Raw genomic sequence first — 107,209 nt, 5'->3', positions numbered from 1 at the left:
GCCGTTATGATGGACAGTTTCCCGGCCCACCGGCTCATTTTTGTCCTTCATAGCCGTTATGATAGACAGTTTCCCAGCCCAGAGGCGCATTTTTGTCTTTCACAGCCGTTATGATAGACAGTTTCCTAGCCCACCAGCTCATTTTTGTCCTTCATAGCCGTTTTGATGGACAGTTTCCCAGCCCACCGGCTCGTTTTTGTCCTTCATAGCCGTTATGATAGACAGTTTCCCAGCCCACCGGCTCGTTTTTGTCCTTCATAGCCGTTATGATGGACAGTTTCCCGGCCCACCGGCTCATTTTTGTCCTTCATAGCCCTTATGATGGACAGTTTCCCAGCCCACAGGCTCGTTTTTGTCCTTCATAGCCGTTATGATAGACAGTTTCCCAGCCCACCGGCGCGTTTTTGTCCTTCATAGCCTTTATGATAGACAGTTTCCCGGCCCACAGGCTCATTTTTGTCTTTCATAGCCGTTATGATGGACAGTTTCCTGGCCCACCAGCTCGTTTTTGTCTTTCATAGCCGTTATGATAGACAGTTTCCTAGCCCACCGGCTCGTTTTTGTCCTTCATAGCCGTTATGATGGACAGTTTCCCGAGACCCTGGCTCGGTTCTGTCTTTCATGGCATTTACGAGCGACATAAATCCAACTCACTGACTCGTTTTTGTCCTTCATATTCTTTAGGAAGGACTTTTCCTGCCAACCAACTGAATTTTGTCCTTTAGCCTAAGTGATTCTATATAAGACATCGTTATTTATTGATTCAATCCAGCCTCTCAATGATCGTGGCGTTGGCCATTCCATGGCCTTCGCACATCGTTTGCAGGCCATATCTTCCTCCAGTACGTTCTAGCTCATGCATCATCGTCACCATCAGCCGCGCCCCGCTCGCTCCAAGCGGGTGGCCCAGTGCAATGGCTCCCCCGTTCGGATTCAGCTTTGCCGGGTCTGCCCCGGTATCCTTCAGCCAGGCAAGGGGCACAGGCGCAAATGCCTCGTTCACTTCAAACACATCGATATCATCAATGGATAAACCCGCTTTCTTCAATGCTTTTTCAGTGGCAGGAATCGGACCGGTCAGCATCATCGTTGGATCTGAACCAACTACGACACGGGTAAGCACACGGAAGCGGGGCTTCAGTCCAAGCTCTTCGGCCTTTTCGCGCGACATCAACAGGAGAGCCCCCGCCCCGTCGCTGATCTGGCTGGAATTACCTGCATGGATGACCCCATCCTGTTTAAAAACAGTTTTCAAGCCGCCCAGCACTTCAAAATTAGTCCCTTTTCTTGGGCCGGAGTCATCCTTCATGATGACCGTTTCTCCGTTTTCATCCGTTACCTCAAGCGGCATGATTTCCCTGTCAAAGTATCCTTCCGCCTGGGCATTAAGGGCACGCCGGTGGCTTTCAACAGAAAATTCGTCCAGCTCCTGCCGGGTAAAGCCGTATTTTTCAGCAATCCGCTCAGCAGACATTCCTTGGTGCAGCACCTCATACCTGTCGATCAGTTTCGAGCTGTATGGGATTGCCCCTTGATAGTTGGATCCCATCGGCACACGTGACATGCTTTCAACGCCACCAGCGATGACAATATCCACGTCTCCTGACAAAATCGCCTGGGACGCAAAATGGACAGCCTGCTGGCTTGAGCCACACTGGCGATCGATCGTTGTTCCCGGCACTTCGATCGGGAAGCCAGCGATCAGCGCAGCAACCCTTGCAATATCGCCAGCCTGTTCACCTGATTGGGTGACACATCCGAGAATCACATCCTCAACCAATCCCGCATCAATGCCAGCCCGTTTGACAAGCTCCTTCAGCACTTCACCCGCAAGGTCGTCAGGACGGATGTCCTTCAATAAACCGTTTCTTCTTCCCACCGGAGTTCGTACACCTTCAACAATTACTACTTCACGCATCTTCATCTTCCTTTCTTTATCGCTGTGATTCTTTTTGTCCCTGAGTGCCCTCTCTTACAATCCAAGATTTTTAGCAATAATCGTCTTCATGATTTCGTTCGTCCCGGCGTAAATGCTGGCAACCGGTATGTCCCTGTATCTTCTCGCAATCTCGTATTCTTCCATATAGCCATAGCCGCCATGCAGCTGCATGCATTCAGCCGCTATGTTTTTCGCCATTTCGGTCAGCTTCCATTTGGCCATTGACACCTTCGTCACGATATCCTGCCCCGCTATATGACAGTCAATCAAACTATCGAGAAATGCCCGGCCCATCTCAATGTCGGTCGCCATTTCTGCAATTTTGAACTGGGTGTTCTGGAATTTGCTTACGGGCTTCCCGAATGCTTCGCGGCTCTTCACATAATCCATTGTCAGCTTCAGCATCACCTCTGCAGCAACCTGTGCGGCAATCGCCACGACCAGACGCTCCTGTTGCAGTTTTTCCATTAAATAGAGGAACCCTTTGCCTTCCTCGCCAAGTAGGTTTTCTCTTGGCACACGGCAATCTTCAAAAATTAATTCAGCCGTATCCTGGCAATGCAGCCCAACTTTGTCCAGTTTTCTGCCCCTCGTAAAACCAGGGGTGTCCCGTTCAACCACAAGCAGGCTCACCCCTTTATGTTTGGGGTTGGCTTTCGGGTCGGTTTTACAGGCGACAACAATAAGGTCAGACTGGACTCCGTTTGTAATAAATGTTTTCTGGCCGTTCACTATATAGTGGTCACCATCAGGGATGGCAGTAGTCTGGATATTCGCGAGGTCTGACCCCGTCCCTGGCTCGGTCATGGCGATTGCCGTGATCAGTTCGCCTGTTGCGCATTTCGGCAGCCAGCGCTGTTTCTGTTCTTTTGTCCCATATGAATTGATATATGGCACGACGATATCGTTATGGAGGCCGATGCCGACAAGCCCGGAACCGACCCTTTCCAATTCTTCATTAATCACGACTGAAAATCCCCAGTCGACCCCGCTGCCGCCATATTCCTCATCTAGGTCAGGGCAAAGATAGCCCTGCTCGCCCATTTTCGTCCAAAAGGAACGGGGGATCATCCTGTCCTCTTCCCACTGTCCGTAAAATGGATATGCCTCTTTTTCTAAAAACTTTCTCAGAGATTTCCGAAAGATTTGGTGTTCCTCTTTTAAATACATTTTTGTCTCCCCTCAAATAATACGTCCGTTTGCAAGCGCTTACTATAATGCCCTTACGCCTTGACCCCCTTGAGTTTCTGGCGGAGCTGATATTTTAATATTTTCCCTGATGCATTCCTTGGCAGCTGTTCCTCAATAAATATTTTTCTCGGAACCTTGTAGCCGGCAAGCTTTTTCCGGCAAAAACTCCGTATTTCCTGCTCATCTATCTCCGCTCCCTGCTTCGGGACAATGACTGCGCAGACCGCTTCACCCCAAACCTCATCGGGCAGTCCTATAATCGCAGCTTCGAGCACGCCAGGATGCTCATACAGAACCTCTTCCACTTCAATCGAGTACACGTTTTCCCCGCCGGATATGATCATATCCTTTTTCCTGTCGACAAGCGTGATGTAGCCTTCCTCATCAATCGTTGCCAGGTCGCCTGTGTAGAGCCAGCCGTCCTTCAACGTTTTGCTTGTTTCCTCAGGCTTCTTGTAATACTCCTTCATGATGGATTCGCCGCGGAGGATAAATTCGCCGACTGCCCCTGGCTTAATATCGGCTCCCTCTTCGTTTACCACCCTTGCTTCGGTCAGGAATGCAGCCTTCCCGCCTTTGCCGAGATGGTTCTTATGTCCTTCCGGGTCAAGCAGGATCCCGCCCGGTCCCCCTTCGGTCAGGCCGCAAAGATTGTAAAATTGGTCAGTTTTAAATAGCTGTATGCTTTTTTTGACCAGTTCCGGGGGCATAGGCGCCGCTCCGTATCCGCACCTTTTTATGGAAGAAAGGTCGTAATCGGTCGAATTCGGAACCTGGAGCATAAAGTTGTACATTGCAGGCACTCCAAAGAAATGGGTAATCTTGTGTTCCTGGATCGCTTCCAGTGTTTTTACCGGATGGAAATCACGATGGATAATATGGGTAGCCCCCAGGACAACCCCTGATATTAAAAACAGGTTCAGCTGGGCGGAATGGAAAAGCGGTGCAATGTGAAGGAACCGTTCCCGCTGGGTGATTCCCATGCTGATCATCATCGTTAAGCCCACGTTAAACACCCGTTTATGGTCGAACAGCGCCCCCTTCGGCTTGCCTGTCGTCCCGGACGTGTACAGGATTTCGAGGTCATCCAGATCAGTAACCTCGACAGAAGGATGATCAACATTGTCCCGTAACAGCTCGCGGTAGGAATGATGGCCAAGCACCTGGGGACTTCCGATCACAACGACATTGCGGACTCTTGTTCCTTCCCTGGCAGCGGCAATCGTTTTTTCGAATTCTGCGTCACAAACAGTGAGGGTTGTATCCGACTGCATTAGAATGTAATGGACCTCTGAAGCGGTCAAGCGAAAATTCACGGGAACAACCACAGCACCGATCCTGGCGGCGGCAAAAAAAGAAATGACAAAGCGGTCGGAATTTTTCATCATCAGGGCGATCTTGTTGCCTTTTCGAATCCCCATTCCAATAAGGCCGTGGGCAAGTCTGTTTACTTCTTCATCCAGTTCTTTGTAGGTATACTTTCTCCCCTCACATTCAATGGCCAGCTTCCCGGGCGTTTTCCGGGCATTCTGCGCTAAATATGCAGTGACTTCCATTTCCGCTCCCCCTCATAATATTTCTTTGCTCCCTTTTATTAATGCAATAATTATGCCAATATTCAAACAACTGTTTTGCGATTTTTTCCCGACGCTGTGTATTTAGAAGGAACACACCTATAAAAAAGATGTCCAGTAAATGGACACCTTTTTATAAGTTGTATTGTTATTAATCCCTCATCCACTTCTATAAGGAATTTTGCATATGTTTGAATATTGCTAGGATTCAAGGTTCAGGTAAAGAAAATGGTGATGATGGCAATTTAACACTATCATTTTAACCCTGACAAAATAAATTAAAATACCATCACACTACACAAAAAAATGGGCAATAGATGAAAATTGGATGACCAGTGTTTTGAGAATTAAATTGGCTGTACATTAGGGTTAGACCACAAAAATACTAAAACTACTTACATAAGTGTGTACAGAAGTTGTTGGCCGTTGTGTGGAAACCTTAATAAATCTCTAATCCTGTAATCAGTAACTTGCCATTGATGTATTCAAATGTAATATATCGAGTAAATCGAGACTCCTCATTTTTAACATATTGTCTGACCTCGTATTTTTGTTGATTGATTTTAGTGACATCATGAGGTAACTCTTCGTCATAGATACCAACATCAGGCTGAGAAACAATGTAAAGCCCATCCTGCGTTTCCCTTAAGAAAGGTTGGCTATACTGTTCAATAGCTTGCATTGTTGTTAAATCGGTAAAATGTTGATAAAATTCCTGCTTTGTTTTCATATCTTTGTATTTACAATTTGAATCATAAAGGTCGGGCTCAAATAGCGATTTAAACTTCTTATTGAATTCAATCATGATCCCTGTGAAATTAGGGAGTGCAGTCATTCCAGGTGAAGTCGTAATACCATCGTTGGGATTCTCAACAATGGTCTCTTTAGTTTCCTTAATGCAGCCTTCGGGTTCTTCATCTCCCTTTTTTTCATATACGGAGTCATCAGCATCATGTGAAGATGTCGTTTGACCGTCAGTTGCTGGGGGTTCGTTGGTGGTTGGAGTGCCGTTGGAGCCTGTCTCCGGGACAATGACATTTTATACAATCCGCCAAAAAACAAGATAATCAATGCGGCGCTGATCAGAGTTGGCGGTATTATCCTGCTAAAATGGGTCGTCCTCTTTCTTTTTTCAATCGTCCTCAATACATTTTGCTGCAATTCAACGGTAAATTCCCAGTCAGCCAATTCTCCCTTTAGCACCCGGGTCTGCCCTCAGTTGGTCTTCCATTTTCAGCACTCCTTTCCACTATAGATTCCTTTAAAAGCTTCTTCGCTCATGAGATTCGGGACTTTACTGTATTCATATTAACTCCGCACACAATGCTAATTTCGCTCATTGTCAGCTCATGGAAATATGCGAGCACAATGACTTCTTTGTACTTGACTGGAAGTCTTAAAATGTCATCAAACAGTTCGTTTCTTTCAACCTTTTGAAAAAAATTGTTCTCCGCACCATTTTGCTGGCCCTTTTTCATTGTAGAAATATAGTCACTTACATACACTTTGCGGTAATGCCAACTCTTCACGTAATCTTTGCAGTGGTTGACGGCAACCCTGTACAGCCAGGTCTGGATTGCAGAATCCCCCTTAAACGTACCTAGCTTTTCATAGCATTTAATGAAAATCTCCTGGGACAAATCCTCCGCTGTCTGCCGATTCCGGACAAACGAATAAGCAAGATGGAGAATGGAGGTCCCATAACGCTCCATCAACTCCGATATTGTATCGTGATCCAATACACAATCCCCCTGGTCATAAACTATTTCAAACTTAGACGAATCCCGAAAACAAACGGTTGATTTGCCGAAAAAAAATCCACAAAGGTAACTACTTAGTTTGCATTTGATCAGTAATGACTTTCACCTGATTGACCGATGATAAGTTGACACGTTTATTTCCATTATATTGCATTGTTATGTGTTTTTGTTAAGACAGACGAAAGACACGCTAGAGCAAACTTTAAAGAAAAACCTTTGACCGCTGTTCGCGGTCTTTTTTTCATCCTTTTTAGCGTAAAGTGTTAGCCTTCGAACCATTGAAACAATTTATTTTAATAACCCAGGAGAACAGATAAAAGACGAATAGTGAAAGTAGCGCCTATCGTACCTGTCTTAAGAAAATTAAAATGATATTCAAAAAACCTAGCAAGAAAACAGTAAAACGAAGGCTATAACTAATATAAAAAACGGTAATAATATGTGCTAACTTCCCCTTTGCCATTCGACTACTCCCAACATATTTTTAAAATTCTTCCTTGAAACCGTTAAATCATGGTTGCTAATTCTAATTAGTAAAACACACGTTGAACTCGTGTTCCATTCATTTAATTCCAAATTCATTACAACAATACAGAACCATACATTCCTAAAAGAAGGTGGTTTTGAATGAACTGTCTTCTGTTTTAAAAAAGTTTCATCGTCGATAAACATAAAAACGAGTACTAAATTACTCACAATGCAAAAAAATTACTTTTCGTGTTGAATGTAATTTACCAGAATTATATTATATAGTTACCACTTGTACGGAAGGGTGGAGTATGAAAAAATATTTTGGTATTTTCGCGATAGTGTCTCAGATTCTTACGTTTTATGGCTTATTTCATGACTACAGAATTATGCTTCTTGGCTTTGTGACATCTATATTTTTTATTTGGAAATCTCCAAAGAGCAGAGCGAAATCCGTAGCATTGGAATCCTGCTACTGGCATTTCTTGGCTTACTGTGTCTTTTATATCTAGCAATCATTTACGCAGTATCATGGGATGATTCAAACATAGTGAACTAGGCCCTACATTACTGATGTGTTGGTCGATTCGTTCTGTTGTAAAATGGAATTTTTTCCTTCGCAAAAGGATATTTGCAACCCGTCGGGAAGATTGCTATCAATTAGTTCAGGATAGGCATTTTCTATTGCCTTCCTATTCGTTTCTGTATCCGTTCTTGCATAAGCTCCTTTCGTTCGGTCCTTCTCAATCGAGAGATTGATACTATGACTTCTGCTGACTTCTCTTAATACAGCTGCTTATCGCTAAGCAGGTTCCTGTCTTAGGGGATTAAGAGATCTCCCAGGGTAAGTTCATCCACTTTCCCCTCACATACCCGCCACATTTATTACGCCTCCATCTGGGGATATTTTGGACTTCGTCTTGTTTTGCAAACTCGTCCTCAAGGCGTAACCTCAAATGTGATTCGTGTACCGCGGGCCAAGGGTTTGCCTAGGGCTTCCTTCAGATTCCGCGTAACCACGGACACCCTTGCCTTCGACTAATGGTTCGCATATCCCAACGTCCATAGCGGACTTTCACCGCCAAGTTGATGAACATGCCTGGCACACAAAAATACCATACTTCCCATATGGGAGTATGGTATCTTCTTGGTTAATTTACTTAATGACTAACAAGTTCCATTATTTTGTCAGTAAATGCGTCAGCGATAGCAATTCCTTCTTCCTCGGAATAATCAGGAGCAGCCATTCCCACTGTGTGTAAAGCTGTTCTCATTGAATAGAGGTCTGGCCGAACCGATATCATTATATCCCTGGCCGCCTGCCTCATCGCATCTTCACTACTACCGAATTTTGCATTAAAAATTCTGTTCGGAGTCCAAATTGGCACTATTTATAACCTTGAATTGTTCTGTTATCAAGGGTTCATGCTGAAGGTTCCCATGCATATGCCGTTGAGTTCTATTCTCCAAATGGCTGGAAATTAGGTTATGTTAATCCATACCCTCCTGAGTCATTCTTAAGACCAGCATATCATTCAAATTACGCACATTCTTGGCCTGCTAGTAGAGGATATAAGTTCAAAGTTCTGCACAGACAATCAAGAATCTTTTCTGACAAGAACGTAATTGCTGCTGTTCAACCAGGTAGATATATCTTAACCGATGGAACTTCAACAGGTGGAACCGAATTTCCGTTTCGTGTAAAAATTTTGGGATACTATCGTCCTGATAGTCCTAACATTTATCGCTCAGCAGGAAGTATGGGTTGGTGCGATACAGACCTTGAGATCGGTAAAACAATGTACAATACTGTAACCATTGACGGTCTTTGGGTTTAAGGACATAAGGCACCCTACGGGGTGTCTTTATTACATATTTTTTTGGAAATTCTAATTTATTACCAGGCGGATAGGTCTAGAAAGGCTCATATGGACCCTCGCCCTTATCCATTTCCATTCGAATAGTATTCAAAGTCTCTCCAAACTTGTTGGCAAGTTCTTGATAGTTTTCGGGTTTTGCGTACATGAGTACGCCTATGTTTTCCAATTCATCAAACAGGTCTTCCAATCCTGCTAATTCAATTTCATTTTTGAAATGAATAGCATACCTTAAAGTTGTGGTTACCATATGCAACTCAGCTTCTTGTTCGTCAGCCCACACTGAACGCAATTCACTGTCTTTCGACCAATTAGAATGAATGGAGCTTACGTATCCTTCGAACGAACCGAATTCGGAATATGCAGCAGCAATTTCTTTAGATTCTTCGGATTCTTCATATTCTTCAAGTTTGGTAGCTTTACTCTGAGGAATTTCCCGTTCGATAATTTCATAAGGTTCCTGCCGCTTCTCAGGTTCTGAAACCTTTTCTTCTGTCTTGGTCAGCAATACAGCCGCTGCAAAACCCAATGCAACCAAGCTTGCTAAGGCGATTTTCTTATGCATAGCGGGACCTCCAATTTTATTATTCAATCTAAGGTTAACAAACTAAAACCACATATCAAGGGAAAGAACGGAAAAACGGGAGTAAATACCCATAAAGATTCCTAGGTAGATTTTCCCGCTATAGGTACTGTTAATCCCGGTAAGGACAACGAAAGCCATCCTGACAGGACGGCTCAAACTTTTTGTTTGATTGCTTAATTTTGTGTCTCTAAACAAAGGACAAAGGACACAAACAAATCAAAAGCTAAACCCAGAGCGACTATAGTTTTATTTACATTTAAACTTTTACGCAATATTAATAAAGGAAATGTGGATTAAATTGTTATGTGGTACTTCTTAATTTTTTCATAAAGCCCCGACCTGCTGATGCCGAGCATCCGGGCGGCTTTGGCTTTATTTCCATGGGTTTGGGCGAGGGCTTTCTTTATCGCTGTCAGTTCAGCGTTTTCAAAGACGCTCACTTTTTGTTCCTGCCCCGTATCCTCAAAGGAAATCTGGCTTAGCAAGTAATCAGGCAGGTCTTCCACCTGAATTTTGCCATGCTCCGCAAATGTCATCGCCCTCTCCAGCACGTTTCGGAGTTCGCGGATATTCCCGGGCCATTCATATATTAGCAAGGCATCCCTGGCCCGGCTTTCGATCCCGGTAATGCTTGTACCGAGCACAGTGTTTAACTCTTTCATTAATTGATCGATTAAATAATCGGTATCGCTGATTCGATCCCTCAACGGCGGGATATTCAGGGAAATCACATTGAGCCGGTAATATAAATCCTCCCGGAATTCTCCTTCCCTGACCATTTCCTCAAGGTCCCGGTTCGTCGCGGCAATGATCCTTACGTCCACTTGCACCCGGACAGTTCCTCCTACCCGGTAAAATTCCCGCTCCTGCAGAACCCGCAGTAGCTTCGCCTGCAGGGATACTGACATATCCCCTATTTCATCAAGAAAAAGGGTGCCGCCGTTGGCGAGGTCAAATTTGCCGATTTTTCCGCGCTGTTTAGCACCGGTAAAGGCCCCTTCCTCGTACCCAAAAAACTCAGACTCAAGCAGGTCTTCAGGGATAGCGGCGCAATTCACGACCACAAACTTCCCATTGCTTCTTGCGCTGCTGTTGTGGATGGCATGGGCAAACAGCTCCTTCCCAGTACCGCTTTCACCGCGGATCAGAACCGTCGATCTGCCCTTAGCGGCCCTGGCCGCACTTTTTTTCAATTTTTCCATATAAGGGTCAGAAGTGAGAATGTGATCCCAGTTATAGCGTGCCGATTCTGACTTCTGCAGCTGCCTGTGGTAAAAGCTTGCTTTATTTTCTGCCTGCTGAAGCTTTTTAAATAAATCATTAACCTGATTAAGCTGGCGGAACATCACCTTTCCGATGGCGCCAATCACTTTTCCGTCTTCAATGATTGGGATCCGGTGGACAATATATTTGATCCCGTTTATCTCTTTAAAATCGCTGATGTCTGCTGTTTCAGTCCGGTACACGCTGTCAAGCTTCAGCTGCGGCAGAACCTTATCCACCTGCTGGTCGAGGACATCCTCTTTTTCAAGTCCGAATAATTGCAATAAAGGCGGACTCACCATTTTGACCCTCCGGTATTCATCAGACATGAGTATGCCGTCATAGGCGTGGTCAAGCGCCGTTTCGAGGGTTTTTTTCAATTTTTTTACTGTCTGAAGCTCCTGGGCCATTTTTTCTATCTCGGAAATGTCCTGAAACAGCGCAATATGGCCTGTGTTATAGGTCGTCAGGTGAAGGATGGCTTTATGGTTCGCAAAGTTGATTGGAGTTATCGAATTATTGTTTTTCACCATCTGGCCAAGCTGTGGAAAAGCTGTATCCAGTTTCTGTTTGATAAGATCATTTATGTTTTGCCCGGATATTTCAGCAAGACGATTGTTAGCATAAATGATTCTCAAATTTTCATCAGTCATGAGTACGCCAAGGTTCGATTGTTCAAGAATCGTTTCGAGCTGTTCTTTCAGGCTGTTGGACGACTGAAGCAGAGCCATGACCATGTCGGTTTTCGTGAGGAGCCCAATCACTTGGCCGGAATTATCCAAAACGACACCGGTACCTACCTTGCTTGTCCTGACAAGCTCTTCTATTGTTTCATACGGGGTATCGACTGTTATCGCTTTCACTTCAGTCTTTATATATGCCTTGATCGGCGTGGTTAACGTTTTTTCATCCATTACCATCCGGTACAGCCCGCTCCTGGTGAAAATCCCCTTGAGCATTCCTGCCTCATCCGTGACCGGAAGGAGATTCCACTTCTTCAGCTTCATGAGCCCGGCCGCCTCACGAAGAGTCGCCTCAGCAGTCACCTTGCAGTTGACCGGTGTGACAATGTCCCTGAACTCGATCACTCCACCATCCCCCCTTTTGGTTCGTATGTTTTAATACCATTTTAACTGAAATGGCGGGATATTTTTAGTGATTTGCGAATTTTTGGATATATCCCAAGAAAAAAGGGAGACTCACGCCAGAGCCCCCCATTTATTGCTTCATTTTTGGATCAAGGACATCCCGGAGTCCATCTCCCATCAGGTTGAAACCCAACACGGTGAGCATGATTGCAAGGCCGGGAAAGAACAGGGTCCATGGTGCCTGGACAAGGTAGTTCTTGGAGTCTGCCAGCATCTTCCCCCATTCAGGTGTCGGGGCCTGGGCTCCCAGCCCCAGGAAACCCAAAGCTGCCGCCTCAATGATTGCCGTTGCAATTGCAAGTGTCGCCTGGACGATGATGGGTGTGATGCTGTTCGGCATAATATGGCGGAATAGTATGCGTGAGTCTTTCATTCCGACAGCGCGGGCCGCCATGATATATTCCTCTTGCTTTACACTGAGAACCTTCGAACGGACAAGCCTCCCGAAGTTCGGGATATTGATGACCGCGATTGCAATCAATGCATTTTGCAAAGACGGACCGAGAATTGCGACTACTGCGATTGCCAGTAAAATGCTTGGAAAGGCTAGCATTATATCAAAAAAGCGGGAGATGATTGTATCGAGCCACCGTCCATAGTATCCGGCAACGATTCCCAGGAAGGTTCCGACAATAGCCGATCCTAACACCGAAAAAAATCCGACCCACAACGAGATCCTGGCTCCATAAACGATTCGGGAGAAAATATCACGGCCAAAGTCGTCCGTTCCAAACCAGTGATCATTTGACGGGGCGAGCAGCCTTTTTGTAAGGTCCTGCTCCCTGAAGGTGTACGGGGCAATAACAGGAGCAACAATTGCCACAATGATAAAAAAGATCACGATTGCCAACCCGATGAGGGCCAGCCGGTTCCTGCAAAATGCCTGCCAGGCCTCTTTCCAGGGGGATACCGGCTCTTCTGGTGCTGCCGCAGTCATATCTGCTGTATTTTTAGCTAGTTCAGCCATGGTTGATTTCCCTCCTATTTACTGTATTTAATCCTTGGGTCGACCAGGGCATACAGCAGGTCAACAATTAGGTTGATCAATACAAAGATTGCAGCAATTATTAAAATTCCCGACTGGATGACCGGGTAGTCACGGAAGCTGATTGCATCATATACGTATCTTCCCAGTCCAGGCCATCCAAAAATGGTTTCTGTGAGAATCGCACCGCCCAGCAAAAGTCCGGTTTGCAGCCCAATAATTGTAAGGACAGGAATGATTGCATTTTTTAATGAATGCTTGTACACCACCCAGAACATCCGGAGCCCTTTAGCACGTGCAGTACGGATATAATCCGATTTCATGACCTCCAGCATCGTCGATCTTGTCATTCTGGCGATAATCGCCATCGGGATGGTCGCCAGGGCAACACTTGGCATGATCAGGTGTTTGATGACTGTAATGAATTGATCAGGCCTTCCCTGCAGCAAAGTGTCAATCAAATAAATATTCGTTATTGCCGTCACAGGATCCCGGACGTCCTCCCGCCCGGTGGTAGGCAGCCAGCCGAGTTCAATTGAAAAAGCCCATTGCTCCATCAGGCCGAGCCAGAAGATCGGCATTGAAACTCCGATAAGTGCCAGGACCATTGCCACATAATCAAACCAGGAATTTGAAAACCAGGCGCTGATAATCCCGGCATTCACCCCGACAATGACAGCGATCAGCATCGCTACCGCTGTCAATTCAGCAGTCGCGGCAAGATATTGCCAGATTTCATCATTGATTTCTGCGTTCGTTCGTAAAGATGTCCCTAAATCTCCCTGGAACAATGCTTTTAGATAATCAACATACTGTATGTACCATGGCCTGTCCAATCCAAGCTCACGGGTGAACGTTTCAATCGCTTCCTTCGTTGCCCGCTGCCCAAGTATGACCTGCGCAGGGTCGCCGGGGATGGCGTGGATTATGGCGAACACGACCAGTGTCATCCCAAACAGGACGGGCACGAGCGACAGGATGCGGCGGACGGTATATGTAAACAAGATTTCCCACCCTCTTTTCAGCAAAATAACATCAAGAAAAATCCTTTTCACCAACAAAAGGGGAGTCGAAGCTCCCCTTCCGGCAGTGATTATTTAAATTCCACTTTTGTAAGCGCTTCTGAGCCAGTTGGATGCGGCTTATAGTTTGCCACGTCCTTTGATGCCGCAAGCAACGGTGTCGAATGGACAAGAGGAACCCACGGAGCATCGTCATGAATGATCACCTGGGCTTGCTTGTAAAGCTCGTTCCGCTTAGCCTGGTCGGTTTCTGTTTGTGCCTGTATCAAGATGTCATGCAGCTGATCGTTGCTATAGTAGGAGTAGTTGTTGCTTCCAATGCTGTCTTTGTCCAGCAGTGTGTACAAGAAGTTGTCAGGGTCTCCATTGTCACCTGTCCAGCCCAGCATGTATGCATCGAATTCTCCTTTTTTCGCTTTTTCCAAATATGTGGTCCAGTCAACCGATTGGATGTTCGCTTTCACACCGATCTTGTTGAAGCTTTCCTGTATGACCTCGGCAACCTTCATTCCTTCAGGCATATAAGGGCGCGGTACAGGCATGGCCCACAAATCGAATTCGAAACCTTTCTCAAAGCCTGCTTCTTTCAACAGTTCCTTAGCTTTATCAAGGTCATACGGGTACGGATCAATTTCGTCATTGTAGCCTTCAATGGAAGATGGCATCGGGTTCACCGCTGCCTCTGCCTGGCCGCCATAGAACGAGTCAATAATTGCCTTTTTATCGATCGCGTGGCTTAACGCCTGGCGGACTAGCTTGTTATCAAATGGCGGCCGGTTCACTGTAAAGCCTAAATAGCCTACGTTGTTGGGAGGACGTTTCAGCACCTGTAGCTTGTCGTTCCCTTTGACGGTCGCCTCATCGGAGTTGTTCAGTCCGTCCATGACATCAATTTCGCCATTTGCCAGGGCGTTCAGGCGGGATGTATTTTCCGGAATGACACGGAAAATAAGTTTATTCAGCTTCGGATACCCTTTTTGCCAGTATTCCGGATTCTTTTCAAGGACAATCCGGTCATTTGCCTTCCACTCCACAAATTTGAACGGGCCTGTACCTACCGGATTCTCCCTGAACTTATCCCCGAATTTCTCCACAGCTGCCGGGCTGGCAATGGCAAACGCCGACATAGCGATGTTCTTGAGGAACGGAGCCTGCGGACGTGTCAGGGCGAATTGGACAGTATGGTCATCGACTGCTTTAATTTCTTTGATGACATGCCCTTCATCCCCCTTATAGCCGCCAAACATGCTGTAATAAGGAAACTGCTTGTCATCTCCATTCATCCAGCGCTCAAAGTTGAATACAACGGCAGCCGCATTGAAATCGGTACCGTCATGGAACTTCACACCCTTGCGAAGATTGAATGTGTATGTCAGTCCATCCGTACTGGCTTCCCATTTTTCAGCGAGTCCAGGATGTAAAGTGGTGTCCTGTTCACCATATTGAAGAAGTGTTTCCATGATGTTTTCGGTAATCTTGAACGTTTCCCCTTCTGTCGTTGTGATTGGGTCTAGTGATGCGGAATCACCGCCCCGCCCATAGACGAGCGTATCTTTTTTCGGTCCGTTGTCTTTTGGTGCTTCGCCTTCGCCTGACGACTGGTCTGAGCTGCCGCTGCAGCCGACAAGGAACAGGCTTATTGCCAGGATCGAAACGAACAGCAATTTAAACGTTTTGTTCATATCGTTTTTTACCCCCTATTTTTTCTGGTTCAAATTTTTATCATAAACGCCTGCTGCTCACTCGTCATACAAGTGGCATGCGACGTAATGACCATCAACGGCACGGTTCTGTGGCCGCGTTGTTTTGCAAATGTCCATGCAAAAAGCACATCTTGTATGGAAGGCACATCCTGACGGCGGATCTGCAGGGCTTGGAAGCTCTCCCTGGATTAAAATCGTCTCCCTCTTAATATCAGGATCTGGTATCGGCACAGCGGAAAGAAGTGCCTTTGTGTATGGATGTTTTGGATCCTCGTAAAGCCGCTCACTGTCCGCCAGCTCTATGAGCCGGCCTAAATACATGACACCAACGCGGTCGCTTATATGCCTGACAACCCCTAAATCATGCGCGATAAATATGTAAGTCAGCCCGAATTCTTTCTGGATGTCTTTCATCAGGTTCAACACCTGGGCCTGGATGGACACATCGAGTGCCGACACCGGCTCATCCGCAATGATGAGCTTCGGTTTTGTCATCAAAGCCTTTGCGATTCCAATCCTCTGGCGCTGCCCGCCGCTGAACTGGTGGGGATATCTCCTGGCATGGTAGCTCGATAGGCCCACAACCTCGAGCATCTCATTCACCCGCTTCTTGCGCTCCGCTTTCGTGCCGATTCCGTGTACAATCAGAGGCTCTTCGAGAATTTCTTCGACTGAATGCCTGGGGTTTAATGACGCATAAGGGTCCTGGAACACCATTTGGATATCCCTGCGGGTTTTTCTTAATTCAGACTTAGACATGCTGGTAATCTCTTTATCTCCAAAAACGATCTTGCCGTCGCTCGCTTCAATGAGCCGCATCAGGAGCCGTCCGGTTGTCGATTTGCCGCAGCCGCTTTCCCCGACGATTCCCAAAGTCTCACCCTTTTTCACGTAGAAGGAAACATCATCGACCGCTTTGACCTCTCCTTTTTTGCTGCCAAAAAGGCCTCCAGTGATCGGGAAGTATTTTTTCAGCCCGGAAACCTCAAGAAGTAACTCTGACATGGCCGTCACTCCTCTCTTCCACTGTATGTAAGAAACACCGCACTTCATGTCCCTCTTTTTCTGTTTTATATAATTCAGGTGCTGCCTCTAGGCAGCGCCCAAAGACTTCAGAACATCGGGGAGCGAACCGGCAGCCGTTCTGGATGGTTCCAGGTGCAGGGACAGTCCCAGGAATGCTGTACAGCCTTTCCTTCTTTCCCCTCAGATCCGGTATTGATTTCAGCAATCCTTTTGTATATGGATGCTTTGGTTCTTTTAAAATGGTACGCACGTCGCCCTGTTCGACTATTTGGCCGGAGTACATGACGATTACCCGCTCGCAGATTTCCGCCACGACACCTAAATCATGGGTGATCAGGATGATGGAAGTCCCTGTTTTTTTATTTAAGTCCTTCATTAAAGCAAGGATTTGGGCCTGGATCGTGACATCGAGCGCTGTGGTCGGCTCGTCCGCAATCAGCACTTTCGGATTGCATGCCATGGCCATCGCGATCATGACCCTCTGCCTCATGCCGCCTGAGAGCTGGTGGGGAAATTCCTTAAGGATTCCTTCCGACCGGGGGATCCCGACCAGTTTGAGCAATTCGATACTCCGGATCCTCACCTCTGCCTTTGACAGATCCGTATGCAGCCGGATTGCTTCAGCAAGCTGGTTTCCAATCGTAAAGAGCGGATTCAATGATGTCATGGGCTCCTGGAAAATCATCGAGATTTGGTTCCCGCGAATCTTCCGCCACTGCTTCTCCGACAGACTTGTCAAATCTTTTCCGTCAAAAAGAATCTCACCGTGTTCAACTTTCCCGGGGGGTGAGGGAATCAACCCCATCGCAGTTAAGGAGGTCACGCTTTTGCCACTTCCTGATTCCCCCACGATCCCTAATATTTCGCCTTCCTTTAACCCAAAACTAATACCGTCGACGGCGGGTATGTATTTTTTTCCCGAAATAAAAGAAACTTTTAAATCGTTTATTTGTAAAATGTGTTCTTTACCCATTTGACCACCTGCCTGATAAGTCTATTGAAATCATTATATTATGAATTATTAAAATACAACAAATATTATGATTATTATTGCATAATAGATTTTTCTTTAATGTCGAAATCTGTCTGGTACATGAAATTTTTTTGGCTCAAATGCAAACAGGAGACCGTTTTGGCCTCCTGCATGTGATTTACTATTTTGGCAACAAGCGCATTAAGTGCCTGTTTCCTTCCAAAAGAAGTTACACCATAATTGATCTATCATCACCGCGGCTGCATCCTGATTGCCCCATCAAGACGGATGATCTCACCATTCAGCATAGGGTTTTCAATGATGCTTTGCACCAGTTTGGCGTACTCCTCCGGATATCCAAGTCGGGACGGGAACGGTACCATTTTGCCAAGAGACACTTTTGCTTCTTCAGGCAGGGTATCAAACATAGGGGTATGGAATAAGCCCGGGGCAATCGTCATAACCCGGATCCCGTAAGCGGCTAGTTCCCTTGCAATCGGAAGCGTCATACCTACCACTCCTCCTTTTGAGGCGCTGTACGCTGCCTGCCCGATTTGCCCTTCGAAGGCGGCAACCGATGCCGTGTTAATGATGACACCCCTCTCGCCCTGCTCATTCTCATCGTTTTGCATCATTTGTTCTGCCGCCAACCGGATCACATTAAACGTGCCAATGAGGTTCACTGAAATGACTTTCGAGAACAGTCCCAGGTCGTGTACACCTTTTTTCCCTAAAAGCTTCCCGGCCACTCCGATCCCGGCGCAGTTCACAACAGTGTTAATGCTGCCGAATTCCTCTACAGCCTGGTTGATTGCTGCTGTTACCTTTTCCTCATCGGTTACATCTGTGGATGCAAAAATCACGCTCTCTCCTAATTCCTTTCTTAATGCCAGACCCCTCTCGCCTGAAAGGTCCAGCACCGCAACTTTGCCGCCTTTTGCAACGATACTGCGGGCCGTCGCTTCCCCAAGCCCTGAAGCACCGCCAGTCACTACTGCCCTGCATTCTTGTAAATCCATCATATAGCCCTCCTAAAAAAAGTCTCTTCTTGGTAAGAGCAAGATTCATGCCAAATGGACAGATTAGGATATTGATGATGTTTCGGCATAACCGTGTCCTTCAAGTGGACAGGTTATGAAAAAAATGACCGGATAATGAACAGTCGTATTTCTGAAAGCAGTTTTTTCGGTCCCTTTTTAGGCAGCCTTTGTCGAGGGCCTTTTTTTGAGCATCAGTTCTTCAAGTGCTCCTGATCCGAAAATAACCCCGGTTATAATGAACAGAAGGCCAAATAGATGAAAGGCTGTAATTTTTTCTCCTAAAAAAACAGCTGCTCCGATCAGTGAGAAAAAAGTGTTCAGATTTAGGAAAATCGAGGTTTCCGCGGGTCCAGCTTTTCCAATTGCATAGTTATAGATCATCTGCCCAAAGGCGGTCGCCAGGATTGATGACGCAAAAAAAGCAACCCATAAAAGTACAGAATCATTTGCCAGACTCTTGATTCCATAAGGCTCTGTCAAAAGAGAAGCTGCAAATAGGGCGGCAGACCCAATCAAAAGCATGTAGCCGGTCAAAAGGCGCGGTTCCAGGGTTTTTGCTGCTTTGGAAATAATGATGAAGCTTGCAGCCTGCGAGAGGATCGAAATAAAAACAAACAGATCCCCTGTATTTATCCCGGTCACTCTGCTTCCCCCTGCGAGAACCGTCAGCGACACACCAATTCCGCCGAAAATAAATCCGAGGGCTCGAATGATGGTCAGTCTTTTGCCAAGAAATAAGATCGCCATTGATGCAGTAAGCAGCGGGCCCAATCCCAAGATAAGACCTCCGTTCACGGCGGATGTTTTCAATAGGCCGATTGCCAAAAAATAATGATGGCCGGCTATATTCAATAAACCCCCGGACAAAATATAAAAAGTTTCCTTCAAGTTAGGTTTTCGGACACTTTTCAATCCTGCCAATATGATAAAAACAACAATTCCCGCCACAAAAATCCGAAGAGATGTAATCATTACCGGGCTAAAATGCTCGACGAGAAGCTTAATGACAGCAACATTCAGCCCCCAGAACATCATCGCAACCGTAAGAATCAAGTATATGCGCAGGTTATTCAAGCAGTTCCCTTCCTTCCCGTACGAAAGCCAGTGGCCTTTATGATAATCGTAGTGTAATTCCAATTTAAATAGTAGTAAAATCGGCAGCTGAAATTTTTTGGAATAATCAGGAATGGAATTGTTGTTAGTTTTTTTAGCATCATGGGTAGATTATCAAAAACAGCATGTAAAAGGAGGCACAACCATGATCATCGTCTATCTAAGCCTTGCATTGATTGCGGCTTCCATCGGTTATTTAGGCTATTATGCGTTTAAGACATTGAAAGCAGCCAAACCAGCGATGGACAGCCTGTCGGAAACGGCCGCACGCGTCCAGGCAAAAACGGCCACCCTCAAGGTGGAAACAGACAAGCTCACCGAAAACCAGCAGCAGCTTATGTCCGACATCGAACAGAAAAAACAAGCGTTTACCCAGACAATCGATAAGGTGAAGCAAACACCGAAAGTGATTAAACAGGCCATCAAGGCTACGCCGGTATCGCTCCTGGAGCGAAAGTACAGGTTTAGGCAATGGAAATTGCTCAATAAAAAAAGACAGCTCAGTTAGTGAAAAAAGGAGAAAAGCGTGGGCTTTTCTCCTTTTTTCTCCTATAATGCGGACTTGACTCCATGGCGGGCCAATCCCCTGATGAAATGGAAAAAGTATCCATCATGCGGTAATGAAGGACAAAATACACCCGGGTTACTGTGAGAACTGTCCTTCATGGCGGTGATGAAGGAGAAAATCCTCCGTGGATACGGGGAAATTGTCCTTCATATTATTAAACATGGAGGCCCTTGAATGGCGTTTCACACCCATTACATGTATAGCGCCGCCAGGAAAATCCCGAGTGCTTCTTGGTAAATTTTATCAAATTGGGATATTGGGAGCGGATTGATCCCGCGCCCCAGTTCAATTGTAAAACCGGGTCTGCGCCATTCCTGGATAAACCAATCCTTGCATCCGGCATAGCTTTCGATTGTTTTGACCGGCTCATACCCGCTGACCCTGCCAAACTCCGTCACGATCGTTTGTGATTCCGGCGGCTCCAGGTTATCGAAGCCCCAATAAATCACCTCTCCCTGGGTATGGAAAGCAAGCACCATGGCAAAATCGCGCATGCTTATCAGCTGGGCTACAGCGATCGCTTCTGGCTCGGTCAGCGGCTTTTCGCCGGTATAATCCCGTGGTCCCGGTTGTTTCGGGTTCCTTTCCCGCTCTTTCTCCCATTTTGCAGGGAACTGGTCATTCAAATCCACACCTTTGATATTCGCTTTCCAGCGAGTGAAGTCCTTGCTGCCCCCGTTCAATTCAACAACTCTCGTGTGCCAGGGCTCTTCTTCAGGCGGGCCGTTCAAGACAAGATTGACTCCGTCCGGATTGACCATCGGGACAATTGACAATGTTGTTTGTTTGTAATAGGGGTACATTGGCAGACCCCGTATCCATGTGTTGTTCGTAAGCGCCAGCAGGTAATCATTTAAATAGGTCATGATCACGACCGTTGTGATCCACTCGTTTCCATGAAACGAACCGTTGAAATGCACCCTTTTCCGGCCATTTCCTATTATGACCTCCGGTAATTCCCTTTCCTGAACTGAGCGGCCTATGGGAAGTACAGTGAGGAATGGATATACCTTCTTGAGCCACCTCAGGTCGCTCATCATTTTGTCATAATCATATAATTGCCTCGCTTGAACGATGCTCCAAGTAACACGCACTGGCACCGTCATTATCTGGCCAACCCTCAGCTCATGTGAACTCAAGCCAGGATTAACAAGAAACAAGCCGTCGAGTTCTACATTATTGCTGCGGGCAATATGCCATATAGAATCACCCGGCCTTATTTTATAATCAACAGCAACAAAGCCTGGAATCTTCACCTTCTGGCCGATTTGGAGCTGGGTGGCTTGAACCTCCCGGTTTGAATCTATAATGAGCTGAAGTGTTATTTTAAACAACCGGCTGTAATCCCAGAAAGAATCACCTTGTCTTACAACCACGTCCATGGCCGCCACCTCCTATTTCCGCAAAATCGGCACCATTAAAATGTATGTGGATGCAGTTTGGAATATTAGTCGGTTCCGGCAAATATTGGAGAATTTTTTAGCCTCCAGTAAAAAAACAGCACCCCTTTATTTGAGGGTTGCACGAAGTCATTACAATTTCTCTTTCTGTCTACATAGTCGTCATGCCTGCTTTTATGAACATAAGTGTTATTGTCCGTTGAAAATATTACCCCGGCTGATGTTAGCGCGCCTATCAGTAAAAACCCAACCGCAAAGCCAAACTTATAATAATCCAATACAATACTGATGATCACGGTCAACAATAGAAACAACAAGCCATAAAAATGAAATTTCTCAACAGGCTGACTCCCATTTTCATCTTTGTATGTATAACAAATCTGAAGTTTCAAGTATTTGGTTTACACTTTAATAGCCCAAAAAAATGCCCCCTTGAAAAGGAAGACATTCTTATTCATCAAACCAATTGTTGCAGCTTGTCCAGGTTTCCTGATTCTACCCTGTCTAAGACAGCATCGATTATACGATTGATTTCAGGGTTTTCCTGGTTAAGGATGGATGCTAACCGGGCGATTCTTATTTGCTTAACTCTTTCACCCTGCAGCTTTTGTAGCTTTTCTCTATACGGTTCCACATCCTCTTTCCCTTCTTCAATCATTTTGTTTAAAAGGATCATTTGGATGTCTATTTTTGAGACCGGGTTTATATTTCTGGTAAAATTCTTTTCATCTACCAGCAACCCCTCATCAATTCCAAAATATTGGCTTAAAATTGACAGGCGTTCCTTCGGAATAGGCCTGCGCTTCTTATGCCTATCATTTTTTGAACCATCGAGCCGGATTAAAATATTTCCTGTACTTTTTGACAGCTTCTTTTCCAAGGATAAATCCGCCGACCCAAAAGGATACTTCCCCCATTACCGCTAGCACTCCGGATAGTACCAGCTTCGTTTTTGCAGCAAACGGCAAAAGGGCTGCCGCTGGAATCAACAAATAGAAAATGAAAGAAGCAACAATCAGTCCGATCGCAAGGTAGCGCATCTTTTTACTTACTGTTTTTCCTGAACCCTGATCCATGTTTACCCCCCCGGTTATGCATGACGGGTTAATAACCGCGCCTTGCTTTATTCTCACTATTGATTTTATATCTTCTTCTGTTACTTGTAAAAATCACTTCTAAACGCTATGTTTTTCTCGGGAATAATATTTATACAAAAATTCAGAATTATAAAATATAATAATAATATACCAAAGAAAGGTGGGATAATAATTGAAAGCTTTAAAATCCATTATCATCTGGGGCCTTGTTTCTGCACTCGGTGCTCTCGGGTTCGCAGTGATGGCCCTCAACAGCGGGGAAAGCATCAACGCAATCTGGCTGTTGACTGCTGCCGTCTGTGTTTACGCGGTCTCCTACAGATTTTATAGCAGGTTTATGGCAAAAAAAGTTTTTGAACTTGATGACACACGCAAAACCCCTTCGGAAATCAACAATGACGGCAAGGACTATGTGCCAACAAACAAATGGGTATTGTTCGGGCACCACTTCGCCGCAATCGCTGGCGCCGGCCCTCTTGTCGGCCCGATTCTCGCTGCCCAGATGGGGTATTTGCCGGGAACGCTCTGGATTGTAGTCGGCGTGGTATTGGCCGGGGCTGTCCAGGATTTCATCATTTTATTCGGTTCAATGCGCCGCAACGGAAAATCGCTTGGGGAAATGATTAAGGAAGAAATGGGCCGTGTTACTGGCCTGATTGCCATGATTGGCATTTTAGGAATCATGATTATTTTATTGGCAGTTTTAGCGTTGGTTGTTGTAAAAGCGCTTACAGGAAGCCCATGGGGAATGTTCACAATTGCTGCGACAATCCCGATTGCTATTTTCATGGGAATTTACATGCGTTACATACGTCCCGGCCGGGTGGGCGAAGCGTCCGCAATCGGTGTTGTGCTGCTGCTTTTATCAATTTATTTGGGCCAGTATGTTGCGGAGAACCCTTCTCTAGCAGAAATGTTCACTTTTAAAGGTGAAGCGATTGCGATCATGATGATCATTTATGGATTCGTTGCTTCTGTATTGCCTGTATGGCTGCTGCTTGCACCACGGGACTACTTGAGCACGTTCCTTAAAGTCGGGACCATTGTTGGACTCGCACTCGGAATTATTATTGTGGCACCTGATTTGAATATGCCAGGCGTAACCCAGTTCGTTGACGGTACAGGCCCGGTATTTTCAGGAAATATGTTCCCGTTCTTATTCATCACGATTGCCTGTGGCGCCGTCTCAGGTTTCCATTCGTTGATTTCTTCTGGTACAACACCGAAAATGATCGAGCGGGAATCACATGCAAGGCCGATCGGCTATGGTGCCATGCTGACAGAATCTTTCGTTGCTGTGATGGCGATGATTGCAGCGTGCGTGCTTACGCCTGGAATTTATTTTGCGATCAACAGCCCGCCAGCTGTCATCGGCACCGATGCCGTACAGGCTGCCCAGACTGTTTCCAGTTGGGGCTTTACTATTACACCTGATGATATTACAGGGCTTGCCGATGATGTCGGTGAAGAAACCGTCCTCTCCCGTACAGGCGGCGCGCCGACGCTCGCAATTGGCATGGCGGTCATTTTCTCGGAAGTGATCGGGGGAAAAGCTTTGATGGCGTTCTGGTACCACTTCGCCATCCTGTTTGAGGCACTGTTCATTTTAACGACAATAGATGCCGGAACACGGGTCGGCCGCTTTATGATCCAGGATATTCTCGGAACCGTGTACAAGCCTTTCGCCCGTACTGACAAGCTCGTTCCGAATATTATCGCGACTACGTTATGTGTTCTTTTCTGGGGGTACTTCCTGTACCAGGGTGTAATCGACCCGCTTGGCGGAATTAACACATTATGGCCGCTGTTCGGGATTGCAAACCAGATGCTTGCCGGTATTGCGCTCCTGCTTGGAACGACGATCCTGTTTAAAATGGGCAAAAAAGCTTATGTATGGGTCACGCTTGTCCCTACGACATGGATATTGATCGTAACAATGACTGCCGGCTGGCAAAAGCTTTTCCATGAAAGCCCTAAAGTCAGTTTCCTGTCACATGCCAAGGTATTTAAAGAAGCGCTTGACGAAGGCAAAGTACTCGCACCCGCTGCCAATGAAGCGCAGATGAGACAAGTGTTAATAAACGATTATGTAGATGCTGCATTGTGTGCTGCTTTCATGCTCGTCGTGATAACCGTTTTTATCTCTGCTCTCCGCATCTGGGCCAAGGTTCTCACCAACCAGAAGCTGGATCTGCATGAATCGCCATATGTACCGCGTGACGAGGGAGACATCAAACATTATGCTTAAGAGATTACAGGAAATCCTGAAATACCGGAAGCAGTTCATCAGCCTGCTCGTCGGTGTGCCAAGCTATGAAAAGTACGTCGAGCATATGCAGGCCCATCATCCCGGAACCGCAATCAAATCAAGAAAAGAATTTTTCTGTGAAGCTCAGGAAGCCCGCTATAATGCGAAAGGCGGAAAAGTTTCGAGGTGCTGTTAAGAAAAGCGCAAGCGCCCTGTTCAGTGGCGTATGGCCTGGCCGACTAAGTACGCCACTTCCTCCTAAAAGCTCGCTTTCAGTCGTGCGATGTATCGCTGCCGAAGGTTTCTTTATCCTGTGGCAACGTCGGCACTAGGACATCCTGTCCGTCGGAGCGCTCCAACTAAGATTAAGGAAACACGAAGAGCCGGGGGCGATTCGATGCTGACTTATCGTAGGGCGGAGAGCGAAGGCGTCTCGCCGCTAAGGCGCTGGAGCTGGACAATTCTCAAAGTCCTTGAAATTATCCTGATTTATAAGGAAAAGCCCGCGGCCATTTGGCTCCGGGCTTTTCTGCTGATTTACAGCCGGATTGATAGTAGAATTGATGTTAATAAAATCATTTGGGGGATTGGAATGGAATGTAAAAAGACAGCAACTGAATCATTCATTGAGCTCGATGGCGGTTATAAATTATTTACAAAAACGATTGGCCAGAGTAATGGCAACCCGACAGTAGTTATGGAAGCTGGGTATGGTGATTTTTCAAATGCCTGGGATAAGATCATTCCCGAGATTGCTAAATTGACAAAGGTTTTCGTATATGACCGGGCTGGTTTGGGTACCAGTGAAAAAAGCCCGAATCCGCGGACAAGCAAAGAAATGGTAAAAGAACTGAATGAGCTCCTCACAAAAGCTTGCTTAAAGCCTCCGTATATTTTGGTTGGCCATTCTTTTGGCGGTCTTAATGTCCGTCTGTACACTTCAGAGTTTCCCATTGAAGTTGCCGGGGTTATTTTGGTTGACTCAACGCCCGAGGATTACAAAGAGCGGTTCCTGCCAACCATGTCTGCGGAATTCCAGGAAGCATATAACAAACAGTTTGTCCATGAAGGTACATATGAAGAATTTATGGAAAGCTTAAATCAAATAAAACAAAGTCAAAGGCATCTTGGCAGCGTGCCTGTCATCGTTTTGTCTGCCGGGAAGAAAGCTCATTATTCACCAAAGTCACAGGCTTTGTGGCATGAATTGCAAAAGGAAATCCTAAATATATCCGATGACAGTGAATTAATCATCGCACATAATAGTGCACATTATATACAACATGATGAGCCAGAAATTGTAATTTCTGCGATTAAGCGTTTGTTGCAGAAATAAATTAGGAGCTGCCTGAGTATGGCAGCTTGCGGCTTTAACAAAAATTCGTAAACGTTTTGCCGTGCCAATCACTTCATATTTTGCAGACCCTGAAAACAATTTCTAGAAAGTGGAATCCAACCTAGTCTTTGACGAAAGTGGAGCAATGCTGGCTTTTTAAGATTATACCTTCGAAATTTGAGGGACATCTTATCCAGGGATGCTCCCTTTTCTTCATCTTGCCCGTTGGCTCCTGATTCTGAAATTCTCGAATGATGGTTCCTAAACCCTTTCCCTAGTTTTTCAATGATTATCATCCGGTTTCCAGTTTTCTCTCCAGTCTGCTTAACAGAAAGCTTAATGATAAAGTCAGGATTAGATAAATCAATGACGCTGTTAAATAAGGTTCCCATACACGGTAATACTGGCCGGCCATGGCTCTTGCCCAGTACATCATGTCAGGGGCGGCAATTACCGCGGCAAGGCATGATTCCTTTACGAGTACGACGAATTCATTGCCCAGCGGCGGGATCATTCTTTTAAAAGCCTGGGGCAGTATGACAAATTTCATTGCCTGGACATGGCTCATCCCAAGTGAACGGGCCGCTTCCATTTGCCCTTTATCGATTGATTGAATCCCTGCCCGGAAAATTTCCGCAATGTAGGCCGCTGCATTCAGTGACAGTGCCAGAATCATGGCTGCTATCCCGTTCGTTTCCCCGGTGAACTGGGGCACAACCCCAAAATGAATTAACAGAATCTGGACGAATAATGGTGTGCCCCGGAAAAAGGTGATGTACCAGACAAAAGGCAGTGACAAAATGCGGTGGCGCGCCATCTTCCCTAATCCTATAAAAAGGCCCAATACCGTTCCAATCATAATCCCTGCCAGGGAAAGGCCGATCGTCAGCAATGTTCCTTTTAACAGCAATGGCGCGTATTCAATAATAATGTCATACCGAAAACTCATTTCAGTTCCACTCCTAATAGACCCCTTGTCCAAAAGTTGTATGATAAAAATGCGTAACACTTTGATTCAAGGGTTACGCATTTTCGTTTGCTGCTCATATTTATTGCTGGTCTTTCAGCTGGTCAATATCCGCCTCGGTTCCGAACCATTTTTTATAAATTTCTGCGTAGGTTCCATTTTCAAGGATTGTATTAATCGCTTTATCAAAATCAGCTTTCAGCTTCGTTCCCTTAGGAAACATCAGGCCATAGTATTCCGGGTCGAAGCTCGCACTGTCATCAACTACTTTGAGCTTTTTATCGGGATTATTTTTCGCGTATGCTTCAACTACCCCGTTATCGGCGACAACAGCATCAGCCCCGCCGCTCGTTAATTCCATGATTGCCAGATTGTTATTATCGAATTTTTTGATGTTCTCATTGTTTTTACCGAGCAGATCATCCATTGCCTCCTGGCCGGTCGTTCCATTTTGGACTGCTACCTTCTTGTCTTTAAGGTCCTGTGCACTTTTAATGCTGCTATCCTCCGGCACTAAAATTTTGTTGATTGACAGAAAGTATGGAACGGAAAAGTCATAGGTTTGTTTCCTGTCATCATTGATTGTAATGGAGGAAACGGCCAGGTCGGCTCGCTTGCTTTCGATTTCAACAAATATCGGATCCCAGCCAACATCGTCAAATTTCACTTCGTATCCGGCCTCTTTGGCGACCGCGTTCAATACATCGACATCAAAGCCAACAATCTTCCCTTTTTCCATATACTCGAATGGAGCATATGCAGCATCTGTTACGACCCTGAGCGTTTTCTTTGAATCTCCTGATCCGCCACCGCTTGTCTGGCTCGTTCCACAGGCTGAGAGGACTAACATAAGAGCGGCAGCAGCAGCAAATGCCTGATAAACAATTCTCCTCATCGTTACTGACCCCCAAAATATTATATTTTCATAGTTACATTAAAAAAGTAGCCAAGCTCGACAATAATTTATATGTTTGAACTGGCATACCTATAACCAGTTTTTATTTTCAAATTGCCAAGTCCTTCATAAGCAGTACATAACATGGTATGTAGCAATGTGTCCTGGTAGAAGCTATTAATACATTCAGCCTAATGAGTTAATTTCGTGTTATAGTTTAATTCCAACATAGTTTATAATTAAATTTAATTAAGTAACTATCACATTGGTTTAATCGGGGGATTTTTATGGAGAAAAGTTTATTAACAGGAAGTTTTCAGTGGATGAAGTCGCTTAATAAATCTGTTATTTTAAATTTGATCCGGGAAAAAGAGCCAATTTCGAGAGCTGAGATTGCCAAACTGACAAAGCTCACTCCCCCGACAGTCAGCAATCTTGTTAAAGAATTGCTGGAAACCGGGATCATTATTGAAACAGAGCTTGGAGAATCAAGCGGCGGCAGAAAGCCGACGCTGCTAAAATTGAACAGCGGCCGATTTCTTATAATTGGGCTTGATATTGGATCTCACCACCTGAAGGTGATCGTGGCAAACCTGAATGGCGACATCCTCAGAAAACAAGTATTTCAGATGCCTAGCCCAATAACAAATGACGGGCTTCTTGAGCTGATGAAGAAAGCAATTGGTTCCATCCAGGATAAAAGTGAAACCGGCATGGATCAAGTGCTTGGCATTGGCGTGGCCATGCACGGGATTGTTGATGCCGAAGAAGGACTGTCCATTTTCGGGCCTAACTTGAAACTGAAAAACATTCCAATCAAAGAAGTACTTGAGCAGGAATTTAATATACCGGTCATGGTAGAAAATGATGCCCGGGCAATGAGCCTTGGTGAATTGTGGTTTGGGCATGGCGCCGGAGTAGACAGCCTGGTTTGTATCAATGTCGGCCGCGGCATTGGTGCTGGTATTATCATTGACGGTAAAATTTATAGGGGACAGCATGATATCAGTGGGGAAATCGGCCATATGACCATTGACATCGACGGACCGAAATGTACGTGCGGGAATTACGGATGCCTGCAAACCTTTGCATCTGGACCAGCAATTGCAGAACAAGTTAAAAAGGAATTGAGGCGTGGCACCCCTAGTAAAGTAACCGAGCTCGCGGGTGATATAGACGGGGTTACCGGAGAATTCATCTATAAAGCTGCCTTACTGGGAGATAGTCTGTGCCAGTCGGTATTAAACCAGGCCGGACGATATCTTGGGGTGGGGATAACCAATTTGATCCATACGATTAATCCGGAGAGGATCATTATTGGTGGCGGTGTGTCAAATGCCAGTGAATTTGTTGTGAAAAATGTAGTCGAAGCCATCGAGCAAAGAACTTTGACCCAATCCGCCAGGCAAACTCAAATCATGGCCTCTAAATTTGGGGAGGACGCAACAGTCATCGGTGCTGTAGCATTGATCCTGGTGCAAATTTTTTCAGCTTAGATGGAATCATCGGCGCCCTTCTTGTTAGCAAAGCGGGGAATTGGAGCTCATTTTTGACAATTCGGACGGGTTATTGGAGCCCCTGTTCTGCTAACAAAGCCAAATCCCGGGTGCTTATTCGGGTAATTGGCGACCCTTTTTAACGACAAACCCAGATTTCGGGCGGGTTACTTACGGTCGAGTCTGGAACTGTCTCCATAGAAAAAACGGCAAGCCCTCAAAAGTTGATGGCTTGCCGTTTCACTCTTTTCAAATAGCTGTTATTTTTTATCGCCGTAGCCGTGTGGATGGGCCTGATGCCATCTCCATGCGGTTTCGATGATTGTTTCAAGCTGATTGTATTTTGGCTCCCAGCCAAGTACATTGCGGGCTTTTTCCGAAGATGCAATCAGGATGGCAGGGTCTCCTGCCATCCTTGGGCTCACTTTTTGAGGGATCGAATGGCCTGTCACTTTGCGGGCTGTTTCGATTACTTCTTTTACAGAAAAGCCTTTACCATTACCCAGGTTAAAAACATCACTGCTCTCATTCTTTCGTAAATGCTCCAGCGCCAGCCAATGGGCATTTGCCAAATCCATGACATGTATGTAATCACGGATACAGGTTCCGTCCTCTGTTGGATAGTCATCGCCAAAAATGCCTATTGCTTCACGCTGGCCGAGCGCAACTTGCAGAATGATCGGGATTAGGTGGCTCTCCGGATCGTGGTCCTCGCCAATCATGCCTTCAGGATGCGCCCCGGCGGCATTGAAGTAGCGCAGGGAAATCGATTTCAGCCCGTATGCCCCGTCACACCAGCGGAACATTTTCTCCATCGCCAGCTTCGTCTCACCGTAAGGGCTTGTCGGGGATGTTTCATCTTCTTCCCGGATCGGAATTTGCTTTGGTTCCCCATATGTTGCCGCCGTCGAAGAAAAGACAATCTTTTTCACACCGTGGTCGAGCATGGCCGATACAAGCGAATGGGACGCAATCAGGTTATTTTCATAGTAATCAAGCGGCTTTTGCACACTTTCCCCGACCAGTGAGCTAGCGGCAAAATGAATCACTGCCTCAATGTCATGATTGGAAAACACCCGGTCAAGGAATTCGCGGTCACGAAGATCCCCTTCATAAAACGTCCCGCCTGTAACCGACTCTTGATGTCCTGTCCGCAGGTTGTCGATGATGATGACTTCTTCACCCTGGTTTAACAATTCCACAACAGTATGGCTTCCAATATAGCCTGTTCCGCCTGTGACCAAAATTGCCATTTTCTATTCCTCCTCAGTAATTTCTTTCGTACCGTCGCCGATTTCACACACATAGAAATCCGGCTCCAGGCCAGTCCTTGCAGTGTAATTAGCAGCGACAGCCTGTTTAAAATTCCCAACCGATTCTTCCTTCACAAGGCTTACGTTGCAGCCCCCGAAACCGGCGCCAGTCATTCTCGTTCCGACGCAGCCCGGTGCCTTTGAAGCTTCCTCAAACAGGACATCAAGCTCAAAACCTGTCACTTCATATAAGTCCCGTAACGATTCATGTGATTGATTCATCAATTCGCCAAAAGCGTCCAGATCATTTTCCTCTAGCGCTTTCCTTGCTGATATTACTCTTCCATTTTCGGTTATGACATGTTCAACGCGGCGCCGGATCGTGCCATCTTCAATCGCATAGCGAACCTTTTCCCATTCGGCGTAGCTTACATCGCCAAGTGACTTTACGTTTGGCAGCTGTTTTTGGATGATTGACAGCCCTGTCTCACACTCGCTCCTGCGTTCATTGTACTTTGATACGGCGAGACCGCGCCGTTTATTTGTATTGGTAATCACAATCTTATGTCCGTCTATTTTAACCGGGACATACTGAAATTCCAATGTATCACATTTTAACATAATAGCATGACTTTGCTTTCCCATGCCAACTGCAAATTGATCCATAATCCCGCAATTTACCCCCACAAAACGGTTCTCTGCCCGCTGTCCCAATTTTACAAGCTCTATTATCGGGATTTTAAGGCCGGCCGTTCGGCTAAGGGCAAGTGCGGTAACCAACTCGATGGAGGCAGATGAGGACAGTCCGGCCCCATTTGGAATATTGCCGTGGAACAGGATATCCGCTCCGCTAAACAGTTGGGCCTGATCCGCCCCAGCCATCTGGATAAGCTCTTTAAGGACCCCTTTAGGGTAGTTCGCCCAATCATCTTCCTCCTTATAGGCCAGCTCATTCACATTAGTGTCTGCCCCTGATGGAAAATTAGTGGATCGGAACCGGTAGATGCCGTCTGTACGGGCACTTACTGCTGCCCAGGTGCCAAAAGTTAGAGCTGCAGGAAAAACATAACCGCCATTGTAATCAGTGTGTTCGCCAATCAAGTTTACCCGTCCTGGCGCGAAAAAGATACGAACCCCATTGCTATAACCAAATTGTTCGAAAAACAGAGTGAAGAATTCATGCTTGTTCATAAACAAACCTTCTTTCAGTAGTTTGTGTCATTTATTGGTTAATGCTAAATTAAGCAATCTATATATCTAATTCAATGCCATTTAAACAAGAGTATCGAGGAATTTTTTAAAAGATTGTATGCCTGCCCCAGTCTGTTTGAATACGCCTGCATGCTCAAGCACAGTTTGGAATTTGAGGCCGACTTCTGCTTCAATAATCGACATCACATTTTCCGCAGTAATATTTTCATATTTTTCAAGGATTTCAGCATGCCAGACCCAATGCTTAAGCAGTGACGGATCCCACTGGTCCCGGTCAACCGGGTGCAACAGGTAGCCGGCTATGGCTTTCAATTCGGTGTCCAGCCTTCCTGGCAACACCGCCAGACCCATTACTTCAATCAAGCCGATATTTTCTTTCTTGATATGATGGAGCTCCTGGTGGGGGTGGAAGATTCCGTCCGGATATTCATCTGTCGTCCGGTTGTTTCTTAAAACTATATCCATTTCGTATTGCTCTCCACGCCGCCTTGCAATCGGTGTGACAGTATTATGTGGAGTTTCACCGCTGAATGCGATTACATCTGCTTGGCTGTCACTGTACGATTGCCATTTTCGCCAGATCAATTCTGTCACTTCAGCTGTCTCTTTTTTATTTCCCTTTACCCGGACGACCGACAACGGCCATTTTACGAGCCCGATTGTAACCGACGGATAAGCCTGAAGCTTCATTGTTTCTATTATTTTCGCTCTTTCAATCGCAAAGGTGTAGCGGCCGCCCTGAAAGTGGTCATGCGACAGGATCGATCCGCCCACTATCGGTAAATCGGCGTTGGACCCGATAAAGTAATGCGGGAATTTTTCCGTAAAATCAAGCAGCCGGTCAAAAGTGGCCCGCGAAATTGTCATCGGCACATGCTCACTTTTGAACACAATCGAATGCTCATTGTAATAAACATAAGGAGAATATTGAAGGAACCAGTCTTCACCATTGAGCTGCAAAGGGATCGTCCGGTGGGATGCCCTTGCCGGGTGGCTGAACGTTCCTTTATAGCCTTCGTTCTCCCTGCACAAAACGCAGGTTGGATAATTGGAAGCAGGCGCATCCTTTAACAATGCGATCTCTTTTGGATCCTTCTCAGGCTTGGACAAATTGATGGTAATATCGATATCCCCGTAAGGTGTGGATGCTTGCCACTGCTTGTTTTTCAAAATCCTGTCCGCCCGGATGTAATTCGAAGCAATTGACATTCGATAATATTGGTCTGTAGCTTTTGATGGGCTTTCCCGGAAATTTTCGTAAAACTTGCTGATGATTTCTGACGGGCGTGGCATCAGGCAGTCCATCAGTTCTGTATCGAGAATATCACGCTCGGTTATGGTGTTCGTGTCAAGCCTGCCGGTTTGATGAGACCAGTCCAATATTCTCTCCAGAATGGCCGTAAGCTGCGGACGCTTGGTTTCCGCCCCACTGTCTTCCCAGTCATTAAGCTTCAGGATCGACAGAATGCGGTTTCGTACATAAATTTCATCCTCGGGTTGAAATAACTGTTCGCTGATCCCGTAATCCAATAAATGTTGGATTTGTTGATAGATATGTATCAATCCGGCACCCCACTTTTAAGTTGTTGACTTAATTAAATTAATTAACTATCTCTCCCTTATTTTAAATCTTACCCGGATTTTTTACAATGGTTTTTAGCAAGGAAAAAGTCAGTGGCCTTCCATTGGGAAGCCAAGAAAGGGGGGCCTATAACGGGTATTGGCGCACATAAAAGGATTGGAAGCACGAAAAATGTTTTCTATAGCGGGTTTCGCGCACGTAAACATATAAAAACGGAAGGCGCCGCAGCACCCTCCGTTTTTAGAACCGCATATTTCACAAAACACCGATAGTACCATGGAAGCAAAAGAATCGTCTGTTTGCTTCTATCGTCCTGCTACCGAGATCCACTCATACTGGCGGAGCCTTAATTCGAACAGTGTTAACGGATCCTGGTAGATTTCTGGTTTCGCCCGCATATTTTCCAGGGCTGCCCTGCTTGTTTCAATTGATGTTTGAGCTTCTGCCACCGCATGATTCAATACATCCAATGGATTACGGAAAAAGATGGCAACATCCCGGTCCAGCGATTTCTCAAATAAGTCGAACTGCAGCAGGAACCTGTCGGCAATTGAGGCCGCAGTGTCATGGTAGTCTTCATTTTCCAGGAATGTCTGGTACCTCGTTTGCAGCATTGTCCGGTTCTGCGACAGTGCACCCAATAGTGTTCCGGCGCTTTTCAATAAAAATTGTTGCGGGGTGAAGCGCAGCAGGATGTTTACTTTTTCCAGTTGGACGCCCCTGGTCATCCTGTCTGAATCCCTGCGCCAATCGTCAAGCACTTTAAAATCGCATTCCAGGCTCATCCGGTCTTCACCATATAACGTATTAAAGCCATCGCTTAATTCATTTAAGTAATTTTGGCTCTCGTTGAATTCTTCCTTCGCAAAAGCTATCCAGTCCTGGAGGGCGCTGTAATATTTCGGCAGCACAGTGGTATCCAGGTAATTCTGGATACGGTTGTTCATCTCCTCATTCAGTTCGAGATGGATTTTGCGGAAATTGCTGTCTTCGCTGATTACGTCTGTACAGCCCCTGAGCAGTTCAGGTATCTTTTCCAAAAGCTCAGCCTTTATTTCATTTTTTGTTTGCTGGTACGATTTCTTGATTGTCCTCGTCTTTTCCTCCTGCAAATCATTCAGCTGATGAATGGCTCCATTCAGCTTCACCTTCATGTCCTCATTCCACTGTATTGATTCAACCAGTCCATTTTCCTTTTCAAACCGTTTTTCTAACAGCTGCTTAATCAATCTTCGGACAAAAAATAACAGCTTTCCAGTCCGGTCTTCGGCAATATTCCGGGTGCTGAAATTTTCTTTGATGAATTCTGCAAGCTCCCGGAGCTGGGCCTTGCTTTCATATGTGGATGAAAAAGCAAACACTTTCGCACGGGGGAAATACTCTTTTACCCGCGCCCATGTATTCTCAACAATGCCGACAGCTTCCTGCTGGTCGTATATTGTATCCATTTTATTCAGAAGGAAGTGCACAGGAAGATTGGGTGCCTGATCCCGTATTTGTAAAAGTATGTCCTGTTCCTGCTCAGTAAAAGGTGCACTTACATTCATTACAAACAGGAGGCTGTCTGCAAACTGGGTACAGGTCATCACCTTTTCTACATTTGTGCCATTAATCCCCGGAGTATCGATAATCGCCAGTCCATGTTCCCTTAAAAATGGGCTTTGCAATGTGAAATCAATGACAGCGGCCCGGGAATGTGTTTGCTTGCGGACATCGGTTCTCTCATGAAACTCAGCCAGGCCTTCGATTTCCCTCACCTTGTTGTCCTCGATCTCATTGATGCTGGCTATTTCCCCATCCTTAAACATGACGACAGTGGAAGTAGCAGCTGGGCCCAGGACTTTTTCACCGAGAACAGAGTTGATGAACGAAGATTTTCCGGCGCCCGGCAGTCCCGCAACGAGAAGGTGGCTTGTTTGCAGATCAGACAGCTCCTTCACAATCCATCTAATACGGTTGCCAACATCTAAATCATTGTTCCCCGCCCATTTGACGATTTCCTCAAATAATTGCAGTGTTTCCTCCACTCCATTGGTGATGCTGCGAGATTGATAGACAAGTGTCTCTGCATCTTGAATGGAAGTTTCATCAATGCTTAGCGGGAAGATCTCATGCCAGGCAAGCACAGCTGCAGAAGCAAACATTGCATGGGAAGAATCCGTGATTTTGAGCCAGTTTGTCAAAAGGTTTGGCATGACACCCTTCAACTCATTGATATAATACTGCCCGTTAATCAACTGCAAATAGGCATCCTTATAAAGGGCTGACAGTTCATGCCATGCATCTGTGCGGCTTGCTTCCATGCCCAGGAACAGCTGGTCGAATGTCATTTGCCAGGAGAGTGCCATCCCTTCCTGCTTATAGCTGTTCCAAAGGCTTGCAGCAAACGCCTCAAACCGCGCCCTGTCAACACGGTGGAGCACTGCCAAAGCCTCATTAAAATACACCGGTGGAAGAGATTGTGCCCTGCCATTATCCACATATGTTTTAAGAACATCAAACCATTCGAGTGACTCTGTCCGGATTGCTTCGTTAACCGCAAGCTCGACGGCATTGCCCCAGTCTCCGTTTTCTTCAAAGAAAGCACGTGCCAGCCCGGTTACATTTGGATATTCCGGATTGAGGGCCACCGCTCCCTTGATCACGTTTACGGCCTCGTCCCGTTTGCCCTGTTCTATGTACACGGACAATAATTGGAGGGCTATTTCCGTTTTCAGTACCAGGCTTTCCGTATGGACAGATTTGTAAATGTCCTCGGCAGTCGTCAGCAAACCAAGCTCGAAGAATGCATCTCCCATGTTTTTCTTTGCCCACGGCTCCAGCTGATTGTTAATATTCTCCCATTTAAAAATGGCCGCCTCAAAATCTTTGTTATGAAAATATAATTCACCCTGTGCAAAGCGGATATGGGAAACATCCGGCATGTCTTTTTTCTGTTCTTCCTGGTACAGGTCCCCGAGCAAACGGACCGGGTGTGCCGTTTGATCAGGCGGTAAGAGTGTTTCATAGAACACCTTGCCGATCAGCTGATTCTCCAATGTCATTTTGAATCCTCCATAATACATATTTACAAACTCATTTTAGTTCTTAAGTTATATAATTATTCCTTTTATGCCATAAGTTAAAACTCTGTCCTAGTATTCTATCAAAGTTTTCTTTACGAAAAATTTCAATTAGCTTTCAATTAGAATACAAACATGTAATTAAATTGATTATTGGGACATATGCCCCGGCACTCATACCATTCGTGATTGAAGGCGGCATTGCGGGGGCAGGGCGCGCAGGACAGGATTCCAGTATTGTGCAGCCCGGCAAAAAGCAATATGATTGAATTATATGAACAGTCCGAAGGAGAAACAGACATGCTGAAACTTATCTTAAGAGGAGTAACTATAGAAGAAATTAGTTCCACCCTCGTTCAACAAAATGGGGGGAGTTATATTGCCATGCACCAAGGCAAGACACTTGCGGAGCTTCAGCCCGGAATGAACGAAGTCGTATTTCAGATCAGCCAACATCTCAGTCTGGAGGAATTCCAGGTGTTGCATGACGGCATCGTCAGCATATCAGAGGCGACGGGCGCGGAAATAGATGAAACGAAATGCCAGCTCGGTTATTTGCAAAATGGCGACAAGGCATATCTGATCAGCAATTGGGACGATTGGAAGCAATTTTTGGTGAGCGCTAAATTGAAGACACTTGAAGGCCAGAATGTAATTGTAAAAAAGGAAAACGGTGAACAGCTTGGTGCCGGATTGCTTGCCGAATTCACGACTGCGGTAAATCCGTTCCGCATCACTTCATGCACCTTGATCACATTGTTTGGTGACAAGAAAATAGAAGGAACACAGCTAACGGTGGAACCGGCTGGCCAGTTTGGGTGACGTAGCCTTTGCCGGATCATAAAGAAAACTCGCCGATTGGCTAGCCTTGAGGCGAAGGCAGAAGCGTAGTTGCTTAGTACCTAAAATTGGCCCCGCGTCGAGTTTTCTGCTGCTGCCAATTTTAGCTTTCCTAAAGTGTGAAAAAATAGCACCGGGTCACGGTGCTATTTTTGCTTTTTTCTATACTCCTGCTTCTTCCAGATGAGATAGGCGATTGTTGCGAGCACTGTTGAAAGGAGAGCCAGGGACATAAATGTGTAAACATGGCCGTATTCCTCTCCGTAAAACCCCTCGATCACATTGGACAGGGACACGATATTGATGACGAGAAACAGGAAAATTGAAAAAAATGCAGCCTGTTTTTTACCCATGTCTTACTTCCCTCCCCACTGCAAAAACTTTCCCGTCTTTCACTTCCAGAAGAATTTTCGGAAGCTCCCGCTGCGGCGGCCCCGCAACTGGGTGGCCGCTGTTCACGTCAAAGTAGCCTTTGTGGCAAGGGCATAATAAGATATTTTCTTTATGTTCATAAAAAACCGGGCACTGCAGGTGGGTACATTTATTATTATAAGCTACAAACTTATCATCCGGGGTCCTGACAAGGATTGCGGGATCATCTTTGGTGGGGTAGTTGAAATTCCTGGCTTCACCGATATCCAGGTCAGCTTCATCAGTGATTTCAACCCGTTTTACATTTCCATCCTGATCTTTCAGGTATGAGATGATTCCAAAGGGAGTGGTGGCCAGCCCGATTGCCACTGTCGCCCCAAACGAAGCTTTTAAAAATGCCCTTCTGTTTATGTTGACATCATCTTTCCTGTTCAGGTTGTCTATCAACTTGATCATATCCTGGTCGTCAGATTGATGGTTTTTGTTATTTTTATCTTCCGTCATAACTGACACCTCCAGCTTCACATATTATTGTTGGGAATCCGTATAAACTCCAAAGAATTCCGGGACGTAATCCCACTTGTTGCCTTCCTGTGGTTTTTTGCCTTCAATCAGGTTCATTTGTGTCCGTCTTCTTCTCAATTGCTGCATTTCATCAAAGTCGATGAAGCGGATTGCGTCACTTGGGCAGACTGAAGCGCACATCGGTGGAATGTCGTCCCTCGTCCTGTCATAGCACATATCACATTTGTACATTTTGTTCTTTTCAAAGTCAAATTTAGGAATCCCGAACGGGCAGCCAAATGTACAGTTCCGGCAGCCAATGCATTTTTCCTCCATCGCTGAAAGGACCACGCCTTCTTCAGTGATCTGGATTGCATTGGCCGGGCAGACGCGCGCGCATGCCGGGTCTTTGCACTGCAAGCACAACATCGGGAAAGTCTGGCGAGATTCAGTGAAGTCCACGTATTCGACATAGTTCCGTTCCTTGGCATCATGGTCACCGCACTCACGGCAGGCTGCCTGGCAGGCCCGGCATCCAATACATCGTTCAAATTCAAGATACATTATTTTTTTCATGTCACGTTCCTCCTTGTAAGAAAAGCGGAAGCGTCTTGCCCAGCCCCGGCAGGCATAATCTCCTGCAGGAAATCCTGATTTCCGGATGGAGACGGCTTATGACCCGAGCTGCTCAAAGCTAACGCTTCTCGCAAGATACTCGGGGAAGTCTATTCAGGATGAAAACTGGCTAGGCGCTGGAGCTAGACATCGAAAACTTTTCTCGCATAATAATTTATTAAATGAACGTATTTTTTCCTTAGGATAATTTTTCGAGCTTTACAGCACAAACTTTAAACTCAGGCATCCGTGAAGTCGGGTCCAGTGCCGGATTGGTCAATTGGTTAATGGACATTTCCTTGCCCCAGTGGTAAGGGACGAACAGTGTATCTTTCCGAATCGCTTTTGTCACGCGAACTGGTGTAACCATCTCACCACGAGGAGTACAGAGTTTAACTTTTTCTCCATCTTGTACTTGATACGCGCTTGCAAGTTCCGGATGCATTTCCGCAAATGGCTCAGGGCATTGCTCCATCAGGAATCCGACACGCCTTGTCTGGTTCCCGGACAGGTAGTGGAAGACAACGCGCCCGGTTGTGAGCCAGAGCGGGAACTCCTTGCCTGGCACTTCTGCCGGGTCTTCCCAGTCGACAACCGCAAGATTTGCACGGCCGTCTTCAGTCGCAAATTTTTCTTTAAAAACCGTTGGCGTGCCTTCATGATCCTCTGCAGGTGCCGGCCAGAACACGCCGTCCTGTTTGTCAATTTTTTCATATGTGACGCCATAATAGTCCGCTTTTCCGCCCTTGGAAGCGAGGCGCAGCTCGTCGAAGATTTCGCCTGGCTCATTGTATGGGAAGAACTTGCCCCGGCCTAGCCGCTCCGCGATCATTTTAATGATTTTCCAGTCTGGCTGTGATTCTCCAAGCGGCTCCACTACTTTGCGAATCCGGATGATCCGGCCTTCGAGATTTGTTGTTGTCCCCTCGTCCTCTGCCCATGTCGTAGCCGGCAGGACTACGTCTGCAAGCTCGGCCGTCTCTGACAGGAAGAAGTCATTGACTACAAGGAAATCCAGGCTTTTCATAGCTTTAGTTACATAATTGATGTTTGGTGATGAAACAACCGGGTTCGAACAGATCACATGCATCGCGCGGATCGTCTTGTTTTCCATCAGCTCGAACATCTCATAGGCAGACACACCCTGCTGCGGCATTTCTTCAGGCTTGATGCCCCAGACGCCGGCAATGTATTCAACATGCTTTGGCTCGGTGATCTTGCGGTAGCCTGGAAGCGCATCGGCTTTCTGGCCGTGCTCGCGTCCGCCCTGGCCATTGCCCTGGCCTGTGAATGTTGCAACCCCTGAAGCGAATTTGCCGATCTGGCCCCGCAATAATGCCATCGATGTGTAAAGGCTGACGTTGTCAACGCCTTTTATCTGCTGTTCGACACCGCGGGCAAACATGACCACCGAACGTGGTGATTTGCCGTATATATGTGCTGCCTTCACAATTTTTTCAACAGCAACACCTGTAATTTCAGATGTATATTCAGGCGTGAATTTCGCCGTCATTTCTTTTAGCTCTTCAAAATTATTGCAGCGCGCCTTGACATATTCATAATCAACATAGTCGTGCTTGATCAAGAGATGCATGATTCCATTGGCTAGAGCTGAATCCGTTCCTGGCAGCAGGTCAAGGTGCACATCGGCAACACGCGCTGTCGGAGTTTCACGCGGATCGGCAACAATGATTTTCACGCCCTTGTCCTTCGCTTTCCACAACCACTGGATGCTGGTCGGATGGCACTCAGCCGTGTTTGTTCCTGACATGAAGAAGCAATCTGTGTGCTCAAGCTCTGTCCAAGGAAGGGTTGATCCGCGGTCCATGCCCAGCGTCTTGTTAAATCCACCGGCAGCAGAGCTCATGCAGTAGCGGCCGTTGTAGTCGATATAGCGTGTGCCAAGGCCGACGCGGGCATATTTTCCGACGAGATAGCATTTTTCGTTTGTCATCGATACGCCCCCGTAAACACCAACTGCATCCTTGCCATATGTGCCCTGGATTTCCTTGAACTTGCGCTCGATCAAATCAAGCGCTTCTTCCCAGGAAGACTCGACGAATTTGCCGTTCTTCTTGATCAAAGGCCGTTTGATGCGGTCCGGATGGTCAACTGTCTGGTAGGCTGTCACCCCTTTAGGGCACATTTTTCCTCTTGTCAGCACCCAGTCATAACGGGGTTCGACGCCGACTACCTTGTTCGTTTTTTCATTGACGCGTATGTGCATGCCGCATTGCATCCCGCAGTAGCAGCAGTGGGTTGTCACTAATTTTTCACCTTTGCGGAGCTGGTTTTTGACGCCTTCTTTAACGAGAAACTGGCTCATTGACTGTTTCCTCCCTCAAGTCTTGGTCTATACCGTAAAATTGTTCTGAACGTTTTTTGCTGAATCCTGGTAAATGGATCCCGTTATTGGTCACGACTGGGCCGTATGGATTTCCTTTAGGGGCTTCCATGTTCATTTGTTTCAATGCCCTCATGCGGCGGCGGCAGGCCGTGCAGTAATCGGACAGGTATGATCCATCCGCAAGCTGTAGGTCGAAGTTTTGTGCTTTCAAAATCGCCTGTACATCGGCAATCTGGGCATCATCGCTGTACACTTGCCCGCAGCACTTGCAGGCTTTTGTATCGACTTTCACTGTTTCCTGGTAGCTCATCGGAACGGCAGTGGCAAGCGGCCTGATCGGCACATGGAACAGTTTCCCGAATGGGAAGTACATCAGCATGACAACGACGGTTACTTGATGGATCAGCGACATGTAATGGTGCATCCAGCCTTCCAGGAAGGTGTAGGACACGGTCAGGAACAAGCCTGTTGCCGTCACTGCAAGCAATATAAGGAGCGGCAAAATGTCAAACTCGAAACGCTGTGTGACTTTGACATCGTAATCTGTGACCCTGCGGTACAGTGCCATGCAGACACCGATCATCACCATGATAGCCCCGATGTTCAGGGCATTGTAGACGATCTCGGCAAAGATTCCGTGTGCTGCCATCTTGATTGTCGGGATATTGAAGAAAACAACCTGGTACGTTTCCGGGTCAACAAGGTCAAAACGGAACCAGCCAAACGTCAGCCCGAAGGTCACCCCAAAGGAAATGATGCAGCCCCATGATATCATCAAGTGCTGGATGCCCCGGTACAGACCCCGGTTAAAAATGAATTTTTGAAGGATGATATTATCAATGAGAGTTTTAAAAACTGCTTTGGCGTTCCGCTTTTGGCGCTGTTTATCGAACAGGTTTTTTACGCTTCGCGATGCCACCCTGTTCGTTGCCGTCCTATAGAGCCAGAAGCTCATCCGGATTGCAAGGCCCACCGCGAATATCGCTGACGAAATCGCATAGCCTAAAAGTGCCATATCTATATGAAGAAAATTATCGGTCGCCACCCACATCGAAAAAAATAGGATGAGTACAGCATAGAACGAATACATGCTTGTTTTGGAGTAAAAAGATTTTTCAAAATTATACACGCTCGAAACCTCCTTACGGTTATTTCTGTTAAAAGAGTAACACGGAGAACAGCTTGAACAAGGCATAAAATATAAACAATTTGTGAATAGTGAAAACTTGATTTTTCACCGTGTGGCACTGGACAAATTCCGATGCGGTTCATATGTTCATTTTCTACCTAAATATTAAAATAGGATAACAGCTGCGTATGTGAAGTACGTCACACCAAGTATTTTTCTTAAAAACTTCGGTTTATTTCTTCACCCGCACAGCCGGAAAGCCCCTGTCCACAGACTTCTGCCTACAATTCTTCAATGTTCAAGAAAGTTTCTTTTTATCGATGCCGGTTTTTCCTTATAATGAGAATGTAACTAACCGAAAAGGGGTTTTTAAAATTGGACAAGCCATTTAAAGCATTTTTAGTCGACAAATCTGAGGACAATTTCACAGCTGGAATTAAGACCGTTGTTCTCGAAGATCTGCCCGCAGGCGATGTTGTTATCAAGGTTGCATACTCGAGCGTGAATTATAAAGATGGCCTGGCCAGCATTCCGAACGGTAAGATAGTAAGGAATTATCCGTTCATTCCCGGAATAGACCTTGCCGGTACTGTCGTGAGTTCAGCCGACTCCCGTTTTAAAGAAGGTGACGAAGTCATTGCGACCAGCTACGAAATTGGTGTTTCCCATTTTGGCGGATTTAGTGAGTTTGCGAGAATACCGGCGGAGTGGATCGTGCCTCTCCCTGATGGATTGACTTTAAAAGAAGCCATGATATACGGCACTGCCGGTTTTACCGCTGCTTTATCTGTCCACCGCCTCGAACAAAATGGACTTACTCCAGAAAAAGGCAAGGTGCTGGTTACAGGGGCTACCGGAGGCGTAGGGAGCATCGCGGTATCAATCCTGGCGAAGCGGGGCTATCATGTCGTGGCAAGCACAGGGAAAGAATCGGAACATGGTTACTTGATGGAAATCGGGGCAAAGGAAATCGTTTCCCGTGAGGATATATATGGGGAAAAAATCAAGCCGCTGGACAAGCAGCTGTGGGCTGCAGCGGTCGACCCGGTTGGCGGCAAAACACTGGCTGCAGCCTTGAGCAAGCTCGATTACAACGGTTCTGCGGCGGTCAGCGGCCTGACAGGCGGAACTGACGTGCAAACCACCGTTTTCCCGTTCATCCTGAGAGGGATTAACCTGTTGGGCATTGATTCCGTCTACTGCCCTATGGACACAAGGCAAGAGCTGTGGCATAGAATGGCGACCGACCTGAAGCCAGAGGGGTTATTGGACACAATCAAAAAAGAAGTCACGCTAGAGGAACTGCCGGCTTCATTGGATTCCATCCTTAAAGGTGAAGCGCGCGGGCGGACAATCGTGAAACTTTAATGCCAGCTATGTAAACTATTAATGCCCACCCCCCTGCTGGGGATTGGGCATTAATAGTTTACATCCTCAAAATAATTGGTTATTTATGGTGATAATATTATGCGTCTATATCACTTTTTAAAGACAATTTTTCCGTTTCCCTGGTGCATTTTGTCCTTGGGATCCTGTCTCAAAGACAGTTTAATTGTTTCCCTGAAGCTTTTTGGCCTTGACAGCCTGTCTCAAGGACATTTGTTCCTTGCAGCCTTGCCCTTCCTGCTATTGATTCGGGTTCAGCTTTGACTGGCGGATGACCTGGTTGATCACTTCGGAAAAAACCAGACCGATCGCGATCGCACCGGAAATCATCGTTGCTTTCGCCGCCAGCGCAACGGCTGTGCTATAGTCATTTTCGACGAAATTCCTCATCGCATCATACGCGAGACCGCCAGGGACTAACGGAATGATTCCGGCAACACTGAAAATGATGATGGGTGTCTTGTATATCTTGGCAAACACCTGGCTCGTCACCGTAATGAAAAACGAGGCAGCAAGGGTGCTGAAAACAGTACCAAATCCGATGTTCTCCAAAACGATGTAAACCATCCAGCCAAACATCCCTGACAATCCGCATTTAATCAAAGATTCCTTCGGTGCATTGAAAAGAATTCCGAATGCCGCCGAAGCGATAAAACTCGTAACAAGCTGTTCAATGTACATCATTTATATACTCCTCTTGACTGAAACGGCACCTGCGGCCGTTAAAATTTATCAACGAACCAGTTCCTTAAATAAAAGACAACACAACAGCTATCCCGGAGCCGATGGCAAATGCAGTCAATAGAGCTTCTGCCCCTTTTGAGATTCCCGATACCAAATGGCCGGCCATCAGATCCCTGATGGCATTGGTAATAAGCAACCCTGGCACAAGCGGCATAACTGACCCGATAATGATTTTATCCAGCTCATGGCCAAGCCCGGCCTTAACAAACGCGAATGAAATCAGCCCAATTAGGAAACTCGAAACAAACTCCGCAAAAAATTTGATTGGGACGAGCCTGTGGAACTGTATAAAAAATAAATAGCCTGCTCCCCCGGCAACCATGGAAGGAAGAAAATCTGGCCAGCCACCCTTGAACATAATCAAAAAACAGCCACTTGCAACTGCCGCAGCAAACAGCTGCAGCTGGACGGAAAATGTCAGGTTGGCTGATTCGATATCCTTTAACTGACGGAAAGCTTCTGCAAGATCCAGGTCGCCGCTGCTGATCTTCCTGGAGATGTTGTTTACCATTGCCACCTTCTTTAGGTCCGTTGTGCGATCCGATATCCTGACAAGCTTCGTCGTAACGGGCCCCTTGCCTCCTGAAGTAAAAATGATAGCGGTCGGTGTCACATAACTGTGTGTTTCCCCAACCCCGAACGCAGACGCCATCCTCATCATCGTGTCTTCTACCCGATATGTCTCCGCACCACTCTGCAGCATGATTTTCCCTGCCAGCAGGCAGGCCTCTATCGCCTCATATATTTGTTTGTCCCGCAATTCCATTTCCTACATCTCCACAAAATCTCTCATAATTTATTATTCAGTGTATAGCATAGTCCCCGCATGAATCAATTCCTATCAACTTTTATATGAACTAAATCGGGGAAACATGTTAAAAACACTCACAACGGGAAAAGAAACTATGTCAGCGAACCTGACAAAATAGCAGATAACCGTCTTGCGCTTTTATAAAATAACTTTAACAAAAAACGAAAGGGGAATTGTTACAATGCCGTTTTTACGTGAAGCCGTTGAGAAGCAGAGGCGATTTTTTATGAATCAACTAATCGAGAACGGCTTATTAAAACATTCTGACAAACCGGCTAATAAGTTCACCCTGACTGAATTGAAACATGCTTATAACAACTTTTGCAAAAAGGGAGTGCAAAAATAAATGAGGAACAATGAAGTGATTGAACTGGCAAAACGAATCGTGGAGCTTGATCTGCTCAGGGATCAAACCTGGAAAGAATTTGTGCAAATAACGGGAGACCGTGCCTATGAGCTTTTTAGGATGATCCAAAATAACTAGTGGGTTAAATCCCATTGAAAAAGGAAGGTTTGGCACCTTCCTTTTTTGCTGCAAAATCAGCGCTATGACCCAGTTGTTTTTGATGTTATTTTTCCGTTTTTTTTCTGAAACCTCCATAACCTGGGTAGCCGGTGCCCTTCTTGCCGAATTGGCCAATATCGCCATATCCCTTACAGCCACATCCTGATCCTCCCGGGCTAATGTCGCCATACCCTGGATTACCCGTTGCACCTTGGTTGAGCCCGCCGTAACTCGGTGAGCTGGTGGCTCCGAATCCAGCCTGGCCGAGCCCTCCGTAACCTGGGTAGCCGGTGCCATCCTGGCCCAAACCTCCGTAAACTGGAGAACCTGATCCTCCATAACCGGCCTGGCCAAGTCCTCCATACCCAGGGGAACCAGGTCCTCCATATCCGCCCTGGCCAAGTCCTCCATACCCGGGGGAACCAAGTCCTCCATAACCGGCCTGGCCCAGGTCTCCATAACCAGGCAAACCGGCATAGCCACTTTGTGGATAGCCACCCTGTCCATATACACCTGATCCAGGATAACCTGCTCCCTGGATCCCGTACTGAAGGGGCAACCCGCCCTGCGTGCGGCCTGTGTAAGGGAAACCATTGCTGCCTGGATAAGCTCCAGGGTAATTTCTTTTCCTCATCGCCTTCTCCTCCTTTTATAAATCACCAATAGTTTATGTCAGTGCAGCAACCCAGTCTGGATTACCACCTATGGCGAAAAATAAAAGGCTATCAGACGTACATATTTTGTTGGGCTTAGTACAGTGCACACGCTACAACAATCATCCCAATAATTGAAAGGGGAGACTACGGATTGTGAAGTCCTATGCACTTAATCAAAAAAATAGCTGCCGAACTTTCGGCAGCCTGCAACGTTCTTATCTTTCAAACATGGTGCGAACAGCATTATTAAAGTCTTCAAGCAGCCCATCAGTATTCCTGCCTGCACGGATATCATCAGCATAGTTTTGCAATCTGTTGTAATCATCCTCATTCAATGAAACGTAAACCCTGTGCACTTTATCATCCGCTGCACGAACCTGGTCAGCGATTTTTTGTTCCAAAGCTGTATTCACTGAGGTGTAATCATTGCCGTTTCCGCCAGGTGCCGCACCTTTATTCGTACCGTTACCGCCATTTGTACCATTTCCATTATCATTCGTCCCGCCTCCTCCGGGAGCGGCACCTGTATTCGTACCGTTCCCAACACCGTAGCTCGCACCGGTTCCATTTCCATTTGCATTGTCTGTCCCGTGTCCGTTGCTGTTTTCATTCCTGTTATTGTTTTTACCGGCATCTCCCTTGCCATCTATAATGCCATTTTCGATAAAGGGATTATCTGCGCCTTCCATTGTGTCATTGCCTCCGTTGTTGCCTCCGCCGCGGTTACCCCCGCGATCATCATTGCCGCCTCTGTTGGTATCGTCGTGTGCGAGCCGTACCGCTACATAAGCATTATTATTGGTGATAATGACATGAGCCTGTTCCACCTCATCCATGCGCTCTACATTTTCGGAAGCACGGTTTGCCACTCTCATTCTCTTGTTATTTTGACTTCCTTCATTTGCGTTGTTCGTCCGGGCCCTGTTTGTCTTGACCCGCCCATCCTCATTATCCAGGGCATTATTGTCTCCTTGGCATCCCGCCAAACTGAACAGGAAAATGGCTGAAACCAGCATGATCCACGCTTTTCTCATTACGGTCACTCCTTTAAATAAAGTTGCAACCATAGGATGCCAAGTTTCAGGCGAACTATTCTTTGAATGGGAAGTTCGTGCGACCAAGTCAGGTGTCTGAGCTATTCTATCAATTTGAAGTTCGTGTGAGCCAGCAGGTTTCTGAGCTATTATTTTTGGTTATATATTAGTGTCAGAATTTTATAAACTTTCTAAGGAGGTTTTTATGAAAAAGTTCAGTTTCCTGCTAGCCGTGATGTTCTTAATGAGTTTTATGTTCAGCGCATCTGCACCGGCCCCACAGGCCAAGTTTCTGTCTGCGGAGGTTGATCCAAAGCTTCAACAATTGCTAAAGAATCCTTCAAGCTCGGGGAACGTCGAGGCCATCATCACATACAAAGCATTCCCTGCATTGACTGATGTACAACTATTAAAATCTCTTGGCTTAAAAACAAAACCCTTTGACAATTTGCCGATGTTAGCTGTAAAAGGTGATGTTGGTGTACTCGCGAAACTCCTAGCTTCTGCGACCAACATTGCATCTGTCTATTTAAATGAAGACTTGCAATATTTTTTAAAAGACAGCCGCACGCTGATTGGCGCTGAAGCTGTCTGGAATGATCTTGGATATACCGGAAAAGGTGTCACGGTTGCAGTCATAGACAGCGGAATTGACGCTACCCATCAAGACCTGAAATTTGGCGAAAAAGTGATCCAGAATGTCAAGTTTTTGGCAGGCGACCTGTTCGGAAATGAACCACTTTACCTTGAGAATGTCGCCAATACGGACACGACTTCCGGGCATGGCACGCATGTTGCCGGAACGATTGCAGGAAGCGGGACTGCCAGTGATGGACTATATAAAGGTGTTGCTCCCGATGCAAAATTGGTCGGCCTTGGCGTCGGTGAAGGGATCAACATCCTTTGGTCACTTGAAGCCTTTGATTATGCTATCGAAAACCAGCAAAAATATGGGATTGACGTCATCAGCAACAGCTGGGGTTCAACCGGTGCATACACTCCGGACCATCCAATCAACGTCGCTTCAAAAAAGGCCCATGATGCCGGCATGACTGTTGTATTTGCTGCTGGCAATGAAGGTCCTGGCGAAAATACGCTTAACCCATATTCTGCAGCACCATGGGTCATCAGTGTTGCGGCAGGGACAAAGGATAAGCAGCTGGCTGACTTTTCGTCAAGAGGAGTAGCGGGAGACCAGAACCTCCATCCTGATATCACCGCTCCTGGAGTCGATATTGTTGCGGCCCGTTCATCCACAGGATTGGTGATGAATGCCCTTGGCACGGCAACAGATGCGACTTATATCGAAAACCCTGGCTACCTGCCTTTCTACACTACTTCCAGCGGAACGAGCATGGCGACTCCGCATATTTCCGGGGTCATCGCGCTGATGGAAGAAGCACAGCCTGGTTTGACACCAGACATGGCACTGGATCTTATGGTCCAGACAGCAGACCCTATGGCAGGCTATGAGCTTCCTGAAGTCGGGGCCGGCTATGTAAATGCATACAAAGCAGTGGAAAAAGCGGCGGCCGCTGCGACAACAGCTGCCAAATAAAGCTAGCAAGCAGCCACGGCTGCTGCAAACTAAACATTGAACACAGCATCCGTGTTGCTAGCACCAAAAACATCCGCGGCTATTGTAGTAAAATACACCCTAAAAGAAGCACCCTGCCTGTTATTGGCAGGGTGCTCTTCATGCAGTGCATACAATTTAATCAATCATTATTTTTAGCGATGGAATTCCGGGCCAGCATTTCAATCGTCATGTCATCCATTGGCGGGTTATGCAAACCTGCCCTGACATCCCGGTAATACCGCTGGAGCGGATTTTTCAGAGAGAGGCTCCTTGCACCGACTACCCTCATCGCCAGGTCAACCACCCTGATGGCGGCATTGGTTACGGCGAGTTTTACTGCACCCAATTCAGGCTGCAAAAGGTCCCGTTCTGCGTGATCAGCACGATCCCATTTTTCAGCAACTGCATAAAGAAAATGGCGTGCTTTCATCAGTTCCAGCTCCATCTCGCCGATCTTCTGGCGGACAGTGGGCAATTCGATGATGGAACCTGAAATACTGTTTGGTGAGTACTCTTTCGCAAATTGAATGGCATAGGTCTGTGCGGCCTGAGCGATCCCTAAATAGCATGCGGGGATATGAAGCAGCCAGCCGTTCGTCTTCCTGTCTCCCCCACTAAATTTCTCAACAAAAAATTCCGGCTTTACTGCCACATTTTCCAGGATCAGGTCGTGGCTGCCTGTCCCGCGCATAGCAATGCTGTCCCACGTTTCTTCAACCCGGACTCCGGCTGCTGACCTCGGAACTAAAAAGTTCCCTGTGTCGTCGCTATCCTTGATAGACGCACTGACAATGATAAAGTCGAGAACTGGTGCCATCGTCGTAAATGTTTTTCTTCCGTTGATTACCCAGTGGCCGTCTTTATGTTCGGCGGTTGTCTGAGGTTTGCCGCCTCGTGTAGGGCTTCCAGTCTGGGGTTCTGTAGCCGCAGCGTTAAGCAAAGCTCCCTTTTTCACTTCTTCACATACATACCGGAACAGTTCCTCGTCCCATAAATTCTTCTCTCCAAGATTTTTAATGATTCCCATATGCCAGCCGATCGATAAAGCGGTCGAGCCATCCCCTTCCGCAATCCGTTCCTGATGCCTGACAAACTCCGACAGGGAAATTTCTTTCCCTCCAAATTTTTTCGGAACTGTGAGGCTTGTATAGCCTGTACTTCTTAAATCCTCAATATTTTCATATGGGAAAATCCCTTTTTCATCTGTTTCAGCCGCCCTTTCATTAAAGCGGCTGGACAGGGTGCGCATCATTTGCAGGCGCTCACCGGAGGTGTCCAATTGCTGAAATTTCATATGCCGAACTCCTTTTCTATCTATACAACATTTGTTCCTTATTTTAATGTTTTCGTCTCTAAAGTACGAATATTAAGTTTCACCTTCTATCTTGTTTTACCTTGTGTTTTTTATGTAAAACCCGGATGGCGTCTTGTATTTCTTGTATTTTCTTATTAGTATAGAGTTCTATGGAAATGTATAATGGTAATAATTAAAATAGACATTACATACAAAAGGAAAGGCTGATACAGGGTGGAAGAGAATTCGAATTTTATAAAGACGATCATTAAAGAGGATTTGGAAAGCGGAAAGCGCGATAAAGTTGTTACCCGCTTTCCGCCTGAGCCAAACGGATATCTCCATATCGGGCATGCCAAATCGATCATCATCAACTTTGGGCTGGCTGATGAATTTAACGGTACGACAAATCTGCGTTTTGATGATACTAATCCGCTAAAAGAGGACCAGGAATACGTCGACGCCATTCAGGAAGATGTGAAATGGCTCGGATACGAATGGGAAAATCTATTTTTTGCTTCCGATTATTTCGATGAGATGTATGAGCGGGCAGTGCTGTTAATTAAAAAGGGAAAAGCCTATGTCGACGACCTGACACAGGAGCAAATCCGCGAGTACCGCGGTACATTGACCGAGCCTGGAAAAGAGAGTCCTTACCGGAACCGTACCATTGAGGAGAACCTTGACTTGTTCGGGCGCATGAAGGCCGGTGAATTCGAAAATGGCAGCCGGGTGCTGCGGGCGAAAATTGATATGGCATCGCCAAATATTAACCTGCGTGATCCAGTGATATACCGCGTTTCCCATGCAACGCACCATAACACTGGCGATAAATGGTGCATCTATCCAATGTACGCCTTCGCCCACCCTCTTGAGGATGCGATCGAGGGTGTGACCCACTCGCTTTGCACGACGGAATTTGAAGACCAGCGCCCACTTTATGACTGGGTGGTCGCTGAATGTGAAATGGAAGGCCAGCCACAGCAGATCGAGTTTGGCCGTCTAAATGTAACAAACACTGTCATGAGCAAACGGAAGCTTAAAAAGCTGGTCGATGAAGGGTTTGTGGATGGCTGGGACGATCCCCGCATGCCGACACTTTCCGGCTTGAGGAGAAAAGGCTATACTCCGGAATCAATCCGGGAATTCGTTAAAGCAACCGGCGTCTCAAAAGGCTCCGGGGCCGTTGATGAACAGATGCTTGAGCATTTTGTGAGAGAAGACTTGAAGTTAAAAGCACCGAGGACGATGGGTGTGCTGCGGCCATTAAAAGTTGTCATAACCAACTATCCTGAAGGCCAGGTTGAAATGCTTGATGCTGAAATCAACCCTGAAAATCCGGCAATGGGAATGCGGCAAATTCCGTTCTCCCGTGAAATTTATGTGGAGCAGGATGACTTCATGGAAAATCCGCCAGCTAAATATTTCCGCCTCTTCCCGGGCAATGAAGTGCGTTTAAAGCATGCTTATTTCATTAAATGTGAAGAAGTGGTAAAAGATGAAAACGGTGAAGTGGTTGAACTCCGCTGCACATATGATCCGGAAACTAAAAGCGGCACAGGGTTTACCGGCCGTAAAGTAAAGGGCACTCTCCACTGGGTGGATGCAACGCATGCCCTTCCTGCAGAATTCCGCCTGTACGAACCGTTAATCCGGGATGCCGATTTAAATGAAGAGACTGATGAAGATAAAACTTTCCTTGACTATGTCAATGAAAACTCAATGGAAATCCTGCACGGCTTCATCGAACCAAATATGAAGGATGCAAAACCCCAGGACAAGTTCCAGTTCTTCCGGCACGGCTATTTTAATGTCGATCCAAAGCATTCAACAGAAGAAAATCTTGTTTTTAACCGGATTGTTTCATTGAAAAGTTCGTTTAAGCTTTAAGATTTCAATGTATTGCAGCCTCAGGGCTGCTTTTTTTATTTAATTTGCTTAAAAAACAAGGGCAATTGGAAATCTTGAGGAGGCTACAGGGAAAATAATTTGAGTTAAATGAGGTTACCGGGATTATACACAAGTTACCGGGATTAAAAATGCAGTTACCGGGATTCAAAATGCAGTTACCGGGATTAACGCCAATGTACTCTTTTATTAGCGAAAAAATGGAGTCTCCAGGGAATCGGTTTGATTTCTGCTCCACATTTTCATGTTTAAAACCTTTTAATAATGGAACTATACATAATGAATGTTTATTGCTTACGTGAACGATTATAAACTTCGCCAGGAGGGAGCAGAATGTTAGACAGCTTTATTAATGAAAAGATCCAGATTAAGTTCAAGAATTTGCCCGAGGATTTGATTGGCCCTATCACAGGTATCTATCAGCCAAACGAGTGGTATCTTGTCAAATTAATTAAATCAGACAACATGGGGTTATGGGTCGAAAACCCCTGCTATATAAGGACTAGAACTGAAGATGACGAAGGTAAAGCGATTCCTGCGGACCAGCAAAAGGAAGAAACTTGTGTAAGCAATCTGCTGATCAGATGGGATTACATCAGTTCTGTGATCACTTTTCCAGATCATATATCACCACAAAAAGTGAAAGAAGCCAAGTTGATCGGTTTCAAACCGGACGAGGATTAATTCTTCCTATCAGCCCATTTAAAAACCTGCCCGAGTCAATTTACCAGGCAGGTTTGTTTTTTCATCTAATAAGCTGGATTTCCACATACAAAAATGAAATTGAAATCATTTTATCGACTCGAGAAAAGAGTCTAGTTTCTCATTGAACAATGGAGTCTCTTCTAAAAAGGGCAGTGGCAGCTATTTTCAAAGATTTCGAGCCGAGAGTTTGGAATGTTTTGTTTCAGTGTTCTCCGGCTGCCACCGGAATCAGCTTTTCTTCCCTGCCAAAGCACAATAAAGTCGGCAGCTTTATTTTGGGCAGGAACGGGCGGTAATCCACAACAGACTGGTCAAATAGAACGGTGCTTGCAATCGTCTCTGGCAATCTGGCTGTTTCCTCCAGCATCCAGGCAAAATCCTCGGCTGAAAGTTCTTCCTTGAACATTAGAGGGATAAATCCTTCAAGGAATCCAACCTGGTTGACCTGGATTTCCCTCATGAAATGAGTAAGAGTCACAAGGTCGAATGCACCGATTTCAAAATCAGGCCATTTAAAGTCGGAAGCCAGCTCATCTACAATCAGAGTGGAGTGAATATTCTCTTCCCCAAACTGCTTCAGATAATCCCACACAACGAAAGCCCCCATCGACCACCCGGCCAATGTAACATCCTTCAACTCCAGTGTGGTTATGAAGGTGTGCAGGTCACGGGCATAATTTGCTACGGTATGTCCTGAATTCACATGAGAGGAGCGCCCGCAAATCCAATGCGATAGCCCGGTAATTTTTAGAAAAATAAGGCATCTGCTTATGGAAAAAACGGCTGCTCATCCAAACACCATGGATAAAAATAATAGGCCTGCCTTCGCCTTGATCCTCGTAGTACAGCTCTACACCCTCTTCAATGTTGATATATGGCATCCTTGATCCCCCTTTCCGTCGAGAGCACCCTTTGACGAAGATATGCTTTAACTGTGTGGCGTATACTTATGACAATGCGAAATTCTTACTCCATGTTCAGAACAAAACATAGGGCTGCAGTGGCAGGAACTGCTTAAACCGTTCCCAAACGTCACCACTCGAATTTGGACAAGATATTAAGTGGGCTGTCCATGGGTTTTTGCCGTGCCATTCCACGTTTACCTACATAATTTGTAATGTGTTAAGACAAATTCACAAACAGGAGTGACGCCCAGTGTATCAATACAGTTTTAATCATGAGTATGTCCCTCAGCAATTTGACCCTTACGCATTTCATGGCGAGAGCCAGCAATTCAATCCTTATCTATTTCATGATCACAGCCAGCAATTCGATCCTCATGTAAATTATAACCAGAATCAGCAATTCCAGTATGAAGAGGCATTTGATCCATTCAGACAGCCACCCCAGCTTCAGGAACTCGAAAGAAGAGTAGATGTGCTTGAGAGGCAAAACCAGCGGCAAACACAGGAACTGACCAGGCAAAACAGTGAAATCGGCCGAATCAACAGGGAAATCAACAGGATCAATAGAGAATTTGGACGGATCAATCAGGAAATCACCCGTATAAACAGGCAGGTTGTCCGCCTTAGCCAGCAGATAGGCGGGCGGTAATTCATCCTAAGCAGCCAATCAGAGGATTTTTATTGCATAACATGAAAACGAAAGCAGCAGGAACCATATCCCAAGGTTCCTGCTGCTAGAGTAATTAAACATTCACCATGCAAATTCCTTTTTTTAGGAACTATTTTTTACCGAGTATATAGATTGAAAAAATCCGCTTGGATAACTTCCAAGCGGATTTTTTATTAGCTTTCTATAACATTTCCTTCTCCAGGAATCGGGTGATCTTTCAAAAGCTTGGCAAAATGAAGCAAATTGTATGCCATAATTTTTGCGTGCTGCATTGTGAATTCGTTTTGATAGCCTTTGGCTTCAATATAGGAAGGGCCTGGACCAGCTTCTCCAACCCAATACGTATCAACATTAGGAGGAATGGTAAACCCGATATGGGACAATGCATAGATCAGATAGCTTGAGACGTTTTTAGCGCCATCTTCATTGCCGGTTACCACCGCTCCTCCTACTTTATTATAATAAATGTACTGCCCTTTCCCATTCGTAAGGCTGCTCCCGCCATATAATCTTTCCACAACCAATGTCGCCAAGCTGCTTTGTTCACCAAGCCAGATCGGTGACCCAATGACCAGAATATCCGCTTGCTTCACTTTTTCAAAAATGACCGGCCATTGATCTTTTTCATTTACAGCCTCATTAGTAATGCCGTATCCAATGGAATAATCGGCCATAGTAAGAACTTCCGTTTCCGCCTCGTTTCCATCAAAAATTCTCACTATTTCGTCAATCAGTGCTCGGGTATTGGAAGGTTGTGTACTATCTTTAAGGGTGCAATTCAGGACTAACGCTTTTATTGTCATTGTTTCATCTCCTTAGGTCATAGCTACATGACTCTTTTTCCCTAAGGTAATGTTTAAAAACTTGTAAAAGCGATTAGTCCAATTCCAAAAGCAGGAGTTCCGGATCCTGCAATAACTTTTTAATGTGATTGAGGGCATTTTGGGCAATCACGCCGTCAATGACGCGGTGGTCATAACTAAGTGAAAGCGGCAGCAATTTTCCGATGGCAATTTCACCATTCCTTACACTCGGTTTTTCAAAGATTTCCCCTATTCCTAGAATTGAAGTTTCAGGGTGGTTGATTACAGGGGTGAACCATTGCCCGCCAACTGATCCTATGTTAGATATTGTACACGTTCCCCCTCTCATTTGGTCAGCAGTCAATTTGCCTTCCCTTGCTGCGGCGGTGAGGGATTCAATCTCTTTTGCAAGCATCGTGACGGTTTTCTGATCTGCATTTTTAATTACTGGGACAACCAGCCCGTTCTCCGTCTGTACGGCAATTCCGATATTATAGTATTTTTTATAAAGGATATTTTCTTCGTTGTCATCAATGGAAGCATTCAATTCTTTACATTCTTTCAAGGCACCTATCAGCGCTTTCACCACATAAGGAAGAAAGGTTAATTTAATATTCCTTGATCTGGCCTCTTCCTTAAACCGCTCCCTGTGTATGACCAGTTCCGTAACATCCGGTTCTGCAAAATGAGTGACGTGAGGAATGGTTTGCTTTGAATGTGTCATGGCTTTGGCGATTGCTTTACGGGCACCGGCAAACCTGACTACCTCAACCGCTTCGTGCGTTTCTGGGGATGTTTCAGGATCAGCCGTCTCACCTTTATCCTGTCCTCTTTCTTCGGCAAAGCGCAGAACATCCTCACGCTGTATTTTCCCATTAACTTCTCCCTGCAGTTCTTCGAGGTTGACCCCCTTTTCCCTGGCAAGCTTTCTTACTGAAGGCGTGGCTATAATCCTTGGCTTTTGATTTTCTCGATCTTCTGTTGATGTTTCAGTAAAATTGCAATTTGATGCCACTTCGGATAATGCCTCATTCGTTTCATCTTGTGCCTCTTTTTCAGACATGTCGGCGGCACGGCGCTTAACTGCTATTTGGATATCCTCAACCGTGGGTTCACCATTTTTTCCAGTTCCTGGAGTTGCAGCTAAATCAACGCCCAAATCCTTTGCCAGTTTACGCACCCGTGGAGATGCTTTTACAAATGACGTGTTCACCGGCAGTTCTTGCTGGACAGATGGAAACGTATCCTGAGTGAGATTCTGGTTTCCAATCTGCCTCGCAGACCCATCACCCGAAGCTATGCTGGCAAGCACTTCGCCAACAGCGGCGACTTCTCCTCTTTTTTTGTGGATTTTTACAATGACCCCATCTGTATCTGATTCGATTTCAGAAACTGCCTTCTCTGTCTGGACCTCTACGAGTACATCCCCTTTTTTTACATAATCCCCTTTTGACTTATACCAAAAGGTGATAAGGCTTTCTTCATCTGTATTAGATAATCGAGGTAATGTGATTTGATGTATTGTTTGTGTATCCTGCATTCCGATTCCTCCCAAAAAAGAACAACAACTTGTTAATTGTTAGTTTAATTGTTAAATAGCAGCTACCTACTGTCCTGGGCACTCAAAGCGACCAAACCCTCTGAAAATTAGTGGGAAGGTTTACAGATATGGCGTACTCTCTAATAGAACTACTACAATCGCTAATAGAACTACTACAATCGCTAATAGAACCGAAATTTATTAACTATACAGAACAAAACCTGCAAAATCAGGCTCCTCTTTGGTAAACCGGCTGCAACCGCAAATAGAACCAATAGCATAGCAAATAAATCTACAACAATCGCTAATTGAACCTCCGTTAACGAAACTATCTGAAATGGATAAAGCGGCTATTCTAACACCGAACAGCCGCGATAATAAACATAAATCTATTCTTTCGTTAACTTAACTACTGCATCGGCAATTTTTTGTGCGTTCGGAATGATGTAGTTTTCCAGTTCACGGCTGTATGGAATCGGAACATTCGGAACCGCAAGCCTCTTGACTGGTGCTTCCAATTCATAAAGTGCTTCCTCGGCCACAATCGCAGCGATTTCCGATGTGAATCCAAAGGATAGATAATCTTCATCAACCACTACCAGGCGGTGAGTTTTGCGCACAGAATTAAGGATTGTTTCCTTATCGAGCGGAACGAGTGAACGGATATCAATGATCTCCGCATTGATTCCCTGCTTTTCAAGCATTTCGGCAGCTGCAACTGCCTGGTGTGTCATCATTTGGATTCCCACAATGGTTACGTCTGTTCCTTCACGAACAACCTTCGCTTTTCCAAGCGGAACGGTATAGGATTCTTCAGGCACTTCGCCAACTGAATAATCCACCTGGTCCATCCAGCCCAAGCCCTGCAGCGTCTTATGGAACATGAACACGACCGGATTATCGTCACGGATCGCGGATGTCATCATTCCTTTTAAATCATAAGGAGTAGAAGGAGCAACGACTTTCATCCCAGGAAGATGGGCGAATGTTGCATAAAGGGTCTGCGAGTGCTGGGCAGCATCACTGTAGCCGCCGCCCACTGCCGTCATCAAAACCATCGGCAACTTCACCGAACCGCCTGACATATAAGGAATTTTTGCCATATGGTTATAAATCTGGTCCATACAGACGCCGAAGAAGTCGACAAACATAAGTTCAACGATTGGCCTCATTCCCTCGGCTGCTGCACCAACTGCCGCTCCGATAAATGCGGTTTCAGAAATAGGTGTATCCAGTACTCGTGTCGGGCCGAATTTATCAATCAATCCTTGCGTTGCACCAAAAATTCCGCCGTATTTGCCGACATCCTCACCCAGCACAAACACGTTCTGGTCCCGCTCCATTTCCTGGGCAATTGCCTCAGCCATAGCCTTGTTCCCTGTTAGCATACGTTTGGTTGTTTGCATTTCTTGCATTCTATTCAGCTCCTATCATCGTAATTTAGCAAAATACATGTTCCAATGCGGCTTCAGGCAGCGGATATTTACTTTCCCTGGCAAATTCGAACGCAGTGTCCACCTCGTTTTTTACTCTTTTATCCAGCTGTTCGATTTCTTTGTCAGAAGCAATTCCTTTAGAAAGGATATAGGTCTTTAATTTAGAAATCGGATCTTTTTGCAGCAGCGCAGGGACTTCTTCCTTTTCACGATATAGCTCAGGGTCACCCTGGAAATGGCCAAGAAAGCGGTACGTTTCAATCTCAATAATCGATGGGCCTTCTCCGCGGCGGGCTCTTTCAACCGCTTCCCCTGAAACACGGTACATTTCCAATGGATCATTGTCCTTCACAAGGTAGCCGGCTGTGTTTTCATATCCAGAAGCGCGCTGGTCATTGGATGAAATCGCTGTTGATGCAGTTTTTGGAACAGAAATGCCCCAGGAATTGTTCTCTACGACAACGATTAATGGAAGCTTCCAAAGCGCCGCCATATTCAGTGTTTCATGGAATGCACCAGCATTCGCGGCTCCTTCGCCAATAAATGCTACTGCAACCCAATCCTTGTTTTTCTGTTTCGCGGCAAGAGCTGCCCCGGCAGCATGAGGAACGCCTGCTGCAACAATGCCCCCGCAGGAAAATTTCACTTCAGGGTCGAACAGATGCATATGCCCGCCCTTTCCTTTGCCAAGGCCGGTTTCTTTTCCAAAAATTTCAGCAGTCATCTTCTTCAAGTCAACGCCCTTTGCAATCGCGTGATGGTGAGGACGATGAGGGGAAGTAACTGTATCTTCCTTCATTAAATGGGCGCAAATCCCGACTGCGGCCGGTTCTTGTCCATTGGACAGGTGCATTTCTCCTGGTATAGGGCCAGCACCAATATTAAAAACTGGTTTCTTTCCTTCCGAGTACGCTTCAATAATGTTCTCTTCGTAATAGCGGCTTTTTACCATTGTTTCATACATCCACAGCAGCTTTTCCTTTGGAATGGACATTATGTAGCCTCCTTTATAGAAATTGGTGAATTGATTATTAACTAATCGTTATAGAAAACGCTTTCATTATCATGTGAAAAAATTACATAAAATTTGTAATTCAATTACGCCACTAATATTCATCTTCCTAAAAAACGCTAAACTCCTCCCTCCTTCTTAACTCAGGCTCTTCTATATGTAATGCCGGCTCGAAGTAACACCAATACTCAAATTCTAGAAATCATTCTAAAAACCCTTCGTAATATTTTGTAATATCCTGAAAATGTTTTTAAGGAAAAATATCGAATTCCAATGTAGTCAGGAACCTTTCCCACTTCTTTGGTAATTCCCCATCTAATAATCCCGAACGTGCTTTAGTTCTGTTGTATGTACTCGAAAAACACCCGTGTTTATAGATATAAGCAAAATCTTGGCTGGTCGTTATTGCAACCATGGTATCATATCATAATTGAATAGGGACTTCCTGTTATTTTTCGATAGATTACTTCAGAAGACGACAAAAAAGAAAGGCATAATGAAATCCAGGTTCATTTTGCCTTCCTTCTATTATATTGGTCACCATCTCCCATTGAAGCATGAACATCTCCTAAGGCAAAGAGCGCGCCCGGGACATTGACCGGAAGATACACAATCGAACCTTTAATGATCACATGGTTGTCGATATTTCCGCCGTGGTCACCAGGATGTCCCGTCGGAACATCCTCTCCGGCTGGAGCAGTGCCGATTACCCCTACCATCGGGTCAACATGGAAATGGATGCGGTCATTGAACTTTGCCAGTGAGCTGTTTTCAATTGGAACAATCTTTGCCGCAGTTTCAGCACGGTGAATCAATACGCCCATTTCAGGCAGAGTACTGATCACCCCCCAGTCGCGCACACGGATATCATTGATTTCAACCTACAGGGGAGTTTTCCGGTAGCAGGCTCCGTTTATACGTATGTCCAGAGGGGCCTTAACAATATATTTACCGGTTTGACAGTTTCATGGGACAGATTATTTCATACACTTTAATGATAATAATTTTGTATTTTTCTAAATTTCTTTAAACGTTAGATAATATAACATATAATGTAATAAACATGATACATTCAAACAGGGATGTGGTGAATTTAATGGGAAATGATCCGTCTTCTTATAAAGACAAAAAGGTGATTACCATTGGAATCGTAAGGGAATTGACGGGACTTTCTGAAAGGCAGATACGTTATTATGAAGAAAGGAAGCTCATTTTTCCCGAGAGATCATCGGGTGGAAGCCGAAAATATTCCTTCTCGGATGTAGAATTGCTCATGGAAATTGCAAATAAAATCGAGGAGGGAGTTCAAACCCACGAAATTCGCCAGGAAATGGTGCGAAAACAAAAGGGACAGACGAAAGAAGAGTTGCGCAAGAAAATGATCCAGGGGCAGATCAACGCCCAATTCGGCTTCCGCAAGCCCTAAATACCTGTTTATTTTACTGAAAAATCAAAAACAATGTGAGATAACCTGACATAACAATAGAATCAACTTCCCAAACCCAGTAATATCTGATGTAACAAGTTTTTACATCAAATCTGGAAGGGGAATCATAATGGATGATACTTTATTTTTAATGAACAGTCTGTGGGTAATGATTTCAGCGGTCCTTGTAATCTTGATGATGGGAGGTTTCATCCTGCTCGAAACGGGATCGACGCGAATGAAAAATGCCGGACATATTGCCGGGAAAACGATTCTTACATTCGGTATATCGTCAATCATCTTTTGGGCAGTCGGCTATGGCCTCATCTTCGGGGAAGGCAATGCACTTATTGGGTTTTCTGATTTCTTTTATTCCGGATATGATATTGAAGGTATAAGCTTATCCGGCGCCGTTTTCTTTTTGTTCCAGCTTGCCTTTGCAGGGATTTCCCTGACAGTCGCTTTCGGCGGTTTTGCTGAACGGGCGAAGCTATCAGTCTATCTGGTTTTCGCATTGTTTTTCTCAATTCTGGTTTATCCGCCGATTGCACACTGGATTTGGGGCAGCGGCTGGCTCTCGGAACATGGAAAGCAGGATTTTGCGGGTTCCACTGTCGTTCACTTAACAGGTGCTATGGCAGCTCTTGCGGCAACTATCCTTCTCAAACCACGCATCGGAAAATATAATAAAGACGGCTCTGCCAATAATCTTAAAGGGCATAACCAGGTTTTTACTGCATTGAGTGTATTGCTTTTATGGGTAGGCTGGTTCGGATTCAACGCAGGAAGTACTGTATCAGTGGATGCCGGATTCTTTGGTTTTGTTGCCGTAAATACAAACCTTGCCGCTGCGGCCGGCACAGTGGCCGCCCTTATTATTTCCTGGACCGTGACAGGTAAAGCAGACGTGCCAATGATGCTGAACGGCGCCCTGGCAGGACTGGTCGCAATCACAGCATCCTGTGCCTTTGTAGATACGTGGGCAGCTGTTGTGATAGGCTTTATCGCCGGAATCCTCGTGTTTTACAGCATCCGTTTCTTCGAAAGCAGACGGATCGATGACCCGATTTTTGCATTATCTGTCCACGGAACAGCTGGCGTTTGGGGAACTTTGTCCACAGGGTTGTTCGCCACGAAAGAACTGGCAGCAGTCGGGAAGCCTGGTTTATTTTACGGAGGCGGTTTTGAACAGCTTGGAGTCCAGGCTTTAGGCGTCGTAACATGCGGAGCCTTTGCATTCATCGTAGCCTTTGCCATCCTGTCCATCATGAAAGCTGTCATGAACGGCCTGCGGGTAACCGAAGAAGAAGAAATTATCGGGCTGGACATGAGCGAACATGGGAGCTATGGTTACCCTGAATTGCTGCAGCCGGAGCAAAAGCTTAATATTGTCAGCAACCAGCGCCCTCAGGCTAATTAGGGATAGAAATTCTCAGGTGGCGGTCCTCCCTTCTATTAAAAAATGGGGAGTGGCCGCTTTTTAGATTTTCATAAGGAGGTGGGGCATAAATGATGTCCTGCAACACCTATTCAGAAATCCGGATGCTTCGCGACCATTATATGAACAACGGAAAGCTGAACCATGTGGAATTAAACAAATTCCATGATCACATCATGCACCAAGTCGTATCGCTGTCTGTTGCCCGCATCTCTAAAAAATTAGGGGCTTCACCCTCCCTTTTTTCTTTCTTCGTAATGGGGAGTGCCGGACGGTTTGAACAGGCGGTCTGGAGTGACCAGGATCACGGAATTGTTTATGAGGATAACGGTGAGGATGCGCAGGAATATTTTTTAACACTCGGAAAAGAAATATCTGAAGGGCTTTCTCAGGCTGGGTATGCCTTTTGCGATGGCGGGGTCATGGCTAGCAACCCCCTGTGGTGCAGATCACGAACCACCTGGAAACAGCAATTGGATGACTGGGTCAGCGAAACCTCCTGGGAATCCATCCGGCATTTATTAATTTTTATTGATGGAAGGCCGATTTACGGTGAGGGTTCCTATATAGATGAATTAAAGCGACTAGTCTACAAATCGGTTCGGAATGAAAATATGCTTCACAGGCTGCTGGACAACACGATGCACGTCAAAAAAGGAGTGGGGTTTTTAGGCCAGTTGTTAGTGGAGACACATGGCAAATATACAGGTTCCTTAAACATAAAGGAAAAAGCTGTCCTCCCCTATGTCAATGCCGCACGCCTTTTGGCCTTAAAAGGGGACATCCTGGAAAACTCCACCCTGTTGCGTCTTAAGCACCTCCCTGAAAAAATAATGGCCGTCCGGGACCGGAGCCTTTATGAACAGCAATTTTTAAGGCTTATGGAATACCGCCTCTCAATGGGCAACCATAAAGACTATGATTCAGGGCATTACCTGGCGGTCGACAGCCTCACAAAAGAGCAGAAAGACGTGCTTAAGGAAATCATTAAAAACGCAGCCCACCTTTACCAGCTGGCAAGAAGGCAAATCGAAAAGGACGATTGAGATGGGGGTGCATGAGATGATCCAATATATAAGGCAAATGTCCGGAAAAATTGGCTCAAGCATCTATGCAGGTGTCCAGGGCCAAACCAACCCGCAGCACATTTCTTTTTTAAGACAGCTTCAAAATGAACTGAAGGCTGCGAACGGCCTGGAGTCACCCCTTGATGAGCTTGAGGTGGTCGTATTTGACCTGGAAACGACCGGATTTTTTCCCGATAAAGGTGACTATGTCATTTCGATAGGTGCGGTTAAAATGGTGGGGGACAAACCAATTGCCGATGACACCTTTTATTCCCTCCTAAAATCCGAAAAACCTCTTGACGAACGGATCTCATCGCTTACCAATATTGGTGATGAGGATCTGCGCAGCGCCCCTGACGCTTCAGATGTGCTGATCCAGTTCCTGAACTTCATTAAAAGCAGCATTCTTGTTGCCCACCATGCGAAGCATGAACAGTCCTTTATGCAGAAAATGACGTGGGATTTAATGCGGTCACGTTTTGAACACCGAATCATTGACACGTCATTTCTTATCCGCCTTGAACACCCTCAGGCTTCATCATTGACACTCGACCAGGCATGCCTCCAATGCGACATCGAAATCAAAGACCGCCACCATGCACTCGGGGATGCAAAAATGACGGCGCAGTTATGGGGTTATTACATTAATAAGGCAAAACATATGGGGTTCAGGAATCTCGGGGAAATATATGAATACCTTGCCAAACTAAGATAATTGGAGGACAATTCATGGTTCTGCAAATCCCATATAATGAAGCGTTGTTTCCAATCAGTGTTGTCAAGACGCTCACAGGGTTAACAGGTCGGCAAATCCGGTATTATGAAGAAATCGGCCTGATCCTGCCAGCCCGGAATGAAGGGAACCGCCGCCTGTATTCCCTGAACGATATTATCCGCTGTCTGGAGATTAAAAAAATGATCGGCCAGGGCGCCAATATTTCTGTCATAAAGGCTTTCTATGAATCCAAAGATTAAGAGGAAATGCAATTGGATTTTCGAACCTCAATTTATCTTGCCAACAAATATAAGCATCCCAGCGGACACAAGCAGGGGGTGCTTCATTTATTTTTCAGGCCTTTAGCAAAACAACAGATCATCATGTTTTTCACCAAACACACATAAATTTACATATCATGACACGAATTAAGTGTTATAAAATAGAATTAGTACTACAATGTTTGTACCTGGATGGTTTTACTACTATTGCCAACGTGACAACTAGTATAGAAACTTTCAGAAATGGGGCAGGGGTTTTTTCATGAAGAAAAAAAAGCTTATCTTATACATCCTGGCTAGCATCATCTGGATCTTTGGCACGAACTTTCTCGTCGATCACTACATCCCTTCGTCATACATCCACGTTGCCGAAAGGGTTAAAGAGGTTTTTTATGTAGTTGTAACGGGCTGTTTCTTCTACATTATGCTGAACAAGACGGAAGCGTTTCATGCTGCGAAGGTAGAGGAAGAGCGCTTATCGACGCTGATCAATTCAATGGTCGACTTTGTCAATTTTAAAGACGGCGAAGGCAGATGGATCGAAGCCAATCAATTCGGTTTGAAGTTGTTCCAGCTCGAGAATGTGGACTATAAAGGCAAAAAGGATTCTGATCTGGCGGAGCATACCGTATTCTATGGCGACGCCCTGAGATACTGTGAAATATCGGATGAAGAAGCATGGCAAAATGGCGGCGTCACACGGGTTGAGGAAATGATTCCACTCCCTGATGGAACAGAGAAAACGTTCGATACCATTAAGGTTCCGCTGTTTCATCCGGACGGGAGCAGGAACGGTCTGGTCATCATCGGCCGGGACATTTCCGAGAGAAAGCATGTGGAAAAATTGCTGGAGGAGAGCCAGGAGCAATATAATTCGCTGTTCCTGTACAGCCCTGATATCGTTTATGTCCTTGATATGGAGGGGACGATCACAAACTTGAACCCCCAATTTCAAACGGTCACTGGCTACCCTGTAGCCAAATATATCGGAAAAAATATAAAACACCTGCTAAAAAAATATCGTAGGCATCCCGCTGTACAACATATTTCCGGTGTAATCGCGGAAAAAACACCCCGAATTTCGGAGGTCGAATTTAAACGGAGCAATGGCAGCACAGTCACGCTGCAGACAACCTCCGTGCCAATCATCGTCGACGGCAACATGAAGGGTATCATCGGCTTCGGGAAAGATATCACGCAAATCAAACAGACAGAGGAACGCTTAAGAAGGACGGAGAAGCTGTCAGTCGTGGGAGAGCTGTCAGCCAGCGTTGCCCACGAGATCAGGAATCCCCTTACTTCCCTGAAAGGCTTTGTACAGCTTTTGAAAATGGAAGATGAAAAACATCAGCTTTACTACCAAATCATGCTGGATGAATTGGACCGCATCAATCATATTGTCGGTGAATTGCTGTTATTGGCAAAGCCTCAGCAGCTAAAGTACACGAAAGCTGATATCCAAAATATTTTATATGATGTGATCTCTTTATTGAAGACCGAGGCGAGCATGCTGAATGTCCAGCTCGATTTCATTTATGCAGGACATATCGAGATTGATTGTGAACCGAACCAGCTGAAGCAGCTGTTCATCAATATCATCAAAAATGCGATTGAAGCATCAGCTGGCGGCGGCGAAGTAAGTATCACCCTGTCAAATCCTGATGATGATAATGTTTCCGTAACTGTGCGTGATAATGGTTACGGCATTTCTGAGGAATTGCTGCAAAAAATCGGGGAGCCATTCTACTCTTCAAAGGAAAAAGGCACCGGGCTTGGTTTGACCGTCAGTTTCAAGATTGTCGAAGCGCACAATGGCACGATCAAATTTAACAGTGAAGTCAATGAGGGGACAGAAGTCGTGATTGAATTGCCGCTTAGCAATAACAATGTTTCCGGACAGCGTGAAGCGGTGGAATTGGCACATTGACATCCTGCACCAGCTTAAAATTATTCAGCAGAACAAAGACCGGAGATTTCGGTCTTTGTTCGATTTCCTCTGCCCTTTGTGAACTGCCCATTAAGTCTAATTTACGACCTAAGAAGCCATATTTTCACCACCGGTGGAATCATCGATGAACCTGAAGTACGGAATGAATATTCCGCACAATGGCCCTGTGCAAGTGCGAATGTTCAGCCAGTCCCTCCGTAAAGTTAATTGTACTCCTTGCATTCTTTCATCCACAACACCAAAAACCCTATACAAAAATAAAACCCACCCGATAATTTCAGGTGAGTCAACATCAATTCTTCGATTTATCAGATGAATAGTAATAGACTGAGCGCCATGACTGCCATCCCGCCGATTAGACCGTAAATTGAGGTGTGGGCCTCGTCGTACTTTTTGGCAGCAGGCAATAATTCATCAAGAGAAATAAATACCATTATTCCAGCAACTGCAGCGAAGATCAACCCAAACATGATATCGTTCAGAAAAGGCATCAGGAACAAGTACGCTACAAAAGCGCCAACTGGTTCTGAAAGACCAGACAGGAACGAGAGCTTAAATGCTTTTTTCTTATCCCCTGTTGCAAAATAGACCGGCACCGATACGGCAATTCCTTCCGGGATGTTGTGGATTGCTATCGCAACGGCGATCGCGATGCCGAGAGCGGGGTCCTGAAGGGCCGAGGTAAAAGTGGCGATTCCTTCGGGAAAGTTATGGATTCCGATTGCAAGGGCTGTGAAGGTTCCCATCTTGAGCAATGCGGGATCTTGCAAACCGCTGTTTGGAATGCTCATGTCCTCAACAGTCTTAAGTTCATGCGGGTTTCCCTGCTTTGGAATGAAATTATCAATTGCTGCAATTAACAGCATCCCGCCAAAGAACCCGGCCACCGTAATCCAGTTGCCCATTTCATTTCCTAACGAATCAACAAGGGCAATCTTTGCCTTCACAAAAATCTCAATCATCGACACATAGATCATCACCCCTGCAGAAAACCCCAGCGCCAGCGATAAAAATTTCGTGTTCGTCCTGGACGTGAAAAACGCGAGGATGCTTCCAATACCCGTAGCCAGACCTGCCATTAGGGTCAAACCAAAGGCAAATAACAAATTCTCAGTCATTATTTTTCTCCCCTTTACGAATGATACTCAGTGAAGAAACTCACGGGATGGCAATGAATTGAAAGACCATGGCCGGTACAACTATTAGCAGGAGAAATTATCCCACCATCTTACCCGCAATGCTGGCTCCCTGGTGAATTTATTAATGTAATTGTATGCACCAACAAAAAAATGTTTCCTATAGGAAACATTTTAACTATACGTAAACTTGACCGTCAAATTTTAAGACGCTTAATTGACTCAATATATGTTCTTTACAAAGCCATACATTGGCGGAATCAGGACTATTCGGCCAATAGTCATCGTAACTGTCGCTCATCAAAAAAGGACTGACTCACCATCAGTGTGAGTCGGTCCCCGAAGTTAATTCTATTGTTTTGTCATATCTATGATTCTAATCGGGTTTCCTGAAACATCACTGAATATTGCATACCTTCCCGGTGGAATATCACGTGGTTCTTTTATAAAAGTAAGGCGCACCATATTGTCATTATAAAATTTGTCCACGCTGTCAACGACATAGATTCCCCCGGCTCCAATTTCCAGCTCCACTTCTTCATCTTCCAATAGAATTTGAACATCTGAGGATGTTTGTATTGCCACTGTATGGTCACCCTCTCTCCAGGCTTCTTCCATACCCAAAACATCCCGGTAAAATGCAACTGCTTTTTTTATGTCTTTGACTGGCTGGGAAAGAAAAACTAATCTCATTTGGTTTCATCTCCCTTACGTAAACGATTTATGTAAAGCATAAACAATTTATGTATTTGAGTCAATATGTTATAATGTAAATATGAGAGAAGATATACCAATTCCAGGAACAGTAAAAGAAAAAATATTAAATCAGGCAATTAAGGATTTTGGACGATCAGGCTATGAAGGGGTGAATGTTCAGCTTCTAGCTAAGTCCGTCGGGGCAACGACTGGTGCTATTTATCACCACTTTGGAAATAAACTGGAGCTTTACCGGACTATCCGGGAGGAAGTTGAACATAGGATCATCAGTAGAATGGAGGGAGCCTCTGCTGTTTATGAGGCACCGTTAATGTCCCTGAAGGCAGCTATGATAGTCGGTTTCGATTATGCCGTAAAAATTAATGTCTGTACACTAGCAAGTGAACAGGATCCAAGTAAAAGCACAGATTTGGTTGCATCATTATTTAAAACAATGCTGGGAGAAGAAATCGAGGGGGCGGAAACAATTCTGGCAGCATGCTGGAGAGCATCACTTGGCAATGTAGCGAATGGAATGGATGCAGAGACTGCTAAAAAAGCTTTATTGTGGTTTATAGATAAGGAGTAGAATTAGACAAATCATTCTACTCCTTTTTCTTTGTGCTTCAGTTAATAAAAAATGAGCTGCCAAGCAACTCATTTCGCTCCTTAACAACCAAAAATTTACTGCTCAATTCAAACGAAATAACGCGATCCATATGTCTTGTCCTTGTTCTAATAATTAAACATTGATAATCTGCCGCATCTCCACATACCGTTCTAGTTTTCTTTTGATCCGCTGAAGGGCATTGTCAATCGACTTTACATGTTTATTTAATTCTACTGAAATTTCTACGTAAGAGTGGCCAGTAATGTACAGGGACAGTACTTGCCTCTCCAAAGCACTGAGCCTGTCAGCCATTTTCAACTCGATGTCATCGGCTTCTTCCTGGTTAACGATTAATACTGCCGGATCCGTCACTATTGTTCCGGGCAGCATATCCATCAGTGTGTGGCTTGGTTCTTCGTCATACACGGGCTTGTCCAGTGATATATACGAATTAAGAGGAATATGTTTTTGCCGGGTAGCCGCTTTGACCGCCGAAATGATTTGTCTTGTGATGCAAAGTTCAGCAAATGCCTTAAAAGAAGACAGTTTGTCCGCTTTAAAGTCCCGGATCGCTTTATACAGGCCAATCATGCCCTCTTGAAAAATATCTTCTTTGTCCCCGCCGCACAAAAAGTATTTGCTCGACTTGGCACGCACAAAATTCCGGTATTTATTTATTAAATAATCCAATGATTCCCCATCACCATTATGAACCATCTCTACCAATGTTTCATCTTCTAATACAGCATAATGATCAATCAATTTTACGCCGAAGTTTACACTCACTCAAAACCCACCACCGATTCAATTGAGTATGATGTTTTATTCTGGCAGCTTCCCTATTTCCGTTCGCAAGATACCAGAAATACAGATTAATATTAACTGATATATGCCATTAAAGATATTCACAAATAACGACTATAATTTACATACTATGTCAAATTGATATAAAGAGACATCTGTCTGTTGGTTATCTCATTACTTTTCATATCTGAATTTGTAGGATAACGTCGAATTTTTACGCATAAAAGTACAAAAAAAAGGGCTGTCGAAGCAGCTCGGACTCTTACTCACCATCTTTGACGCTTAATAGCCCGGATTTGCCGGGCTCCTTTCGTCCAGGTATCTTGTTTTATCTATCAATCTAAGTGGTACGTAAATAATAAAAACTAGGAGGTTTGAAAAAATGGATGTGTCTCGGAAATTCATATTTCTTCCCCTCAGCCTTATGCTGCTCGTTTCTTCAGGATGCAGTGAAGAAGAGGTTGTACAGAGCACGAACGAAGCGTCCAAAGAGATTGAGCAGAAGACTGGAGAAGCTGCAGAGCAAGTAAAGGAAGGTGCGGATCAACTGGCTGAAACAGTGAAAAAGGAGACACCGGTAATTGTTGAAAATATGAAAGTGTCCTATAAGGAGGGGGAAAAGCAGGTAGAGGAAAACACCCTTCAAAAAGGGGATAAAGCCAGAACGAAAAAAGATGCATACTTGGCTGTAACCCCCGATGCATATGATGAGCTATACCAATTGATTGAAGTCAATGATTTAAAAGGTGTTGAAGGAATAGAGAAAAATAATCAGGTCACAGCGATTCAACAAGACAGTGAAGTAGAAATTATCGAGAGAGACGTAATCCGTGCCAAGGTCAAAATGAGCGATTCCGGTAAAGAAGGTTATTTGCCTACATCATTACTAGAACCAGTCAATTAACAAGCGGAAAGCGATGCCCTCAAGTATTCAAAAATGTACTTTTCCGAGATGAGCGAGGCGAGCAGCCAGCTGTCAGCCTTTCTTTTTCCCCGCGATTTCATCTACAAGCTTCTCAGCAGCCCTTCGGTACAAATTGCTGATATTGACGAGAGAAGCGACCATAAGCACCTGCTCAATATACTCGGGGTGATTGTCAATCCGGATGGCTTCTTCCTTTGCCTCCTCTGTACGGTTATGAATTTCCTTTTTGAAATTCTCCACATTTTTATTGAAGAGGTTGAGGTAGCCCCTATAGAAAGATTCCAGGGCCAGATCGCCCTCCGTAACTTTTTTATTTATGCCGTCGAGAGTATCCTTTATATCATTTATGGACAGGGCACCTTTCAGCTGGTAGATCAAGCTGATCAGTATGAGGTGCTCTCTTGAATACTTTTTATTCTTTATAGGAAAAAATAGCTTCCCTTTCGCATAATTGTTGATCATTGTTTTCGTAAGTACTTTTTCATCTTCATTGCGTTTCGTATCATTAAATTTTTTTTCAAACAGTTGGATGACCTGGTCCATATACAAGTCTATTTCAGGGATTTCTTCTGGATATATATTATTTTCCAGGCCCAATTTTGCAACAATATCATTCAGATTTTCCATTCTCGTACCCCACTACTTTGTTTTAACAAAATTATATCTTATATGAGCACTAAGGTAAATGTTGACCGCATAGTGTGATGTATGTATTATAATAAGTAGTATCCAAAACTACATAATGAGTTCAGGAGGCGACAAGATGAATTCTTACATTCGGGAACCAATCAACGGGTTCACACATTTAGCTGGGGCGATTTTATCGTTTATCGGCCTGCTTGCAATGGTCATCAAGGCTTCAATCACGACAGCATCTCCACTTTCCATTGCCGCAGTCATCGTTTTTGGTGTCAGCATGATCCTGCTTTACAGTGCTTCTGCCACCTATCACATGGTCATCGCGAAGGATAAAGTGATTGCTTTCCTGAGACGGCTTGACCACTCAATGATATTTTTATTGATTGCCGGAACGTACACACCTTTTTGCCTGATCAGCTTGAATGGGGTTACTGGCTGGGTCATGTTTTCAATCGTGACTACGGTGGCTGTATGTGGCGTTCTCTTCAAATTAATCTGGTTTAATTGCCCCCGTTGGATTTCGACAGCCCTTTATATTGGCATGGGCTGGATGATTATTTTTGTCGCATCCCCGCTTGCAGGAGCCATCAATTCGATGGGATTGTTCCTTTTAGTACTTGGCGGAATCCTTTATACGATTGGCGGAGTAATTTACGGGGCTAAACCTGCGTTTTTACAATCAAAATACATGGGCTTCCACGAAATTTTTCACATTTTCATTCTGCTCGGCAGCCTTGCGCATTTTCTATCTGTTTACTTGTATGTTCTTTGATTATCATTGGAGTTTCTTAATGAATAAATGGAAACAGAGCACCCCATGGGATGATCTGTTTCCATTTTTCTGAAAAGAATGTTGCTATTTTAATACAACAATAGTTCATCCACTTTTACGCCAAGAATCTTCGCGAGACGAAACGCCAAATCAAGAGTTGGGTCGTATTTGTTATTTTCTACTGCATTTATTGTTTGCCGGGTAACCCTTCATCTTTCAGCCAGAGTTGTTCCTGGGATAATCCTTGTATCGGTCCGCCTTCCTGCTTATTTCATGTATATCCATTTCTACTGAGTCAAAGGGATTTTAATCGGCGAAAGCTACCCTATCCATCTCCTCTTCCAATTCATGCATCCTTTTTGACAGCACGCTTTACCGCTTTTGCAAGAGAAATCGTAGACATGTCCTGGCTCCTTTATTTTAGTTCTTTTACAACCATTTTCTCCTAATTAAATCATATAAAAATTCATCCTTAATACATTCGATAAAGTTCTAAAAAAGCATAAGGTGGCAATTTGATTGCCGGTAGTACACTTGTATAGAATATTAATCTGAATATTCTTGTTTTAATTACTGTTAATTATGGTACTATTAATTTGAAAAATATTACTTAGGAGGGGGTTTTTTGAATACTGCTTCGGAAAACAAAGTAATTGCTAAGGAAGTAATAATTAATGCACCATTGAATCTTGTTTGGCATGCTTGGACGATTTCTGATCGGGTTGCTGAATGGTTTGCTCCGGAAACGGTTGTGGAGCCTAGAGAGGGCGGCCCTTTTGAGTTGTTTTTTGTACCGGGAAATAAAGCTGGAATGAATACGAAAGGCTGCATAATAACGAAGATTGTTCCAGAAAAAGAATTGCATTTTACATGGAAAGGCCCTGATCAATTCGCGGACTTTATGAATCAGGAAAGCAACTTGACTGTTGTGAAGGTAAAATTTGCTGGAATTGATGAACAAACAGGCAAGGTGAGCCTAGAGCATACCGGATTTAAAGAGGGCGATAGCTGGTCAGAAGCATTTCAATGGCACGAGATGGCCTGGTCACAGGTTCTTAGCAGTTTAAAGTCTGCTCTTGAAAAAGGCGAAGGGAATTTATGCTGCCAGCCTGTTAATTAAAGTCTTAATAACTGCCTCCTTTCCTGTGAAAAGAGGCTTTTTTATTCGCTCAGGTCCACGCTGCATTCTGACCTCTCTCATAGCACCTCCAAAACCTTCACATCATCCAGACTTAATATTTAAAGCATGTCTCATGGAAGCAAAAGAACCGTCCCTGTACTTCTTATTTAAGATCTTTTATCTTTTCGCGGATGCTTTCGAGATCCTTTAAGGATAGTCCACCGAGGGATTCCTGAATTTCCTTTTCAATATCGTTTCTGTTCCTTTCTCGATATTGATCCCACCATTGCCGGAGACCTTCTGTATGGTCGAGAAGGTATTCGATATCAATCTCCTCTACTTCATCATCCGACAAATAATTCAGCACCGCAGCGAGCATACGATTTAGCTGTTCCACTTCATCATGTTTTTCATCAGGCAATGTCTCATTGTTTTCCTTATCAGGCACTGCGGTAATCTGCGCAGACTTCCGTGGCATATCTCTCATCCTTTTGATTTTATTTTTTATTATGACCAGAAGGAATGAGCCTGATGAGATTAAGATTTGATTGATGGTAAAAAAATAGGGCTCTGCTTATGTTTTCCGCATGGCCATGTTACGAAATAACCAAAAGACACCATGGCTGGCAGCTAATTTGTCAGGATGTATGAAAAATAATAAGTCTACTTGAGGCCATGTATAAATATTTTTATAGAAGGGCTGTAACAAAGAACTAATGAAATAGGTGAGACTATGGTTGTCGTGCATTTTATTGAAAATAAGAATGTTTTGTTGAGTCAGTTCCGCAATCAAGCTCCAGCAGTCGGTGACGAATTACGAATTAAAGGACGAAAGGCCAAAGTTTCCGCCGTAAATCTTATTGAGGAAAATGTTTTTCATGTGCACCTTGTTTTGGAAACCGTCTCCAAAAAGAAACAAACAATTGCAGATCTGTCCAAAAAGAAAAAACGATAACAGGCTAGGTACAGCATTGCTCGCAAGGCTGTGATGAATGTTGCAGCTCACAGAACTGCCGAAAAAAATCGAAAGAGAGCGGGTTTTTACGCGCTCTCTTTCGCTCTTCTCATATAGCGGGAATGATGGTAATCAACCATTCTGGCTCTTTGTGTGATCATGATTTTGCCTAATACAGGTGCACAGATTAAATAAAAGAAAAAGTTGCCGACGGCATGCATCGTATCAAACCAGAGACCAGCCATGTAGTAGGTTAAAAAGCCACTTAGCCCTCCGTATATGAAGGCGTGCTGTGAAATGATGAATCCAAATATATAGCCGCATAATGCTGCGTAGCCCGCTGTTACGACCATTGGAGTTCTTCTAAAGAATGGTGCCAGCAAATAAGTAAGGGTTGCGACAAACCCCCACGCCACAATCTGGCCCACAGACCATATGCCCCACCCCAATATCATGTTTGAAACACAAACAGTAAGGACAGCAACAATCGTTCCAAACCTCCAGCCAAACACTAAAACTGTAAGGATTACAATTGAGGTTACAGGCTTGATGTTCGGCAGGAATTGCAGATAAATTCTTGATATGGCACAAATGCCGACCAGGACCGCAATGATGGCGATCCCCTGCGGAGAAGTGATGAGACCCTTGGGCAGCCTGACTGCTTTCCTTAACTCTCCTTGTAGATCCACTCAATTACATCTCCTTCTTTAATATCGAAATCTCCCGCAGACTTGTTTGAGTTATTGCCGTTCACAGTGTAAATCCAGCCGCTTAGGGCGCCTTTGTCCTTCTCCATTTGGCCATTGATGCCCTGCACATAAAGGAATCTTCCAGAGCCCATGTAATCGAGGGAAAATTTCTTTAAATCTGCAAGGTCCTTCAATACAGTAAACGCAGTGGCGCCTTCCTTAAACGGTACTTCAGTTTTACCAACCGAGAAGCCATCATAGCCTTTCACTGACACATAAACAACCTTCTGCTTAGGCTCTTCTTTAGGAGCAGCAGCCTCCTGATTAGCAGCCGGCTGCGTTGTGTTTGTTGTGGCTGCCGGAGCAGAACTTGTCGTAGTCTTGGAAGTCTTCGTCTCCTTTGCAGGGGCTGATGTGTTAGCCTGTACTGTCTTCGAGTCAGGAGAAGAAGTGGAAGCAGCCTCGCTCGGTTGGGCGGCTGCTTCCTTATTCTCTTCGCTCTTTGACTCTTGTTTTTCTTCTGAATTAGCATTAATTTGCTCTTCTGCCGTTTGCCGCATTTGCTCTGTTACGGTCGTGACCGTCTTTTTCGGAGTTTCCAATGATAGAACCGCTAAGCCCACTCCAACAAGGATTACAATGATTGCCAGCAGGTCGAGTCCTTTAGTCTTCCATTTCATATTAAGCACCTAAAAACTTTCTTCTTAAAAATAATCCTAATGTGCCAAGGCCAATACTTCCTAAACCAATTCCCAGGTCTTTAAGATCAACTGTCCATCCTGTCGTTTCCGTTTTCACTTCTGTCACTACTGGCTTAGTGGTCGTGCTTAATTGTTTCATTTCGCCTTCCGGTGTCTGCTGGACAACGATGATTTGCGGCTGGGAGCCATTTGCGGATCCAGAAGTTACAGTATTGGTTGTTATATTATTTGTAATGATCTCTTTGATCGTTTCTTTTACCGTCTCACTTACAGGCAGCTGTGAAAAATCGCCGTTTGCCGGTACAGTGACCGTGACGGTGTTGTTATTTGTATTATTGTTGGTGTTCTGGTTATCTATCACCGGACTTGCAACCGGAGGCTGTGTTGGACCAGGTTCTTGTGGTGCTGGTTCGCCCGCTTTAGGAAAATCGAATTGATAAAGTGTATCTCCTTTAGTAAAGGCATCATATGCGACCAAGCCTTGAAAAACCTGTTCTGTAGCAAACGCATTACCGGCAGTATCTGTGGATAGCCATTTAAATAAGCCATCACCAGTACGGTAAGTCAGCACGTGTGTGACTGGATTGTTACCCCTTACCGTGAAATCACCCGCTGTCGGATCAATCCCCACTGATGTTAGACCGATCAATGCCTGTGCAGTTGTCATTGAATTAACGCCGTAGTTGTCAAAACCACCATTATCCTTCATCTCTCCCTTCAAGTATGAGACAGCTTTATCAACCGCTGCATCAACCTCAGGTTTATTCAAATGATCGGCTAAAGAGGCGAGAACCATTCCAGTCGTATCAACATCCGGCGCCGAGGCAGAACCACCGTACCCCCAGCCTCCAGTTGTTTCATTGTCTGCTGCCACTATTTTTGCTACCAGCGCTTCCCGCGAGTAACCAGCATCTGAAGGGACAGTGTAATCAGCAGTATCTAAAGCAATGAGTGCATAAGCATAATCATAGATTGTCTTGTCAGCCGTTTGTTCATATAACTGTTTGACAAGGTGCTGGCCTTCAATATTAGTCGGATCCGCACCAACCGCGCGCAGAGCAATGATCGTTTTTGCCAGAGTAGATACGTTCATGTTCCCAGCACTGATCCTTGCCTTTAATTTGCCAAGATAGGCATCTTTTTCAGCTTGTGTAAGCTTGCCTTGCTTGGCCAATGCCGCAACTACGAAGTCGGAGTTCAATGTATCAGCCTTGTATCTTGCGCTTGTCAGGTCAATATCATTGGTGACATTGACAGATGCAGCGGCGCTGAATGGAATAGCCAGAGCTAAAGCAGTTGATAAAAATAATGCTTTGATCAATCTTCTCTTCATTTCTCTTCTCCCTTTTCACTTTTCTCTCCCTAAGTAAAAGTCCCCCTGCCTAAGAGACAGAGGGACACCTGATACAGTTGTTATGTACCAAGCCGTCCTTTACCTCGAAGGATACCGACTTAATCAAGAAGATGCAGGCGTATCTGGCTTCGACTAGCAAATTGCAGGCACTAGTCTCACAGTTGCGGGGACAGCTCCAGATTCTCACTGGATTCCGCGTTACATCATCCGTTTATAAATCTCGATTTATTATAGCAAAATCTTTCAAATTATATAAGAATTTTTTGTTAAAAATCTCTTGACGGTGAAGGACAAGGCGACCTACGCATACTCTGGATCTGACTACCCAAGCTGAAGCTCACGGAAAAAACAAATAAGAACATGACTTCCAGGACAAATTAATGTGTGGAGGTGATGTAGATGGCTAACCAAAAACGTACCAACTCAAATGCTGGTAATTTTAAACAGGACAGGAATACAGGCGGGATTGGCGCGCAAGGCGGCGCCGCAGGGAAAGCCGATACGGAATTTTCAAGTGAAGGAACAGTGCTCAATAAAACTGCACCAACCAAAAATCGAAATTCTTAATTACTCTGTTAATAGGCTGACCAATTGGGCTGGCACTGCCTCTCGCTTATGTAGAGGAGCCGTTCACAATTGTGTCAGCCTTTGTCGTTGAAAACCAGAACTGTGAGAACCATCGAAGAACCTTGTGCAGAACAAATATAGCTAAAACTCTTTCTCAATACCCCATTTTTCAGGTTGTGATCGGCCATTATACATACACTAATTTGCTAAGTAACATAATTCTATGTTATTATATATTTAAGTTACATTAATCAAGAGGGGATCATGGATGGAATATGTTGAAGCATTCAAAGATATAAAACACATAAACGCTATCAAGAAGTACTTAAAAAATCACTCTGACCGGGATTATGTACTATTCGTGCTCGGAATCAACACCGGCCTGAAAATAGGCCAGATGCTTCAACTGAAAGTCAGTGACGTGCTTGATAAGGAAAACCAGATCAAATCATACTGCCTGCTACCTCCGACAGATGACTCGCGAGACAGACAAATATATTTGAATGCAAAAACAAGAACTGCCCTGAAACACTACATTTCCAGCACGGGACTGACGGCTGATGATTTTTTGTTCCTTTCCGCGAAAACAAAACAGCCTATAAGCCGGCAGCAGGCCCACCGGATCATCCATCAGGCTGTTGACGCACTGGGGATTGAAGGAAAATATGGGGCAACTTCAATGCGGAAGACTTTTGGCTATCATGCCTATAAAAAAGGCGTTTCCATCTCCCTCATCCAAAAACATTTTCATCATGCTACCCCCTCTGAAACAATGAAATATCTAGGAATTTCAAAGGAAGATTCCAACACGCCGATTATTGACGTTAACCTGTAGTCCGCCCCAAAGCCAAGAGCCCAATTATCATCCATTTTAAGGAGGAATATTAAAAATGAATATCAGAGAAATCGATCTGCCTGGCATCGGCAGGAAATTTGAACTCGTTACCCGCAATAACGAAAAAGTCGTAATTGTCATTCATGATGACGGGCGCAGAGAAATGTACCACTTTGATGAAGATCATGAAGAAAGTATTTCCAGTGTTATCTTCAATGATGCCGAGTCGCGGCAGCTGGCGGCAATACTGGGCGGTATAGTTTATAAACCTCAGGCTCTTGAAACAATAGAAATGGCGCTTGAAGGATTATCCATTGAATGGTTCAAAGTGGAACCCGGAGCGAAAGCAGCGAGGAAAAGCATTGGTGATATCGACATTCGAAACAACTACAATGTCACAGTCATTGCCATCCTGAAAAGGAACCTCAAAAAATTATTAAGCCCAGGCCCGGAAGCTGTCATCCATGAAGGTGACACACTTGTTCTTTCCGGGGAGAGGGCGGAATTAAAGCGGTTAATAAAAGAACTACTTTCGAATGAGCGAGGTGATTAGTGAATGGATCACTTAGTCCTCGAGGTTGGAACAGCATTAGTTTTGGTTGCCATCGCGGCAGTCCTTGCGGGCAGGTTCAATTTCTCCATTATCCCTTTTCTCATTATCCTGGGAATGATTGTCGGGCCACACGCCCCGAAAATCGGTGTCATCGATCTACGGTTTATCCACAGTGACGAAATCATTGCTTTTCTTGGCAGGATTGGCGTTTTGTTTCTGCTCTTTTATCTCGGCTTGGAGTTCTCGATAAAGAAACTGATTAAGTCGGGAAGATCCATTATTACCGGGGGGACGATTTACATCGCGATCAACTTTACCCTGGGCCTGTTGTACGGTTTTCTGATCGGCTTTCCGCTGCTGGAGATTCTTATTTTGGCAGGCATCATTACGATCTCATCCAGCGCCATCGTGGCAAAGGTGCTCGTTGATTTACGGAGAACCGGAAATAAAGAAACTGAATTGATTCTGGGAATTATCATGTTTGAGGATATTTTCCTGGCTGTATACCTTTCGATTGTATCGGGGCTCGTACTTGGCAATTCCACGACATTGGCTGGCACGATTTCCTCAGTCCTGATTGCGCTCGTATATATGCTGCTATTTTTCATTGCGGCAAGGAAGGCGACCCCATTGTTAAATAAACTTTTGGATATCTCCTCTCAGGAAGTCTTCATTATCGTGGTGTTTGCCTCATTATTCTTTATTGCGGGGTTTTCTGAAACCATCCATGTGGCGGAAGCAATCGGCGCCCTTCTGCTTGGTCTTGTTTTTTCGGAGACCGAGCACAGCGACCGGATCGAGCATCTTGTTGTCCCATTCAGGGACTTTTTCGGGGCCATCTTTTTCTTCAGCTTCGGCTTGAGCATTGATCCATTCTCCCTTGGCGGGGCCGTTTGGATCACTCTGGGGGCGGTGATTCTCACAATTCTGGGGAATTTTATTGCTGGCATGATCGCCGGCAGGAGAGCCGGATTGTCACATAAAGCCTCGGCAAATATCGGTCTTACCATTGTATCACGCGGGGAATTTTCGATCATCATGGCAAACTTGGGCATGGCAGGCGGCCTGATGCCAATCTTGAAACCTTTCTCCGCGCTATATGTACTGATCCTCGCCATTTTAGGTCCGTTGCTCACAAGGGAATCAAAAAATATTTACCAGTTTTTAAATAAAATATTCAAGTGGAGCAGCCGACCGAAAAAGGAAGTTGGACAGGCTTGACGGGATGCGGGACAGATCTTCGCCGAAAGGTCTGTCCCTTTCCTGTGGAAATAATTAAGCGAAAAACATGCATGATTAAGCGATAAATTCAATTATTAAGCGAAATCGCCATTTATTTAAGCGAAAAAACCGATAATTAAGCGAAAACGGGTAGTAATTAAGCGAAACGCTATTTCGCCTGAATCAAAGACCAGCCCTTTCAACCTGACCGATTGTTAATCCTCATCCTTGATGTCCGGATCCTCCGGAATTGGTTCATTGAGCACTTCTTCCACCAGTTTCTTGTATTTTTCCATTTGTCTGAAATGGGTATTGAACTGATCTCTGTATATTAAATACTGCTCCCCATCAAAAATGGTACGAATGCGCTTTTGGCGGATTAAGCTTTCCACGTCGGACACCGGCATTGTCAAGAATTCGGCCGTCTCTTTTACTGTCATGTACAACTGCGCCCCACTCCTCTTAATCAGTGTGTTGTTTCCATATCTGCTACAATAATAATACATGAAATAAAGGATTGGAGGAGTAATATGCTGAAAAGAAAAATGGTGGTTACACATGACCTCGACCCTGCACTCCGCGAAAGGTTAAAAGCTACTGTTCCTGAATGGGAAGTCATTATCGGAAAAGACCGTTCCGCCTGGCAGGACCATCTTCACGACGCCGAAGTAATTGCCGGCTGGAAAAAGGGGATTGAGGAAACATGCCTTCTACCGGATTCAAATCTGCGCTGGGTTCAAAGCTGGAGTGCCGGAGTCGATTCGCTGCCCTTGGAAAGGCTCGATGAAAGGAACGTCCAGTTGACAAGTGCCAACGGTGTTCATGCTTTCCCAATTTCGGAAACAATCTTTGCCTTGATGCTTGCCCTGACCAGAAAAATCCATACATATGTCAGAAATCAACAGATGAAAAAATGGCACCACTCAGGCCTTAAACTCGAAATGCATGAAAAAACAATCGGAATCATCGGTGTCGGAGCGATAGGCAGAGAGACAGCAAAAATTGCCAAAGCGTTTGGAATGAACGTATTGGGAGTGCGCCATTCTGGCAAACAGGTGGACTATGTTGATGAGATGTACACGACCGCGCAGCTAAACAATATCCTGCCACGCTGCGATTATATTGCTGTTACCCTGCCGCTCACAAAGGAAACTCATCACTTGTTTGGATATGAACAGTTTAAGCTGATGAAGCCTTCTGCATTCTTTATTAACATTGGGCGGGGTGAAATTGTCGCTGAGGACGAATTGGTCAGGGCCCTTCTGGACCAGGAAATATCAGGAGCCGGCCTGGATGTATTTGAAAATGAACCTTTGCCTGAAGACAGCCCGCTATGGGAAATGGAAAATGTCATTATAGCGCCACATACGGCAGGATCAACGGAGCATTATAATCAGCGGGTGGTTGAGGAGATTCTCCTTCCTAATTTAAAAAACTATCTTGCAGGAGAAACCATGCCTGTTAACCTGGTGGATTATAAAAAAGGATATTGATCGAAAACGTCCTCCAGCCTAATGAAAAAAATATCCTGGGTGTCGGTTGAAGATAAACAAAGATATAGAGCACCATCTTTGACAGTCAGGCATAACGGAAAAATTATACCGAAATAATTAAAACTATATAATAAAAATGAGGATATTTTTCAATCCCCCAATAATTATATTCATTCCCTGTTATGGACATGGACTTTCAAACAAATATCTAAGGAAGGAATGAAGCTTTCCACCAGCTGGGCTTGCAGCAGGAATTGCTGCTAGTCTTATGGGTATTGGGGCCGGGGCCCTAACTGTAGCGAGTGCAGAGGGGTGCGGAACCAATGTTTGACAAGCCTTTTTGGACCGATTCACAATGCTAAAAAAGATAAATAGCTCGAAGGGATGAATAAATAATGACATCATTTCATTTGGCAAAAATTCTTGGGGGAATCGCTCTAATTTTGATGATTATCAATCTTGTAAGACTGAGTAGAAACAAAATGCAAAAGTCGGATAAATATACTCAACTAACACTTATTTTAATTATAATTACAGTGAACATTATCATTTGGTCAATAGCATCGGTGAATTCTTGACAGGCCACATTATAGTTTCAACATCCTGAAACCTTGATAATGTAGTACTAATAGAGAAAACCCAGAGACAGAGTAGTATCTAACTCTCTGTATTTGGGTTTTCTTGTTTATCAGATTTGGCAAGGGGGAGGTGTGTTATTGCTATATGAGGAATAAATATTGTTGGAATCCAATAAAACGATTTGTTGACAAACTATTAGCTGGTTTAGTTTAAGTACAATTTTCACAAAATCTAGCAGGAAACCCTTTGTAAAAATAAAAAACCACCTTTTTGAAGTGAACCAAAAAAGTTAGACATATATTTTGAAGTGAACCAAAAAAGTTAGACATATATTTTTAAGCAACCTGTTGGACATGAGTTCGGTATTCTTACCCGGCCCATGTCCTTTAATTTATGCTTTATACGTTTATTGTTGTAGTAGTATATGTTGCCGGAGCCGGCCTGGATGTATTTGAAACTAGACCTTTGCCTGAAGACAGCCCGCTATGGGATATGGAAAATGTCATTATAACGCCACATACGGCAGGATCGACGGAGCACTATAATCAGCGGGTGGTTGAAGAGATCCTCCTTCCCAATTAAAAACTATCTTGCTGGAGCAACGATGGCTGTTAATCGAGTGGATTATAAAAAAGGATATTGATCGGTCTCGTCCCCTTGGCTAATTAAAAAATCATCTTGCAGGAGAAACCCTGACTGTTAATTTGGTGGATTATAAAAAAGAATATTGATCGAACTCGTCCTCTTGGCTAATTAAAAAAGCATCTTGCGGAACAAACCATTCCTGATACTTCGTTAATACTGATGACCGTCGTTGGCAATTAGGCATACAAGGAAATTATGCCTAATTATTAAAACTATCAAAAAATATTGACACATTCATTTTACTCTGATAAATTATCTTTAAATAATAAAAATCAATGACGAGAAGAGTAAGTCAGGATTGCTGTTCCAAAGAGAGCCGGCGTTTGGTGAAAGCCGGTGTCCAGTACCTGCCCGAAGATCATCTCTGAGATGCAAAGCTGAAACCAGTAAGCTTTGACGGGATTTCCGCCGTTACAAAGGAACACGTATGATAGTACGTTGACTGAGAGCCGCAATCTTTTATTTTTTGCGGAATTAGGGTGGTAACGCGAGCACAAACTCGTCCCTTTTTAGGGACGGGTTTTTTATTTTTTACAAACAAAGGAGAGATCATAGTGAGAAAAAGAGATACTTTAGTGATTGGCTTAATGCTATTTTCAATGTTTTTTGGTGCAGGAAACCTGATTTTCCCTCCTTTCTTGGGGGCACTTTCCGGAACCTCCTACTGGCTTGCGATGGCTGGATTCATCGTTACGGCGGTTGGATTGCCATTTGCAGTGCTGCTCGCCATTTCGCTTGTCAAGGGCGGTGTCCAGACGATCGGGAACCGTGTGCATCCTGTATTCAGCACTGTATTCATGGTCATTGTGTACTTATCAATCGGGCCGTTTCTGGCGATTCCGAGAAATGCTACAGTAGCTTTTGAGATGGGTGTCACACCTTTCCTCGATAAATCAACGAACTTAGCTTTAGTCTTGTTCTTATATACAGCAGTCTTCTTCCTGCTTGTGTATGTAATCAGCTTGAACCCTTCAAAAATGGAAAAATACATGGGCCGCTGGATTACACCTGTTTTACTTTTGGCAATGGTGGTTTTATGTACGGCTGGATTTGCACAGTTGGATGCGCCATTACAATCACCTGCCGCCGCATATGAATCCGGAGCATTTTTCAAAGGATTCTTGGAAGGCTACAACACAATGGACGCACTGGCGTCCCTCGCATTTGGAATCGTCATCCTTACAGCTGTTAAGCAAAAAGGCGTAAAGGAAGAAAAGCAGTTAACGAAATACACATTGAAAGCAGCGATGATTGCCGGAGTTCTGCTTGCGCTAGTATATGTCAGTCTCGGATTGATCGGCGGAAAGATGGCTGCCAATGGCACGTTTGAAAATGGAACGGCTATCCTTTCTTCGGCTGCGACGCTATTATTCGGCCAAAGCGGAACCGCTTTGCTCGGCTTCATTTTCACCTTGGCTTGTTTCACAACTGTCGTTGGATTGACGGCTGCCTGCGGACAATATTTTTCAGACCTGGTTCCAAAAGCAAGCTACAAAGCAGTTGTCTTAGCTGTCACTATTGTAGGATTCACGCTTTCCAATCTTGGATTGAGCCAGATTTTGAAAGTATCGGTTCCTTTCCTTGTAACAGCATACCCGTTAACCATCGTCCTTGTAGTGCTTACATTTTTCAGCCGCTACTTCCAGCATTCAAGAAAAGTTTACGGAAGTGCGATGCTGTTCACCGGGGTGTTTGCAGCAATCGACGGATTAACGACATTCGGCCTTGACTTGGGACCGCTACAGACAATGAGGGACTTCCTTCCCCTTTCATCAGTCGGATTACAGTGGATCGTTCCGGCGGTTGTCGGAACCCTGGTAGGGCTTGCCCTTGGCAAATTAGGCGGCTCATCCTCAGCTAAGGAAACAGAGGGCGCTGAAATGAAGGCCTCTTAATATTTAGGCTATGTTAATATTTATTGTTGTTATTTATCTATAATAAAGACCTTCGTATATGAAGGTCTTTATGTAGATGCTTACGTTACTATTGGATAACATTAAATCTCCATTTGGTCAAAAAGCATTAATAGAAATACAATAAAAATATGGACTAAAGCCACTATTGCAAAATAATAACCTTCGATACCATGTATAACTTGAAAAGTTATTGGAAATAACACAGTCTCTATACCAAATAAAATGACAACCAAGCCTATTCGTTCCGCTAACTTCTTTTCATTTTTTGGAACAAAAACTTCATTGTTTCCCGCAATAAATGATGTTTTCCCTTTTCTTCGTAATGAATATCCCACAAATATTATTAAAATGCCTAAAGCCATTACAACCAATGATATTACTAACATTCCTAACCTCCTCATAATTAATTTTTATATTTAATTTTACGAAAAGGTTAGGTAATAGTTTCAAATTTTACCGCAACGTGGATGATATTAAACTATATGAACCTTTTAGTTCTAAGGGTTTTATTCGTTTCTTTGGTTGAAAGTAGTGAACTTTCGACTATCATTTTGCTAATTGCTACATCATCTGCCCGATGTTTCACTATATCCAAGAAATAAAACCAGCTCAAATAATGGTCAAGATACTTTGTTGCTACGCCATTAAAGCGTTGTATCCAACCTTTTAATCGACTGTGATAATTATTAACATTTTGGATATGATACAACCCTTTGACACGCTCTGTACCATCTGACTTAAAGCGATAATACTCCAAACCTTTGCTTTTTGCATATGTTGAAAAAGCCCTCCAAGCATCGGTACACAGTGTGATTGTCCGATGATAATTTCGAGCCGATTGCCTTGTCTAATTGTGTTTTTATTATTCGACCTTTACCAAGAACACCAGAATAAGTAGTTTTTTGTCGGTCTCTGGCAATGAGAACATAGACTTGTTCGTGACTAATTTCCGTGAATTTGGAAGAACCTCCTCTTTTACGTGCCTTTCTACCTTTTATGTTTCTTTTGCCTTTTTCGGAGTATAAGAAATAGGTTCTTTTAACGTCATTTCAATCACTCCAAAAAAATTCTTTATTTTATTATAGAACATTTGTTCGATTTATTCAAATAACAACAGAATTATTAACATAGCCAATATTTAAAGATAAAACGCCTGGATCAGCTTACGGCTGATAGCTGAATAAAAAAGTTAAGCCCCACTGAACAACATCGTTTAAAGGAGTTTTTCGCTCAATCTCTTGCGTCATTTTCAGTAAGCGAGCCTATTTTTAAAGAGATTACTGAACGTAAAAATAAAGACGGATATTCCTGCATTCATTGTGGCTCAAAAGGGGTTATTCGTTTTGGTAAATATTGGTGAAGATTGGTCTTAAGAAAGTGGAACGCCAACGATACCGCTGTAATGATTGCGGAAAGACTTTTACTGATGTGACACATACCCCTCTTTATCGCACCCATAAAACAGATAAATGGTTAGATTTTATTAATGTATGTTAGAAGGTTATTCCCTTCGTAAATCTGCGGAACTTATAGGCGATATTCACTACGTTACATTGTTCTATTGGAGACATAAAGTATTGTCAGCATTAAAACAAATGGATTTCAGCTCTTTCTCAGGAATTGTAGAAATGGATGAAACCAGGCGTTTTTTTCTTGATCCTCATGCTCCGGTTCTGTACAACGCGTATATTTTTAGATACCATAATTTGCAAAGAGTCTACACATCAACGAAAATGAAAGTAAAAATGAGGGGAATGTGAAATTTGGAAACGAAAGAAGAATTAATGAAACAGCTGCAAATCATAGAAAAATGGGAAAAAAGCCAGAGTAGCGACTGGTTTTGGGAAAGGCTCGGCCGCTTACCTTTTAAGATCCTTGATAAAATCACTCCTGACTTCATCCACAAAAAAATTGGTTCACTGCTTGATGAAATCGGGGGCTATATCCAAACTGGCGGCAAGTATTTAGTGAATGAGCGGAAAATATTCGATACGATCCAGAAAGAGACAAATATGCCTATCACAAACTTTTCTGATATTAAAGATCTTCCCCTGAACACAATGGAAAAAGTGTGCGAAGGGGTAATTGAACAGAGAAAAAAACTGGCGACAATCCAGGGGGCCAGCACTGGAATTGGAGGAATTTTTACGCTTGCCGTAGACATTCCCGCTTTGCTTGCCATTTCGTTAAAAACCTTGCAGGAAATTGCCATCATCCATGGCTATGATCCGAACGAAACGAGTGAAAGAGTATTTATTGTGAAATGCCTGCAATTCTCATCAGCGGACGTTGTCGGCAAACGCGCAATTCTTGACGGGCTGTCCTCTTACTACAAGGATGACTCGAAGTCTGGAGAAATCATGTCACAGTTGCAAGGATGGCGGGAGGTTGTTTATACATACAGGGACCAGTTTGGCTGGAAAAAGCTGTTTCAAATGGTGCCGGTTGCAGGTCTGGTTTTCGGTGCTTTCACAAACCGGGCAATGATTAACGACCTCGCTGAGGTTGGCATTATGCTGTACAGGAAAAGACGGATTTTGGACAGGCTGGAAGACAGTTGACTTTGGGCGGTTCCTTCGGTCGTGTGCTCATCTGCAGCGCTTGGCTCTGATGGCAAGGACCAATTTTTAAGGCAGTCATGTTTGCTGTTGTTTCGGGAAGAATATATCTAGTAGCATGTTCCATGATCAAACTGGGTGGACTGAAAGGAGTAACAACATGTCTTTATGGCTAATATATGCTTTACTTGCGGCTGTCTTTGCGGCAATGGTGAGCATCTTTGGAAAAATGGGACTTCAAAATATTGACCCCAACACCGCCACCGCAGTCAGGGCGATCATCATGGCTGCTTTTTTGATTGGTGTTGTAGCTTTCCAGGGAAACCTGGCTAAAATCCCTGAAATCATTGCAGAAAGGAAAACGTTTCTGTATATAGTGCTGAGTGGTTTAGCAGGAGCATCATCATGGCTGTTTTATTTTCTGGCATTACGTGTCGGCAAAGTTTCTCAGGTAGCACCTATAGATAAACTCAGCGTGGTCATTGCAACTGTAATGGCTATCCTGTTCTTCGGAGAGAAATTATCCCTTGTGAACGGAATTGGAGTCGGACTTATTGCTATAGGTGTAGTGTTAACTGCAATCAGCTAGCTAAAGGATGAAGGCCTGCCGGGGGTGATGGAGGCCTTCATTTTTATTGTACATTGAGATCATTGGCGACCGTAGCTGCTTGCTGAGTGCCAATCTACCTTATTGGCGATGCCAGTGTCTGGGATCCCAACCAACGTCACTGCTGAAATAGCACCATCCGGGAACCCGCGTGTTTGCCATCGCAAACACATCTATACCAGCACATCGACACCTTCTATTTTGATGTTGTCGATGCCGGCACCTACTTGGACAGCTTCAGATGCCGATTTTCTGACCTTTACATTGCGGATATGAATATTATCCGCCTTTTGATCCCCGCCAAATACTTTTATATTCGCCGCAGCATTTTTAAAGTCCCTTATGGTGACATTTTGGAGCACCACATTTCTTGCACGGTACTGGATTGCAATTAAAGGATTACCTTTAAAGTCATATTCAGGATCACCTATCAGGGTGAAGTTATTCACCACGACGTTTTTATAGGCTGAGACCACCATGCCACGCGGAGTGGAATCCTTGTATAACTCCGTGTACACAGGAGCTATCGCCACAATGTTCGTCGCCCTGATATTAAAAGCTGTCCTTGACTCCGGATCGGTACTTTTATGGTGGCCGATGTGGCGGAAATTGTACGAACGGTTGTCATTCACTGAAAGATGCCCGATGATCTGTACATTATTGGCTGCCGAAGAATTATGGTGTGCCTTGACCTCGACACCGCCAAAGCACCTCGCAGTTGAATTGTTCACAAGCCAGACATTGCGTGAGCCGTCGTCCACCTCTATCCCGTTGGAATTCGAAAATCCTTGCTTATGGGCCCTGCCACTCGGGTCGCACATATGCGAATTTGATATGAAGATGTTATCACTATGATGCGTCGTAATCCCATCGTCGCCAAAGCCATAGCCGTTCAGGTTATCCAGCCAGATATACTTGCTTCCACGCCGGGCCCTGTACTCGTCCCCGGAATAATTGTAAAGGGCTGACGACACATCAAAACAATGGAGGCCAGGATTGATGGCTTCCACATCCCGTACCCATCCATATTTTACATTAGCGTAGGTCAAGCAGCTTGAATGGTTACCCCACGTGCTTGTCTTGCGTTCCTCGCCGAGCCTTTCCACATTCCAGTCGAGACTCATTCCCTCGACCAGAATATTGCGGTTTCCCCTGCGATGATTCTGATTTGTGAGGAGCCTTGTTCCTTTCGGGGCTGAATCATGAAGTTTGATCGTGGTAACGCCCTTGCCTTCTCCAATCAGGGATGTCCATGACGGCAGCTTGATTCCTCTCGTTATATAAACACCGGCAGGGACATGCACTTCAACCGCACCGTCGCCAATCGCCTTTTTAAAAGCCTCGGTGTTGTCCGTGGCGCCATCCCCCACTGCCCCGTAATCCGCAACATTAACAACCCTATTAATCTTGTTTTGCAGTTTGCCATACTGCTCATCTAGTTCAGGTTTCCAGTCTGGATATACACTGCCTTCCTTGGCAACGACCGTCTTGGAGGGAAATGTTTCAGCCGCTGCCCTGGTCGCAATGAAAAAATGGGGCAGTCCAGTAATTATATCTTTTAAAAATACAAGGGCCCTCCTCTGCACCGTAGATTGGCCTGCAACTCCATGCTTAAGGAAAAGGTCATCCGTCTCCTTGACTGCTTCTTCTATATTCTTTCGGTTTTGGATGATTTTCGATATTAAATCAGCGTTCTTTCCCGGATCATGTTTCTTATCCAAATAGAGCATTTAACCACCTCTCATTAAAAAGCCCCTAATGGTTATATGTATTATTCCCGTTCATAATTGGTGTAACCGTCTACTTGTGTTGGCAAAAAATAAAGCCCCAATCCAATTTGATTGGAACTACAATTGTTGCGCTGCTGTTTCACTTTTCGTTCATTAATTTTCGTAACTTCATCAGTTCTGCCATCGCACCTGTTGCAATATAAAAAAGCATTTTTTTCTCATAGATTTCCTTATCTTCCCTAATGTCGAGCTTATCCACTGTTTTTGTAATGCTGCTAAATGATTCTAGCGTCTCTTCCTTATAGCTAGAAAGCTCATCGATTCTCCTGTCGATGTAGGCCGTTAAATCATTTATCATGATCAGCCATCTCCTCTCTGTAAAATTATACCACAAACATAAGTACTTTTGTCGCAAATGAATGTTTCACATGCGAGAGTTATGGAAAATTTTTCAACCTAAAGTTGTAGAACTGTCCGGCGAGAATTCTGATTTGTCAACATACTGGGCCCGTTAATATAGAAATATCAATCAGGGGAGCTGGTCGTATGAAGAATGCGTCGATTTATCTCGCTTATATATTGCGGCATTGAATGCAGCTATTGTAGGATTATCATTTCTATCTACTAAGAACAGGGCTACATTTGCTGATCCTTGTTGGTACACATCCCATGGCGGTTCCTGAACGAATAAACAGTTTCGTTAATTAACAAACTAAGTCAATATGTACAAAAATTCGAGGTGAAGAAGTTGGCCAATGTATTTGAAGCATTAATCAATACTTTGAGAACCCTTATCGACAACGAACCAAAGTCACCACTTCACACAGGCGAGGTTACTTCGTGCTGGCTCTATTTTACAGCAATGTCTGAAGCGCTTCACTACGAACAACAAGCGCTGAATACCACGACAGATGATGATCTGCTAGAAATGTTGGCAGATGGTGTAAAAACGTGCGGTTCACAGGTTAAACGGCTTGAAGAATTCATGAAACAGGAAGGGATCCCTCTTCCTTCAATGCCTGCTGATAAACCGAGAAGCAATCCTCAGGAGATTCCCCTTGGTGTGAAAATGACCGATGATGAGATTGCTAATGGTATTTCGGCCAAGGTGGCCTATATGAATGTCATGTGCGCCAGTAGCCAGTCACAGGCGGTCAGGACAGATATAGGACTCATGTTTGTGGAATTTCAGGCCGAATTGTTAACATTTGGTGCTTCAGTGAAAACTTTAATGCGCCGAAGAGGGTGGATCCGTGTGCCGCCTTACTATAATCCACCTGGATTGCCGGATAGATAACACTATCCGGCATTTTTTCTGCGGCCCGCTGGCTTAGAGTACCGATGCGCCATTTTAAGGCAAGCGTGGCAAGGCTTTGACTCAATTTTGTGGTCATCGTCCATAGAGAGAAGAATATGATAAGGATGAAGCATAAAATGGAGGTGATGTTATGGCAGTTGTTAAGGCTACATCAGAAGACATTGATTTGTTGGCAAGATTGCTCAGGGCAGAGGCCGAGGGTGAAGGGGAACCAGGCATGCTGCTCGTTGGGAATGTTGGAATTAACCGGGTAAGAGCAAATTGTTCTGATTTTGAAAATATACGTACCATTAGACAAATGGTTTATCAGCCGCATGCATTTGAAGCTGTAATACATGGTTATTTTTATCAAAGACCACGTGAAAGAGAAAGACGGCTTGCAAGGAGGGTTGTTGGAGGAGAATATCGGTGGCCCGCCCGGTTCAGTTTATGGTATTTCAGGCCGCCCGCTGATTGCCCGCCCACATGGTACAATCAGCCGTTAGTAGGACGTTATAAGTTGCACTGTTTTTATGAGCCGACAGCCGAAGAATGTGAAGCTGTCTATCGTGTATTCTAATAACACATGCACATAGCACTTTGAAGGAGTCGCAGGAAGCGGCTCTTTTTATTGGCTTCATGAAAGTGTTAAAATTTAATTGATTAGTGATCGCGGGGGATAGAGTATGAAAAATGAAAAGCTAAATTCAATATTGCAAGCCCTGCCTCATCTTCAGATCAATGACATAAAGCAAAACCAACAGGGATGGGATAACGACATTGTCATCATAAACGATGAGTTAGTCTTTCGATTCCCAAAAAACGAGGAGATTGCAAAAAAGCTGATAACCGAAAAACTGCTGTTGGACATCTTGAGCGAGAAAACACCAGTGATTGCATTGCCTGTTTATAAACTTATAAATGCTGACCAGGAAAAGCTGATATGCACTTATCACGAATATATTCCAGGGAATCCGCTAACAGCTGATCATTTCGGAAAGTTCGATACCGATGAAGCTGCTAAACTTCTTGCTGACTTCCTGAGCAAATTACACAGCATTGATTCCAGTGATGCACAAATGGCTGGTTTATCGACCATACACACGAAAACTTACTGGAGTGAATTTCATTTATCAATCAAGGATGAGATTTATCCCTTTCTTAGTGCGTCCCACCAGCTGGATATGGACCGTATATTTGAAGATTATTTTGCTTCGATTTCAGCACAGACTATTGACAACCGTCCCATTCATGGTGACCTGACCGGCGCCAATATCATTTACAACACAAATGAAAATAAACTGTCTGGCGTCATTGATTTCACAGACGCCCAAATCGGTGATCCTGCCTTTGATTTCGCCGGATTTTACTGGGACTTCGGGCCAGCGTTTACCCAAAAAGTTTTATCCTATTATGGTGGCTCTGAGCCAAGCAGCTCTCTTTTTGGACGAGTCCAAAGTTTTTATGGATTGCAGCCAGTATTTCATGAGTGGCTGTATTGTATCAGGAATGGTTTGAAGGTGGACCTTGATTCAGGAATGTTAAAGTTGAAAAGGCTTCAAGAACACGGGTAAAACCTTTAATTGCGTAGCCTATCCGCTCAAAATCAAAAAGAACGATCTCGCCGTTATCTCGTAGTCCCCAGTTTGTTGGATTAGGGTCACCCGAAATACAGCATAATGGTGCAAATAAACTGTGAGCCTGTGCCTGCAATCTGGCCAGAGAATGCGCTAAACCTGCCGGCAATATTTCTAGCGCCTTTCCCGTCGGCTCCCCGGGCCACGCAGGGATATATGGGTCTGTGATATTTATATCCGTTCCCCAGGTACTTAAGTGCAGCTTAAAAAGAAGTTCCAGTTGCTGCCTGTCAGCTTTCCAGCGGGATTGCGGAAACAGGTGCGGAATATCCTCTATGACAATCCACCAAAGGCATTGTAGATATACTGCTGAATAAAGCCAGGGATCTCCCTTTTTAAAATACCATCAGCTTGCAAATCTTCCATCCTCCGTTTTTCCATGTATTTAACTGTAAGATGCAGGTGATTATATGTATTCAACCACAAGTGTAACTGAAAACATAAAAGAGCTGCCAAACAGCTCTTTTGATCTTGACGGAAATTCTACAAAACTAGAAAACCAAGCGATATAATGGTTCCGGTTACGACCAGTGCCAGGACGCAATACCCCATAATGTCTCTTGCCTTCAATCCTGCTATTGCCAGGGCTGGGAGCGCCCAAAACGGCTGAATGAGGTTTGTCCATGCGTCGCCCCATGCGACAGCCATGGCGGTTTTCGGTATGGAGACATCCATAGCCTTAGCTGCCTCAAGCATTACTGGTGCCTGGACTGCCCACTGTCCTCCTCCAGAAGGCACAAAAATGTTGATGATCCCTGCGCTGATGAATGTCAGGAAATGAAAGGTGAACTCATTGGATATGGAAACGAAGGCCTCTGATACTACGGTTGCAAGTCCCGAGGTTGTCATCATTCCCATGATCCCCGCATAAAAAGGGAACTGGATGATGATCCCGCTTGCCCCTTTTACCGCATTTGCCACTGCAGCCAGGAATTGTTTAGGTGTTCCATGGAACAGGATTCCCAGGAACAGAAACAGGAAATTTACGATATCTAAATTTAATCGGAATCCATTACTTTCAAAATAATAGAATAGAAACACAAAGCCTAATAACGCGGTTACCAAGGAAACGATCCGACTGTTTTCAAGTCTGTCAGCAGGCGTGCTGACTTGGGATTCTAATGTTGCTGCCTGCACATCATCCTGGAGAAGAACGGGATCAACGGTTACCGTTTGTTCCTTTGAGGGCATCATCATCCTGTTTATGATAGGCAGGACGATTACGATTGCCAGTACAATCACAACATTAAACGTCGCAAAAATGGTATGTTCAGTGGGAATGATACCAATCATGTTTTCCGCAAAGTGGCCCTTTGTAGCAATCGTGAGCGGTATGGATCCGGAAATTCCCCCGTGCCAAACAACAAACCCGGTGTATGCGCTTGCAATCAACAGCCTATAATCTACATTTTCGACTTTTTTAGCAAGCTCTTTCGCAAACAACGCGCCTATCACAAGGCCGAATCCCCAGTTGATTAAACTTGCTATTAAAGCAACCAGCGTCACAAACATAATTGCCTGGCCTGGTGATTTGGCAAGCCCTGCAAGGGCCCCCAGCCCCCTTTTAAAAATCGCACTGCTGGCCAGTACATGCCCCGTGACCAGAACAAGCACCATCTGCATAGTAAATGTCAGCAAGCCCCAGAATCCACCGCCCCAATGCTGGATCATTTGGTATGGGCCATTATCGGTGAAAATGAGTCCAAGCAGAAAAACCACAAGTGTCAGGATTATGACAAATAGAAACGGATCGGGTAAATATCGCTGCATTACCCGATTAAAAAATGACACAATAACCCTCAACGTTTCCCCTCCTTTTAAACTTCAACATTATATTTATATTTCTACAAAATTCGGTATATTCCCTTTATTCTGTATAATTTTACAAAAACTTTACAAATTGCCGGTGCAATATTATTTCATCAGTTTGGATTCTCAATCATAAATATAAAATAGAAATCTTCTGATTAGCTCAGGCAAGGAGTGGTTATCTTTGTATCCGTATTATTTTTATCGAGTAAGCTGGGACAATGTGTTATCTTTGTTGAGGCAAAGTTTGTTTGCTGAAGAAATGGTGTGTGCGATGAGCAGTGAACTTTTCCATATACCACAAACCCAAAACCTGCAAGGCAATCGGGAAATGCATAATCATTTAGTCCCTGCATCGTATCATCGCGTTACAGCAACAGGGTCAGCTCAAAGGCTGAAAAACGGGGAGCAACGACAATCTGTTGTTGAAACATTGGCGGCCTGTATAATAAATGCCTCAGCCCAGGATCAACAGGTGCGTGAAGGATTAGCAGTCATGTACGAAAATGCGGACACTGAATTTAAACCATTTATTCAATTGATCATCAGATGGCAACAACAAGCGGAATCCTATTTAGAACAAGCAAAAGAAGCTTCGCGCTCAATAGGGGTTTCGTTTCCTGATGGCGGCGAACAACAGAATGGATGATTTGGAGATCAAAAACACCTGCAGATTTTAGCAGGTGTTCTTGTGTCCAAAGCTTCTTCAAGTTATAGGTACATGCTTTTTGTTGTTGTTGCGGCAGGCTGGTATCGGCGCATTGGACCGTATTCAAGGACTTCCCTGAGATACAGGTTGCCGTTCGGGCTGGGCTTTTTGAGCAGTTCCATTAAATATGTAATATCGTCCAACGCCCGGTGGGACTGGTAATCAGTTATGTCATGGGACTTCAGGAGAGTAAGCAGCTTACTGTTTGGAAAGCCGTAGTTTTTCCATTGGACGTTTCTCATCGTGCAGTACCACTTAAGGTCATTGACCTCAGGATACATCCGGTACAAAAAGCTCCGGTCAAATGAAGCATTGTGGGCAAACACAGCTTCCGCCCTAGAAAAATACGTTTTAATTTTTACATCATAAAAGCTTTTTCCCCTCACTAAATTGTAAGGAATCCCATGTATTCTGAACGCACTGTCATAATTATTTTGCGCAGACTTTGATAATGGCTCCCGCAAAAATGAATCTTCATCTATTATATCCAATATTTCACCTGTTTCCCTGCGAAATGCAAACAGCTTTAAAGCGAGCTCTATTATCTCATCTCTATCAGGGCCTAAACCGGTCGTTTCCACGTCAACAAGCAAACCTAAATGTTGCTCTGAGCTCAAAAAGATCACCCTTTTTGCCTTATAAAATGTAAACCTAATACCATCTTATTATAGGCAGTGGAGCTTTTCCAGTATTATTCAGAAACTAATCCTAAGGTACTATGCTGTTTACGCATAAAAATACCGGAGATATCATTTGTCTCCGGTGTCTACTTTCGTTTTCAGTCAGCCAACTTTTTACCTGACATGGCTTGTGAGTTATTTCGTTTATGCAGTCCTTTTAGAAAATAGCAAATGATGAGAAACCCGAGCCAGAGCGGACCAACGATTACGGCAATCCTTGTTTCTTCCCCATAAGCCATCAGCCCGATCACAAATGCTAAAAATGCGAGTGAAATATAGGAAGTCACAGGGAACAAAGGCACTATATATTTTAGCTGCCTCTGGTCTTCCGGATTTAAGCTCTTCCGGTACCGGATCTGGGATAATAAAATAACGCCCCATGTCCAGATGGCCCCAAATGTGGCAATGCTTGTTACCCACGTGAAAACTTTGGCAGGAACAATATAATTTAGTATTACTCCAATCAAAAGTGCACCTGCAGAGGCCAACACCGCTGCTCCGGGAACGCCCGTTCTTGTCAACTTGCCGAAATTCCCTGATGCTTCCCCGTGCTCAGCCAGGTTGTACAGCATCCGTCCCGTGCTGAAAATGCCGCTGTTGCATGAGGAAAGCGCGGCAGTCAGGACAACAAAATTAATGATGCCGGCAGCAGCGGGTATGCCAATTTGCTCAAAAGTAAGCACAAATGGGCTGCCTTTTGTGCCTATCTCCTCCCATGGATAAATCGACATAATGACAAACAATGCGCCGACATAAAAAATCAATATGCGCCAGAACACTGAATCAATCGCTTTCGATAATGATTTCTCAGGATTTTTTACTTCCCCGGCTGTCACACCAATCATCTCAATGCCGAGATACGCAAACATGACCATTTGCAAGGACATTAACACACCGTGCATTCCATTTGGGAAAAACCCGCCGTTGTTCCACAGGTTATGAATGCCGGTAGCGATTCCGCCATTTCCAATTCCGAACACAATCATGCCCAGGCCAACAATAATCATCGCGACAATAGTGACAATTTTAATGAGGGCGAACCAAAATTCAAGCTCTCCATAAGCTTTTACTGCCAGGAAATTAACTGCCGTCATGACCACCAGTGCAGCGAGTGCCCAAATCCAGCGCGGCACATCCGGGAACCAGTATTCCATATAAATGCCGACCGCAGTGATCTCGGCCATGCATGTAACAACCCACAAGAACCAATAATTCCATCCTGTTATGTACCCGGCGAGCGGCCCTAAATAATCACGGGCGTATTTGCTGAATGAACCTGCTACCGGCTTTTGGATTGCCATTTCACCAAGTGCTCTCATGATAAAAAACATAATGAGGCCACTGAATGCATATCCAAGCAAAATGCCCGGACCCGCTAATTTAATCGCAGAAGCAGAACCGAGAAACAGGCCGACCCCAATTGCTGCCCCTAACGACATCAGTGTGATATGCCTTTCTTCCAATCCGCGGTGTAGTTGTGTTCCACTGTTCGTTTTTTGCATACATCTCTCTCCCTACCTGACACTACGAACGATAATAACTCTCTCCCCTGTAAAAAAAATTTCCCTGAAAATAAATTAGTGTAATTTTCGTAATTTTTTTGATACATTTCTGCATATGTGCTGGTGACTGTTCTATTTTCCTAACTGTTCAGTGCTTGAAACATTATCCTGTCAATCATTTTTTACCAGAAATTATTCTAACACTATTCCAATAATATCAAAATACGAAAATAATCCTAATATAACAACATCAGAGCCTGACCCCCGATCCGGCGAAGAGTTAATGCGCCGGGGTTCAGGCCCTAAATTCTTGATCTAAAATCAGCACACACGCAGGATTGCCTGACAATGCACCGTCGGAAAATGCATGTACCTTGAATAATTTATTGCACATTATATTCCCTCCCTTTGGCTATACGTGCACTCCAGGCCGCACTCTTCTAAACTAATTTTACCAAAGGAATAGTGTTTGTTTTTTAAGTACGCAACGAAGTTATGCTTTCATCAAAGAAGGACTTTGTGCTTATGTCGATTTATGAAAATTCATATAAAAAGCTATTTAAATTGTGTAGAACTTGGTATAATTTGTCTATGGTTGTCGAATTATTCATTTTTATTACACTACTAAAGTTGGATAAGCGATAGGAGTTGTTGTTATATCAGCATAAAGTTCCACATAAAACAAGCAATGGATAGAAAAGCTCTACAAAAAATACTCTGAGGGGACGCACAGCTATGAAAATTTCCAGAATGATTGTCATATTGGCAGCAGTAGTTACTATATTTTCTGTACTATGTTTTGTAAGCGCTGGAATGCTGGCAAAAAGCATTTCTGACAGAACAGAAGCAGTGGACAAGCAGATAAAGTTCAGCCATTTAGCGGACCAGCTGACGGAGGCTTCAGATTATCTGACGAATGAAGTAAGGACGTATGTCCAATACGGCGATAAGGAGCATTTTGATAACTACTGGAAGGAAGTAAATGAAACCCAGACCAGGGAACATGCCATTGAGCAGCTTACTAAGCTCCAGGCACCAAAAGAAATGCTGGCCATTGTCGATGCAGCAAAACAGGACTCGGACATTCTTGTCGAAATAGAAGAAGATGCAATGAGGGCCGCTGCCAATGGCAATTTAGCAGACGCCAGAGAAAAACTGTACAGTGAGGAATACGAAGCGAGAAAAGATATAATCGCAGATTCAATGAAAGAACTTGAAAATAAATTGACTTCATGGTCTGAAGCCGAATCCAAAAAAGCTGTGCAAACGCAGGGCTTGTATTTAGTTACAACTGTCGCAAGCATGATTATCCTGTTAATCTCATCCCTGATTTCGTTTTATGTGTTGTTGCGCAAAGTAAAACCTTTAGGAGCCATCACTGGGATTGCTAACCAGGTTGCACAAGGTAACTTGCAAATTGCTGAAACTGAATATAAAACACGGGATGAGGTCGGCATATTGGGAACTGCCATCAACTCTATGGTCATCAACTTAAAGTCATTGATCACTGAAGTAAACCAAACCTCAGAGCAAATCGCTTCGGCAGCAGAAGAGCTGACAGCCAGCTCTGAGCAGACAGGAGTGGCAACGGAACAAATTACGACCACTATCCAGGAACTGGCCGCCGGTGCTGAAAATCAGGTGAGAAGCGTTGAAGAAAGCTCTGCAATCATTTCACAAATGACAGAAAGTGTTGACAGTATTTCAATAAGCACCCAATCTGTTGCAACATCCACGTCAGCAGCCTTCGAGAAGGCAGAAGAAGGCACCGTTGCCATTAACTCATTTGTGAAACAAATGGAAACCATCAGCGGCATTGTTTCGAGCTTGTCTGAAGTAGTAAAGGAATTAGGCGAACGCTCCAGCGAAATCGGAAAAATTGTCGACCTCATCACCGGCATCGCGGATCAAACTAATTTACTTGCTCTTAACGCAGCAATTGAAGCTGCCAGGGCAGGAGAACACGGAAAAGGCTTTGCAGTGGTCGCAGATGAAGTCAGGAAGCTTGCCGAGCAGTCGCGCCAGTCAGCAAGCCAGATTTCACAATTAATCAGTGTTATCCAGGATGATACGAAAAAGGCCGTGGAAACAATGGAAGTCGCTACGACAGAAGTGACTGAAGGCATCGACGTCGTCAGCACCGCCGGAAAGTCATTCGAACAAATACTTAACTCCATCAAAGATGTCGTCAGCCAGATTGAACAAGCAGCCATCTCTGTCACCAATCTTTCTATTGGCACTGACCAAGTTGTTTCATCCATCCAGATGGTATCAAAAGTTGCCGAGGAATCCGCTGCCGGAACCCAGCAAACATCAGCGTCTGCCCAGGAGCAACTGGCCAATATAGAGGAAATCAGCACATCAGCAAATTCTCTGTCCAATATTGCTGAACATCTGCAAAAAGTCGTCGGGAAATTTAAGATATAGATAGGAAGGGCTGTTTCGGCAGCCCTTTTTGTATTTTCATAAATTAGTGTTCGATAAGATTTTCATAGTGCTCCAATACCATTTTTTCCCTAAGAAAAAATGAATCAAAACAGCGTGGTGAATCGTAAGAAAATATATAACAAATCCCTGCCTTTAGCCATTGGGCGTGTCAGTTAGACTATCCCCTTCTATATTATCGAACTGAAAAGGAGGCTGCACTATGTGGATCATCATCGTCAGCCAGCTTTGGGTAGCACTGCTGTTATCCGTATTCGGCTGGGCAATCAGGACGAAAAAACAGTATTGGCTTATTTCCGGGTTCGGCAACAGGCCGGAAGATGAACAAAAGCAGTTAATAAAAAATGGCCTGCCGCAAAAGACAGGTGCTTTGCTGCTCGCAACCGCGGTTGGCATTGTGGTTTTACTGCCGCTGATGTTCACGCCGTTCGCTTATGCAATTGAGGTTCAATTTGGGTTTATCCTTGTCTTTTCACTTGGGGGATTCGTGTATTTGTCAAAGTATGAAGTCCCGAAAAAACGGAAACGGACTTATATTATTAACTCCCTCCTCTTTGTGACTGTAATTGGTTTTGTGGGCGTCCTCTCGTTCTTCGGTTATCAGAAATATGAATTAATAACTGGAAAAGACAGCTTTGAAATCACGGGAATGTACGGAGATAAATGGAAATATGAAGACATTGATAAAATTGAATTACTGGAAGACATGCCCGAGGTGACTTGGAAACAAGACGGGTTTGGCCTTTCAACAATGGCAAAAGGCCGATTCAAGGTTGAAGGATACGGCAGCAGTCTGCTGTTTATCCAAAAGGACTCATCGCCATACATTTATATCGAATTGAAAAATAAAAGGGTTTTTATCAATGCCAGTGATTCGGAAAAGACACGGGCCTGGTATGAACAGTTGAGCAAAAAAATGGTACAATAACAATACTTTAAAACGAATCCTGCCTAATGGAAGGGAGCTCAACATGGGTAAAAAAGTAAACCGAGTCCGACATAAACTGGATACGAACGGAATTAAGTCCCTGCCTATGAGTGAAATCAAAACAATTTTACGCGGGGCGGACGACCTGATTATGAGTGGCGGCCGGGCAATGCTGGCAAAACTACTTGCTGGCTCCAGGGATAAAAAGCTGCTTGAATTGGAGCTTGATTATAGCCCTGTTTATGGTGCATTTAAGGGGCAGACTCAAGAAGAGATACTGGCAAAAGTTGATTGGATGATTGAGAACGGCTACCTTGATATTGAATTTGATTACCGGCTCCCTCTGCTTGTGTTTACTGACAAAGGATGGAAGATAGAGCGGGAAACCTATGCCAACGAACTATTGGAACAACTGGTCAAGGCATCGGAACATCAACGGTATGAATTTGTTGATACGCTAAAAGACCGTAACCGGGGCCTGATTCTTCTTCTCCTCGACAAAGTGGCGGAAACTGGCAACAAAGACTTAATCACAATTCTCTCAGCATGGAAAAGTATAGAGTACAAAAAAGTTAAAACCAAAATCCAGGAAGTTATCGATGTTTTGGAAAAAGCGGAAGACAAACGTACAATTAAAGACGCCGAAGAAGAAGTTTACTCCTTTAGCGCCAACAAAAAATGGCTCGCCATTCCTGAGGATTTCCGAAGGCAACTTGTTCGTAATGTTTTCTGCGCCTCATGCCTTGGTGTAGTCCAAGTAGAAAAATACACGATTACCGACAGCCCGCACGGAATCGTCCTCCATGGCCAATGCAAAACCTGCGGGCATCCAGTGGCCAGAGTTGTGGACTAGCTTTATTTGTACAGAGAGCCGTTTTCAAGTGCTCCCTTTTCTATTGGTGAAAATAATCCCCTCAAATATGCTCCCTCTAATAAGTAAGGAGAGCCACTCAAAGGGACCTCCTTCTATTTTCGGTGATAAAAGATTTGATCAGAAATGTTCCCTCTGATAAGTATGACAAAGGAGACCGCTCAAATGGCCTCCTTTTAATCTATTATATACGTTTAGCTCCAACATATCTTGGTTTCCAGTAGGTGTTGCTCATCGAAGTAATGGATAGCATGGTAGTAAGTAACAGAACCGCCATCCATTTCTTTAACAAAGTTGTTTACCCCCTGGTATCAGTTGCTAAACCAAATTTAATAGATTCTTTTAACACGGCCGTCATACGAGGGTTACAATTCTATTACAATTTGATATGATAATTTTGAATATTTTAATAGATCAATCAAGTGGGATGCTCCTCCACTCAGCCCAGGCTAAAATGTCCTGTTCACAATTCCGCCTCAGGTCTTAGAGACATTTAAACCTCTGGTTCATTGGCGCAGGAATCAAGATTACATATGATTAGGTTATGAAAAAACTTTGGAGGAAATGAAATGTTAAAACGAATATTGCTCATTTTTTTGCTTATTATCGGTGTCTATTTTATTTACACCAATTGGGAGAACTTTGATGGGAACCGTGCTGAAGGTAAAGAACAACAGGTTGAGATTACAGACGAAATCGATCTGCTTCAGGTCGAAATTGGCAGCGTGACCACGACGATTATTCCGGAAGACCGTGATGATGTAAAAGCGGAGCTGGACGGCGATGGGCAACTGGAAGTCGACCGGGATGGGGACAGTGTTGAGGTAATTGTAAAAGACGAAAAATTTAACTGGTTCAATTTGTTCAAATTTAATGATGACAGTAAACTGGTGATCCATATCCCTGAGGATTATGACAAGGATATGGCGATCAACCTTGGTTCTGGAAATGTTGACTTCGGAGGCAAATCAGATGACAATCCAATGAAGTTAAGAGAGTTGCAGGTGGAAATTGGTTCCGGGGATATGAATCTTAAAAATCTAGATGTGAAAGACTTCATTCACGATGGATCTTCAGGTGATGTTGAGGTAGATTCATTAACCGCCGGTCAGGGCTCATTTAATTTAAGTTCCGGTGACCTGATTGTCAAACATTATTCCGGTCCGATCAAAGCAGATGTATCATCCGGAGATATGAATTTTCAACTTGATGAATTGATTCATGGCATAGAGATTGGCCTCAGTTCAGGTGATGTGGGCCTTGACCTGCCTGATGATGCCGATTTCACTTTGAACGGTGAAGTCAGCAGCGGCGATATTTCTTGCGACTTCCCGTTATCCGGTCAAGCAATAGATGACAAGAGCATAAAAGGCAAACATGGGTCAGGAAAGCACCAAATTGAGGTTGATGTATCGAGTGGCGATGTAGAAATTCATTAACATCAGGGAAGCTTGGGGATGGAATGTGCAATTGAGCTTGAAAAAAGAGCGAAAGCATACATGATTCATTAAAAATGTTATTGTAAAAGCTGTTTTAGAATAAAGGTTATGCTGGTGCCTGAATAATGTTGCTGTAAAACACTTACGCAGCAGGGTTTGGGCACCTTTTGTATTTTCAGCTCAGGAAGATCGCAATGCTCGTGAGTGTCCAATTGATGAATTAAGCGAAAGTCCGGCTTGATTAAGCGAAAATAATTAATAATTAAGCGAAAGCCCACCGTGATTAAGCGAAAAAAACAATTATTAAGCGAACGAACCCTTTAATTAAGTGAAAACAAAAATAGGTTACTGGCCATCCCTGCATAACATATACAATTCAGCTGGTGCAAGGTATTGTCTGCCTTTAGTAGTTCCCTCAATACCAAAATTTGTAGAAGCAAGCAGCCTTGACGCTACATCTCTGGACTGAACCAGGGAAAAATCCCGAAATTGTTGGTTATTGATCTTCGAATCGACCAATAAAAAGTAGTCCCTTAGTGTATCAAAATGTGCATCTTTTAAATATATTTTACAAGAAGGGCAGTACCACTGGCGCTTGACCCGCTTTATTGGGATATAAGAACATGCGGGGCAATGAACTCCTGGCTTCAGCTGATTTTTTGAGGAAAGGTATCGATCCATGAAAAGTTTGCGGGGAGGAGTATTATTTTTGAGAAGGTTTCGGCTGATTTTATTCATATCTTTGAAGGAGAGGATTTCCTTTTGGTAGATTGCTTCCAAGTGTTGAATTCGGTTGGGCAGATGCGGAGCTTTGAATACTTTTTCAAAAATCCTGCGGTGGCCGGCGGTTGTTTTTAATATGCTGTTTTTACTGGTAATGACAACAGCGAATTCAATAGGTACCTGGGGAAGCCGGTGTTCTTGAAGGAACCGTTTCAACTGCAACGCATGCAGACTCGCTTGTGTAACCGGATCAGGAAATCCCTCCTGTTCGCCATTTTTATTCGTGCGAATCAGTTGATGAAATTCCTGGTCAAAAAATAAAATACCAGAAATATTTTTAACTTCGATGATAATGGCCAGATTGGCTGAAAGCAAAAGAGTATCGATTTGAAAGGTGTTTTCGCCCATGGGGAGATTGAGATCGTGGAAAATGAGGTATTTCTTTTCATCAAGGAAGCCCAGCTGGTAATCCAAAGACTCTTCTCCCCGATAACCCGCCCACCTCCTGTCGAGCTCTTCTTGTAATTCGTGGCGGGATACATAGTTGTTCGGGAGCCTTCTTAGCAACGCTTCGCAAACTTGAATTTTTAACGGGACGGTCCGTTTTTTGACAATCAAATCCATCACTCCTTTAAAACTATTAACGATAATATTCACCTCACATGCATCAGTCACCTGCAATAAATTGTGTAGATTTTGTGTACCGACGGCTAATTACTGGTGCCTGTCCTTTGCATGTGCGAATAATCTGTATCCCCAGGAATATTTTGGTTCATTTTCTGACAATCTATAGGCACATCCTATTGATCAGAAGGTGAATCGAAGTGAAACAGCCAATTTTTAAAGGCATAAAGTACATGCTTCTTTTTATAGCTTTGTATTTCTCTTTGTTAGGATACTCTCGATATCAATTTAAAGTGACAGTCACAGAGGGAAAGATTATTCATAAATACAAAAAGGTAGAAGCCTACGAAGTATTCAGCAACACGGAAACGAGAACGAATTACTATATAAAAATGGACAACCGTACGGATTTAAAAATAGACGCCCATCAATATAAACAATTATCTGAAGGAGACGAGATCAGGATCCATAAAACCAACTTTGGCACAGTCGCTGAAAAAATCCGTTAAAGTGAATTTTTAGCTACCAGCGGTCCCGCTTCGCTTTCAACTTTCCCCTCAGTCCCGAGCATCTCATCCCCCTAACGACCCAGTTCGTTTAATTTTTCTAAAAATAATAAATATTACTCACTTCTTTTGTCACCCAAAATACGTATTTCTGCTGCCTTATCGTTCTAAGGTGGCATAGACAACTTATGTTCCCTTCTCTTACTCTTAACCTATAGGCTGCAAGCGCTGTCAAATACCGTCGCTACAGCTTAAATTCTTTATGCTCTGGGAAGGAGAAGTATGAGAAAAAAGAAGCCATATATTCCAGCAACGGTTGTCGCACTCAGTTCTGCCATCATTTTTTCCACATCCGCTTTTGCGAACTCTACGTATTCCCCAATTTCACCAACGATTGAAGTGCAGGAGAAAAAAACTGTGGCACATAGCAAGCAAAAAGCCGCCAACAAATTCACCTGGAATCAGCCAGGGCCCGTATCACCTGTATTGCACCCTGGATCAGCAAAAGGAGCCGGCATGCGCCAGGAACCTCTCAACCAAATCGACGAGGTCATCAACGAGGCCATTGCAAACAAGGTGATGCCGGGCGCGGTAGCTTTTGTCGCAAGGAAGGGCCATATCGTAAAGCATGCTTCTTATGGACATGCAGTAAAGTATAAAGATGATCAGTTCCAGGAACATGAAGCTCCGATTGAAATGCAAAACGATACCATTTTTGACCTCGCCTCCATCAGCAAACTATTCACGACAACGGCGGCCATGACTCTATACGATAAAGGTTTGTTCCAGCTTGATGACCCTGTCGCAAAGTACATTCCGGAGTTTGCCGCAAATGGAAAAGAACAAGTGACAATAGAGCAGCTAATGACCCACACATCAGGTTTTGCAGCCTGGATTCCCCTTTATACAATGGGTACATCACGGGAAGAGCGCCTGCAAATCGTACTTAACTACCGCTTAAACAATAAACCTGGAACCGTTTATACTTACAGCGACTTGAACATGATTACCCTTGGTTTGCTGATCGAGCGCTTGTCGGGAAAAAGGCTTGATGAGTATGTAAAAGAAACCATTACAGAACCGCTCGGCATGAAGGACACCATGTATAACCCTCCGGAAGAATTAAAACCGAGGATCGCAGCAACTGAATATCAGCCAGCGATAAAACGCGGCCTTGTTTGGGGGCAGATCCATGACGAAAACGCATGGTCATTGGACGGTGTGGCCGGGCATGCCGGGGTATTCTCAACTGCTTCAGATCTTGGCAAATTCGCGCACATCTTTTTAAATGAAGGTAAATATGGCCGTGTGCAAATCCTGGCGCCCGAAACAGTGAAGCTGCTGATGGAAAACAGGATTCCTGGATTCCCGGGCAACGACCACGGTTTAGGCTGGGAGCTGAACAAGGGCTGGCTCATGGATGCATTGACTGAACAGTCCACCCTTGGACACACTGGTTACACCGGAACTTCCATTGTCGTAAGCCCAAATAACGGAACAATTGCCATCCTGCTCACAAACAGGGTGCATCCGACCAGAAATACAGTTTCAACCAACCAGACAAGAAGATTATTTGCGAGGCAGGTGGCCGATGCCATCCCGGTAGCCATGCCAGGCAAAAAGAAGCAGCCAGCCCTGTTTGCCGGATACGGTGACAACGTGAATCATATCATTGAGGCGGACATTAATCTCAAAGGCGGCACGGCAAAACTGTCCTTCCTTACATGGCACATGATTGAGCCAAAAGCTGATTATGGCTATTTAGAGGCTTCTGCTGACGGTACTACATGGCAAAAGCTTGCCAGCTTCACTGGTGAAAGTGGCGGCTGGACCCAGCATGAATTTGAAATTCCTGAGAACACTCAAAAACTTCGCTTCCATTATGATACGGATGGATCTGTCAACGGCAGAGGCTGGTACATTTCAGATGTTGAATTCAAGCTTTCAAACGGAGCATCCATATCACCTAAACTATCGAAAGAAGGCTGGGAGCTTCGGAATTATTAATTTGGAACAAAACTGATTCTAATGGACTTTATACTGAGGGATTACCATGATTTTGTCCAATAGAGCGGTTCTAATGGACCTTACACAGAGGGATTACCGTAATTTTGTCCAATTGAGCGGTTCTAATGGACTTTAGCCTGATGGATCACCTGAATTTGTCTAATAGAGCGGTTCTAATGGACTTTAGCCTGATGGACCACCTGATTTTGTCCAATAGAGCGGTTCTAATGCACCTTACACAGAGGGATTAGCGTAATTTTGTCCAATAGAGCGGTTCTAATGGACCTTAGCCTGATGGACCACCATGATTTTTGTCCAATAGAGCGGTTCTAATCGACTTTACTCAGAGCGATTAGCGTAATTTTGTCCAATAGAGCGGTTCTAATGCACCTTAGCCTGATGGACCACCATGATTTTGTCCAATAGAGCGGTTCTAATGCACCTTACACAGAGGGATTAGCGTAATTTTGTCC

Annotated in this window: 98 protein-coding genes, 6 pseudogenes, 1 riboswitch and 1 other annotated feature; of the genes and pseudogenes, 44 read left to right on the top strand and 60 right to left on the bottom strand. The window is 44.6% G+C overall.

Annotated features, from left to right (window positions below; genetic code table 11):
- Window positions 1–151 precede the first annotated feature (151 nt).
- The 17 genes from CVD19_RS24685 to CVD19_RS10110 all read right to left on the bottom strand — a co-directional run bounded on the left by CVD19_RS24685 (window position 152) and on the right by CVD19_RS10110 (window position 19,629).
- Complete coding sequence (locus CVD19_RS24685; protein WP_180953578.1) at window positions 152–298, bottom strand: hypothetical protein; 147 nt, start codon at window positions 296–298, stop codon at window positions 152–154.
- Window positions 299–763: 465 nt separating this feature from the next.
- On the bottom strand, window positions 764–1,918 hold the full coding sequence (locus tag CVD19_RS10185) for a thiolase family protein (protein ID WP_101581754.1): 1,155 nt from the start codon (window positions 1,916–1,918) through the stop codon (window positions 764–766).
- Window positions 1,919–1,972: 54 nt separating this feature from the next.
- Window positions 1,973–3,109 carry an acyl-CoA dehydrogenase family protein gene (locus CVD19_RS10180; RefSeq protein ID WP_101581753.1) on the bottom strand — a complete coding sequence of 379 codons (1,137 nt, stop codon included), beginning with the start codon at window positions 3,107–3,109 and terminating at the stop codon, window positions 1,973–1,975.
- A gap of 53 nt (window positions 3,110–3,162) precedes the next feature.
- Entirely contained in the window at window positions 3,163–4,686 is a 1,524-nt protein-coding gene (locus tag CVD19_RS10175; protein ID WP_101581752.1) for an acyl-CoA synthetase, read from the bottom strand.
- Between the two features lie 457 nt (window positions 4,687–5,143).
- Window positions 5,144–5,509: a hypothetical protein gene (locus CVD19_RS10170; RefSeq protein WP_142383516.1), complete on the bottom strand. Its 366-nt coding sequence runs from the start codon at window positions 5,507–5,509 to the stop codon at window positions 5,144–5,146.
- A gap of 26 nt (window positions 5,510–5,535) precedes the next feature.
- Window positions 5,536–5,907, bottom strand: coding sequence for a hypothetical protein (locus CVD19_RS10165; protein ID WP_101581750.1), 372 nt, complete (start codon window positions 5,905–5,907; stop codon window positions 5,536–5,538).
- Between the two features lie 74 nt (window positions 5,908–5,981).
- Window positions 5,982–6,443: a sigma-70 family RNA polymerase sigma factor gene (locus tag CVD19_RS10160; RefSeq protein WP_101581749.1), complete on the bottom strand. Its 462-nt coding sequence runs from the start codon at window positions 6,441–6,443 to the stop codon at window positions 5,982–5,984.
- Between the two features lie 1,649 nt (window positions 6,444–8,092).
- On the bottom strand, window positions 8,093–8,320 hold the full coding sequence (locus CVD19_RS10155) for a hypothetical protein (protein WP_101581748.1): 228 nt from the start codon (window positions 8,318–8,320) through the stop codon (window positions 8,093–8,095).
- A gap of 526 nt (window positions 8,321–8,846) precedes the next feature.
- The gene (locus CVD19_RS10150; protein WP_101581747.1) at window positions 8,847–9,374 is read right to left on the bottom strand and encodes a hypothetical protein; all 528 of its coding nucleotides are present in this window, start codon (window positions 9,372–9,374) and stop codon (window positions 8,847–8,849) included.
- A 314-nt stretch (window positions 9,375–9,688) separates the two neighbouring features.
- Entirely contained in the window at window positions 9,689–11,746 is a 2,058-nt protein-coding gene (locus tag CVD19_RS10145; protein ID WP_101581746.1) for a sigma-54-dependent Fis family transcriptional regulator, read from the bottom strand.
- Window positions 11,747–11,876: 130 nt separating this feature from the next.
- Complete coding sequence (gene nikC, locus CVD19_RS10140) at window positions 11,877–12,773, bottom strand: nickel transporter permease (RefSeq protein ID WP_101581745.1); 897 nt, start codon at window positions 12,771–12,773, stop codon at window positions 11,877–11,879.
- A gap of 14 nt (window positions 12,774–12,787) precedes the next feature.
- Window positions 12,788–13,795: an ABC transporter permease gene (locus CVD19_RS10135; protein ID WP_101581762.1), complete on the bottom strand. Its 1,008-nt coding sequence runs from the start codon at window positions 13,793–13,795 to the stop codon at window positions 12,788–12,790.
- A gap of 89 nt (window positions 13,796–13,884) precedes the next feature.
- Window positions 13,885–15,495, bottom strand: a complete 1,611-nt coding sequence (locus CVD19_RS10130; protein WP_101581744.1) for an ABC transporter substrate-binding protein — start codon at window positions 15,493–15,495, stop codon at window positions 13,885–13,887.
- A gap of 57 nt (window positions 15,496–15,552) precedes the next feature.
- A complete protein-coding gene (locus tag CVD19_RS10125; RefSeq protein ID WP_101581743.1) occupies window positions 15,553–16,521 on the bottom strand; it encodes an ABC transporter ATP-binding protein in 969 nt (322 codons plus the stop codon).
- Complete coding sequence (locus CVD19_RS10120; RefSeq protein ID WP_101581742.1) at window positions 16,502–17,515, bottom strand: ABC transporter ATP-binding protein; 1,014 nt, start codon at window positions 17,513–17,515, stop codon at window positions 16,502–16,504. Before CVD19_RS10120 ends, CVD19_RS10125 begins: the two co-directional genes overlap by 20 nt.
- A gap of 251 nt (window positions 17,516–17,766) precedes the next feature.
- Window positions 17,767–18,534: a 3-hydroxyacyl-CoA dehydrogenase gene (locus tag CVD19_RS10115; RefSeq protein WP_101581741.1), complete on the bottom strand. Its 768-nt coding sequence runs from the start codon at window positions 18,532–18,534 to the stop codon at window positions 17,767–17,769.
- Between the two features lie 177 nt (window positions 18,535–18,711).
- Window positions 18,712–19,629: a DMT family transporter gene (locus CVD19_RS10110; RefSeq protein WP_101581740.1), complete on the bottom strand. Its 918-nt coding sequence runs from the start codon at window positions 19,627–19,629 to the stop codon at window positions 18,712–18,714.
- A 184-nt stretch (window positions 19,630–19,813) separates the two neighbouring features.
- On the opposite strand from CVD19_RS10110, the gene CVD19_RS10105 reads away from it, so the two are divergent.
- Window positions 19,814–20,176, top strand: coding sequence for a DUF948 domain-containing protein (locus CVD19_RS10105; protein WP_101581739.1), 363 nt, complete (start codon window positions 19,814–19,816; stop codon window positions 20,174–20,176).
- 251 nt (window positions 20,177–20,427) lie between these two features.
- On the opposite strand, the gene CVD19_RS10100 is transcribed toward CVD19_RS10105, so the two are convergent.
- From CVD19_RS10100 to CVD19_RS10085, 3 genes are all read right to left on the bottom strand, one after another.
- Complete coding sequence (locus CVD19_RS10100) at window positions 20,428–21,618, bottom strand: M14 family metallopeptidase (RefSeq protein ID WP_101581738.1); 1,191 nt, start codon at window positions 21,616–21,618, stop codon at window positions 20,428–20,430.
- 475 nt (window positions 21,619–22,093) lie between these two features.
- The gene (locus tag CVD19_RS10090) at window positions 22,094–22,516 is read right to left on the bottom strand and encodes a hypothetical protein (protein WP_101581737.1); all 423 of its coding nucleotides are present in this window, start codon (window positions 22,514–22,516) and stop codon (window positions 22,094–22,096) included.
- Complete coding sequence (locus CVD19_RS10085; RefSeq protein WP_101581736.1) at window positions 22,452–22,712, bottom strand: transporter suffix domain-containing protein; 261 nt, start codon at window positions 22,710–22,712, stop codon at window positions 22,452–22,454. The genes CVD19_RS10090 and CVD19_RS10085 overlap by 65 nt, the downstream gene beginning before the upstream one ends.
- Window positions 22,713–22,905: 193 nt before the next feature.
- Between CVD19_RS10085 and CVD19_RS10080 the strand changes: the two genes are divergently transcribed.
- The 3 genes from CVD19_RS10080 (at window position 22,906) to CVD19_RS10070 (ending at window position 26,317) form a co-directional block, all read left to right on the top strand.
- Window positions 22,906–24,981, top strand: coding sequence for a carbon starvation CstA family protein (locus CVD19_RS10080; RefSeq protein WP_101581735.1), 2,076 nt, complete (start codon window positions 22,906–22,908; stop codon window positions 24,979–24,981).
- The gene (locus CVD19_RS10075) at window positions 24,974–25,177 is read left to right on the top strand and encodes a YbdD/YjiX family protein (protein ID WP_101581734.1); all 204 of its coding nucleotides are present in this window, start codon (window positions 24,974–24,976) and stop codon (window positions 25,175–25,177) included. Before CVD19_RS10080 ends, CVD19_RS10075 begins: the two co-directional genes overlap by 8 nt.
- Before the next feature lie 396 nt (window positions 25,178–25,573).
- Window positions 25,574–26,317, top strand: coding sequence for an alpha/beta fold hydrolase (locus CVD19_RS10070; protein WP_101581761.1), 744 nt, complete (start codon window positions 25,574–25,576; stop codon window positions 26,315–26,317).
- Between the two features lie 292 nt (window positions 26,318–26,609).
- Here the strand turns inward: CVD19_RS10070 and CVD19_RS10060 are convergent, their stop codons facing one another.
- Window positions 26,610–27,266, bottom strand: a complete 657-nt coding sequence (locus CVD19_RS10060; protein ID WP_101581732.1) for an amino acid ABC transporter permease — start codon at window positions 27,264–27,266, stop codon at window positions 26,610–26,612.
- A gap of 100 nt (window positions 27,267–27,366) precedes the next feature.
- Window positions 27,367–28,179, bottom strand: a complete 813-nt coding sequence (locus CVD19_RS10055; protein ID WP_101581731.1) for a basic amino acid ABC transporter substrate-binding protein — start codon at window positions 28,177–28,179, stop codon at window positions 27,367–27,369.
- A gap of 287 nt (window positions 28,180–28,466) precedes the next feature.
- Here CVD19_RS10055 and CVD19_RS10050 point away from each other — a divergent pair, with 287 nt between their 5' ends.
- The gene (locus CVD19_RS10050) at window positions 28,467–29,675 is read left to right on the top strand and encodes an ROK family transcriptional regulator (protein ID WP_101581730.1); all 1,209 of its coding nucleotides are present in this window, start codon (window positions 28,467–28,469) and stop codon (window positions 29,673–29,675) included.
- Between the two features lie 260 nt (window positions 29,676–29,935).
- Here CVD19_RS10050 and galE read toward each other — a convergent pair whose 3' ends face one another.
- The 4 genes from galE to CVD19_RS10030 form a co-directional block, all read right to left on the bottom strand.
- On the bottom strand, window positions 29,936–30,928 hold the full coding sequence (gene galE, locus CVD19_RS10045; RefSeq protein ID WP_101581729.1) for a UDP-glucose 4-epimerase GalE: 993 nt from the start codon (window positions 30,926–30,928) through the stop codon (window positions 29,936–29,938).
- A 3-nt stretch (window positions 30,929–30,931) separates the two neighbouring features.
- Entirely contained in the window at window positions 30,932–32,119 is a 1,188-nt protein-coding gene (locus tag CVD19_RS10040; protein ID WP_101581728.1) for a galactokinase, read from the bottom strand.
- Between the two features lie 81 nt (window positions 32,120–32,200).
- A complete protein-coding gene (gene galT, locus CVD19_RS10035; protein ID WP_101581727.1) occupies window positions 32,201–33,703 on the bottom strand; it encodes a UDP-glucose--hexose-1-phosphate uridylyltransferase in 1,503 nt (500 codons plus the stop codon).
- A gap of 324 nt (window positions 33,704–34,027) precedes the next feature.
- Window positions 34,028–36,766, bottom strand: a complete 2,739-nt coding sequence (locus CVD19_RS10030; protein ID WP_101581726.1) for a dynamin family protein — start codon at window positions 36,764–36,766, stop codon at window positions 34,028–34,030.
- 318 nt (window positions 36,767–37,084) lie between these two features.
- Here CVD19_RS10030 and CVD19_RS10025 point away from each other — a divergent pair, with 318 nt between their 5' ends.
- Window positions 37,085–37,606, top strand: a complete 522-nt coding sequence (locus CVD19_RS10025) for a hypothetical protein (protein WP_142383515.1) — start codon at window positions 37,085–37,087, stop codon at window positions 37,604–37,606.
- Window positions 37,607–37,770: 164 nt separating this feature from the next.
- Here CVD19_RS10025 and CVD19_RS10020 read toward each other — a convergent pair whose 3' ends face one another.
- The 5 genes from CVD19_RS10020 to CVD19_RS10000 all read right to left on the bottom strand — a co-directional run bounded on the left by CVD19_RS10020 (window position 37,771) and on the right by CVD19_RS10000 (window position 42,591).
- Window positions 37,771–37,977 carry a hypothetical protein gene (locus CVD19_RS10020; RefSeq protein WP_101581724.1) on the bottom strand — a complete coding sequence of 69 codons (207 nt, stop codon included), beginning with the start codon at window positions 37,975–37,977 and terminating at the stop codon, window positions 37,771–37,773.
- Window positions 37,970–38,500, bottom strand: a complete 531-nt coding sequence (locus CVD19_RS10015; protein ID WP_101581723.1) for a Rieske 2Fe-2S domain-containing protein — start codon at window positions 38,498–38,500, stop codon at window positions 37,970–37,972. Before CVD19_RS10015 ends, CVD19_RS10020 begins: the two co-directional genes overlap by 8 nt.
- Before the next feature lie 24 nt (window positions 38,501–38,524).
- Window positions 38,525–39,076 (bottom strand): 4Fe-4S dicluster domain-containing protein, encoded by a 552-nt coding sequence (locus tag CVD19_RS10010; protein WP_101581722.1) that lies wholly within the window; start codon window positions 39,074–39,076, stop codon window positions 38,525–38,527.
- Between the two features lie 238 nt (window positions 39,077–39,314).
- On the bottom strand, window positions 39,315–41,441 hold the full coding sequence (gene fdhF / locus CVD19_RS10005; RefSeq protein WP_101581721.1) for a formate dehydrogenase subunit alpha: 2,127 nt from the start codon (window positions 41,439–41,441) through the stop codon (window positions 39,315–39,317).
- Window positions 41,422–42,591 (bottom strand): MFS transporter, encoded by a 1,170-nt coding sequence (locus CVD19_RS10000; protein WP_101581720.1) that lies wholly within the window; start codon window positions 42,589–42,591, stop codon window positions 41,422–41,424. Before CVD19_RS10000 ends, fdhF begins: the two co-directional genes overlap by 20 nt.
- 375 nt (window positions 42,592–42,966) lie before the next feature.
- Between CVD19_RS10000 and CVD19_RS09995 the strand changes: the two genes are divergently transcribed.
- The gene (locus tag CVD19_RS09995) at window positions 42,967–43,959 is read left to right on the top strand and encodes an NADPH:quinone oxidoreductase family protein (RefSeq protein WP_101581719.1); all 993 of its coding nucleotides are present in this window, start codon (window positions 42,967–42,969) and stop codon (window positions 43,957–43,959) included.
- 258 nt (window positions 43,960–44,217) lie between these two features.
- Here CVD19_RS09995 and CVD19_RS09990 read toward each other — a convergent pair whose 3' ends face one another.
- Window positions 44,218–44,661, bottom strand: a complete 444-nt coding sequence (locus tag CVD19_RS09990; RefSeq protein ID WP_101581718.1) for a threonine/serine exporter family protein — start codon at window positions 44,659–44,661, stop codon at window positions 44,218–44,220.
- 64 nt (window positions 44,662–44,725) lie between these two features.
- Window positions 44,726–45,487, bottom strand: a complete 762-nt coding sequence (locus tag CVD19_RS09985) for a threonine/serine exporter family protein (RefSeq protein WP_101581717.1) — start codon at window positions 45,485–45,487, stop codon at window positions 44,726–44,728.
- A 391-nt stretch (window positions 45,488–45,878) separates the two neighbouring features.
- Here CVD19_RS09985 and CVD19_RS24680 point away from each other — a divergent pair, with 391 nt between their 5' ends.
- Complete coding sequence (locus CVD19_RS24680) at window positions 45,879–46,016, top strand: hypothetical protein (RefSeq protein ID WP_180953577.1); 138 nt, start codon at window positions 45,879–45,881, stop codon at window positions 46,014–46,016.
- A gap of 85 nt (window positions 46,017–46,101) precedes the next feature.
- Here the strand turns inward: CVD19_RS24680 and CVD19_RS25405 are convergent, their stop codons facing one another.
- Both CVD19_RS25405 and CVD19_RS09970 read right to left on the bottom strand, forming a co-directional pair.
- Window positions 46,102–46,671 carry a hypothetical protein gene (locus tag CVD19_RS25405; protein WP_101581715.1) on the bottom strand — a complete coding sequence of 190 codons (570 nt, stop codon included), beginning with the start codon at window positions 46,669–46,671 and terminating at the stop codon, window positions 46,102–46,104.
- A gap of 237 nt (window positions 46,672–46,908) precedes the next feature.
- Window positions 46,909–47,727, bottom strand: a complete 819-nt coding sequence (locus tag CVD19_RS09970; protein WP_180953576.1) for a YhcN/YlaJ family sporulation lipoprotein — start codon at window positions 47,725–47,727, stop codon at window positions 46,909–46,911.
- 205 nt (window positions 47,728–47,932) lie between these two features.
- On the opposite strand from CVD19_RS09970, the gene CVD19_RS09965 reads away from it, so the two are divergent.
- On the top strand, window positions 47,933–49,285 hold the full coding sequence (locus CVD19_RS09965; protein ID WP_101581713.1) for a S8 family serine peptidase: 1,353 nt from the start codon (window positions 47,933–47,935) through the stop codon (window positions 49,283–49,285).
- A 160-nt stretch (window positions 49,286–49,445) separates the two neighbouring features.
- Here CVD19_RS09965 and CVD19_RS09960 read toward each other — a convergent pair whose 3' ends face one another.
- A complete protein-coding gene (locus tag CVD19_RS09960) occupies window positions 49,446–50,600 on the bottom strand; it encodes an acyl-CoA dehydrogenase family protein (RefSeq protein WP_101581712.1) in 1,155 nt (384 codons plus the stop codon).
- Between the two features lie 234 nt (window positions 50,601–50,834).
- Between CVD19_RS09960 and CVD19_RS09955 the strand changes: the two genes are divergently transcribed.
- Together CVD19_RS09955 and CVD19_RS09950 are read left to right on the top strand one after the other, a co-directional pair.
- Window positions 50,835–52,490, top strand: a complete 1,656-nt coding sequence (locus tag CVD19_RS09955; RefSeq protein WP_101581711.1) for a glutamine--tRNA ligase/YqeY domain fusion protein — start codon at window positions 50,835–50,837, stop codon at window positions 52,488–52,490.
- Between the two features lie 351 nt (window positions 52,491–52,841).
- Window positions 52,842–53,192, top strand: coding sequence for a hypothetical protein (locus CVD19_RS09950; RefSeq protein WP_101581710.1), 351 nt, complete (start codon window positions 52,842–52,844; stop codon window positions 53,190–53,192).
- Between the two features lie 105 nt (window positions 53,193–53,297).
- Here CVD19_RS09950 and CVD19_RS09945 read toward each other — a convergent pair.
- Window positions 53,298–54,094 (bottom strand): annotated as a pseudogene (locus CVD19_RS09945) (alpha/beta fold hydrolase).
- Between the two features lie 274 nt (window positions 54,095–54,368).
- Here CVD19_RS09945 and CVD19_RS09940 point away from each other — a divergent pair.
- Window positions 54,369–54,767 carry a hypothetical protein gene (locus CVD19_RS09940; RefSeq protein WP_101581709.1) on the top strand — a complete coding sequence of 133 codons (399 nt, stop codon included), beginning with the start codon at window positions 54,369–54,371 and terminating at the stop codon, window positions 54,765–54,767.
- A gap of 194 nt (window positions 54,768–54,961) precedes the next feature.
- Here CVD19_RS09940 and CVD19_RS09935 read toward each other — a convergent pair whose 3' ends face one another.
- From CVD19_RS09935 to CVD19_RS09915, 5 genes are all read right to left on the bottom strand, one after another.
- Window positions 54,962–55,591, bottom strand: a complete 630-nt coding sequence (locus tag CVD19_RS09935; protein ID WP_101581708.1) for a flavodoxin family protein — start codon at window positions 55,589–55,591, stop codon at window positions 54,962–54,964.
- 73 nt (window positions 55,592–55,664) lie between these two features.
- Window positions 55,665–57,131, bottom strand: coding sequence for a 2-oxo acid dehydrogenase subunit E2 (locus CVD19_RS09930; protein ID WP_101581707.1), 1,467 nt, complete (start codon window positions 57,129–57,131; stop codon window positions 55,665–55,667).
- Between the two features lie 389 nt (window positions 57,132–57,520).
- Window positions 57,521–58,537, bottom strand: coding sequence for an alpha-ketoacid dehydrogenase subunit beta (locus tag CVD19_RS09925; protein WP_101581760.1), 1,017 nt, complete (start codon window positions 58,535–58,537; stop codon window positions 57,521–57,523).
- Between the two features lie 34 nt (window positions 58,538–58,571).
- A complete protein-coding gene (locus CVD19_RS09920) occupies window positions 58,572–59,561 on the bottom strand; it encodes a thiamine pyrophosphate-dependent dehydrogenase E1 component subunit alpha (protein ID WP_101581706.1) in 990 nt (329 codons plus the stop codon).
- 527 nt (window positions 59,562–60,088) lie between these two features.
- Window positions 60,089–60,424, bottom strand: coding sequence for an acetamidase/formamidase family protein (locus CVD19_RS09915; RefSeq protein ID WP_219620092.1), 336 nt, complete (start codon window positions 60,422–60,424; stop codon window positions 60,089–60,091).
- Between the two features lie 251 nt (window positions 60,425–60,675).
- Here CVD19_RS09915 and CVD19_RS09910 point away from each other — a divergent pair, with 251 nt between their 5' ends.
- The 6 genes from CVD19_RS09910 to CVD19_RS09885 all read left to right on the top strand — a co-directional run bounded on the left by CVD19_RS09910 (window position 60,676) and on the right by CVD19_RS09885 (window position 66,433).
- Entirely contained in the window at window positions 60,676–61,005 is a 330-nt protein-coding gene (locus tag CVD19_RS09910; RefSeq protein WP_101581704.1) for a MerR family transcriptional regulator, read from the top strand.
- A gap of 130 nt (window positions 61,006–61,135) precedes the next feature.
- Complete coding sequence (locus tag CVD19_RS09905; RefSeq protein WP_101581703.1) at window positions 61,136–62,425, top strand: ammonium transporter; 1,290 nt, start codon at window positions 61,136–61,138, stop codon at window positions 62,423–62,425.
- Window positions 62,426–62,514: 89 nt separating this feature from the next.
- Window positions 62,515–63,489 carry a DUF294 nucleotidyltransferase-like domain-containing protein gene (locus CVD19_RS09900; protein ID WP_257985088.1) on the top strand — a complete coding sequence of 325 codons (975 nt, stop codon included), beginning with the start codon at window positions 62,515–62,517 and terminating at the stop codon, window positions 63,487–63,489.
- Window positions 63,490–63,505: 16 nt separating this feature from the next.
- Entirely contained in the window at window positions 63,506–64,225 is a 720-nt protein-coding gene (locus CVD19_RS09895) for an exonuclease domain-containing protein (protein WP_257985087.1), read from the top strand.
- Between the two features lie 14 nt (window positions 64,226–64,239).
- The gene (locus tag CVD19_RS09890; RefSeq protein ID WP_101581701.1) at window positions 64,240–64,485 is read left to right on the top strand and encodes a MerR family transcriptional regulator; all 246 of its coding nucleotides are present in this window, start codon (window positions 64,240–64,242) and stop codon (window positions 64,483–64,485) included.
- A gap of 283 nt (window positions 64,486–64,768) precedes the next feature.
- A complete protein-coding gene (locus tag CVD19_RS09885) occupies window positions 64,769–66,433 on the top strand; it encodes a PAS domain-containing sensor histidine kinase (protein WP_101581700.1) in 1,665 nt (554 codons plus the stop codon).
- Window positions 66,434–66,762: 329 nt separating this feature from the next.
- Here the strand turns inward: CVD19_RS09885 and zupT are convergent, their stop codons facing one another.
- Window positions 66,763–67,572: a zinc transporter ZupT gene (zupT, locus tag CVD19_RS09880; RefSeq protein ID WP_101581699.1), complete on the bottom strand. Its 810-nt coding sequence runs from the start codon at window positions 67,570–67,572 to the stop codon at window positions 66,763–66,765.
- A gap of 369 nt (window positions 67,573–67,941) precedes the next feature.
- Window positions 67,942–68,283: a VOC family protein gene (locus CVD19_RS09875; protein WP_101581698.1), complete on the bottom strand. Its 342-nt coding sequence runs from the start codon at window positions 68,281–68,283 to the stop codon at window positions 67,942–67,944.
- An 82-nt stretch (window positions 68,284–68,365) separates the two neighbouring features.
- Between CVD19_RS09875 and CVD19_RS09870 the strand changes: the two genes are divergently transcribed.
- Window positions 68,366–68,875, top strand: a complete 510-nt coding sequence (locus CVD19_RS09870; protein WP_101581697.1) for a TetR/AcrR family transcriptional regulator — start codon at window positions 68,366–68,368, stop codon at window positions 68,873–68,875.
- Window positions 68,876–69,028: 153 nt separating this feature from the next.
- Here CVD19_RS09870 and sigH read toward each other — a convergent pair whose 3' ends face one another.
- Window positions 69,029–69,682, bottom strand: a complete 654-nt coding sequence (gene sigH / locus CVD19_RS09865) for an RNA polymerase sporulation sigma factor SigH (protein WP_101581696.1) — start codon at window positions 69,680–69,682, stop codon at window positions 69,029–69,031.
- Between the two features lie 400 nt (window positions 69,683–70,082).
- Here sigH and CVD19_RS09860 point away from each other — a divergent pair, with 400 nt between their 5' ends.
- A complete protein-coding gene (locus CVD19_RS09860) occupies window positions 70,083–70,604 on the top strand; it encodes a hypothetical protein (RefSeq protein ID WP_101581695.1) in 522 nt (173 codons plus the stop codon).
- Between the two features lie 72 nt (window positions 70,605–70,676).
- On the opposite strand, the gene CVD19_RS09855 is transcribed toward CVD19_RS09860, so the two are convergent.
- Window positions 70,677–71,252 (bottom strand): DUF1836 domain-containing protein, encoded by a 576-nt coding sequence (locus tag CVD19_RS09855; RefSeq protein WP_101581694.1) that lies wholly within the window; start codon window positions 71,250–71,252, stop codon window positions 70,677–70,679.
- A 136-nt stretch (window positions 71,253–71,388) separates the two neighbouring features.
- On the opposite strand from CVD19_RS09855, the gene trhA reads away from it, so the two are divergent.
- Entirely contained in the window at window positions 71,389–72,036 is a 648-nt protein-coding gene (gene trhA, locus CVD19_RS09850; protein ID WP_101581693.1) for a PAQR family membrane homeostasis protein TrhA, read from the top strand.
- Between the two features lie 89 nt (window positions 72,037–72,125).
- Here trhA and CVD19_RS09845 read toward each other — a convergent pair.
- Window positions 72,126–72,245: pseudogene (locus CVD19_RS09845) on the bottom strand (helix-turn-helix transcriptional regulator); the annotation flags it as partial.
- A gap of 416 nt (window positions 72,246–72,661) precedes the next feature.
- Between CVD19_RS09845 and CVD19_RS09840 the strand changes: the two are divergent.
- A complete protein-coding gene (locus tag CVD19_RS09840) occupies window positions 72,662–73,156 on the top strand; it encodes an SRPBCC family protein (protein WP_101581692.1) in 495 nt (164 codons plus the stop codon).
- A 163-nt stretch (window positions 73,157–73,319) separates the two neighbouring features.
- On the opposite strand, the gene CVD19_RS09835 is transcribed toward CVD19_RS09840, so the two are convergent.
- Window positions 73,320–73,634: a hypothetical protein gene (locus CVD19_RS09835; protein ID WP_101581691.1), complete on the bottom strand. Its 315-nt coding sequence runs from the start codon at window positions 73,632–73,634 to the stop codon at window positions 73,320–73,322.
- Window positions 73,635–73,889: 255 nt separating this feature from the next.
- On the opposite strand from CVD19_RS09835, the gene CVD19_RS09830 reads away from it, so the two are divergent.
- Window positions 73,890–74,111 (top strand): hypothetical protein, encoded by a 222-nt coding sequence (locus CVD19_RS09830; RefSeq protein ID WP_101581690.1) that lies wholly within the window; start codon window positions 73,890–73,892, stop codon window positions 74,109–74,111.
- An 86-nt stretch (window positions 74,112–74,197) separates the two neighbouring features.
- Here CVD19_RS09830 and CVD19_RS09825 read toward each other — a convergent pair whose 3' ends face one another.
- The 3 genes from CVD19_RS09825 to CVD19_RS09815 are packed head-to-tail and all read right to left on the bottom strand — an operon-like array spanning window position 74,198 to window position 76,834.
- Window positions 74,198–74,800 carry an ECF transporter S component gene (locus tag CVD19_RS09825; RefSeq protein ID WP_101581689.1) on the bottom strand — a complete coding sequence of 201 codons (603 nt, stop codon included), beginning with the start codon at window positions 74,798–74,800 and terminating at the stop codon, window positions 74,198–74,200.
- Entirely contained in the window at window positions 74,779–75,480 is a 702-nt protein-coding gene (locus tag CVD19_RS09820; RefSeq protein WP_101581688.1) for a DUF4430 domain-containing protein, read from the bottom strand. The genes CVD19_RS09825 and CVD19_RS09820 overlap by 22 nt, the downstream gene beginning before the upstream one ends.
- Before the next feature lies 1 nt (window position 75,481).
- Window positions 75,482–76,834: a prenyltransferase/squalene oxidase repeat-containing protein gene (locus CVD19_RS09815; RefSeq protein WP_101581687.1), complete on the bottom strand. Its 1,353-nt coding sequence runs from the start codon at window positions 76,832–76,834 to the stop codon at window positions 75,482–75,484.
- A gap of 116 nt (window positions 76,835–76,950) precedes the next feature.
- Window positions 76,951–77,087, bottom strand: a riboswitch (cobalamin riboswitch).
- A gap of 167 nt (window positions 77,088–77,254) precedes the next feature.
- Between CVD19_RS09815 and CVD19_RS24675 the strand changes: the two genes are divergently transcribed.
- The 4 genes from CVD19_RS24675 (at window position 77,255) to CVD19_RS09800 (ending at window position 80,031) form a co-directional block, all read left to right on the top strand.
- Entirely contained in the window at window positions 77,255–77,422 is a 168-nt protein-coding gene (locus tag CVD19_RS24675; RefSeq protein ID WP_180953575.1) for a hypothetical protein, read from the top strand.
- A gap of 268 nt (window positions 77,423–77,690) precedes the next feature.
- Window positions 77,691–78,257 carry a tyrosine-type recombinase/integrase gene (locus tag CVD19_RS09810; protein WP_101581686.1) on the top strand — a complete coding sequence of 189 codons (567 nt, stop codon included), beginning with the start codon at window positions 77,691–77,693 and terminating at the stop codon, window positions 78,255–78,257.
- A gap of 55 nt (window positions 78,258–78,312) precedes the next feature.
- Window positions 78,313–78,810, top strand: a complete 498-nt coding sequence (locus tag CVD19_RS09805; protein WP_101581685.1) for a cation:proton antiporter regulatory subunit — start codon at window positions 78,313–78,315, stop codon at window positions 78,808–78,810.
- A gap of 3 nt (window positions 78,811–78,813) precedes the next feature.
- Entirely contained in the window at window positions 78,814–80,031 is a 1,218-nt protein-coding gene (locus tag CVD19_RS09800; protein ID WP_101581684.1) for a cation:proton antiporter, read from the top strand.
- A 215-nt stretch (window positions 80,032–80,246) separates the two neighbouring features.
- Here the strand turns inward: CVD19_RS09800 and CVD19_RS09795 are convergent, their stop codons facing one another.
- Window positions 80,247–80,477: an excisionase family DNA-binding protein gene (locus tag CVD19_RS09795; RefSeq protein ID WP_101581683.1), complete on the bottom strand. Its 231-nt coding sequence runs from the start codon at window positions 80,475–80,477 to the stop codon at window positions 80,247–80,249.
- 84 nt (window positions 80,478–80,561) lie between these two features.
- On the opposite strand from CVD19_RS09795, the gene CVD19_RS09790 reads away from it, so the two are divergent.
- From CVD19_RS09790 to brnQ, 3 genes and pseudogenes are all read left to right on the top strand, one after another.
- Window positions 80,562–81,524: a D-2-hydroxyacid dehydrogenase gene (locus CVD19_RS09790; protein ID WP_101581682.1), complete on the top strand. Its 963-nt coding sequence runs from the start codon at window positions 80,562–80,564 to the stop codon at window positions 81,522–81,524.
- A 1,005-nt stretch (window positions 81,525–82,529) separates the two neighbouring features.
- Window positions 82,530–82,746, top strand: a pseudogene (locus CVD19_RS25710) (NAD(P)-dependent oxidoreductase); the annotation flags it as partial.
- A gap of 268 nt (window positions 82,747–83,014) precedes the next feature.
- Window positions 83,015–83,258 (top strand) — a binding site (T-box leader).
- 44 nt (window positions 83,259–83,302) lie between these two features.
- Entirely contained in the window at window positions 83,303–84,643 is a 1,341-nt protein-coding gene (gene brnQ / locus CVD19_RS09775; RefSeq protein WP_101581680.1) for a branched-chain amino acid transport system II carrier protein, read from the top strand.
- Between the two features lie 101 nt (window positions 84,644–84,744).
- On the opposite strand, the gene CVD19_RS09770 is transcribed toward brnQ, so the two are convergent.
- Window positions 84,745–85,050: a hypothetical protein gene (locus CVD19_RS09770; protein WP_101581679.1), complete on the bottom strand. Its 306-nt coding sequence runs from the start codon at window positions 85,048–85,050 to the stop codon at window positions 84,745–84,747.
- Window positions 85,051–85,142: 92 nt separating this feature from the next.
- Window positions 85,143–85,710 (bottom strand): annotated as a pseudogene (locus CVD19_RS09765) (IS1595 family transposase); the annotation flags it as partial.
- Between the two features lie 134 nt (window positions 85,711–85,844).
- On the opposite strand from CVD19_RS09765, the pseudogene CVD19_RS09760 reads away from it, so the two are divergent.
- The 3 genes and pseudogenes from CVD19_RS09760 to CVD19_RS09750 form a co-directional block, all read left to right on the top strand.
- Window positions 85,845–86,304, top strand: a pseudogene (locus tag CVD19_RS09760) (transposase); the annotation flags it as partial.
- Between the two features lie 123 nt (window positions 86,305–86,427).
- Window positions 86,428–87,225: an EcsC family protein gene (locus tag CVD19_RS09755; RefSeq protein ID WP_257985086.1), complete on the top strand. Its 798-nt coding sequence runs from the start codon at window positions 86,428–86,430 to the stop codon at window positions 87,223–87,225.
- Between the two features lie 157 nt (window positions 87,226–87,382).
- Window positions 87,383–87,811, top strand: a complete 429-nt coding sequence (locus CVD19_RS09750; RefSeq protein ID WP_101581678.1) for an EamA family transporter — start codon at window positions 87,383–87,385, stop codon at window positions 87,809–87,811.
- Between the two features lie 191 nt (window positions 87,812–88,002).
- Here the strand turns inward: CVD19_RS09750 and CVD19_RS09745 are convergent, their stop codons facing one another.
- Together CVD19_RS09745 and CVD19_RS09740 are read right to left on the bottom strand one after the other, a co-directional pair.
- On the bottom strand, window positions 88,003–89,559 hold the full coding sequence (locus CVD19_RS09745; protein ID WP_101581677.1) for a glycosyl hydrolase family 28-related protein: 1,557 nt from the start codon (window positions 89,557–89,559) through the stop codon (window positions 88,003–88,005).
- A 139-nt stretch (window positions 89,560–89,698) separates the two neighbouring features.
- Window positions 89,699–89,917, bottom strand: a complete 219-nt coding sequence (locus CVD19_RS09740; protein WP_101581676.1) for a hypothetical protein — start codon at window positions 89,915–89,917, stop codon at window positions 89,699–89,701.
- A 390-nt stretch (window positions 89,918–90,307) separates the two neighbouring features.
- Between CVD19_RS09740 and CVD19_RS09735 the strand changes: the two genes are divergently transcribed.
- From CVD19_RS09735 to CVD19_RS09725, 3 genes are all read left to right on the top strand, one after another.
- The gene (locus CVD19_RS09735; RefSeq protein WP_101581675.1) at window positions 90,308–90,856 is read left to right on the top strand and encodes a DUF3231 family protein; all 549 of its coding nucleotides are present in this window, start codon (window positions 90,308–90,310) and stop codon (window positions 90,854–90,856) included.
- Between the two features lie 151 nt (window positions 90,857–91,007).
- Entirely contained in the window at window positions 91,008–91,436 is a 429-nt protein-coding gene (locus tag CVD19_RS09730) for a cell wall hydrolase (protein ID WP_101581674.1), read from the top strand.
- 106 nt (window positions 91,437–91,542) lie between these two features.
- Window positions 91,543–92,430 (top strand): phosphotransferase, encoded by an 888-nt coding sequence (locus CVD19_RS09725; RefSeq protein WP_101581673.1) that lies wholly within the window; start codon window positions 91,543–91,545, stop codon window positions 92,428–92,430.
- A gap of 546 nt (window positions 92,431–92,976) precedes the next feature.
- Here the strand turns inward: CVD19_RS09725 and CVD19_RS09715 are convergent.
- On the bottom strand, window positions 92,977–94,296 hold the full coding sequence (locus tag CVD19_RS09715; protein WP_101581672.1) for a short-chain fatty acid transporter: 1,320 nt from the start codon (window positions 94,294–94,296) through the stop codon (window positions 92,977–92,979).
- 190 nt (window positions 94,297–94,486) lie between these two features.
- Between CVD19_RS09715 and CVD19_RS09710 the strand changes: the two genes are divergently transcribed.
- A complete protein-coding gene (locus CVD19_RS09710) occupies window positions 94,487–94,951 on the top strand; it encodes a hypothetical protein (protein WP_101581671.1) in 465 nt (154 codons plus the stop codon).
- A 62-nt stretch (window positions 94,952–95,013) separates the two neighbouring features.
- Here the strand turns inward: CVD19_RS09710 and CVD19_RS09705 are convergent, their stop codons facing one another.
- Both CVD19_RS09705 and alaP read right to left on the bottom strand, forming a co-directional pair.
- Window positions 95,014–95,628, bottom strand: coding sequence for an exonuclease domain-containing protein (locus CVD19_RS09705; protein WP_101581670.1), 615 nt, complete (start codon window positions 95,626–95,628; stop codon window positions 95,014–95,016).
- A 161-nt stretch (window positions 95,629–95,789) separates the two neighbouring features.
- Window positions 95,790–97,193, bottom strand: a complete 1,404-nt coding sequence (alaP, locus tag CVD19_RS09700; protein ID WP_101581669.1) for an alanine permease AlaP — start codon at window positions 97,191–97,193, stop codon at window positions 95,790–95,792.
- A 735-nt stretch (window positions 97,194–97,928) separates the two neighbouring features.
- Here alaP and CVD19_RS25845 point away from each other — a divergent pair.
- The 5 genes and pseudogenes from CVD19_RS25845 to liaG all read left to right on the top strand — a co-directional run.
- A pseudogene (locus tag CVD19_RS25845) lies at window positions 97,929–98,678 on the top strand (HAMP domain-containing protein); the annotation flags it as partial.
- Window positions 98,673–99,620, top strand: a complete 948-nt coding sequence (locus tag CVD19_RS25840) for a methyl-accepting chemotaxis protein (RefSeq protein WP_374702879.1) — start codon at window positions 98,673–98,675, stop codon at window positions 99,618–99,620. The pseudogene CVD19_RS25845 and the gene CVD19_RS25840, both read left to right, overlap by 6 nt.
- Before the next feature lie 220 nt (window positions 99,621–99,840).
- Complete coding sequence (locus CVD19_RS09690) at window positions 99,841–100,566, top strand: DUF3784 domain-containing protein (RefSeq protein ID WP_101581667.1); 726 nt, start codon at window positions 99,841–99,843, stop codon at window positions 100,564–100,566.
- 43 nt (window positions 100,567–100,609) lie between these two features.
- Window positions 100,610–101,419 (top strand): RQC-minor-1 family DNA-binding protein, encoded by an 810-nt coding sequence (locus CVD19_RS09685; RefSeq protein ID WP_219620091.1) that lies wholly within the window; start codon window positions 100,610–100,612, stop codon window positions 101,417–101,419.
- Window positions 101,420–102,006: 587 nt separating this feature from the next.
- Window positions 102,007–102,876 (top strand): LiaG family protein, encoded by an 870-nt coding sequence (gene liaG / locus CVD19_RS09675; protein ID WP_257985085.1) that lies wholly within the window; start codon window positions 102,007–102,009, stop codon window positions 102,874–102,876.
- A 345-nt stretch (window positions 102,877–103,221) separates the two neighbouring features.
- On the opposite strand, the gene CVD19_RS09670 is transcribed toward liaG, so the two are convergent.
- Window positions 103,222–104,217: a nuclease-related domain-containing protein gene (locus CVD19_RS09670; protein ID WP_180953574.1), complete on the bottom strand. Its 996-nt coding sequence runs from the start codon at window positions 104,215–104,217 to the stop codon at window positions 103,222–103,224.
- Window positions 104,218–104,423: 206 nt separating this feature from the next.
- Between CVD19_RS09670 and CVD19_RS09665 the strand changes: the two genes are divergently transcribed.
- Window positions 104,424–104,732, top strand: coding sequence for a hypothetical protein (locus tag CVD19_RS09665; protein ID WP_101581665.1), 309 nt, complete (start codon window positions 104,424–104,426; stop codon window positions 104,730–104,732).
- A 279-nt stretch (window positions 104,733–105,011) separates the two neighbouring features.
- The gene (locus CVD19_RS09660; protein WP_101581664.1) at window positions 105,012–106,736 is read left to right on the top strand and encodes a serine hydrolase domain-containing protein; all 1,725 of its coding nucleotides are present in this window, start codon (window positions 105,012–105,014) and stop codon (window positions 106,734–106,736) included.
- Window positions 106,737–107,209 lie beyond the last annotated feature (473 nt).

This window comes from Bacillus sp. T33-2 (assembly GCF_002860205.1).
Classification (GTDB): domain Bacteria; phylum Bacillota; class Bacilli; order Bacillales; family Cytobacillaceae; genus T33-2.
The sequence above is the reverse complement of the archived record's forward strand: the minus strand, read 5'-3'. Positions and strand labels throughout refer to the sequence as shown.

What these genes read in the sequence shown, in the direction of transcription:
- CVD19_RS10125 (WP_101581743.1), bottom strand. Translation starts at nt 16,521, where the DNA reads ATGTCAGAGTTACTTCTTGAGGTTTCCGGGCTGAAAAAATACTTCCCG.
- CVD19_RS09725 (WP_101581673.1), top strand. Translation starts at nt 91,543, where the DNA reads ATGAAAAATGAAAAGCTAAATTCAATATTGCAAGCCCTGCCTCATCTT.
- CVD19_RS09835 (WP_101581691.1), bottom strand. Translation starts at nt 73,634, where the DNA reads ATGCCACGGAAGTCTGCGCAGATTACCGCAGTGCCTGATAAGGAAAAC.
- CVD19_RS09890 (WP_101581701.1), top strand. Translation starts at nt 64,240, where the DNA reads ATGGTTCTGCAAATCCCATATAATGAAGCGTTGTTTCCAATCAGTGTT.
- CVD19_RS25405 (WP_101581715.1), bottom strand. Translation starts at nt 46,671, where the DNA reads ATGAGGAAAAGAAATTACCCTGGAGCTTATCCAGGCAGCAATGGTTTC.
- CVD19_RS09930 (WP_101581707.1), bottom strand. Translation starts at nt 57,131, where the DNA reads ATGCAGGATACACAAACAATACATCAAATCACATTACCTCGATTATCT.
- CVD19_RS10130 (WP_101581744.1), bottom strand. Translation starts at nt 15,495, where the DNA reads ATGAACAAAACGTTTAAATTGCTGTTCGTTTCGATCCTGGCAATAAGC.
- CVD19_RS09970 (WP_180953576.1), bottom strand. Translation starts at nt 47,727, where the DNA reads ATGAGAAAAGCGTGGATCATGCTGGTTTCAGCCATTTTCCTGTTCAGT.
- CVD19_RS10185 (WP_101581754.1), bottom strand. Translation starts at nt 1,918, where the DNA reads ATGCGTGAAGTAGTAATTGTTGAAGGTGTACGAACTCCGGTGGGAAGA.
- CVD19_RS10115 (WP_101581741.1), bottom strand. Translation starts at nt 18,534, where the DNA reads ATGGATTTACAAGAATGCAGGGCAGTAGTGACTGGCGGTGCTTCAGGG.
- CVD19_RS09910 (WP_101581704.1), top strand. Translation starts at nt 60,676, where the DNA reads ATGGGAAATGATCCGTCTTCTTATAAAGACAAAAAGGTGATTACCATT.
- fdhF (WP_101581721.1), bottom strand. Translation starts at nt 41,441, where the DNA reads ATGAGCCAGTTTCTCGTTAAAGAAGGCGTCAAAAACCAGCTCCGCAAA.
- CVD19_RS09745 (WP_101581677.1), bottom strand. Translation starts at nt 89,559, where the DNA reads ATGCTCTATTTGGATAAGAAACATGATCCGGGAAAGAACGCTGATTTA.
- CVD19_RS10040 (WP_101581728.1), bottom strand. Translation starts at nt 32,119, where the DNA reads ATGAACAAGCATGAATTCTTCACTCTGTTTTTCGAACAATTTGGTTAT.
- CVD19_RS10170 (WP_142383516.1), bottom strand. Translation starts at nt 5,509, where the DNA reads ATGATTGAATTCAATAAGAAGTTTAAATCGCTATTTGAGCCCGACCTT.
- CVD19_RS10050 (WP_101581730.1), top strand. Translation starts at nt 28,467, where the DNA reads ATGGAGAAAAGTTTATTAACAGGAAGTTTTCAGTGGATGAAGTCGCTT.
- CVD19_RS09870 (WP_101581697.1), top strand. Translation starts at nt 68,366, where the DNA reads ATGAGAGAAGATATACCAATTCCAGGAACAGTAAAAGAAAAAATATTA.
- CVD19_RS09855 (WP_101581694.1), bottom strand. Translation starts at nt 71,252, where the DNA reads ATGGAAAATCTGAATGATATTGTTGCAAAATTGGGCCTGGAAAATAAT.
- CVD19_RS09885 (WP_101581700.1), top strand. Translation starts at nt 64,769, where the DNA reads ATGAAGAAAAAAAAGCTTATCTTATACATCCTGGCTAGCATCATCTGG.
- CVD19_RS10030 (WP_101581726.1), bottom strand. Translation starts at nt 36,766, where the DNA reads ATGACATTGGAGAATCAGCTGATCGGCAAGGTGTTCTATGAAACACTC.
- CVD19_RS09860 (WP_101581695.1), top strand. Translation starts at nt 70,083, where the DNA reads ATGGATGTGTCTCGGAAATTCATATTTCTTCCCCTCAGCCTTATGCTG.
- trhA (WP_101581693.1), top strand. Translation starts at nt 71,389, where the DNA reads ATGAATTCTTACATTCGGGAACCAATCAACGGGTTCACACATTTAGCT.
- CVD19_RS09830 (WP_101581690.1), top strand. Translation starts at nt 73,890, where the DNA reads ATGGTTGTCGTGCATTTTATTGAAAATAAGAATGTTTTGTTGAGTCAG.
- alaP (WP_101581669.1), bottom strand. Translation starts at nt 97,193, where the DNA reads ATGCAAAAAACGAACAGTGGAACACAACTACACCGCGGATTGGAAGAA.
- CVD19_RS09965 (WP_101581713.1), top strand. Translation starts at nt 47,933, where the DNA reads ATGAAAAAGTTCAGTTTCCTGCTAGCCGTGATGTTCTTAATGAGTTTT.
- CVD19_RS09920 (WP_101581706.1), bottom strand. Translation starts at nt 59,561, where the DNA reads ATGTCCATTCCAAAGGAAAAGCTGCTGTGGATGTATGAAACAATGGTA.
- CVD19_RS09690 (WP_101581667.1), top strand. Translation starts at nt 99,841, where the DNA reads ATGTGGATCATCATCGTCAGCCAGCTTTGGGTAGCACTGCTGTTATCC.
- CVD19_RS10150 (WP_101581747.1), bottom strand. Translation starts at nt 9,374, where the DNA reads ATGCATAAGAAAATCGCCTTAGCAAGCTTGGTTGCATTGGGTTTTGCA.
- CVD19_RS10180 (WP_101581753.1), bottom strand. Translation starts at nt 3,109, where the DNA reads ATGTATTTAAAAGAGGAACACCAAATCTTTCGGAAATCTCTGAGAAAG.
- CVD19_RS10025 (WP_142383515.1), top strand. Translation starts at nt 37,085, where the DNA reads ATGCTGAAACTTATCTTAAGAGGAGTAACTATAGAAGAAATTAGTTCC.
- CVD19_RS09935 (WP_101581708.1), bottom strand. Translation starts at nt 55,591, where the DNA reads ATGACAATAAAAGCGTTAGTCCTGAATTGCACCCTTAAAGATAGTACA.
- CVD19_RS09950 (WP_101581710.1), top strand. Translation starts at nt 52,842, where the DNA reads ATGTTAGACAGCTTTATTAATGAAAAGATCCAGATTAAGTTCAAGAAT.
- CVD19_RS10020 (WP_101581724.1), bottom strand. Translation starts at nt 37,977, where the DNA reads ATGGGTAAAAAACAGGCTGCATTTTTTTCAATTTTCCTGTTTCTCGTC.
- CVD19_RS10105 (WP_101581739.1), top strand. Translation starts at nt 19,814, where the DNA reads ATGATCATCGTCTATCTAAGCCTTGCATTGATTGCGGCTTCCATCGGT.
- CVD19_RS10100 (WP_101581738.1), bottom strand. Translation starts at nt 21,618, where the DNA reads ATGGACGTGGTTGTAAGACAAGGTGATTCTTTCTGGGATTACAGCCGG.
- CVD19_RS09925 (WP_101581760.1), bottom strand. Translation starts at nt 58,537, where the DNA reads ATGCAAACAACCAAACGTATGCTAACAGGGAACAAGGCTATGGCTGAG.
- CVD19_RS09805 (WP_101581685.1), top strand. Translation starts at nt 78,313, where the DNA reads ATGAATATCAGAGAAATCGATCTGCCTGGCATCGGCAGGAAATTTGAA.
- CVD19_RS09990 (WP_101581718.1), bottom strand. Translation starts at nt 44,661, where the DNA reads ATGATGTACATTGAACAGCTTGTTACGAGTTTTATCGCTTCGGCGGCA.
- CVD19_RS09905 (WP_101581703.1), top strand. Translation starts at nt 61,136, where the DNA reads ATGGATGATACTTTATTTTTAATGAACAGTCTGTGGGTAATGATTTCA.
- CVD19_RS09750 (WP_101581678.1), top strand. Translation starts at nt 87,383, where the DNA reads ATGTCTTTATGGCTAATATATGCTTTACTTGCGGCTGTCTTTGCGGCA.
- CVD19_RS10085 (WP_101581736.1), bottom strand. Translation starts at nt 22,712, where the DNA reads ATGGATCAGGGTTCAGGAAAAACAGTAAGTAAAAAGATGCGCTACCTT.
- nikC (WP_101581745.1), bottom strand. Translation starts at nt 12,773, where the DNA reads ATGGCTGAACTAGCTAAAAATACAGCAGATATGACTGCGGCAGCACCA.
- CVD19_RS09960 (WP_101581712.1), bottom strand. Translation starts at nt 50,600, where the DNA reads ATGAAATTTCAGCAATTGGACACCTCCGGTGAGCGCCTGCAAATGATG.
- CVD19_RS09900 (WP_257985088.1), top strand. Translation starts at nt 62,515, where the DNA reads ATGATGTCCTGCAACACCTATTCAGAAATCCGGATGCTTCGCGACCAT.
- CVD19_RS25840 (WP_374702879.1), top strand. Translation starts at nt 98,673, where the DNA reads ATGGTCATCAACTTAAAGTCATTGATCACTGAAGTAAACCAAACCTCA.
- CVD19_RS10015 (WP_101581723.1), bottom strand. Translation starts at nt 38,500, where the DNA reads ATGACGGAAGATAAAAATAACAAAAACCATCAATCTGACGACCAGGAT.
- CVD19_RS09790 (WP_101581682.1), top strand. Translation starts at nt 80,562, where the DNA reads ATGCTGAAAAGAAAAATGGTGGTTACACATGACCTCGACCCTGCACTC.
- CVD19_RS10060 (WP_101581732.1), bottom strand. Translation starts at nt 27,266, where the DNA reads ATGAGTTTTCGGTATGACATTATTATTGAATACGCGCCATTGCTGTTA.
- CVD19_RS10055 (WP_101581731.1), bottom strand. Translation starts at nt 28,179, where the DNA reads ATGAGGAGAATTGTTTATCAGGCATTTGCTGCTGCTGCCGCTCTTATG.
- CVD19_RS09810 (WP_101581686.1), top strand. Translation starts at nt 77,691, where the DNA reads ATGGAATATGTTGAAGCATTCAAAGATATAAAACACATAAACGCTATC.
- CVD19_RS24675 (WP_180953575.1), top strand. Translation starts at nt 77,255, where the DNA reads ATGGCTAACCAAAAACGTACCAACTCAAATGCTGGTAATTTTAAACAG.
- CVD19_RS10075 (WP_101581734.1), top strand. Translation starts at nt 24,974, where the DNA reads ATGCTTAAGAGATTACAGGAAATCCTGAAATACCGGAAGCAGTTCATC.
- liaG (WP_257985085.1), top strand. Translation starts at nt 102,007, where the DNA reads ATGTTAAAACGAATATTGCTCATTTTTTTGCTTATTATCGGTGTCTAT.
- CVD19_RS10175 (WP_101581752.1), bottom strand. Translation starts at nt 4,686, where the DNA reads ATGGAAGTCACTGCATATTTAGCGCAGAATGCCCGGAAAACGCCCGGG.
- CVD19_RS09985 (WP_101581717.1), bottom strand. Translation starts at nt 45,487, where the DNA reads ATGGAATTGCGGGACAAACAAATATATGAGGCGATAGAGGCCTGCCTG.
- CVD19_RS09820 (WP_101581688.1), bottom strand. Translation starts at nt 75,480, where the DNA reads ATGAAATGGAAGACTAAAGGACTCGACCTGCTGGCAATCATTGTAATC.
- CVD19_RS10070 (WP_101581761.1), top strand. Translation starts at nt 25,574, where the DNA reads ATGGAATGTAAAAAGACAGCAACTGAATCATTCATTGAGCTCGATGGC.
- CVD19_RS09800 (WP_101581684.1), top strand. Translation starts at nt 78,814, where the DNA reads ATGGATCACTTAGTCCTCGAGGTTGGAACAGCATTAGTTTTGGTTGCC.
- CVD19_RS09685 (WP_219620091.1), top strand. Translation starts at nt 100,610, where the DNA reads ATGGGTAAAAAAGTAAACCGAGTCCGACATAAACTGGATACGAACGGA.
- CVD19_RS09660 (WP_101581664.1), top strand. Translation starts at nt 105,012, where the DNA reads ATGAGAAAAAAGAAGCCATATATTCCAGCAACGGTTGTCGCACTCAGT.
- CVD19_RS09815 (WP_101581687.1), bottom strand. Translation starts at nt 76,834, where the DNA reads ATGAAGAGAAGATTGATCAAAGCATTATTTTTATCAACTGCTTTAGCT.
- CVD19_RS09895 (WP_257985087.1), top strand. Translation starts at nt 63,506, where the DNA reads ATGATCCAATATATAAGGCAAATGTCCGGAAAAATTGGCTCAAGCATC.
- CVD19_RS10010 (WP_101581722.1), bottom strand. Translation starts at nt 39,076, where the DNA reads ATGAAAAAAATAATGTATCTTGAATTTGAACGATGTATTGGATGCCGG.
- CVD19_RS09875 (WP_101581698.1), bottom strand. Translation starts at nt 68,283, where the DNA reads ATGAGATTAGTTTTTCTTTCCCAGCCAGTCAAAGACATAAAAAAAGCA.
- CVD19_RS09740 (WP_101581676.1), bottom strand. Translation starts at nt 89,917, where the DNA reads ATGATAAATGATTTAACGGCCTACATCGACAGGAGAATCGATGAGCTT.
- galE (WP_101581729.1), bottom strand. Translation starts at nt 30,928, where the DNA reads ATGGCAATTTTGGTCACAGGCGGAACAGGCTATATTGGAAGCCATACT.
- CVD19_RS24685 (WP_180953578.1), bottom strand. Translation starts at nt 298, where the DNA reads ATGAGCCGGTGGGCCGGGAAACTGTCCATCATAACGGCTATGAAGGAC.
- zupT (WP_101581699.1), bottom strand. Translation starts at nt 67,572, where the DNA reads ATGACTGAGAATTTGTTATTTGCCTTTGGTTTGACCCTAATGGCAGGT.
- CVD19_RS09770 (WP_101581679.1), bottom strand. Translation starts at nt 85,050, where the DNA reads ATGTTAGTAATATCATTGGTTGTAATGGCTTTAGGCATTTTAATAATA.
- CVD19_RS24680 (WP_180953577.1), top strand. Translation starts at nt 45,879, where the DNA reads ATGAGGAACAATGAAGTGATTGAACTGGCAAAACGAATCGTGGAGCTT.
- CVD19_RS09730 (WP_101581674.1), top strand. Translation starts at nt 91,008, where the DNA reads ATGGCAGTTGTTAAGGCTACATCAGAAGACATTGATTTGTTGGCAAGA.
- CVD19_RS10120 (WP_101581742.1), bottom strand. Translation starts at nt 17,515, where the DNA reads ATGGGTAAAGAACACATTTTACAAATAAACGATTTAAAAGTTTCTTTT.